At 59.2% G+C, this 115343-nt stretch carries 106 protein-coding genes, 3 tRNA genes and 3 pseudogenes (2 of these 112 cut by a window edge); 59 read left to right on the forward strand and 53 right to left on the reverse strand.

Going from position 1 to position 115343, the window contains the following annotated elements:
* Positions 1–836 carry the 5' portion of an MBL fold metallo-hydrolase gene (locus tag ACFFFR_RS08530; protein WP_377459570.1) on the reverse strand. It extends 181 nt beyond the left edge of the window, so 836 of the gene's 1017 nt are visible here — the first part of the coding sequence; its start codon is at positions 834–836; the stop codon falls past the left edge of the window.
* A 93-nt stretch (positions 837–929) separates the two neighbouring features.
* Here ACFFFR_RS08530 and ACFFFR_RS08535 point away from each other — a divergent pair, with 93 nt between their 5' ends.
* On the forward strand, positions 930–1829 hold the full coding sequence (locus tag ACFFFR_RS08535) for a LysR family transcriptional regulator (RefSeq protein WP_377459572.1): 900 nt from the start codon (positions 930–932) through the stop codon (positions 1827–1829).
* A 3-nt stretch (positions 1830–1832) separates the two neighbouring features.
* Here the strand turns inward: ACFFFR_RS08535 and ACFFFR_RS08540 are convergent, their stop codons facing one another.
* From ACFFFR_RS08540 to ACFFFR_RS08550, 3 genes are read right to left on the reverse strand one after another with little or no spacing between them, the layout of a single operon-like run.
* Positions 1833–3539, reverse strand: coding sequence for a tripartite tricarboxylate transporter permease (locus ACFFFR_RS08540; RefSeq protein ID WP_377459574.1), 1707 nt, complete (start codon positions 3537–3539; stop codon positions 1833–1835).
* A 13-nt stretch (positions 3540–3552) separates the two neighbouring features.
* The gene (locus tag ACFFFR_RS08545) at positions 3553–4053 is read right to left on the reverse strand and encodes a tripartite tricarboxylate transporter TctB family protein (RefSeq protein WP_377459576.1); all 501 of its coding nucleotides are present in this window, start codon (positions 4051–4053) and stop codon (positions 3553–3555) included.
* Positions 4050–5030, reverse strand: a complete 981-nt coding sequence (locus ACFFFR_RS08550) for a tripartite tricarboxylate transporter substrate binding protein (protein WP_377459578.1) — start codon at positions 5028–5030, stop codon at positions 4050–4052. The genes ACFFFR_RS08545 and ACFFFR_RS08550 overlap by 4 nt, the downstream gene beginning before the upstream one ends.
* 893 nt (positions 5031–5923) lie before the next feature.
* Here ACFFFR_RS08550 and ACFFFR_RS08555 point away from each other — a divergent pair.
* On the forward strand, positions 5924–6568 hold the full coding sequence (locus ACFFFR_RS08555) for an MBL fold metallo-hydrolase (RefSeq protein WP_377459580.1): 645 nt from the start codon (positions 5924–5926) through the stop codon (positions 6566–6568).
* A 42-nt stretch (positions 6569–6610) separates the two neighbouring features.
* The gene (locus ACFFFR_RS08560) at positions 6611–6907 is read left to right on the forward strand and encodes an XRE family transcriptional regulator (RefSeq protein WP_377459581.1); all 297 of its coding nucleotides are present in this window, start codon (positions 6611–6613) and stop codon (positions 6905–6907) included.
* A 91-nt stretch (positions 6908–6998) separates the two neighbouring features.
* Here the strand turns inward: ACFFFR_RS08560 and rplI are convergent, their stop codons facing one another.
* The 7 genes from rplI to ACFFFR_RS08595 all read right to left on the reverse strand — a co-directional run bounded on the left by rplI (position 6999) and on the right by ACFFFR_RS08595 (position 12815).
* Complete coding sequence (gene rplI / locus ACFFFR_RS08565) at positions 6999–7454, reverse strand: 50S ribosomal protein L9 (protein WP_377459583.1); 456 nt, start codon at positions 7452–7454, stop codon at positions 6999–7001.
* 17 nt (positions 7455–7471) lie between these two features.
* The gene (gene rpsR / locus ACFFFR_RS08570; RefSeq protein WP_377459585.1) at positions 7472–7708 is read right to left on the reverse strand and encodes a 30S ribosomal protein S18; all 237 of its coding nucleotides are present in this window, start codon (positions 7706–7708) and stop codon (positions 7472–7474) included.
* Between the two features lie 86 nt (positions 7709–7794).
* Positions 7795–8370, reverse strand: coding sequence for a single-stranded DNA-binding protein (locus tag ACFFFR_RS08575; protein WP_377459587.1), 576 nt, complete (start codon positions 8368–8370; stop codon positions 7795–7797).
* Positions 8371–8417: 47 nt separating this feature from the next.
* Entirely contained in the window at positions 8418–8717 is a 300-nt protein-coding gene (gene rpsF, locus ACFFFR_RS08580) for a 30S ribosomal protein S6 (protein ID WP_377459589.1), read from the reverse strand.
* Between the two features lie 103 nt (positions 8718–8820).
* The gene (locus ACFFFR_RS08585; protein WP_377459590.1) at positions 8821–10140 is read right to left on the reverse strand and encodes a M18 family aminopeptidase; all 1320 of its coding nucleotides are present in this window, start codon (positions 10138–10140) and stop codon (positions 8821–8823) included.
* 86 nt (positions 10141–10226) lie between these two features.
* Positions 10227–11942, reverse strand: coding sequence for a sugar phosphate isomerase/epimerase and 4-hydroxyphenylpyruvate domain-containing protein (locus ACFFFR_RS08590; RefSeq protein WP_377459592.1), 1716 nt, complete (start codon positions 11940–11942; stop codon positions 10227–10229).
* Positions 11943–11945: 3 nt separating this feature from the next.
* On the reverse strand, positions 11946–12815 hold the full coding sequence (locus ACFFFR_RS08595) for a shikimate dehydrogenase (RefSeq protein ID WP_377459594.1): 870 nt from the start codon (positions 12813–12815) through the stop codon (positions 11946–11948).
* Between the two features lie 43 nt (positions 12816–12858).
* Here ACFFFR_RS08595 and ACFFFR_RS08600 point away from each other — a divergent pair, with 43 nt between their 5' ends.
* Positions 12859–13860: a LacI family DNA-binding transcriptional regulator gene (locus ACFFFR_RS08600; RefSeq protein WP_377459596.1), complete on the forward strand. Its 1002-nt coding sequence runs from the start codon at positions 12859–12861 to the stop codon at positions 13858–13860.
* On the opposite strand, the gene ACFFFR_RS08605 is transcribed toward ACFFFR_RS08600, so the two are convergent.
* The 3 genes from ACFFFR_RS08605 to ACFFFR_RS08615 form a co-directional block, all read right to left on the reverse strand.
* Positions 13805–15130 (reverse strand): MFS transporter, encoded by a 1326-nt coding sequence (locus tag ACFFFR_RS08605; RefSeq protein ID WP_377459781.1) that lies wholly within the window; start codon positions 15128–15130, stop codon positions 13805–13807. The genes ACFFFR_RS08600 and ACFFFR_RS08605 overlap by 56 nt on opposite strands.
* 228 nt (positions 15131–15358) lie before the next feature.
* The gene (locus ACFFFR_RS08610; protein ID WP_377459597.1) at positions 15359–16039 is read right to left on the reverse strand and encodes a hypothetical protein; all 681 of its coding nucleotides are present in this window, start codon (positions 16037–16039) and stop codon (positions 15359–15361) included.
* 130 nt (positions 16040–16169) lie between these two features.
* Positions 16170–16862, reverse strand: coding sequence for a DUF6308 family protein (locus ACFFFR_RS08615; protein ID WP_377459599.1), 693 nt, complete (start codon positions 16860–16862; stop codon positions 16170–16172).
* Positions 16863–17024: 162 nt separating this feature from the next.
* Here ACFFFR_RS08615 and ACFFFR_RS08620 point away from each other — a divergent pair, with 162 nt between their 5' ends.
* From ACFFFR_RS08620 to ACFFFR_RS08640, 5 genes are all read left to right on the forward strand, one after another.
* Positions 17025–17588 (forward strand): hypothetical protein, encoded by a 564-nt coding sequence (locus ACFFFR_RS08620; RefSeq protein ID WP_377459601.1) that lies wholly within the window; start codon positions 17025–17027, stop codon positions 17586–17588.
* 152 nt (positions 17589–17740) lie between these two features.
* Entirely contained in the window at positions 17741–19222 is a 1482-nt protein-coding gene (locus ACFFFR_RS08625; protein ID WP_377459603.1) for an APC family permease, read from the forward strand.
* Between the two features lie 2 nt (positions 19223–19224).
* Complete coding sequence (locus ACFFFR_RS08630; RefSeq protein WP_377459605.1) at positions 19225–19995, forward strand: SDR family NAD(P)-dependent oxidoreductase; 771 nt, start codon at positions 19225–19227, stop codon at positions 19993–19995.
* A 14-nt stretch (positions 19996–20009) separates the two neighbouring features.
* Positions 20010–21023 carry a phosphotransferase enzyme family protein gene (locus ACFFFR_RS08635; protein WP_377459607.1) on the forward strand — a complete coding sequence of 338 codons (1014 nt, stop codon included), beginning with the start codon at positions 20010–20012 and terminating at the stop codon, positions 21021–21023.
* Entirely contained in the window at positions 21020–22312 is a 1293-nt protein-coding gene (locus tag ACFFFR_RS08640; protein WP_377459609.1) for an aspartate aminotransferase family protein, read from the forward strand. The genes ACFFFR_RS08635 and ACFFFR_RS08640 overlap by 4 nt, the downstream gene beginning before the upstream one ends.
* A gap of 15 nt (positions 22313–22327) precedes the next feature.
* Here ACFFFR_RS08640 and ACFFFR_RS08645 read toward each other — a convergent pair whose 3' ends face one another.
* The gene (locus tag ACFFFR_RS08645) at positions 22328–23014 is read right to left on the reverse strand and encodes a hypothetical protein (protein WP_377459611.1); all 687 of its coding nucleotides are present in this window, start codon (positions 23012–23014) and stop codon (positions 22328–22330) included.
* A gap of 261 nt (positions 23015–23275) precedes the next feature.
* Between ACFFFR_RS08645 and bioB the strand changes: the two genes are divergently transcribed.
* Positions 23276–24346 carry a biotin synthase BioB gene (bioB, locus tag ACFFFR_RS08650; protein ID WP_377459613.1) on the forward strand — a complete coding sequence of 357 codons (1071 nt, stop codon included), beginning with the start codon at positions 23276–23278 and terminating at the stop codon, positions 24344–24346.
* Between the two features lie 346 nt (positions 24347–24692).
* Here bioB and ACFFFR_RS08660 read toward each other — a convergent pair whose 3' ends face one another.
* Together ACFFFR_RS08660 and ACFFFR_RS08665 are read right to left on the reverse strand one after the other, a co-directional pair.
* Complete coding sequence (locus tag ACFFFR_RS08660; RefSeq protein ID WP_446686101.1) at positions 24693–25136, reverse strand: prevent-host-death protein; 444 nt, start codon at positions 25134–25136, stop codon at positions 24693–24695.
* Positions 25137–25195: 59 nt separating this feature from the next.
* Entirely contained in the window at positions 25196–25525 is a 330-nt protein-coding gene (locus tag ACFFFR_RS08665; protein ID WP_377459618.1) for a TfoX/Sxy family protein, read from the reverse strand.
* Positions 25526–25647: 122 nt separating this feature from the next.
* On the opposite strand from ACFFFR_RS08665, the gene idi reads away from it, so the two are divergent.
* A complete protein-coding gene (idi, locus tag ACFFFR_RS08670; RefSeq protein ID WP_377459620.1) occupies positions 25648–26193 on the forward strand; it encodes an isopentenyl-diphosphate Delta-isomerase in 546 nt (181 codons plus the stop codon).
* Positions 26194–26255: 62 nt separating this feature from the next.
* The gene (locus ACFFFR_RS08675) at positions 26256–26876 is read left to right on the forward strand and encodes a DedA family protein (RefSeq protein WP_377459622.1); all 621 of its coding nucleotides are present in this window, start codon (positions 26256–26258) and stop codon (positions 26874–26876) included.
* Here the strand turns inward: ACFFFR_RS08675 and ACFFFR_RS08680 are convergent.
* Complete coding sequence (locus ACFFFR_RS08680; protein WP_377459623.1) at positions 26873–27565, reverse strand: DUF1266 domain-containing protein; 693 nt, start codon at positions 27563–27565, stop codon at positions 26873–26875. The two genes, ACFFFR_RS08675 and ACFFFR_RS08680, sit on opposite strands and share 4 nt — an antisense overlap.
* 495 nt (positions 27566–28060) lie before the next feature.
* On the opposite strand from ACFFFR_RS08680, the gene ACFFFR_RS08685 reads away from it, so the two are divergent.
* The 5 genes from ACFFFR_RS08685 to ACFFFR_RS08705 are packed head-to-tail and all read left to right on the forward strand — an operon-like array spanning position 28061 to position 32277.
* Complete coding sequence (locus ACFFFR_RS08685; RefSeq protein ID WP_377459625.1) at positions 28061–29071, forward strand: zinc-dependent alcohol dehydrogenase; 1011 nt, start codon at positions 28061–28063, stop codon at positions 29069–29071.
* A 9-nt stretch (positions 29072–29080) separates the two neighbouring features.
* Positions 29081–29461 carry a 6-pyruvoyl trahydropterin synthase family protein gene (locus ACFFFR_RS08690; RefSeq protein WP_377459627.1) on the forward strand — a complete coding sequence of 127 codons (381 nt, stop codon included), beginning with the start codon at positions 29081–29083 and terminating at the stop codon, positions 29459–29461.
* A 10-nt stretch (positions 29462–29471) separates the two neighbouring features.
* On the forward strand, positions 29472–30527 hold the full coding sequence (locus ACFFFR_RS08695) for a glycosyltransferase family 4 protein (protein ID WP_377459629.1): 1056 nt from the start codon (positions 29472–29474) through the stop codon (positions 30525–30527).
* Positions 30524–31348: a methyltransferase domain-containing protein gene (locus ACFFFR_RS08700; protein ID WP_377459631.1), complete on the forward strand. Its 825-nt coding sequence runs from the start codon at positions 30524–30526 to the stop codon at positions 31346–31348. The genes ACFFFR_RS08695 and ACFFFR_RS08700 overlap by 4 nt, the downstream gene beginning before the upstream one ends.
* Complete coding sequence (locus ACFFFR_RS08705) at positions 31345–32277, forward strand: lysylphosphatidylglycerol synthase transmembrane domain-containing protein (RefSeq protein WP_377459633.1); 933 nt, start codon at positions 31345–31347, stop codon at positions 32275–32277. Before ACFFFR_RS08700 ends, ACFFFR_RS08705 begins: the two co-directional genes overlap by 4 nt.
* Here the strand turns inward: ACFFFR_RS08705 and ACFFFR_RS08710 are convergent.
* Together ACFFFR_RS08710 and ribA are read right to left on the reverse strand one after the other, a co-directional pair.
* Complete coding sequence (locus tag ACFFFR_RS08710) at positions 32203–33009, reverse strand: RibD family protein (protein WP_377459635.1); 807 nt, start codon at positions 33007–33009, stop codon at positions 32203–32205. The genes ACFFFR_RS08705 and ACFFFR_RS08710 overlap by 75 nt on opposite strands.
* Before the next feature lie 52 nt (positions 33010–33061).
* Positions 33062–33676 (reverse strand): annotated as a pseudogene (gene ribA / locus ACFFFR_RS08715) (GTP cyclohydrolase II); the annotation flags it as partial.
* 440 nt (positions 33677–34116) lie between these two features.
* On the opposite strand from ribA, the gene ACFFFR_RS08720 reads away from it, so the two are divergent.
* From ACFFFR_RS08720 to ACFFFR_RS08730, 3 genes are all read left to right on the forward strand, one after another.
* Positions 34117–34803 (forward strand): CDP-alcohol phosphatidyltransferase family protein, encoded by a 687-nt coding sequence (locus ACFFFR_RS08720; RefSeq protein ID WP_377459637.1) that lies wholly within the window; start codon positions 34117–34119, stop codon positions 34801–34803.
* The gene (locus ACFFFR_RS08725) at positions 34800–35174 is read left to right on the forward strand and encodes a DoxX family protein (protein WP_377459639.1); all 375 of its coding nucleotides are present in this window, start codon (positions 34800–34802) and stop codon (positions 35172–35174) included. Before ACFFFR_RS08720 ends, ACFFFR_RS08725 begins: the two co-directional genes overlap by 4 nt.
* A gap of 271 nt (positions 35175–35445) precedes the next feature.
* Positions 35446–39009 (forward strand): SIR2 family protein, encoded by a 3564-nt coding sequence (locus tag ACFFFR_RS08730; protein ID WP_377459641.1) that lies wholly within the window; start codon positions 35446–35448, stop codon positions 39007–39009.
* 54 nt (positions 39010–39063) lie between these two features.
* Here ACFFFR_RS08730 and ACFFFR_RS08735 read toward each other — a convergent pair.
* Positions 39064–39147, reverse strand: a tRNA-Leu gene (locus ACFFFR_RS08735).
* Between the two features lie 183 nt (positions 39148–39330).
* On the opposite strand from ACFFFR_RS08735, the gene ACFFFR_RS08740 reads away from it, so the two are divergent.
* From ACFFFR_RS08740 to pknB, 7 genes are read left to right on the forward strand one after another with little or no spacing between them, the layout of a single operon-like run.
* Positions 39331–40068, forward strand: a complete 738-nt coding sequence (locus ACFFFR_RS08740) for an FHA domain-containing protein (protein WP_377459642.1) — start codon at positions 39331–39333, stop codon at positions 40066–40068.
* Positions 40065–40559: an FHA domain-containing protein FhaB/FipA gene (locus ACFFFR_RS08745; RefSeq protein ID WP_377459643.1), complete on the forward strand. Its 495-nt coding sequence runs from the start codon at positions 40065–40067 to the stop codon at positions 40557–40559. The genes ACFFFR_RS08740 and ACFFFR_RS08745 overlap by 4 nt, the downstream gene beginning before the upstream one ends.
* A 4-nt stretch (positions 40560–40563) precedes the next feature.
* Positions 40564–41988 carry a PP2C family protein-serine/threonine phosphatase gene (locus ACFFFR_RS08750; RefSeq protein ID WP_377459645.1) on the forward strand — a complete coding sequence of 475 codons (1425 nt, stop codon included), beginning with the start codon at positions 40564–40566 and terminating at the stop codon, positions 41986–41988.
* Entirely contained in the window at positions 41988–43382 is a 1395-nt protein-coding gene (locus ACFFFR_RS08755; protein ID WP_377459647.1) for an FtsW/RodA/SpoVE family cell cycle protein, read from the forward strand. Before ACFFFR_RS08750 ends, ACFFFR_RS08755 begins: the two co-directional genes overlap by 1 nt.
* A 2-nt stretch (positions 43383–43384) precedes the next feature.
* A complete protein-coding gene (locus ACFFFR_RS08760; RefSeq protein ID WP_377459649.1) occupies positions 43385–44881 on the forward strand; it encodes a peptidoglycan D,D-transpeptidase FtsI family protein in 1497 nt (498 codons plus the stop codon).
* The gene (locus tag ACFFFR_RS08765; protein ID WP_377459651.1) at positions 44878–46722 is read left to right on the forward strand and encodes a protein kinase domain-containing protein; all 1845 of its coding nucleotides are present in this window, start codon (positions 44878–44880) and stop codon (positions 46720–46722) included. The genes ACFFFR_RS08760 and ACFFFR_RS08765 overlap by 4 nt, the downstream gene beginning before the upstream one ends.
* A 14-nt stretch (positions 46723–46736) precedes the next feature.
* A complete protein-coding gene (gene pknB, locus ACFFFR_RS08770; RefSeq protein WP_377459653.1) occupies positions 46737–48674 on the forward strand; it encodes a Stk1 family PASTA domain-containing Ser/Thr kinase in 1938 nt (645 codons plus the stop codon).
* Positions 48675–48678: 4 nt separating this feature from the next.
* On the opposite strand, the gene ACFFFR_RS08775 is transcribed toward pknB, so the two are convergent.
* Both ACFFFR_RS08775 and ACFFFR_RS08780 read right to left on the reverse strand, forming a co-directional pair.
* The gene (locus tag ACFFFR_RS08775) at positions 48679–48852 is read right to left on the reverse strand and encodes a hypothetical protein (protein WP_377459655.1); all 174 of its coding nucleotides are present in this window, start codon (positions 48850–48852) and stop codon (positions 48679–48681) included.
* A gap of 24 nt (positions 48853–48876) precedes the next feature.
* On the reverse strand, positions 48877–49590 hold the full coding sequence (locus tag ACFFFR_RS08780; protein WP_377459657.1) for a class E sortase: 714 nt from the start codon (positions 49588–49590) through the stop codon (positions 48877–48879).
* A 62-nt stretch (positions 49591–49652) separates the two neighbouring features.
* Here ACFFFR_RS08780 and ACFFFR_RS08785 point away from each other — a divergent pair, with 62 nt between their 5' ends.
* The gene (locus tag ACFFFR_RS08785) at positions 49653–49931 is read left to right on the forward strand and encodes a cell division protein CrgA (protein ID WP_377459659.1); all 279 of its coding nucleotides are present in this window, start codon (positions 49653–49655) and stop codon (positions 49929–49931) included.
* A gap of 407 nt (positions 49932–50338) precedes the next feature.
* On the opposite strand, the gene ACFFFR_RS08790 is transcribed toward ACFFFR_RS08785, so the two are convergent.
* Both ACFFFR_RS08790 and ACFFFR_RS08795 read right to left on the reverse strand, forming a co-directional pair.
* Positions 50339–51283, reverse strand: a complete 945-nt coding sequence (locus ACFFFR_RS08790) for a rhomboid family intramembrane serine protease (RefSeq protein WP_377459661.1) — start codon at positions 51281–51283, stop codon at positions 50339–50341.
* 3 nt (positions 51284–51286) lie between these two features.
* A complete protein-coding gene (locus tag ACFFFR_RS08795) occupies positions 51287–51832 on the reverse strand; it encodes a peptidylprolyl isomerase (RefSeq protein WP_377459663.1) in 546 nt (181 codons plus the stop codon).
* A 185-nt stretch (positions 51833–52017) separates the two neighbouring features.
* On the opposite strand from ACFFFR_RS08795, the gene ACFFFR_RS08800 reads away from it, so the two are divergent.
* Positions 52018–52704 carry a hypothetical protein gene (locus tag ACFFFR_RS08800; RefSeq protein ID WP_377459665.1) on the forward strand — a complete coding sequence of 229 codons (687 nt, stop codon included), beginning with the start codon at positions 52018–52020 and terminating at the stop codon, positions 52702–52704.
* Positions 52705–53524: 820 nt separating this feature from the next.
* On the opposite strand, the gene ACFFFR_RS08805 is transcribed toward ACFFFR_RS08800, so the two are convergent.
* The 16 genes and pseudogenes from ACFFFR_RS08805 to dnaN form a co-directional block, all read right to left on the reverse strand.
* On the reverse strand, positions 53525–56617 hold the full coding sequence (locus tag ACFFFR_RS08805; RefSeq protein ID WP_377459667.1) for a type I restriction endonuclease subunit R: 3093 nt from the start codon (positions 56615–56617) through the stop codon (positions 53525–53527).
* A 2-nt stretch (positions 56618–56619) separates the two neighbouring features.
* Positions 56620–57702: a restriction endonuclease subunit S gene (locus ACFFFR_RS08810; protein ID WP_377459669.1), complete on the reverse strand. Its 1083-nt coding sequence runs from the start codon at positions 57700–57702 to the stop codon at positions 56620–56622.
* Positions 57703–57722: 20 nt separating this feature from the next.
* A complete protein-coding gene (locus ACFFFR_RS08815; RefSeq protein ID WP_377459782.1) occupies positions 57723–59528 on the reverse strand; it encodes an HsdM family class I SAM-dependent methyltransferase in 1806 nt (601 codons plus the stop codon).
* A complete protein-coding gene (locus ACFFFR_RS08820) occupies positions 59522–59686 on the reverse strand; it encodes a hypothetical protein (protein WP_377459671.1) in 165 nt (54 codons plus the stop codon). The genes ACFFFR_RS08815 and ACFFFR_RS08820 overlap by 7 nt, the downstream gene beginning before the upstream one ends.
* Before the next feature lie 112 nt (positions 59687–59798).
* Positions 59799–61904 carry an N-6 DNA methylase gene (locus ACFFFR_RS08825; protein WP_377459673.1) on the reverse strand — a complete coding sequence of 702 codons (2106 nt, stop codon included), beginning with the start codon at positions 61902–61904 and terminating at the stop codon, positions 59799–59801.
* A complete protein-coding gene (locus tag ACFFFR_RS08830; protein WP_377459675.1) occupies positions 61901–62464 on the reverse strand; it encodes an NYN domain-containing protein in 564 nt (187 codons plus the stop codon). Before ACFFFR_RS08830 ends, ACFFFR_RS08825 begins: the two co-directional genes overlap by 4 nt.
* A gap of 175 nt (positions 62465–62639) precedes the next feature.
* Positions 62640–62759: pseudogene (locus ACFFFR_RS08835) on the reverse strand (hypothetical protein); the annotation flags it as partial.
* Positions 62760–63305: 546 nt separating this feature from the next.
* Complete coding sequence (locus ACFFFR_RS08840) at positions 63306–64175, reverse strand: GIY-YIG nuclease family protein (RefSeq protein WP_377459676.1); 870 nt, start codon at positions 64173–64175, stop codon at positions 63306–63308.
* An 81-nt stretch (positions 64176–64256) separates the two neighbouring features.
* Positions 64257–64329, reverse strand: a tRNA-Ala gene (locus ACFFFR_RS08845).
* Between the two features lie 195 nt (positions 64330–64524).
* Positions 64525–64598, reverse strand: a tRNA-Ile gene (locus ACFFFR_RS08850).
* A gap of 99 nt (positions 64599–64697) precedes the next feature.
* Positions 64698–65270 carry a DUF3566 domain-containing protein gene (locus tag ACFFFR_RS08855; protein ID WP_377459677.1) on the reverse strand — a complete coding sequence of 191 codons (573 nt, stop codon included), beginning with the start codon at positions 65268–65270 and terminating at the stop codon, positions 64698–64700.
* The gene (gyrA, locus tag ACFFFR_RS08860) at positions 65267–67891 is read right to left on the reverse strand and encodes a DNA gyrase subunit A (protein ID WP_377459678.1); all 2625 of its coding nucleotides are present in this window, start codon (positions 67889–67891) and stop codon (positions 65267–65269) included. Before gyrA ends, ACFFFR_RS08855 begins: the two co-directional genes overlap by 4 nt.
* 18 nt (positions 67892–67909) lie before the next feature.
* Positions 67910–69940, reverse strand: coding sequence for a DNA topoisomerase (ATP-hydrolyzing) subunit B (gyrB, locus tag ACFFFR_RS08865; protein ID WP_377459680.1), 2031 nt, complete (start codon positions 69938–69940; stop codon positions 67910–67912).
* Positions 69941–70143: 203 nt separating this feature from the next.
* A complete protein-coding gene (locus ACFFFR_RS08870; RefSeq protein ID WP_377459682.1) occupies positions 70144–70674 on the reverse strand; it encodes a DciA family protein in 531 nt (176 codons plus the stop codon).
* Positions 70671–71891 carry a DNA replication/repair protein RecF gene (gene recF, locus ACFFFR_RS08875; RefSeq protein ID WP_377459684.1) on the reverse strand — a complete coding sequence of 407 codons (1221 nt, stop codon included), beginning with the start codon at positions 71889–71891 and terminating at the stop codon, positions 70671–70673. Before recF ends, ACFFFR_RS08870 begins: the two co-directional genes overlap by 4 nt.
* Positions 71892–71901: 10 nt before the next feature.
* On the reverse strand, positions 71902–73020 hold the full coding sequence (dnaN, locus tag ACFFFR_RS08880) for a DNA polymerase III subunit beta (RefSeq protein ID WP_377459686.1): 1119 nt from the start codon (positions 73018–73020) through the stop codon (positions 71902–71904).
* A gap of 742 nt (positions 73021–73762) precedes the next feature.
* Here dnaN and ACFFFR_RS08885 point away from each other — a divergent pair.
* Entirely contained in the window at positions 73763–74014 is a 252-nt protein-coding gene (locus ACFFFR_RS08885) for a glutaredoxin family protein (RefSeq protein ID WP_377459687.1), read from the forward strand.
* 97 nt (positions 74015–74111) lie between these two features.
* Here ACFFFR_RS08885 and dnaA read toward each other — a convergent pair whose 3' ends face one another.
* Complete coding sequence (gene dnaA, locus ACFFFR_RS08890) at positions 74112–75593, reverse strand: chromosomal replication initiator protein DnaA (RefSeq protein WP_377459688.1); 1482 nt, start codon at positions 75591–75593, stop codon at positions 74112–74114.
* Between the two features lie 371 nt (positions 75594–75964).
* On the opposite strand from dnaA, the gene rpmH reads away from it, so the two are divergent.
* From rpmH to ACFFFR_RS08930, 8 genes are all read left to right on the forward strand, one after another.
* Positions 75965–76102 (forward strand): 50S ribosomal protein L34, encoded by a 138-nt coding sequence (gene rpmH, locus ACFFFR_RS08895; protein ID WP_377459689.1) that lies wholly within the window; start codon positions 75965–75967, stop codon positions 76100–76102.
* A gap of 37 nt (positions 76103–76139) precedes the next feature.
* Positions 76140–76517 carry a ribonuclease P protein component gene (rnpA, locus tag ACFFFR_RS08900; protein WP_377459691.1) on the forward strand — a complete coding sequence of 126 codons (378 nt, stop codon included), beginning with the start codon at positions 76140–76142 and terminating at the stop codon, positions 76515–76517.
* Positions 76518–76529: 12 nt separating this feature from the next.
* Positions 76530–76910, forward strand: a complete 381-nt coding sequence (gene yidD, locus ACFFFR_RS08905) for a membrane protein insertion efficiency factor YidD (RefSeq protein ID WP_377459692.1) — start codon at positions 76530–76532, stop codon at positions 76908–76910.
* Positions 76907–77866 (forward strand): membrane protein insertase YidC, encoded by a 960-nt coding sequence (gene yidC / locus ACFFFR_RS08910; RefSeq protein WP_377459694.1) that lies wholly within the window; start codon positions 76907–76909, stop codon positions 77864–77866. Before yidD ends, yidC begins: the two co-directional genes overlap by 4 nt.
* Entirely contained in the window at positions 77863–78441 is a 579-nt protein-coding gene (locus ACFFFR_RS08915; protein WP_377459696.1) for a Jag family protein, read from the forward strand. The genes yidC and ACFFFR_RS08915 overlap by 4 nt, the downstream gene beginning before the upstream one ends.
* Before the next feature lies 1 nt (position 78442).
* Positions 78443–79087 carry a 16S rRNA (guanine(527)-N(7))-methyltransferase RsmG gene (gene rsmG, locus ACFFFR_RS08920; RefSeq protein WP_377459697.1) on the forward strand — a complete coding sequence of 215 codons (645 nt, stop codon included), beginning with the start codon at positions 78443–78445 and terminating at the stop codon, positions 79085–79087.
* Positions 79088–79152: 65 nt separating this feature from the next.
* Positions 79153–80055, forward strand: a complete 903-nt coding sequence (locus ACFFFR_RS08925) for a ParA family protein (protein WP_377459698.1) — start codon at positions 79153–79155, stop codon at positions 80053–80055.
* A 138-nt stretch (positions 80056–80193) separates the two neighbouring features.
* Entirely contained in the window at positions 80194–81507 is a 1314-nt protein-coding gene (locus ACFFFR_RS08930) for a ParB/RepB/Spo0J family partition protein (RefSeq protein WP_377459700.1), read from the forward strand.
* 674 nt (positions 81508–82181) lie between these two features.
* Here the strand turns inward: ACFFFR_RS08930 and trxA are convergent.
* The 5 genes from trxA to ACFFFR_RS08955 are packed head-to-tail and all read right to left on the reverse strand — an operon-like array spanning position 82182 to position 87321.
* On the reverse strand, positions 82182–82508 hold the full coding sequence (trxA, locus tag ACFFFR_RS08935; protein WP_377459701.1) for a thioredoxin: 327 nt from the start codon (positions 82506–82508) through the stop codon (positions 82182–82184).
* A 9-nt stretch (positions 82509–82517) separates the two neighbouring features.
* Positions 82518–83462 carry a thioredoxin-disulfide reductase gene (gene trxB, locus ACFFFR_RS08940; RefSeq protein ID WP_377459703.1) on the reverse strand — a complete coding sequence of 315 codons (945 nt, stop codon included), beginning with the start codon at positions 83460–83462 and terminating at the stop codon, positions 82518–82520.
* A 38-nt stretch (positions 83463–83500) separates the two neighbouring features.
* Complete coding sequence (locus tag ACFFFR_RS08945; RefSeq protein WP_377459705.1) at positions 83501–85045, reverse strand: hypothetical protein; 1545 nt, start codon at positions 85043–85045, stop codon at positions 83501–83503.
* 58 nt (positions 85046–85103) lie between these two features.
* Entirely contained in the window at positions 85104–86777 is a 1674-nt protein-coding gene (gene murJ / locus ACFFFR_RS08950; protein WP_377459707.1) for a murein biosynthesis integral membrane protein MurJ, read from the reverse strand.
* A 7-nt stretch (positions 86778–86784) separates the two neighbouring features.
* Positions 86785–87321, reverse strand: a complete 537-nt coding sequence (locus ACFFFR_RS08955; protein ID WP_377459709.1) for an NUDIX hydrolase — start codon at positions 87319–87321, stop codon at positions 86785–86787.
* Positions 87322–87423: 102 nt separating this feature from the next.
* On the opposite strand from ACFFFR_RS08955, the gene ACFFFR_RS08960 reads away from it, so the two are divergent.
* From ACFFFR_RS08960 to ACFFFR_RS08985, 6 genes are all read left to right on the forward strand, one after another.
* Positions 87424–88875, forward strand: a complete 1452-nt coding sequence (locus tag ACFFFR_RS08960; protein ID WP_377459784.1) for a CCA tRNA nucleotidyltransferase — start codon at positions 87424–87426, stop codon at positions 88873–88875.
* A gap of 169 nt (positions 88876–89044) precedes the next feature.
* Entirely contained in the window at positions 89045–90739 is a 1695-nt protein-coding gene (locus tag ACFFFR_RS08965) for a formate--tetrahydrofolate ligase (RefSeq protein ID WP_377459710.1), read from the forward strand.
* A 169-nt stretch (positions 90740–90908) separates the two neighbouring features.
* The gene (locus ACFFFR_RS08970; protein WP_377459711.1) at positions 90909–91625 is read left to right on the forward strand and encodes an LppM family (lipo)protein; all 717 of its coding nucleotides are present in this window, start codon (positions 90909–90911) and stop codon (positions 91623–91625) included.
* A gap of 49 nt (positions 91626–91674) precedes the next feature.
* Positions 91675–92949 carry a hypothetical protein gene (locus ACFFFR_RS08975; RefSeq protein WP_377459713.1) on the forward strand — a complete coding sequence of 425 codons (1275 nt, stop codon included), beginning with the start codon at positions 91675–91677 and terminating at the stop codon, positions 92947–92949.
* A 143-nt stretch (positions 92950–93092) separates the two neighbouring features.
* Positions 93093–94091, forward strand: a complete 999-nt coding sequence (locus tag ACFFFR_RS08980; RefSeq protein WP_377459715.1) for a hypothetical protein — start codon at positions 93093–93095, stop codon at positions 94089–94091.
* 69 nt (positions 94092–94160) lie between these two features.
* On the forward strand, positions 94161–94523 hold the full coding sequence (locus tag ACFFFR_RS08985; RefSeq protein ID WP_377459716.1) for a hypothetical protein: 363 nt from the start codon (positions 94161–94163) through the stop codon (positions 94521–94523).
* A 12-nt stretch (positions 94524–94535) separates the two neighbouring features.
* On the opposite strand, the gene ACFFFR_RS08990 is transcribed toward ACFFFR_RS08985, so the two are convergent.
* Entirely contained in the window at positions 94536–95585 is a 1050-nt protein-coding gene (locus ACFFFR_RS08990; protein WP_377459718.1) for a YdcF family protein, read from the reverse strand.
* Positions 95586–95794: 209 nt separating this feature from the next.
* The gene (locus ACFFFR_RS08995; RefSeq protein WP_377459720.1) at positions 95795–96151 is read right to left on the reverse strand and encodes a winged helix-turn-helix transcriptional regulator; all 357 of its coding nucleotides are present in this window, start codon (positions 96149–96151) and stop codon (positions 95795–95797) included.
* Between the two features lie 71 nt (positions 96152–96222).
* On the opposite strand from ACFFFR_RS08995, the gene ACFFFR_RS09000 reads away from it, so the two are divergent.
* The gene (locus ACFFFR_RS09000; protein WP_377459722.1) at positions 96223–97230 is read left to right on the forward strand and encodes a zinc-binding alcohol dehydrogenase family protein; all 1008 of its coding nucleotides are present in this window, start codon (positions 96223–96225) and stop codon (positions 97228–97230) included.
* A 120-nt stretch (positions 97231–97350) separates the two neighbouring features.
* On the opposite strand, the gene ACFFFR_RS09005 is transcribed toward ACFFFR_RS09000, so the two are convergent.
* Entirely contained in the window at positions 97351–98436 is a 1086-nt protein-coding gene (locus ACFFFR_RS09005; protein ID WP_377459724.1) for an inositol-3-phosphate synthase, read from the reverse strand.
* A 104-nt stretch (positions 98437–98540) separates the two neighbouring features.
* Here ACFFFR_RS09005 and ACFFFR_RS09010 point away from each other — a divergent pair, with 104 nt between their 5' ends.
* The 10 genes from ACFFFR_RS09010 (at position 98541) to ACFFFR_RS09055 (ending at position 108268) form a co-directional block, all read left to right on the forward strand.
* Positions 98541–100019 (forward strand): glycosyltransferase family 87 protein, encoded by a 1479-nt coding sequence (locus tag ACFFFR_RS09010; RefSeq protein ID WP_377459726.1) that lies wholly within the window; start codon positions 98541–98543, stop codon positions 100017–100019.
* Positions 100020–100080: 61 nt separating this feature from the next.
* Positions 100081–101004: an ATP-binding cassette domain-containing protein gene (locus ACFFFR_RS09015; protein ID WP_377459728.1), complete on the forward strand. Its 924-nt coding sequence runs from the start codon at positions 100081–100083 to the stop codon at positions 101002–101004.
* Positions 101001–101915: an ABC transporter permease subunit gene (locus ACFFFR_RS09020; protein WP_377459730.1), complete on the forward strand. Its 915-nt coding sequence runs from the start codon at positions 101001–101003 to the stop codon at positions 101913–101915. Before ACFFFR_RS09015 ends, ACFFFR_RS09020 begins: the two co-directional genes overlap by 4 nt.
* 89 nt (positions 101916–102004) lie before the next feature.
* Positions 102005–103354, forward strand: coding sequence for a sensor histidine kinase (locus ACFFFR_RS09025; RefSeq protein ID WP_377459731.1), 1350 nt, complete (start codon positions 102005–102007; stop codon positions 103352–103354).
* Positions 103355–103356: 2 nt separating this feature from the next.
* Positions 103357–104061 carry a response regulator gene (locus tag ACFFFR_RS09030; protein WP_377459733.1) on the forward strand — a complete coding sequence of 235 codons (705 nt, stop codon included), beginning with the start codon at positions 103357–103359 and terminating at the stop codon, positions 104059–104061.
* Positions 104062–104068: 7 nt separating this feature from the next.
* Positions 104069–104767: a dienelactone hydrolase family protein gene (locus ACFFFR_RS09035; protein ID WP_377459735.1), complete on the forward strand. Its 699-nt coding sequence runs from the start codon at positions 104069–104071 to the stop codon at positions 104765–104767.
* 5 nt (positions 104768–104772) lie between these two features.
* A complete protein-coding gene (locus ACFFFR_RS09040; RefSeq protein WP_377459737.1) occupies positions 104773–105564 on the forward strand; it encodes a hypothetical protein in 792 nt (263 codons plus the stop codon).
* 20 nt (positions 105565–105584) lie between these two features.
* Positions 105585–106877 (forward strand): carboxylate--amine ligase, encoded by a 1293-nt coding sequence (locus ACFFFR_RS09045; RefSeq protein WP_377459739.1) that lies wholly within the window; start codon positions 105585–105587, stop codon positions 106875–106877.
* Positions 106878–106894: 17 nt separating this feature from the next.
* Entirely contained in the window at positions 106895–107143 is a 249-nt protein-coding gene (locus ACFFFR_RS09050) for a hypothetical protein (protein ID WP_377459741.1), read from the forward strand.
* Positions 107144–107260: 117 nt separating this feature from the next.
* Complete coding sequence (locus ACFFFR_RS09055) at positions 107261–108268, forward strand: hypothetical protein (RefSeq protein ID WP_377459743.1); 1008 nt, start codon at positions 107261–107263, stop codon at positions 108266–108268.
* A gap of 95 nt (positions 108269–108363) precedes the next feature.
* Here ACFFFR_RS09055 and ACFFFR_RS09060 read toward each other — a convergent pair whose 3' ends face one another.
* Together ACFFFR_RS09060 and ACFFFR_RS09065 are read right to left on the reverse strand one after the other, a co-directional pair.
* The gene (locus ACFFFR_RS09060) at positions 108364–108516 is read right to left on the reverse strand and encodes an MFS transporter small subunit (protein WP_377459745.1); all 153 of its coding nucleotides are present in this window, start codon (positions 108514–108516) and stop codon (positions 108364–108366) included.
* Between the two features lie 2 nt (positions 108517–108518).
* Positions 108519–109910 (reverse strand): annotated as a pseudogene (locus ACFFFR_RS09065) (OFA family MFS transporter).
* 191 nt (positions 109911–110101) lie between these two features.
* Between ACFFFR_RS09065 and ACFFFR_RS09070 the strand changes: the two are divergent.
* Positions 110102–110779, forward strand: a complete 678-nt coding sequence (locus tag ACFFFR_RS09070) for a helix-turn-helix domain-containing protein (protein ID WP_377459747.1) — start codon at positions 110102–110104, stop codon at positions 110777–110779.
* A gap of 128 nt (positions 110780–110907) precedes the next feature.
* Positions 110908–112653 (forward strand): bifunctional 3-(3-hydroxy-phenyl)propionate/3-hydroxycinnamic acid hydroxylase MhpA, encoded by a 1746-nt coding sequence (mhpA, locus tag ACFFFR_RS09075; protein WP_377459748.1) that lies wholly within the window; start codon positions 110908–110910, stop codon positions 112651–112653.
* Between the two features lie 120 nt (positions 112654–112773).
* Here the strand turns inward: mhpA and ACFFFR_RS09080 are convergent, their stop codons facing one another.
* Positions 112774–113625, reverse strand: coding sequence for a fumarylacetoacetate hydrolase family protein (locus ACFFFR_RS09080; RefSeq protein ID WP_377459750.1), 852 nt, complete (start codon positions 113623–113625; stop codon positions 112774–112776).
* Between the two features lie 157 nt (positions 113626–113782).
* Between ACFFFR_RS09080 and ACFFFR_RS09085 the strand changes: the two genes are divergently transcribed.
* Together ACFFFR_RS09085 and ACFFFR_RS09090 are read left to right on the forward strand one after the other, a co-directional pair.
* The gene (locus ACFFFR_RS09085; protein WP_377459752.1) at positions 113783–114748 is read left to right on the forward strand and encodes a metal ABC transporter substrate-binding protein; all 966 of its coding nucleotides are present in this window, start codon (positions 113783–113785) and stop codon (positions 114746–114748) included.
* Between the two features lie 25 nt (positions 114749–114773).
* A protein-coding gene (locus ACFFFR_RS09090) for a metal ABC transporter ATP-binding protein (RefSeq protein ID WP_377459754.1) crosses the window boundary here: on the forward strand, positions 114774–115343 show its 5' portion. The gene runs 180 nt beyond the window's last position; only the first 570 of its 750 coding nucleotides appear in the window; its start codon is at positions 114774–114776; its stop codon lies off the right edge, out of view.

A 115343-nucleotide genomic window follows, 5' to 3' on the forward strand; every position in this document is an offset into this window, starting at 1 on the left:
GACTTATAGTGGTGTTCCTTCGAGGCACGAGAGAGCTCGTCGGTGCGGCCCCCGTAGAGTTCCTCAATGAAGTCGAAGTCGATGGCCTCGTGCATGAGCAGGTCCACGTCTTTGGCGAGGGTGATCATGTTGGGGGTGAAGGTGGTGTCACCGGAGAAGGCGACCGAGCCCTCGGCGGTTTCGAAGCGGAAGCCGAAGGCCGGGGCGATTGGCGGGTGCTCCACTAAGGTGGCGTAGACCTTGACCTGTTCGTCTTCGAACACCAGGAATGGCTCGCAGTCCGGAGTCATGTTCTCGTTCGGGTGGAATCCGGTTTCGGCTGGGACGACGACGTCTTGGGGGTCGAACAGGTCCAGCGGGTTGGCCCGGCGGCTGTCGATGATGCGGTCATTGAGGTCCGTGGCGTACGCTTCCATGAGCTTGGTGAACATTTCCGCGGTGCCCGGGGTGGGGTTCTCCGGGTTGACGATCTTGGGTTCCTCGGTGGCGAACTTGGATAGCGGTGGCAGCATGCCGCGGTTGCCGGGGCCGACGATGGGGATGGGTTTGTCGGTCTTGCCCTCGATTTCATAGAGCCCAAAGATGCCCAGGGAGGCGAGGTCTACGGTGTGGTCCGAGTGCAGGTGGGTGATGAAGATGCCGCGCATTTTGTGCAGGGGCAGTCCGGCTTGTTCGAGGCGGCGGCCGACTCCGGAGCCGGCATCGACCAGGTAGAAGTCTCCGTTGGGCAAAACGACGGCGGTGGCGATGCCGGTACGGTTGCCGCCTTTCCACCAGCGTGGACCGCCGGAGGTTCCGAGGGCCACGATGTGGGGGCCGGTGTGGTGCGTGGTCATGTCACATCTCCTTGCAGGTTACTGTCACCAGTTTGGGTGACACTTTGTATAATCGAAAGCAAAATTTATCTACCTCAAACATCAGAGGTGTTTATGGCTGAGTTCACGTTGCGGCAGTTGCAGTATTTTGTGGCGGCGGTGGAGGAAGGTTCCATCACGGCGGCGGCTGAGGCCAACCATGTGACCCAGGCTGCGGTGTCCATGGCTGTCTCCGAGCTGGAGCGGGCGCTGGGGGTGAGCTTGTTTGTGCGGTCGCACGCCAAACGGGTGCTGCCCACCCCGGCCGGGTACGCGTTGTTGCGGTACGCCCAGCAGATCGGTGCGCTGTCCGAGGAGGCCGCGTTGGCGGTGCGGCAGGAGCAGCAGTCGTTGTCCGGGCCGGTCCGCGTCGGCTGTACCGCCACCCTGTCCGCCCTGTTGATCCCGGAACTGATTACCCACTGCGCGGAGCATTACCCGGCGCTGGAGTTCAGTTTTGTGGAGGGCTCCGCGGTGGAGTTGGGTCCGGATGTGGAGAACGGCCGGCTGGATGTGTTGCTCTGCTATGAGGCGCAGCGGCCCTCGTTTTTGGATCAGAAGGTGTTGCGGGAGATCCGCCAGCATGTGGCGGTAGCGGCGGATCATCCGTTGGCGGATCAGCCCAGTGTCCGGTTGGAGCAGCTGATGGATGAGCCGTTGATCCTGTTTGATATACCGCCGACGGTGGACCGGGTGTTGGGCCTGTTCCATTCGTTGGGGTTCCGGCCGAACCTGCGGTGGCGTTCGAAAGTGTTGGAGACGCTGTTGTCCATGGTGGGCCGGGGTTTTGCGTGGTCCTATTTCAACACGGTGCCGCGCTGGAACTACGGGCCGGAGGCCGAGGCGGTGCGGTTTGTGCCGATTGCCGATGAGTTGCCGGCCAACCCGATCGTGGCAGCCGTCCCTCAAGGGGTGCAGCTGCCACGACGGATTCAGGTTGTGTTGGAACATCTTGCAAGCTCTGACTGGCGCTGAACCTTAGTCGGTCCGCCCCGATTCATCCTGACGTGGTTCCTCCGGATTCGGTCCTTCTGCGGGCCGGACCGGTTTGGTTACCGGTTGTTCGGCGTCGGCCTCACGCACCTCAGTCTCCGTTGCGGCAGTGGCTTGAGTGGTCACTTTGGCGGTGGCCAGTTCCGGGGTTTCTTCCCCGTTGTTGGCGCCGGAGCGGATGGCTTCCTGGTATGGGTCCATGGTCGGGCTGTTCTTCTTGCGGCGGGCATCAATGGTGAACCAGATGATGCCGACCAGCAGCAGGGACAAGACGACCAGTGGAATCGGGCGGGTGAAGAAGATCTCGAAGCTGCCATCGGAGAGCTGCATCGAGCGGCGGAAGTGCTGTTCGATGATGGGCCCGAGGATGAAGCCGAGGATGAACGGGCCAAGATCGTAGTTGAAGGTCCGCAGGATGTAGCCGACGGCACCGAAGATGATGGCCATCAGTACGTCCAGCATGGAGTTGCGGACCGAGTAGACACCGGCGATGGCGACCACGATGATGATCGGGGCCATGATGCTGCCGGGGACTTTCAGGATCTTGGTGAACATGCCGATCAGCGGCAGGTTCAGGATCAGCAGCAGGATGTTGCCGACGTACATGGAGGCGATGACGCCCCAGAACACGTCCGGGTTTTCATCCATCATCTGCGGGCCCGGGGTGATGTTGTGCAACAGCAGGGCGCCGAAGATCAGGGCGAGGACCGGGTTTGGTGGGACACCGAGTGTCAGCAGCGGCAAGAACGCGGAGTTCGAGGACGCGTTGTCCGCGGTCTCGGTGGCGGCCAGCCCGTCCATGGCTCCCTTACCGAATTTCTCCGGGTTTTTGGAGAAGCGGCGTTCGGAACCGTAGGCGATCACGGCGGAGATGGTGCCACCACCGCCGGGGATGATGCCGACGAAGAACCCGATGATGGAGGAGCGCAGGATGGCCCAGCGGGTAGCCAGCCAGTCAGATTTGGTTGGCAGGATCCGCTCGACGGCGGTCTTGGCGACGCCGCCGTAGAAACCTTTTTCGGCGTTCTTCATGATCTCGCCGATACCGAATAGGCCTACGGCGATGGCGACGACGTGGACGCCGGCGATCAGTTCGTAGTTGCCGAAGGTCAGGCGTTCATCGGAGGTGATCGGGTCCAGACCGATGACGGCGACCAGCATACCGAGGGCGGCCGCGGTCATGGACTTCACCCGGGAGCCGGATCCGATGAAGGACACCAGCACTAGGCCTAAGGCGGTGAGTACGAACATGTCCGGGGAGGACACCCCACCGGCGACTTGGGCCAGTGATGGGGCCAGCAGGGACAGCCCGATAATCGAGACGGTGCCGCCGAGGAAGGAGCCGATCGCGGTGATACCGAGGGCCCGGCCTGCCTTGCCCTGCTGGGCAAGGGGGTAGCCGTCGAAGGTGGTCACCACCGCCGAGGCATCACCCGGTAATCGCAGCAGGATGGCGGGGATACGGCCACCGTACATGGAGCCGTAGTAGATGCCGGCGAGCATCATGATGGCGCCGGCTGGGTCCAGGTTGAAGGTCAGCGGCAGCAGCAGTGCGATGGTCGCGACCGGGCCGAGGCCTGGCAGCAGGCCGATCAGGGTGCCGACGGTGACTCCGATCAGCACGAAGAGTAAGTTCATGGGTTGGAACGCGACCTCGAAGCCGGTCGACAACCCGTTGAGGATGTCTTGCATGGCGGGTTCCTTCCTAGAACATGCGCAGGTTCACGCCCAGCAGCGGGCCGAACATGACGTAGACGATGCCGACTGACAGGACGGCCAAGATGGCGGCTTTGAGCCAGCTCAGTTTGGCGACCCAGCGGCCGATGACGAACATGCACACCACACCGGCACCGACGAACCCGGCCCAGTCGTACAGGAAGACGAAGGCCAGCAGGGACAGGGTCATGATGGCGGTGCGCACCAGACCGGCCCGTTCGGGGACGTGGAAACTGTGGTGTTGGATGAGCGAGACGATGGAGCCGACGATGATGGACACAGCTAGGATGGTCGGCCACAGTCCGGGTTCGAAGCTGGCCAGGGTGCCGAGCCCGAGGGGCACGACCGAGACCAGCGCGATCACCGCGACGATGATCAGCACGATGGGGGCGTAGAAGTCACGCAACCCCTGCTCCTCACGTGGAGGTGGGCCGTCGTAACGATCGGCCACCTCCACGTGTGGGGCTAGTTGTTCTTCGTCACGACTCATTTGGAATCGATGCCCAGCTTCTCGTAGAGCTTCTCAAAGCGCTCGAGCTCTTGCGGCATGAACTCGCCGAACCAGGCTTCGCCCTCGACGTCTGGGATCTGGTTGGCGTTGTCCTCAACGAACTTCACGAATTCAGGGTCCTCAACGGCCTTTGCGGCAGCTTCTTCGAGCTTCTCAACGATCTCGGCAGGGACGTCTTTCTGAACGACCAGTGCCTGGGAGCCGGAGAAGTGGACTTCTTCCAGATCCAGCTCGGTGAAGGATGGCACGTCCGGCAGGGCGTGGTTGCGCTCTTCGGTGGAGACGGCCAGGGCGCGGATGTCGCCGTTCTTCAGTCGTGGCAGGGCGGAGGTGATGTCTTGGATGCCGAAGCTGACGTCCCCGTTGGCGATTGCCTGCAGGGCTTCAGGGGAGCCATCGTACGGAACGGCTTCACCGTTGAGCTCGAAGTTCTGGACGATCTCTTCACCGATCAGGTGAGTCGGGTGGCCCTTGCCGAAGTGGGAGAAGGTGACGCGGTCCTTGTCCTTGGTGATGTCTTCGTAGGACTTGTATTTGGAGTCTTTCGGAACGGCGATGACGAAGGCGTTCTCGGCGACTGGCTGGATGGAGCGGAAGTCTTCAATCTTGTAGGTAACCTGCTGCTGCAGCATGGCCGAGGTGAAGGCCCCGGTCGGGGCGAAGAACAAGTTGTATCCGTCCGGTTTGGCACGGGAGGCCTCGGTAGCTGAGATCACGCCGCCACCGCCGGTGCGGTTCACGACCATGACCTTCTGTCCGAGCTCTTCTTCCAGAGCGGCGGCGAACTTGCGGGCCGTAACATCGTTGTGGCCACCGGCTGCGAAACCGACGGTCATTTCCATGTTCTTGGTCGGGTAGTCAGCGGCGTCGCCACTGGAACCACCCTGTGGGCCACATGCGGTTAGAGCGAGGGCGCTGGCGGCGATTGCGGCCACGGCGCGAAGGGTTTTCTTCATGGTCAGATCCTCGAAAAGTAGAAGGTGCAAACTACGTTTTATCTAGTATGACCATAGTCATACCACAAGCGATACCAATGCTTTCTTATCCCTGTGTTAACCATCGCTTATGGTTCAGGCCACTGGGCTTACTTCCCTGTGTTTAGGGGAATTGGGGGGCTTTGTGGGCGCTACTTAGGAAGGTCTGGCCTGTGAAATGGTGTGTCAATTAACTTTTGACAGATGCAACTAATTTTCGAGATTGACTGGAATCCAGCCGAAGCTTCTGCGTACGAACAACCGGTTACTCCGGACGCGAGGATCACCGTCATCGCAAACAGGTAGATCACGGTCCAATAGTTCTCGAAGTTCTCCTCGAAACGCTTGTTGTCCAACGCCACGAATCAGAATCGGCCAAAGAACGCTGGTGAAGCACAGCACGACCAATCCCAGAAAGGCCATGGATGCAATTGATTCGGTACTGAGAGGGTTCTCAATACTCTGCACCAGCAGGACTACCCCGGCAATCAGGGCCAGCGTGTAGACAACGATTCCAACCCACTTATAGGGCAAGTATGCGGAATGGATTTGCGCCTTTCGACCAGCCAGGCTTCGTTCGCGTCCCACACTCTCAACGGTGTGCTCCCCTGCGCGACGGCTTTCGACCTGATCGCCGCAGCGCATGAGCTGGCGGTCGCGAAGTCATTCTTGTTGAGACGCAGGTCTTCAGTGGTCATCAATCTGGCTCGCTTTCAATTCACTAGCTCCCATTATCGTCAGCCAAGAGTGCCAAGAGGAGCTCCGAGCAAGACTGAAGCTGGTGTTGACTCAGCTCCCCCGAGCTGTTGCCCAGAACTACTGGTGCGCTGTGAAAGGGGGTTCCTTTGAGCTGGCGGGAATGGAAAACTCAAGACATGAGGTATTTTCGACTTGCTCATGCTGGACTTGTCCTCGAATCTGAAAAACACTCACTCTTCGTCGATCCGGGTAATCTCTCTTCCGCCGAAGAGCTGCAGCGCGCAATCGCAGCGTCGGAGCCCGTCGCGGGGATCGTCATTACCCATGAACACGCCGATCACTGGACGAGCGAACACATCGAAGAGCTGCGCAAAGCCGCTCCCGAAGCCCCGATCTTTACGACCGAGGCCACCAAAGAAGCGCTCCACCAAGCCGGAATTAACACGAACGTGTTAATTGTGCGGGAGGGTGACCGGAAGCAGGTCGGGCCTTTTCGGCATCGACGTCTACGGTCAATGCTGCACTCCAGCATCCCGGTGGTGGACAACATCGGCATCCACGTGAACAACGAGTTCGCTTGGGGCGGGGACTCTCTGGTGCGTCCACCATTCAGGGCGAAGATCTTGGGTGTTCCTATTGGTTCGCCGTGGTCGAATCTGTCTCAGGTCATGGACTTTGTTCTCGCGGCCCGACCCAAACAGGCTTACCTGACCCACGACGGCATGCTCTCGAAGGCGGGTCTGGGGCTCTACAGCAAACGTGTGCAGGCCTGTCTTGATGAGTACGGCGGCGACTTGTTGACGTTGCCGCTCAAGGAATAGTCCGCCCCTAGACATCCGGTGGGTTGGTGGAAGAATTGGTTTATGGAAAAGAAATTGATTCTCACGTCAGATTTGGCCCGTGCGGCCCGCGCTTTGACCAAGGTCTCTAGGGAGATCATCGGTAAGGCGGCTGGTTTGACGGAGCAGGAAGTCCAGTTTTTCGAACACGGCAGAATCGATCTCACTCCGGGGCAGCGCGAGGCTCTGAAGGCGGCGCTGGAAGAGTATGGTGCGCTGTTTATCCCCGAGGATGGCAGGGTTGGATACGGTGTGCGTCGCCGGCTGACGCGGGATCGGTACATGAAACTCAACGCGTGGGAGGGCGAAGGCGGTGCGTAGCCTCGGCTCTTGGTCCCAGTAAACACAAAACGGGGACCCCTCCGTGGTGGAAGGATCCCCGTCTTGATTGAAGCTAGTTAGGTCGGTGACCTTACTTGGCTGTTGGAATCACGTTGAGTTCGATGTTAGCTACGACCTCTTCGTGAACGCGCACGGTTGCCTTGTGGGTACCGAGCTGCTTGATCGGGGCAGCGAATTCGACGCTGCGCTTGTCGATCTTGCCCAGGCCAGCTGCTTCGATGGCAGCTGCGACGTCGGCACCCTTGACGGTACCGAACAGGCGGCCGGTTTCGCCGGCGGTCACCTGGATGTCGATGGCGTTGGCGGAGAGCTTCTCAGCCAGTGCCTGTGCTTCCTCGCGGTTTGCCACGGCGCGGGCGGCGCGGGCAGCCTTGATGGATTCGATCTGCTTTTCGCCACCGGCGGTCCACAGGGTAGCGATACCGCGTGGCAGCAGGTAGTTGCGGGCGTAGCCGTTCTTAACTTCGACGACGTCGCCAGCGGCACCCAGACCGGTAACTTCTTGGTTCAGAATGAGTTTAGCCATTGTGCTTTTCTCCCCTCTTAGCGGCCAGAGCCGGAGTATGGCAGCAGGGCAACTTCGCGGGCGTTCTTGATAGCCTGGGCGATCTTGCGCTGTTCCTGGACGCTCACACCGGTGACCCGGCGGGCGCGGATCTTGCCGCGATCGGAGATGAACTTGCGCAGCAAGGCAACGTCTTTGTAGTCAATGACCTCGACGTCGGCTGCCTTGAGCGGGTTGGACTTTGGTTTGGGCTTACGGATTTCAGCCTTAGCCATCGTGGTGCTCCTTTAGTGGTTGGAGCCCGCAGCTAATGATCTGCGGGATGGTGAATATGTGGTTAGTGAGTTGAGAAAGGTGTGGGTTAGAACGGTGGTTCTTCGTCCACGCCCGGGGTGTTCCAGGCGTTCGGGCTGGAGGAGGCTTGTCCGCCACCGCCACCCCATGGGTCGGAGTTGTCCCAACCGCCGGAGGATTGGCTCTGCTGTTGTTGGCCGCCGAAGCCGCCACCGCCACCAAAGCCGCCGGCCTGCTGGCCACCGCCGCCACCGAAGTTGCCGCCGCCTCCGCCACGTGGGGCGTTGCGGGAGACTTGTGCGGACGCGAAGCGCAGGGATGGGCCGATCTCATCGACGTCGAGTTCCACGGATGTGCCGGTTCGGCCGTCCTTGGTCTCGTAGTTGCGCACACTCAGCCGTCCTTGGGCAATGACGCGCATGCCCTTGGTGAGCGTTTCGGCGGCGTTTTCGGCCGCTTCCCGCCACAGCGAGGCGCGCAGAAAGAGCGGTTGCCCGTCTTTCCACTCACCGGAGGCCCGGTCGAAAGTCCGTGGCGTGGACGCGATGGTGAAGTTCGCGACCGCGTGTCCGGATGGGGTGAAACGTAGTTCTGGGTCAGCAGTGAGGTTTCCCACTACCGTGATGACTGTCTCTCCGGCCATGATTGGTCCTTCCTACCGGGTTGAAGCTCTTCGGGATGAAGGGCTAGTTAGGCGATGCGCTGATCTTCTGGGCGAATGATCTTGGTGCGCATGATGTCTTCGCTGAGGCCAAGCTGACGGTCCAGTTCAGCTGCAGCAGCTGGGGAGGCCGTGAAGTTGACGACGACGTAGATCGCCTCGGTTTTCTTCTGGATTTCGTAGGCCAAGGTACGGCGGCCCCAAATATCCAGGTTGTCGATGCTACCGCCGTCTTTACGGACGACTTCCAAGTACTTGTTGAGGGTTCCCTCAACGGTACGTTCATCAATCTCTGGGTTAATCAAAACCATGAGTTCGTAGGCACGCATGTGAACCCACCTCCTTCGGACTTTGCGGTCGTGGTCTTTCCACAACAGGAGGTTCTTGCGTAGAAGGCTCATTGTGTACAAAAAGCCTTCGAAAGTTTATCAGTTAGTGGTCTGCAGAACCAAAGAAGGCGTTCAGCAGTTGGGCAAGGTAGAGCGGGTCTTGGGTTCCGCACATTTCTCGGGCCGAATGCATGGACAGCAGCCCGATGCCTAGGTCCACGGTGCGGATGCCCAACCGGGTGGCGGTGATGGGCCCGATGGTGGAGCCGCAGGGCATGGAGTTGTTGGACACGAACTCTTGGACCGGCACCCCAGCTTGGGCTGCGAGGGACTTGACGAGGGCGACGCCCGCGCCGTCGGTGGCGTAGCGCTGGTTGGCGTTGATCTTGATCAGTGGGCCGGAGTTCAGGCGTGGGTGGTTGGCCGGGTCGTGCCGTTCAGCGTAGTTCGGGTGGACTACGTGGCCGGCGTCGGCGGAGAGGTGCCAGGAGGCGGCCAGTGCTTGGTAGCGGGTCTGGCCTTCGGCGTCGAGGCTGAGCAGAATACGGTTCAGGATCTCTTCCAGCATCGGACCGGCGGCCCCGGTGCGAGTGGCCGAACCGATCTCTTCGTGGTCAAAGCTGGCCAGGACTGGGATCTGGCCGTCCTTGCGGGGGTTGGCCGCGTAGTTCAACAGTGCGGCCAGGCCCGTGTAGGTGGAGGACAGGTTGTCCAGGCGGCCGGCGGCAAAGAATTCGCCGTGGGCTCCGAAATGGGCTGGCGGCTGGGAGTCGGCCATCAGGATGTCGTAGCCGGTGATGTCCTCGTGGTTGATCTCCGCGTCTTCGACGGCTTCGGCGATGATCTGCAGCAGGTCGGATTGTACGAGGTCTTGGCCGTCCGGGTAGGTCAGTGCCCAGATCGGGTTGGTGTGCTTTTGCCGGTCTAGCTTCAGCCCGTTGGTGCCGATTTCTCGGTCCAGGTGGATGGCCAGTTGGGGGATGCGGGCGATCGGGGCGGTGCAGACCAGGTGGGCGGCTCCATCGACGGTGTGCACGCGACCAGCGAAGCGCAGCTCACGGTCCAGCCATGAGTTCAGCAGGGGCCCGCCGTAGATCTCCACGCCGGCCTGGGCCCAGCCGTAGGCGGCGGTGGATGGGTTCGGTTTCAGCTTGAAGGACGGCGAGTCCGTGTGGGCGCCGACGATTTGGAATCCGGCCGCTGGGTCAGCATTTTCTGGGATATGCCAGGCGATGATGGCGCCGTCGCGGATGACGAAGTAGCCGCCGGGTGCGGATTCAAAGTCAGCGGATTCGCTGAGCTGGGTGAACCCTGCCTCGGCCAACAGCGCGCCGGCGTTGTGAGCGGCGTGGTAGCTGGTTGGTGAGTCCATGACGCACTCGGCAAGGCCATTGTTGAAGTCTTCGGCGGACTGGTTCAGCACGAAAAAAGCACCTTGTGTGGTCGCGGATAGATACGTGTGGATTACTTTAACCCTAGTCCATCGGCTGTGCTGCTCCGCGGCGGGCCTCAGCCGAACTGTGCGCTCATCCGCACTGCGGCGTTCGGGGCCCCGTACCCTTCGTAGCCGTGTTGGCGCTGCACGACCTCGAAGAAGACGTTGTCGATCGCCACGGTGTAAAAGTGCAGGAAGGTCCTCGGGCCGTCGGCGGTCTGCTCCAGATCGAAAAGCAGCTGGTGCTGGGCCAGCTGCTGGACGGTTTCGTCCGGGAGCTCGAATTGCGCGGCGATCGCGGTGTAGTAGTTCTCCGGCACGGGCAGCCGAAAGTCCGCCAACCGTTTGGCCGCTGCGAAGATGTCCTCGGTGCCGAAGGCGACGTGGGCCGGATAGTCCAGGGTCTGTGGCGCCACGTTCAGCGGTAAGCGCAGCCCGGGGGCGGACATGACGGTGGAGCGGACCAGGCCGAATGGACTGGGGACCTCGGTGCTGTTGCCTCGCTCCAGTCCCAGCGCGGCTTCGAAGAAGAGGGTTGATTCGTCGAACGAATCCCACGGTTGGACCAGGTTGAGGTGGTCAATGCCGTTGAGCAGCTGCCGGCCGGCTTGCTGGCCAACCTGTTCTGGGACGAAGCGGATCGCGGTACCGTCCGGGGCCAGGACCGCGTCTTGGTCACCGCCTCGCTGCGACCAACCTAGGCTCTGCGCGCGCAGCAGGCTCGCCCCGGGGTCAGCTGAGGCCACGCTGAAACCGGTGACGCCGCGGGCGGGGTCCGCAGTCGTCACGGCGTTGACCTCGACCTTGATGGGACAGTGCGGCTCGTGCACGCCCAGTGCCGTGAGCAACGGCCGAAGTCGTTCTGGGGCCGCACTGGTGATCTGTAGCGCCTTGATGCCGGTGGCCGTCGGGGCCTCCGGCAGCGCGTGCAGTTCGGCGCGTTCTCGGCCGGCCAAGACGTCCGGCTGAGCGGCCAGCCAGCGGGCGGTTTGGTCTTCGAGCCAGCGCAGCGAGCGGTACCCGGCGGCGGCCGTGCGTTCATTGTCTGCCTGCCGGAAGACGTCATTGAAGATTTCTAGGGAAACGGGCCCGGTGTAGCCGGCTTGGATGACGCGGCCGAAGAACTCGTCAAGGGCGAAGGAGCCCTCGCCGGGAAAGAGCCGGTGATGCCGGGACCACGACAGCACGTCCATCTGCAGGCGAGGCGCGTCCGCCAGCTGTAGGAAGAACAACTTTTGCGGGTCCATCAGGGCGATCGCGGTGGGGTCCGCGCCCTTGGACAGGATGTGAAAGGAATCGAGGCAGCTGCCCACGTTCGGGTGATCGGTCAGTTCGACCAGCCGGTGTGCGTGGCGGTAGTCGTTGACGTAGCGGCCCCAGGCTAGGGCCTCGTAGGCGACCTTGATGCCAAAGTCTGCGGCTACCTCTCCGAGCCGGTGGAGCTGTTCGGCGATGAGGGCGTCGTCGTGGATCTGTGCCGTGGCGACGTTGGAGCAGACCAACATCATCTTCACGCCCAGCTGCTCCATGGTCGTGAAGGTCGCAGCCGCCCGCTTCAGGTTCCGGCCGAGCTGGTCTTCAGTGACGCCCTCAAAGTCCCGGAAGGGCTGGTACAGGTCCAGGCTGAGTCCCAGGTCGGCCGCGAGCGCGGCGATTTCCGTGGGTCGTTTCGCGGAGACGACGAGGTCTTGTTCGAAGACTTCGACGCCGGTGAAGCCGGCATTGGCGATGGCGGCGAGCTTGTCCGGCAACGATCCGGAGATGCAGACGGTGGCGATGGAGGTGTGCATGGTTTAGGCGACGGCCCTTTCCGTGGCGATGAGTTCGTTGAAGTGCCGGCGCATCCGCTCTTCATCGGCCTTGCGCCCGGTGAACAACTCGAAGGAATCAATGGCTTGGCCCACGGCCATGTGGCCCCCGTCCATGACGATGCAGTCTGCGTCCCGGGCGGCGCGGACGAGTTCGGTGTCGATGGGGCGGTAGATGGCGTCGGCCACCCACATCTGCGGGCGCAGCCAGCCGGTGTCGATGGGGCACCCCGGGTGATGGGCCATGCCCACCGGGGTCGCTTGGACGAAACCGTCGACGACCTTCATGACGTGTTGAACCTGGGCCACCTCGATCGGCACGATGCGCGCTGCGGGGAAGCTCTTGGCCAGCCGGCAGGCCTGCGCCTGCGCGGCGGTGTGGTCCAGATCCGCCAGGAAGAGTTGTTGGACGCCGGCCTGCAGGAGCGCAAAGCCAATGGCGGACCCGGCTCCCCCGGTGCCCAGTTGCAGCACGCTGCCCAGCAGGTCTGCGGGGATGGTGTTGCGCAGGCCGCGGCCGAATCCACTCACATCTGTGTTGTAGCCGCAGCTGACCTCGCGCAACAGCACGGTGTTGACGGCACCCAGCTCGGCAGCCATCGGGGCCACCGTGTCCAGGCAGCCGAGCACCTCTTGTTTGTGCGGATGCGTGACGTTGAAGCCGGTGAAACCCAGATCGGCGGCATATTGGAGCAGCTCGGCCAAGCTGTAACCCAGACGCGCGGTGTCGATCGGGCGGTAGAGCAGCGGCAGGCCCTGTTCGGCGGCCTCGCGTTCGATCATCGGCGGGGTCAGCGAGACGCCCACCCCGTGGCCGAGCAGGCCGATGAGTTGAGATTCGTGTGGCAGACTCATGGTGTTCTTCCTTTTTGTTGTGCACGTGTTGCAAACTTGTTTCATGGCTGCACCAACCATTCGCGATATCGCCGCTCTGGCCGGGGTCTCACCTTCCACCGTGTCCCGGGCGTTGGCTAAACCCCAGATGGTCGCGCAAGAGACCCTTGATCGGGTTCAGCAGGCCGCCCAACAATTGGGCTACCAACCGCACCCGGTGGCGCAGTCGCTGGCGCTGCGTCGGACGGGAAACATCGGGCTGATTGTCCCGGACATCGCCAATCCTTTCTTTGCGCCGCTGGTCAAGACCCTGCAGCGTGACGCGCGTGCAGCCGGTTATTCACTTTTTGTGGTCGACACTGATGAGGACGCCGATCAGGAGTGGGAGCTGGCCCAAGCCCTGATCCGCCAAGTCGATGGTCTGGTCATCGCTTCCTCACGCCTGTCGGATGAGCGCATCCGCGAGCTGGCGGAGCGGTGTCCCACCGTGACCCTCTCCCGCATGGTGGAGGGGGTGAGCGGGGTGGCCACCCCGGCCGGGGTTGGCTTGACCCAAGCCGTGGAACTGCTGGCTGCCTTGGGCCACACCCGCATCGCCTGGGTCTCCGGTCCGGCCGCCAGCCTGACCGCTGCCGAACGGCAGTCCTCCGTGGAGAGCGCCGCCGCCGGCAATGACGTTGAACTCATCTCGTTGGGTCCTTTCTCTCCAACGCTGAACGCTGGTGTGCGGGCGGCCGAGCTGGTGCGGGCCAGGGGCGTGACCGCGGTGATGTGCTACAACGACTTGATCGCTCTAGGCACCCTGCAACAGCTGCAACAGCGCGGAGTCGCTGTGCCCGGGGACGTCTCGGTCGTGGGCGTGGACGATGCGGCATTGGCCGTGCTGGTCGCTCCGCGGTTGAGCACCGTGCGCATCCCGATCTGTGCGGCGGGGGCGGCCGCGTTGGGAATCTTGCGGCGGATGTTGGACGGCAACCAGACGCCGGTGCACCAGACCATGGACGGTGAACTCATCGTTCGGGAGTCTTCTGGGCCGGCCCGGTCTGATCAAGCGCCGCAAGGTTAAGCTGGCTGTTCTCCCGGCCCGACCAGGCGGAACCGGCGGAGATAAACAGGCTGACCGCGCCGAAGATGGCCACCGGCAACCAGTTGTGGCTTGGGCCCGCCAGCGCCGCCGCGATGGCCGGGGCGAAGCCTCCGATCAGGTAGCCCAGTTGCGTACCGACGGCGACGCCGGTGTAGCGCACCCTTGCCGGGAACATCTCGGTGTAGAGCGAGCCTTGGATGCCGTTGGCGCCGGCGCCCATCCCGGAGAGCAGGACCGCGCCGATCAGCACCGGCCAGAACTCGCCGGTGTTGACCGCCCACAGGAACGGGAACATCATCAGCCCGGCCATGACCATGGAGCCGGCAAAGATCGGCCGGCGGCCAACGCGGTCTGAGAGCTTGGCCCAGAACGGAATCACGAGGATTTGGGTGAAGTTACCCAGCGTGGTGGCCAGCAGGTACTTGGCAGGGTCCATGCCCACCTCGTCCGAGGTGGCCAACGACAGCCCGTAGACCATGAGCAGGGTGCCGAACACGGACAGCAGGCAGCAGCCGATTACCCGCAGCAGGGCGTGCCAGTGCTGGGTAAACACCTCGGCAACCGGGACCCGCTCGATCTGCTGGGTGGCCTTGGCCACCTTGAAGGAATCAGTTTCATCCACGCTGCGGCGGATGAACACGGCCACCAGCGCCAACGGACCCGCGATCAAGAACGGGATGCGCCAACCGTAGACCAGCAGCGCCTCGGTGGGCATGAGCGCCACGAACATGAACGCGGAGGAACCCAGGACGTTGCCCAGCGTGGTGCCGACCATGGTCCACGAGGCGTAAAGTCCGCGCTTGCCTTCGGGCGCGTGCTCGATCGACAAGGAGTTGGAGCCGACCTGCTCACCGCCGGCGGAGAGGCCCTGCACGAGGCGCAGCAGCACCAGCAGGATCGGCGCCATGATGCCGATCTGGGCGTAGGTGGGCAGCAGGCCGATCGCGACCGTGGCCAGCGCCATGAGGTTCAGCGACCACATCAGCGCGGTCTTCCGGCCAAGCCGGTCGCCGAGTCCGCCAAAGATGATCGCGCCGACGGGGCGGGCGATGTAGGCCACGCCGAAGGTGCCCAAGGACGCCAGCACCGAGCCCAGCTCCCCGAGCGGAGAAAAGAACGCGGGCCCGAAGACCAAAGCGGACGCACTGGCGAAGAGCATGAAGTCGTAGTACTCCACGGTGCTGCCGAAGAAAGCGCTCAACGCGGCCCGGTTGCCCATCTTTCGGCGACGTTCGGCGTCGGCTGTCATGCTCACAGTTTCTATCTTCTGTGCTCCGGTGGTCGTTTGCATAGGATCTCTCGATTCGTGTTTCATCACTGGCCTTGAAAAGGTGGTTTAAATCACTATGCAACCGGTTGCAGTGATGTGTCAATACGACTCTTCAAATTCAGAGCGCGGGGTTTCAACCGATTCGGGGCAGAAAGAAGACCTCCCCCACTGAAAATTCAGCGGAAGAGGGCCAGTGGAAGGCGGCGACTAGCCCGCGGCAACCTCCGCCGTCGGCGGCACCTCAGTCTTGCGTGGGATGAAGGAGGACACGTAGATCAAGACGATGCCCAAGGCAAGTTGCAGGAAGTTAATGTCCTGGAAGTCAAAGAACTCGGCGACGATCACGGTGTTCGCGGTTTCGGCTTCGATGCCGAGTTCTTGCAGCGTGGTTTGGCCGGTTTGCTTGGTGAAGAACGGGGCCAAGATCGACACTACGATGCTCAAGGCGCCCAGAACGAGTAGGCTGACGCGGGCGAAGCTGGTGTTCGGCTTGTTAGCCAGCACGCGGATCGCACCGATGGCTAGCAGGATGATGATGGCTAACATAAGCGTAATCTGGGCGCCTTCGGCGATAGCCAGATAGGCGGTGGTCAGTTGCAGAGGCTCGACCCCGTGGACTAGGTAGGTGGTCGAGGGCTCGGCGAAACCGCCTGGGTCTCCGGGGATCGGGATCGACTCCGGTTCCGCGCCGGGCATGGCATGGCCCTCAAGCATATTGATATGCATCTCGGTGGACGTGTGCGGGTTGAAGACGCCCTTCTCACTGAAAATCAGCAAAGCATAGATGAGAGTCTCGAAAGCTAGCGTCACCGAAGCGATGAGCGCGATAAGGGCGATCACCTTGTGTAATGGTCGGTACGGCGGGACGGTGGTCTGCTGGATCGTCATGATAAGAGGTCCTTCGCTGTTGTAGGGCGCCCCTTCTGATTCCAAGGTTAGACCTCAATTACCGATACGTCACCAGTTCAGGCACTCCTGAGATGCGGAAAAGCCGAACTGTTGTGGTTTCGTGATCTCGTCAGGATTGTTTCGCGTAGGTCCACAAGGCGACATCGAGCAGACGTAATGGTTCGGTATCTAGCACTACTTCATTTTTCGAGGGTATCTTCCGGATCTTTTCGAGCAAGGCAGCGAGCAGTTCTTGCACTTGCGTGTCGCGCAAGATGTGTCGAAACAACAGCCAATCTTCTCTGTAGTCTCGTTGTTTCTTGCGGTCCAAATAGGCACACACCACCGAATCACGGATCGGGAAGAGGTCCGGGCGTTTGCGGGCTACAAGCTTGCTCGACGTAGCCATCATCCTTGAACTCTTGTTGCCGGTTAGCCCCGTTCTCACCGCTATGTAGAACTCCTCCATCTTGTTGAAGTCCGTGGGAGTTGTGTCTTCAAGTCGTACAGCAGGCAGAGCCCCGAGCTTGTCACTAATATTCGTGCTGAGTTCCTCAGTATCGAGGATCCGTCTAACCATGTTGGCAGGTGTTCTTACGCTAAGCAGACGGACTGCGAACAGATCTGTTGCCGTAATGCGCTCAGGATCGTTTGGTTCCAGACTTAGAAACGAATGTCCAACATTTTTCGTAGTGACATCGTAGTGTTCTGCCATCCGCTCGGGAGTTCCCTCGTCCTTGAGGGCCTTGAGAGTTTGCGTTAGTCCATGACTGAGAAATTCTTCTGATACATCCGGGAATCCGTTTTCCGATGCTGCAGCCACCAGTGTCTCCGTGTATTTTCCGCGCTGAACCGAACCTGATTCAACCCAAGTGCCCCTAAGACTAAGACACCGACACATCTATGTCGACGAATGGCTCTAGGTCCGTTCCGATAGATAGGAACCGAACTGTCGTGAGGGGTGAATCTGCCCTATGATGAAGCAATGAATTTCCGGGAATGTGCTGCCGAGCTTCTTGCCGCTCGTCAGGATTTTGGGATTGACGGTTCGTTGCACACCATCCAAGTGGTGGCTAACCGCTTACAACAGCAGTTTGGATTCGCTGAGCTGCCCCTGACCAATGCCCCGATATCCCTGTTCGAGGCTGACCCGGATGTTCGCGCTGATCGCGTCTCCAAGGTGTTGTCACTGGTGGACGCCCGTGCAGTCCAAGAGCTGCTGGATGAGGCGGTCCGCGAGCGCGTGCGACAACACTTCTCGGTCTCACTCATCAACTCTTTTGGGCCGACCAAGCGATGGTTCGGATTGCAGGAGCGCCGCAAAGCTTTCGCCGAGCGAGTCGCTCAGGAGCATGAGGATGGCCGGCGCATCACGGTTGTGTTTGAGGACGACCCGTCTGAGACGTTCGGGTTCGCGAACTTTCAGGTTTACGGGCACAGCCAATACCTGCGCGAATACATTTGGGCGTTGACGGGGATCATGCCCACCACCATCGGCTCCCCCGCCAATGAACACTACCGTCGCTGCGCCCAGGAAGACGGCGACTAAGGCTTTTTGCAGCTGATTTGGTTTTCAGTGCACACCTTGAACCATTGCGTGCACGAAGGCTAAATTGCTCTCGAATCGCGTCACCGCCCTGTGATTGACTTTCGGCACATTAATAGCTCAGTCCTTCTGGAAAGAAGCAGAAAGTCAAGGTTATGTCTGACCCGCAAAACACTCTCGCCCGTGACAAGTTGGGCGTTAGTGGCATCGTATTTCTTGTCCTGGCCGCAGTCGCACCTGTCACCGTCCTCGTCGTCGTTATCCCCCTGGCCACAGCACTTGGTAATGGCGGCGGGGTGCCGATTGCCATTCTTCTGGTGGCGCTCGCGCTGCTGCTCTTCGCGGTCGGCTACGCGCAGATCACCAAGGAACTGACGAACGCGGGTGGTTTCTACGCCATCGCGGTGCGCGGCTTGGGCCGCATTGCCGGCCTGATTACCGGTTTGATCGCGACCATTGGCTACAACGCGTTTGTTGCTGGTGCGCTGGGCACCATCGGATTCTTTGCCGGGATGGTCGTCATGCCGGAGCTGTTCGGCTTTGAGGTCGACTGGTTCCTCAGCGGCGTTGTCCTCTTTGTGATCGTGTTCTTCTTGGCCCGCTCCGGTATCGCAGTTAGCGCCGTGGTGCTGGCGATTGCGCTGGTCTTGGAAATCCTGCTGGTGTTCGGTTTCGCTCTCGCGGTCATGATCCAGACCGGTCTGGATCCGGCCATCTTCACCCCGGAGATCGTCACGGGCGGTTCGCTGTGGATTGGTCTGCTCTTAGCGGCCACCGCATTTATCGGCTTTGAAGCGACGGCGCTGTTTGGTGAGGAAGCCAAGGAGCCGCGCAAGACCATTCCTCGGGCCACCTACGCGGCGATCGTCATCATTGGTTTGATGCACGCCTTTGCCGCTTGGGCAATCGTCAGCGCCGTGGGGTTGAAGGAAGCCCAAGGCGTCGCGCTGGAGCACCTGGAAGACGGCGACCTGACCCTGATGGTCATTGGTGACTACCTTGGGCCGATCGGTGTGATCACCGCGCTGGTGCTGGTGGTTGTGAGCCTCTTTGCCGCCCAGTTGGCGTTCCACAACTCCGCCGGTCGTTACATCTTCGCGTTGGGCCGGGCCCGGGTGTTGCCGAGCTGGCTTGCTAAGACGAACGCCAATGGTGCCCCGGAACGGGCACTGTTGCTGAACCTGTTGTTCGCCATCGTGGTCGCGGCGTTGTTCCGGTTTATCTTCCCTGATCTGCCGTCGATCCTGACGCTGGTGCCGGTCGGTCTTGGCTTCGCCACTTTGTCCATCATGATCGTGCAGGCTATCGCGGCCATCTCCGTGGTGTCCTACTTCCGGAAGAAGAAGGATCCTCGCTGGTTGAGCACGTTCGTCGCCCCAGGGTTAGGTTTCTTGGCGCTACTGCTGTTCAGCATTATGGCGCTGGTGAACTTCCCGACCGTGGCCGGATCCGACGAGCCGTACGTGCTGGTTCTGCCGTGGCTGCTGTTGATCGCCATCATTGGTGGCATCATCCACGGGCTGTATCTGAAGTCGAAGCGCCCAGACATCTACGTCGGGCTCTCGGACGATCTTGAGCAGTTCGACGAGGAGCTGGCCCAAGCTCAACGTGAGGACGCCCCGGAAGCCCGGGTCTAACCATGGCAGCGGCTAGCTTGGATCTGCCCGAGCGTGTCATCGTCACCGGTGGCACCTCGGGGATCGGCCGGGCGTGCGCCGAGCTGTTCGCTGCAGCTGGCTGCGGTGTCGGCATCATTTCTCGTTCACAGCAGCGGGCAGATGCCGTCGCCGCTGAGCTAGCCGCAACAAGTTCTGGAACTGTTTTCGTTGCTGCTGCGGATGTGGCAGATGAGACCGGGATGCAAGCGGCTATCGATCAGCTCGCAGGAGAACTAGGCGGCGTGGATGCCCTGATTGTTTCGGCCGGGATCGCCGGTGAGACCGGGGCGTTGCTCGGAACGGCCACCGTGGATGGTTTTCGCCAAGTCATGGAAACGAATGTGGTCGGGGCGTTCATCGCGGTGAACTGTGCGCTGCCCTATCTCACGGAGAGCCCGGACGGCAGCATCGTTTTGCTTGGCTCGGACTCCGGCTTCGTCGCCGTGCCGGGCATGATCGCCTACAACGCTTCCAAGGGGGCGATCGTGCAGCTGACGCGAGCGCTGGCCACCGAGGCGTGGGAGCGCCGAGGCATTCGAGTCAACAGCGTGGCTCCGTCCATCGTTGATACGCCGATGGCCCGGCATGATTTGGGCGATGAGCTCATGGATGATCCGCCCTTCCCGCTGCAATCCCCACAGGATGTGGCGTGGTCCGTCGCCTACCTGAGCAGCCGCCAAGCTAGGGCTGTCAATGGGACCACTTTGCTCAGTGATTTTGGTTTTGCTGGCAGGTCCTCGTTCCCAGCCTGATCGGAAGGAAACACATGTCTGAGAAGATCCCCCACCGTGACACCGCCGAAGCGGCGCTGAAGGCATTCGGGTTGCTGCCCCAGGCGCGGATCGACTTCGTCAAACAACGTGAGAACACCGTCTTCAAGGTCACGGACGGCAAGGACGAATATGCCCTGCGGGTTCACCGTCACGGTCACCGGCATGACGATGAGGTCCGTTCCGAGATCCTGTTCATGGAGAATCTCTTTGAGCAGGCGCTTCCCGTCTCCCAAGTGGTCCGCACGGAAGCTGGTGAACCCTTCGCGGTGCTGCCAGATGGTCAAGGACGGCAGGTACAGGTTGATCTGCAGCGCTGGGTTCCGGAGTCGGCACAGTTCGATGACTCGACTCTGACGTGGCAGGGTCAGGGCGTGACCACGGTGGAGGATTTCACTACGTTTGGTCAGCTCTGTGGCCGATTCCATCGGGCCTCGGCACGCACCCCACGGATTCCCGGGTATCGCCGTGATGCGTGGGATCTGCAGGGGCTCACCGGTGATGCTCCCCTGTGGGGCGTGCCCTCACGTTTAGCTACGGACCCAGCACAGGCCCAAACTTTGGCCGAAGCGGACACGTTCATTGCCGAGCGGCTGACTGAGCTCGGCACATCCGCTGATGTTTACGGCGTGATCCACGCGGACTTCACACCGGAGAATGTGTTGCGCTCCCCCACCGGTCTGACACTGATCGATTTCGATGACTTTGGCGAGGGCTGGTGGGCCTTCGATCTGGCTACGATCTTGTTTTGGTACTCCCAGCATCCGCGCTACGAAGAGTTCAAGATGGCCTTGTTGACCGGATACCGAAAGTATTTTGAACTGCCACAGCAGGCGGTCAGTACATTAGATGCCTTGATCGTGGCCCGCGGCATGACCTATCTTGGGTGGGCGGCAGACCGGCCCACCGACCAGACCAGCGCATTCCTAAAGGCAGCCGTGCTGCCAGTGGTGGTGCGCATGGCAGAATCTCTCCTCTCGACTGGACGGATCCGAAAGGTTCACCCATGACGACTCCTTCATCTGACGCGCTCCTGCAGCGCCGCTACCAGACACTGGGTGAATACTCGCCCCTGTTCTACGATGAGCCACTGCATTTCACCTCTGCCCAGGGCACGTGGCTGACCACCGCAGAGGGGGATCGCTACCTAGACGGATACAACAATGTCCCTCAGGTGGGGCACTGCAATCCGCGCATCGTTGAGGCCGTAGCGGCCCAGATGGGCACCTACAACGTGCATTCGCGCTACCTCAACGACGTATCCGTAGAGTATGCCGAGGAGTTGTTAGCCACCTTCGATGAGTCGCTGGACCGGGTCTACTTCACCAATAGTGGTTCGGAAGCGAATGATCTGGCCCTACGGATCGCCCGCAAGTTCACTGGCAACCGCGGCGTGATTGTCACCGACTTCAGCTATCACGGCAACACCACGGCACTGGCGGAGCTGACGACCGGGCTGGCTGTTTCCGAGGCTCGCCCCGACTACATTGGCACGATCACGATCCCGGATCTCGATTTCGCCGATGGAGCAGCAGAGAGCGACCTCCGACAGCAGGCACTGGAACAGGTGGACGCTGTCATCGAAGAACTCGAGGCGGCAGGACATGGTCTGGCCGCGATTCTCTTTGATCCGGTGTTCTCCACCGAAGGGTTGCCACGCCTCCCGGAAGGATACATAGACGGGCTGCTGCAGCGAGTCCGTGCCGCCGGTGGAGTCGTGATCGCCGATGAAGTCCAGGCAGGATTGGGCCGACTCGGCGCCTACTGGTGGGGTCACCAGTCGATGGGCATTGTCCCGGATCTTGCCACACTTGGTAAGCCGCTTGGCAATGGTTTCCCGCTCGGCGGTGTGGTCACTCGGGCCGAACTCATGGACAGTTTCAGCAGCGAGAACATGTACTTCAATACCTTTGGCGGCAGCCCAGCGGCTTCGGCGGCGGGCCGCGCTGTTCTGGCAGAGGTCCGCGAGCGCGACTTGTTGGCGCATTCGGCCAAATTGGGTGAAGTGATTAAGCGTCGCCTGCAAGAGATAGCCAATCGGCACCCGGAGATTGCCGTTGCCAAGGGCACCGGATTGTTTTTTGGTTTGGCTCTCCTTGATGCAGAGAAGAATCCGGATCCTCATCTGGCGAAAGCCGTTGTGGAGGGGATGGTCCGGCAGAACATCCTGATCAGCAAAATCGGTCCGGCCGACAATATTTTGAAGATTCGACCTCCCCTGGTGATCACCGAAGAGGAGGTCGATCTCCTGCTGACTACGCTAGAGCGCGTCTTGGACGCGGCACTGGCCCAAGACTGACGCGCGGCGGCTCCACTACTGAGTCTTCAGTTCCAGTGACTGGTCGATCTGCTGCAGCAGCTCATCGGTCAGGGTGTCTTCGTTACCGACGATCTCCACGGCCGTCACGTTGTTGGTGACGGGATGCTGGAAGAACCACCAGCGGCCGACCATCTTGCTGCCATCGTTGGCGTCGTACTCGAAGTCGGTCACGTAGCCTTTCTTGGCGCCCTTGAGGTCTTCATCGCGTCGATTGTTGGCTTTGAACCCTTCCCCGTAGAGGCCACCAGCTTGGGCCAAGCCGAACAGTTCGGCTTCGGCCATATCCGGGTGAGGGGTGTCACCGAAGACTGGGGCCACACGCAGGCGCACCTTAGGGTTGCTCGGATCGTCATCGAGTCCGACCTTCCAGGTCTCGCTCAACCCTTCTGCTGGGGTTTCTTCCCACGTTTCGGGCGCTGAGACGGAGATATCACCGAGCTTCACGGTGCCGTCTGCTTCACGAGTCACCATAGTCTCACCGGTTTCTCCGGTATCCGTCTGCTCGGTGTTCTCTGCCGGGGCAGATGTTTGCTCTTGCGTCTGGTTGGTGGCAGGAGCGCTTTCGGTTGTCACCTGAGGTGATTCTTCGGTCTTGTTCTGCGGTGCTGTGGCACATCCTGTGAGCAGGAGTGCGGCTGCACATGAGAGTGCACCTACGCGGATGGTCAGATTGTTTTTCACGGTCTTTCCCTTCGCTTGAGCAGTACGACCCCCGACCACGCTTCATTCATCAGCGTGGCGCATCTGCACCTTCAATGTGACCCACCCTAGACGAAGGCAGGTGCCGGTTTCATGAAGATGAAGTTATCCGTGTGTGAACCATTTTCTTGGTGGTATCCACCAAATATTTCCTTCAACCCTGATGATGTAGCTCTGTGGGCCGGTTGGCGTGTAGTCTTCCTACAGCTCCTGAAAACACGACCACACAGACGGAGAAGCTGAATGTCCGCCCCTTCCACACTGTCTTTCAACGCCCTCGCCGAGGACGTCCTTGCCGGCTCTTCCGTGACGGCTGACCAAGTTTTGGCGATTTTGCAGGCTCCGGATGAGCAGTTGATGGATTTGGTGGCGGCCGGGGCCCGGTTGCGCCGGGAACACTTTGGCAACCGGGTGAAGCTGAACTACCTGGTGAGTCTGAAGTCTGGTCTCTGCCCGGAGAACTGCAACTACTGCTCCCAGGCGCTGGGTTCCACCGCCCCGATCTTGAAGTATTCTTGGCTGTCCCCGGAGAAGGCTCTGGAGCAGGCCAGCCACGGCATTAACGGTGGCGCCAAGCGGGTCTGCTTCGTGGCCTCCGGTCGTGGCCCGGCCAACCGTGACATCGACCGGGTTGGCGAGATTGTTTCCACCCTGCGGGACGAGCACCCGGACGTCGAGGTCTGCGCCTGCTTGGGTCTGCTCAAAGACGGTCAGGCCGAGCGGCTGCAGGAAGCCGGTGTGGATGCCTACAACCACAACATCAATACCGCTGAGTCGCACCACGAGAAGATCGTGCAGACTCACACCTACGAAGATCGCACCGACACCATCGAGAAAGCCAAGGGCGCGAACCTGTCCCCGTGCAGCGGCTTGATTGTGGGCATGGGCGAAAGCGACGAGCAGCTGGTTGAGGCCCTGTTTGCGCTGCGTGATCTGGACTCGGACTCGATCCCGATCAACTTCCTGATCCCGTTCGATGGCACCCCGCTGGCTGGGACGTGGGAGCTGACCCCGACCAAGTCATTGAAAATCGTGGCGGCGGCCCGCTTTGTATGCCCGGACAAGGAAATCCGGTTGGCTGGTGGACGCGAAATGCACCTGCGTTCGCTGCAGGCCACCGCCCTGCACTTGGCGAACTCCATCTTCTTGGGTGACTACCTGACCTCTGAGGGTCAGGCCGCGAACGACGACCTGGCGATGATCCGCGACAACGGTTTCGTGATCGAAGGCTCCGAAGAGGAACTAGCTGCAGCTTCGACCAAACCTGTGCCACGCAAGCGTGGAGCCGGCACCGAGGCTGCCCCGAACGCCTAACTCATTTGGTTTCATGAGGATGGGCAGTGGGAACCCGTTCTAGATAAACGCACGGCCCATCCACATAGAACCAAATACGAGCCGACCCACCGAGTGTGGGTTTATGTTGCCAACGATCATGTTTGCGACCGTCCCGAGTGATCTTCCCTAGCTCACCCTTGAGTGGATAGTTTCTAGGCGTCTGCTCTAAAGGAGTTTTCGTAAGAAAATCCCACGAGTCTGCAAGCGCATTCCGTTGAGTAGCGCAGAGGTCGCGCCACCCCTTTTCCGCGTCTCGGCTGGCGCACAGTATTTCGTATTCGGATTTCTTTGTCGGTCGCGGAGCCGGACGTTTTTTGGCCATACTTTATGGTCGGTCTAGAGGTATCTCATCCTCGAGCCACTCAACAGGCTCCTGCCCAAGTCCTGCCGCAATAGCGGTTGCTGTCTCTTTCCAGGTAGTGAGCGTAGCGGCCGCTAGGTATGGTTGCTTGGTTGCGAAGGACGCACGAGCTGAGTCAACCAACTCTTTTGCACAAGCTTCCCTATCTTCCTCGGAAAGAGCATGCATCCAGGAAAATCTGTCGGTCATGCGTTCCGTCAGGGTTCCGTTGTCATCGGTCGTCACGGCGATGAGATCAGCGGCAAATTCAAATAATTTTTGTTGCGCATCAGAGTCACGCTCCGTCATGAGGATCAACGTTTCGGCGTTACGTCGGGTGACTCGAACCGGATGGTCTTCGGCTGCGCCGAACACCTCGGCAGAATTTCTACTCAACTCAGATGAGTTGAATTCAGTACGTGTGGTCATTGCAGGCATAGATACATTGTACTTCAGAAGTAATTCTGAACTCCATCCGGGTGGTCCCACTAATTCGTGAGTGTGCGGTTGTAGTCCAGCGCCGTCTTCAACCAGAACTCCAAGATCTCATCATCAGCGACGATAAATTCGTCAACGCTGACCCAGCCCGTGCCCATGCTGCGCCCCTCACCCATTTCAGCCTGACTCGCCTCTTCCCGGCGCAGCAGCTCTGCCTGGTCTTCTGGACAGACATGGACAAGGAGTTTGCCGTCTCGACCCGCGCTGACGGCCAGCTTCTCATTCACCATGAAAGCTCTGCCACCGAACATGGTGACCTCGCGGACGGACACGTCCTGAGGTAATGCTGCCCGGATACGCTCGAGGAGTCTGTCTTGCATGCTGGCCACCGCGCTCTCGGCTACTCGTTGTGTAGGGTCAGCGTACTCCCGTACGTGGACCAGCGGTAGGCTTTGAGCAAGATTCGTCGGCAGCGGGTTCTACCGGGTCTAGAGTAGAAGGTATGGAACGTGTAGTGCTGCTTGATGCTCGAGGCAATCCGACCGGTTCAGCGGACAAGGCAACTATTCACACCGCTGATACCCCACTGCATCTAGCGTTCAGCTGTTACCTGCTCAACGACTCCGGCCAGTTGCTCCTCACCCGCCGGGCGCTTTCAAAGAAGACCTGGCCCGGGGTGTGGACCAATAGTTTTTGCGGCCACCCGGCACCGGGCGAAGAGGTCTTTGACGCAATCCGCCGCCGCGCCTACGAGGAGCTCGGCACCACTGTCGAGGACATTCAAGTGGTACTCCCGAAGTTCCAGTACCGGGCCATCGATGCCAGTGGGATTGTCGAGAATGAGATCTGTCCGGTCCACCTAGCCCGAATTAGCTCCGATCTGGCCCCCAATCCGGAAGAAATCGCCGAATGGGCTTGGGCCGACCCTGCCGCGGTGATCGATTCAGTCACGAACACCCCGTTCGCGTTTAGCCCTTGGCTCGTGGAACAGCTTCCTGACGTGGCACCAGCTTTGCTCGAACTGTCCGAACAGGCGCGTGCCCAGTGAACCCGCTGATGCCTATGGTTCTTCACGCGGGGATTCGCCCAACCAGTTTGCGAGAAGACCTGATGGGATTCCTCGATATCACCGGGCCCTTCCTCTTTTATTTGGTCGTGTCCGGTCTGGTTTTTGCGGGAACTGCCCTGTTTTTGGGTGTGTTTATCCCCTTCGTCACCGGTGACACCCTGCTCTTCGCCGCCGGTCTGATCGTGGCGGCCAACGACCAGCTCAATATCGTCATTCTGACCGTCTGCGTGGGCATCGCCGCGTTCCTCGGGGACCAAGTCGGCTACGTGATCGGGCAACAGACTGGCAAACAATATCTGGCCAAACGTCGCGGCAAACGCGTGCAACAGGCGGTCCACGCGGCCGAACGCTTCTACGATCGCTACGGCTGGTGGTCTGTGGTCATTGCTCGCTTTGTCCCGTGGGGGCGGGTATTCATCCCGGTGATCGCCGGGGTCGGTCGGATGAACTACGCCAAGTTCATCAGCAGCAACATCGTCGGCGCGCTCGCCTGGGGCGTGGGTCTGAGCCTGATTGGCTTCTACTCCGCGTCCATCCCCGGAGTCAAGAACGCCGCGTACGTCATCGCAGCCTTGGTGTTCTTGATGTCGGTCATCGCCGGAATCCGCACCTATCGGGAGGACCGCAAAGAACGCCTCCGGCAGGCCGAACTGAAGTCTTAGGCGCGGTGGCCGGCCGCCCACGCCTGGGTCCGCCACGGGCTCTGGCTATCCTGCAGCAGCCAGTCGATGGCCTTGCGGTAGGGCTTGTTCCCGCGCCGGGAGAAGTTCTCCAACCCGACCACGTAGCTGCGCCCGTACTGCTCCCAGCTGTCAAAGTTAGCCGCGGCCTGTGTGCCCAGCACGGCCGAGTATCGTTCAGCCGACGCTTTGTCGATCATGCCCAAGTTGCCGGCCCACCGGACGAGGTTGGCAAAGCGTGCCACATCGAAACCTAAGCCGAAATCTTCATCCTGCGGGTTCATTGGGCTCAATGTTTCCAGCGATTTCAGGGTGTTCTGAATGGTCTTGTGGGCCTGCTCGGAGTTGCGCACACCCCAGTCACGGCGCATCAGCCCACGCAGCATGGCGTGCTGGACCGTGGACCCAAATCCAAAGTAGGCCTGATCTGGTGAAACGCCGGTGCGGTTGGGGAACCGGTCCATCTCCATGCGCGCGTAGGGCGCGGCCAAGGCGGCCGAGAACCGTAGCCACGGGTCCTGCTGGATTGGCGCGTTCTTGGTCCCCGGACCGGAGGCGTACTCCTTGGCGCGTTTGCCTCGAATCGTGAATGCCACCGTGAGAACGACAATGCAGAAGACGATGACCGCCGCAAACAGAATCCCGACGAACATCCACTGATCTGGCGCCATGAGGCTGCCCCCTTTCACAAAAAGATGTTCTGACAGTACCATCCGGTTCGAGGCAATCAGGACAGTTCAACCCAAACGTGGGCACAGCAGTTTTACTACTGAAAAGTACGTCGGATTTGACGGCCCGTTCACGTCATCCTGGGTTACATTTCTGCGCAAGCATCGGGCCTTCGTGACGGGCAAAAGCAAGCTTGCTGTGAAAGTCAAGGGCTAACCGGAAATGAAAGTAGCCTGTGCCACCATGAATGCAGTGAACCTACCGCCCCTACCGACCGGGGCGACCGCCTACTGGAATGCCGCCCCGGGCCGCGGAGAGCTACTGACACCCTGAGCCTGTTTCAGGTTTTCGGTTACCTGTACTTGCTGGTCTCCGGGGTTCTGACATTGCGCGCTCTTTTCGACGTGTTACGTCGACGCAGCGGGGCACGTTAAACCTAAGCTCGGGATATGAAAGGCTTGGGTTTACCCTCGGACATGAAAGCAGCGTGTTCAACCATGGATACCGTGAACGATCCGCAAGTAACGACCGACGCAACCGCATATTGGACCATCGAACCACGCACCGGTGAACTCCGACACGAACAACTCCCCCAGCCGGGAGTCGACGAGGCCCGCGTGCGCACCCTGTATTCGGGTATCAGCCGGGGCACCGAAAGCCTTGTCCATGCAGGAGATGTGCCGGAATCTGTCGCGGACATCATGCGTGCACCCAACCAAGTCGGGAGCTTCCCTTTCCCCGTGAAATACGGGTACTTGAACGTCGGTGTGGTGGAAGACGGCCCGGACAGCTGGCTGGGTCGACGCGTGTTCAGCCTGTTCCCCCACCAAGATCAGTACATCGCACCCCTAAGCTCTCTGACCCGGCTGCCGGATGAACTGCCAAGCCGGCGGGCGCTCCTCGCTGGAGCTGTCGAAACGGCCATCAACGCTATCTGGGACAGTCCGCCGCTCTACGGCGACCGGATCGCGGTGGTCGGCAGCGGTCTGATTGGCGGGTCTGTCGCAGTTTTGCTCAGTCAGTTCCCGGTGGAGCGCTTACAGATTGTGGACCCGGACCCCGCGAAAGAACATTTCGCGCAGAAACTTGGCCTGCGGGCCGAATGGGTGCACCCTGACGACGCTCTGGAAGACTGCGACGTTGTTTATCACGCTTCGGCTTCCGAGTCCGGCCTGGCGACTGCGCTGAGTCTGCTCGGTGTAGAAGGCGAAATGGTCGAGTTGTCCTGGTACGGCGAGCGCACCCCTCAAGTGCCTCTTGGCGCGAACTTTCACGCCCGCCGACTGACTATTCGAGCCAGCCAGGTCAGTCAGGTCGCAGCCGCCCGGCGAGCCCGGAAAACTGCGGCCGATCGGATGGACCTTGTGCTCACCGCGCTGGAGAACCCGGTGTTTGATGAGCTGCTCGGCTCGGACCACAGCTTTTGGCAGCTGCCGGACGTGATGGAGCGGTTGCATAGCTCCACCCCCAGTGGTCGTCTTGAAATTGTTGATTACGAAACCACCTAAGGAAGATCGATGTACCGTCTGACCGTCAAGAACCACGTGATGATCGCCCACAGCCTGCCTGACCCTTACTTCGGGCCGGCAGCTGAGCTGCACGGAGCCACGCTTGTGGTGGAGGTGACCTGGCGTCGCCACGAACTGAATGAACATGCCGTCGTCATGGACATCGGTGAAGCGACCAGCATGCTCGAGGAGACCCTCTCCACGATCCGCTACAAGAACCTCGACGATCATGAGGCGTTCAAGGGTAAGCTCAGCACCACCGAAGCGATCGCCACCTACATCAGTGAAGACTTGCGCACCCGCTTTGATGAGTCCGAGTTCGCAGGTCTAGAAGTGCTGCTGCGCGAGAACCCAGACGCGTGGGCCTCCTACGACGTGGATTTCGCTTAGACCGGTTTCCATGAGCTTCACGTTCGTCGTCCCAGCTGAGTTACCCGGTCCCAGCGGTGGGACCGTGTACAACGAGTCGATGATGCGTGCGCTCACAGACCTTGGCGAGAACGTCCACCGGCAAGACATCTCTGGGCTCTGGCCGGACCCGGGTCACGAAGCCCACGCCGAGCTGGCCTGCGGGCTTGCGCCTAGGGGTCACTACCTCGTGGACGGAATCATCGGGTTGGCGGCGCCGGAAGTTCTCGCTGATGCCCAGGCCGACGGCAGCAAGATCCATATCTTGGTGCACTCGCTGCTCAGCGACACCTTTTTCGGAGAAGACCCGTCCCGGGACCACGAGTTCGCTCGGCACCAAGAAGAAGCGCTGCAGCTGGCCGATTCGGTGATTTGCACCAGCAGCTGGGCGCAGGCAATGGTTGAGGATCGTTACCGGCTAAACCATATTCACAGCGTTCTTCCCGGGACAGATCCGGCTGCGGTGGCCTGCGGTTCCCAGCCACCAAGGATCTTGATGTTGGGCTCGCTGACGCGGGTCAAGAACCAACTCGTTGCCCTTCAGGCCCTGACGCAGCTGACCGATATCCCTTGGCAGGCCAGCCTAGTGGGTTCGACGGACAGCGATCCGGAGTATGCCCGCGCGGTGCAGGAATTCATCCGCGACAATTTCGCTGCCGGCCGCGTTCAGCTTCACGGGGTGCAATCCGGCGCAGAGCTGGAAACGATCTGGCAGGCAACGGATCTGCTGGTGTTGACCTCGACCACGGAAACCTACGGCATGGTGGTCACCGAAGCTTTGGCACGCGGCATCCCGGCCATTGTCCCAGCCAACACCGGTGCAACCGAAGCGTTGACCGGTTCTGCAGAAACAGCTTCGACGGCTGACGATCTGCCCGGTGCGATCCTTGATCCATCTGATCTAGAGACCCTAGTCCAAGTACTGCGGACCTGGTTACTCGACACCATGCAACGGCACCTCTGGCGAGCAGCAGCCCTCCAACGCAGAGACGAACTTCGCTCGTGGACCACCGCGGCACGCGAACTGAAGGGACTGATCCACGGATGACACAACTTTTCCAACGAGCCGCACACGATTGGTTGACGCTGCGCCAGAAACCCGACGCCCGCGCTCGCGAGCGCGCACGCGACCTCATCACCACACTGAATGAGCATTTCGCGGATTCAACCGAAATCACGATCCTAGATTTGGGTGCAGGCAGCGGCGCCAACATGCTCTGGTTGTCCCAACATCTGCCCACGCCTCAACGGTGGAGACTAATTGATCGGGACGCCGAGCTCCTCGAAGCCGCCCAGCATGTGCAGGCACCCCCGCATGTTCTTGGCGTGGAGGCAGAATTGCGCAGTCTCGATGAACTGACCGTCGACGAAGTCAGCGAGGCAGACCTAGTAACCGCTTCTGCTGTCTTGGACGTGCTCTCCTTTGCCCAATTGGACGGGCTAGCCGACCTTCTCTCTCACGCGCAGGTTCCAGCACTGTTCAGCCTAAACGTCACCGGTAAGGTGGAGTTCTCCCCTGATGAGCCGCTCGATCATGAGCTGACCGAAGCGTTCAATGAGCACCAACACCGATCGGGACTGGCCGGACCGCAAGCCGCCACCTACCTGGCCGAAAAGCTTGAGGCGGCGGGTCTCCGTGTTTTAACCGCCGACACCGACTGGCTTGAAGGGACTAATTCCCGAGAGCACCAGTCCGATGAAGCCTTCGTAGATCGGTACCTGACTGAACGGGTCGCCGCCGCGCTAGAGCAACGCCCAGATTTGGCGGAGGACGCGGCCGCGTGGCTGCGCCAACGACAGACACAGCTCAGCCAAGGGACATTGACGGTCCGAGTTGGGCACCACGACATCCTTGTGCTGCCTGCATGATCGATACCCGGAAGGTCCTGTTTAGCCTCCTGCAGATCGCCGTCACAGTCGGATTGCTAGTCTGGCTTATTCGTTGGCTGGGCGTCGGCCCGTTTCAGGAAGCAATCAGTTCCTTGACCGTCTTCTCCGCCGTGGGTGCTCTGGCAATCGGCACAGCTGCGACGCTGGTGCAGGCCCGTCGCTGGCGGTTGATATCTAGCGGTTACAACATTCACGTGGGGCGCAGAGAGGCCGTGGCGAAGTGCTGGCAGGCAGGGTTTCTGAACTCGATTCTTCCCGGCGGTCTAGCCGGCGATGCGGTCCGAGCTGTTGAGCAACGCAGATCCAGCACGTGGTCCGGCAGCATTGGTTCGGTGCTGGGAGAGCGGCTAGCAGGTACCGCGGTGATGTTTGCGGCTGCGACGATTGCGCTTTACCCCGCCTACCCCAACGTAGGTGTTCTTGCCGCTCTTCTGACGGCGGGCACAGTGCGCATTGCGTGGCCGTCTCTGAAAAGGCTGGTCGGTTCCGTGCGCTGGGAAGTCTTTGGTCTCGCCGCTGCGGGCTGGGTTCTGTTCGCGGCTTTGTTCTTGATAGCCGTGATGACGACCGGCGCCACCGAGGTCCTCACACGGGCGAGTGCATATGAGGTTTTCGCGCTGACGGCGCTGACGCTCGCCGGGATGTCCGTTCCGCTGAGTCTGGGCGGTTGGGGTCCCCGGGAGGGAGCAGCCGCACTGGTGTTTCCACTGTTCGGCTCAAGCCCAGAAGTCGGTGTCGCGGTCGCGTTCAGTTACGGGATTCTCGCCCTGATTTCGGTTCTTCCCGGAGCTTTAGTACTGGTGTACCGTCTGCTGGTTCGGCCAAGACAGAAACTACCGCGTGGCGGAGAAGTCGAAGTCCGTACAGACGTCTTGCCCAAAGCCCATCCGACGGGTGGGAGCCGATAGAGCTTCCGAGAGTTTGTCAGTTCCGGAAAATCTTAGACCTGGCACCCCATCCCCGATCAGCACTGGGGCGCTCGTGACCATCAGCCGGTCGAGCACTTGTGCCTGCACGAAATCAGAGACGGTGACCCCGCCACCTTCGATCAGAACTCGTGTGAGTCCGCGCTCAGCGAGGATCTGAAGAATTTTCGCCGGTGTCAGTTCGGCAGCAGAAGCAACTCGAACCACCTCTACGTGGTCTGCCAAAGTTGAGGGTATTTCTGCCTCTTCTGTGACGATCCACAGGGTCGGTGCAGCCCCATCTGTCAGTAGATTCGATGTTTCTGGCACCCTTGCCTTGGGGTCGAGGATGACGCGAGTTGGGTTTTCACCACTGACAGCACGCACGGTCAGCTGACAGTCGTCGGCGGATACGGTCTGCGCGCCGACCACGACAGCGTCAACGATTGCACGTAAGCGGTGCAGGTGGGTACGATCCTCTTCTCCAGTCACAAAGCAGGCGTCGCCGGTTCGTGACGCGATGAACCCGTCCATGCTTTGACCCAGCTGGGCAATGACAAGCCGTTCTCCGGCCTCTACTAGGGGCCGGTACCACTCAATGAGTGGACCATCTGAGGTGGGCAAGGCCAGCTCGGGTACCGAACCATTTCGCAGGCTTTCCCATACTGGTTCCGACAGGCCCGCAGAGCTGTTCGGGTTGATCACTGCCGTGTCGCGAGGTTCTTGACCGCTCATGAAGTAGGACACCGTCTTTCAAATTCGAAGTTGGGAAGAGTACCTGACGAACTTATTGGGGTAATTGGTGTCCCATCCGATCTCGTTTCGTCGCTAAATAATCCCGATTGTGATCACCAACGCCGACCACCAGCGGCACCAGCTCGGTCACCGTGATCCCGTGTTCCTGGAGCTGACGCTGCTTCTCCGGATTGTTACTAAGCAAGCGCACACTGGAGATATCTAGGTCTTCCAGAATGGCTACGGCGGCGCTGTAACTACGGGCGTCCGCCGGGAAACCGAGTTCAAGGTTTGCCTCTAGGGTGTCTCGGCCCTGTTCTTGGAGCCTGTAGGCCAGAATCTTGTTGGCCAAGCCAATGCCACGGCCCTCCTGCCCACGGAGGTAGATGACCAGCCCACCTTGCTCGGCAATGTAATCCAATGCCGTATCCAGCTGTGGGCCGCATTCGCATTTGAGAGAACCCAAGGCTTCGCCGGTCAAGCATTCGGAGTGGACCCGCAGCAGTGCGGCTCCGTTGGAGTCTTTGAGCCGGTCTTCGGATGGGAAAATCGCGAGATGTTCCACGCCAGCAGGATCCCGGTAGACGAGCATCTGGAATATACCGTGGGACGTTGGCACGGTTGCCGCCGCTACTCTCTGCACTTCACCTGATGCCTCAGGGACGGGCCCGGTTGCCCGATCATCCCCGTGGTCAAAGGTTCCGTTGGCGGAAGCTGAAGGTGACGACACGGTATCTCCTAGGTTTGGAATATCAGAGTGAAGTTTTCGAGTAGTGCATGATCCCAATAGCGGTCTGATAAGACTCAGCTGTCTTACAAATAGCCTAGCCGCACCAGAGCCACACTCACAGAATAATCATCAATGCTTAGTAAATACAGTGAGGCAACTTCGCGTTACGGATTCATAGTGACACCCGGCCTTGAGTCTCGTTGACAATCTGCCACAACGAAACTGGTCAAAAGTGTCGCGGGAGATTCCCACCGAAAGTACGATGGCAATATAGCGTCATCCAATGGAGGCACGGCCGGCACAATATGAGTGTTATCCAAGACAGCATCCGACCGCGCACCAGATTGCCATGGCTGTTCTCGCAATTAGTACTTCTAGTGACCGGGGCTTTCTGCTTGGGCGCCGTTCTCTTGGCCGCAGCTGGAGACAGCGTTTGGACAGCACCGCCGACCGTCGCCATGACCGCCCTACTCGCAGGGCTCGTGCTTCCTGTGCTAGCCGCGTGGAGCGTGCTACGCCGGAGTCCAGTTTTTCTTACGAGCGCTGACCGGTTCACGCTCGGTCGTGGCGTGTTGGCGGGTGGTTGCGCAACCCTGGCGACGCTCGTCGCCGGAGGCATCCTCCCGGCGCAGTCGTGGCTGATCGTCTTCTTGGCGGTCCCAGCAGCGCTGCTCGATGCGGTCGATGGATGGGTAGCTCGGCGTAGCGGAACGTGCAACGCCTACGGTGCGCGACTCGATATGGAAACTGATGCCGCGTTCCTGATGATTCTCAGTCTTCCAGCTGCCTTCGTGGTGGGCCCCTGGGTCTTGTTGATCGGCGCGATGCGCTATCTTTTCGTGGCAGCGTCGTGGTTCCGTCCTGCCCTAAGCGGCACCCTCGAGTACAGTGCTTTTCGTCGGGTCGTTGCTGCCATCCAGAGCATTGCCTTGATCGGAGTCCTAGTGCCGTTTGTCCCGACTTGGCTGGCTACAGTTTTTGCCGGTGCGGCACTCAGCCTACTGCTGATCTCGTTCAGTCGAGACATCTATACGCTCGAGCAAAGTCACGCGAGACAGAAATGACTGGCCAGAGGATACTCACGTGGGTTGCCCACATCGTGGCGATCGCCGTTGGGGTGCTGTTCGTCAAAGAGGGAATCCAAAAGCTGATGGGCGACGCGAACGCCTTGGCTCCGTTTACAGATTTCAGTTGGCCAATATGGTTCGCCTACACGATCGGCGTCATTGAGGTTGCCGGGGCCGCACTGCTGATCTTCCCTAAGACTCGAATCGCCAGCGCAGTTCTCTTAGCAGCCGTCATGATCGGTGCCGCTGCTACGAACATCGCCAACGGGAATGCAGACTACATTTGGCTGAACATAACCCTCTTTGTCGCACTCCTGTTTTTGGTCGGGCAGCGACAAGAAACTCTAAGAAATGCACCAACTGGATAAAAACAATCGCACCAGTAGAAAATGAGAATATTCTTCGTTGCGGCAATTCTCTCGACTCGCCCTTGATGATTTTCAATACCCGCCTCTGAAACATCCGAGGCGAGGGAACCCGACATTCGCTTTAGGGCTCACATAACAACAGTTCGGCTATTTTCCTATCATATTGTGCGCTGACCTGAACGAATCTCGGTTCAAGATGACGGAACGCGGCTTAGATACCAACAAGCTAGAATTCCGCACATGGATGCTTCTGAATCTCTTAGGATAACCATTGCTGATCACTGAAAATGTTACCTTGCCGGAACAACTTGTTACTGCTGCAGCAGCTGGAGAGTTGGTTTTGTTTGTAGGGGCTGGCGCGTCTATGAACCATCCTGCAAACTTACCTACGTTCGTTAAATTGGCGAAAGATACAGCAGAAAATTTCGGCCAGATTTTCAACGCCGATTCGGAACCTGACGCATTTCTCGGTCAGTTAGCTGATCAAGGTTTTTCAGTCCGTGAATGCACGAAGACAATTGTTGGGAATCCCGCGTCCGCTCCCAACGAGACCCACAGAGCCATAATGAGACTGAGTTCGGCTACTAAGAAAATTCGGATTGTAAGCACGAACTACGACGAACTTCTAGAAAAGGCTGCATCAGAACTTTCCGTAGACATAGGCGATGTCTACCATGCGCCTGCTCTCCCGCTCGGTAGGGATTTTACTGGTTTAGTTTACCTTCATGGTCGCGTATCACGGCCGGCCCAAGAACTCGTTGTCACCGATGATGATTTTGGTCGTGCATATCTAACATTTGGATGGGCCAGACGATTCGTAACAGATCTGTTTATGAATAAGACTGTGTTGTTTATCGGCTATAGTCACGGAGATACCGTGATGAACTACTTGGCACGCGGTCTCCCCCCCCCAAACACGCGGCGATACGTTCTTACTCACAGGGCCGAAGACAAGAAATGGAACGAACTCCGAGTCACCCCGATTCAGTACTCCGAGGAGAATTATCATTCGGAATTAGTCACTGTTCTGGACAGCTGGGCACGTCGACTCGAGATGAGACAGCTCGATCATAATTCACGCATAAGAGAAATCGTCACCGGGGGCATACCCGCAATTCCTACAGAAGCCGACTACCTCGCAGCAGCAATCAAATTGCCCGTAGGTGTTCAGGCATTCTGTCGGGAAGCACGGGGAGTTGAGTGGCTCGCATGGGTAGAGCAGCAGCCTCCTTTTATCTGCTTGTTCAAAGCCGGATTTGAGACCACCCACGAAACGTCTCTACTGGCAAGCTGGTTTTCCGACCATTTCGTAAGTCAACCCACCATGACTCACGCAGCGCTAGCCATCCTGGTTAGAAATGGCCCTGTGGTCTCTGAAGTTCTACATACCGCAGTTGCTAGAGCGGTTTATAACATGCGGGAAACAAACCCTGAACTGGCACAAGTCTGGACTGTCATTACGTCCTCGTTTCTTCGCACTTCAGAAGAACTGCCGGAAAACGTCATCCACATGCTTTGCGCTTCACTCCCGAAAGGAGAAACTAGTCTCACGCTCCTCAAAGAGGCTCTCACTCCAAAACTCCAACTGAGTGACCAAGGTTGGCAGGGGCACAGTTGCAGAATAGCGAACGGCATCAGAGTCTCGATCCGATGGCCTGTCTCAGATTTCCATCTTCAGAAGCTCTTAGAACCACTCGAAGACTCCTCACCTCAAGACCTTTCAGCAACTTTGCAAATCCTCGAGCAGAGTCTGTCGCAAAGTTTTCGGATGCTAAATATTTGTTCTGCTCTAGAAACCACAGACACCTGGTCTATACAGAGATCCGCAATAGAAGATCACCCTCAGAATCATGCTAAAAAGTTCGAAGATTCGATTATTGACGCATTGCGTGACTTCAGTTCGAAACTAGTTGAGATCGATTTCACCACAATGGAACGCTGGCTGAGTAATGATCATTCTATTTTCCGTAGACTCGGTCTCTATCTGCTTGCTCAAAATTCTGCTATGGATGTCACCGCAAAATTAGACTCTCTCATTCACCACGCATTGCTTAAAGACAGTTCCTCATGGCATGAAGTGTTCACATTGCTTGAAACTATCGCGCCCGAGCTCGACGAACGCCTGATGTTTAGGTTAATTGAAGAGATCGAGCTCGCTTGTTCTTGTCAGGAGGATTCACCTAGTGACGCGAGATCGAGTGATCGACAAGTTTTTGATTTCTTAGAATGGCTTGCCAGATTCAACAAGTCCTCTGAAGCACTCCGAACCAATCTGGAAGCGATCCAAGATCGGCACCCAGAGTTCGAAGCAGATCCGAATTCAAATTTCCTGTTTTGGATGGAATCCGGAAAGTTCGAAAAGGAGCCATTGCCTTTTACCATGGACGATTTGATAGAAACGTTCGCTTCGAAAGGCCCCGACGAAAGTCTCAGACTTGTCACAGAGCATACCTACGGTGATCATTTTCTTCACGGTCCTACATGGGAAGACGCATGCTCAGAGGTCTCTCAAGCCATTAAGACACACCATCGCTTCGGCATCGCCATGCTCCAAAGCACATGCCAGATTGTTCAGCCGGAGAGACGAAAAACGTTCACTTCCGCAGTCATCAAAGCCATAGGTGCTTCCGATTTATCTGCTGGGGAGACCAATGAGGTCTGCGAAATCCTACTGCCCATTGCAAAGAATCTAAATTTCGCGGAAGAAATAAGCGAGTTTTGTCTTTCAACAGTCCATCCTGGCTCTCAGAGATTACCAGCATCAACGGCAAAAACGGTCGATAAACTGGCAGCAGAGGTTTGGACGCTACATTCACGTAACGCTCCCACCCCTACGTCTAACGACTGGATCACTTTCGGGCTCAATTCTTGGCCAGGAAACATCGCACAGTACTGGATTCGACGGATCCAATGGCGTTGGGAAAAATCGGGTGAGGCGTGGTCTGGACTATCGCTGATCGAAGCTGCGATGGGCAAACAGCTCTTGGACTTCGAAAGAACAGCGACTCCTGGAAGCATTGCAATGATCGCGGTAAATACTCATTTTGTCTTCGGCGCTGACCCAAAATTCACGCATCAGCATCTCTTCCCGCTATTTGATCCCCGGACTTACCATGACGCGTCCAATGTGTGGAGCTGCTATCTTACTCATCCGCGCATCAACGAAGCCATGATTAAGGCCGGGTTTTGGGATTCTCTTACAGGCGCTCATAACCTCATCTCCAAACCTGACTTCGATCCGGGTGTGTCAAATAATTATTGGAAACTCGTTGCTCTGACATGCATTCGGTTTAGGTCCAAAGAGGTCAACCCCTTTGAGTACGTCAAACAGTTAGAAACACCTGCTCCGATTTCTCACTTCATCACGGCACTGAGCCACTGGCTCAATGAAATTGACGAAGTTGAAGCCCGTCACTCTTGGTCCGATTGGATCGCTGACCTGACGAAGAGACGACTTCAATCTGCATTGCCTCTTTCCGAGGAAGAGCGCTCGGCATGGGGAGATTTTTCATTGCACTTACCAGTTTCTATTGCCCGCGAGAGCTTTCAGATTGTGAACTCTGCCCCAGGGCCAATCACTGACAATTCCCGACTCTTCAACCTCGACGAAGAAATGGTCAACCAGATGCCCGACAATCTCGCCGAACACCTCCGACTCCGACTTTTAGTAAGTCATGAATTAGGTTTTCAGACAATTTTCAGGCTCGATGAATTAGTGCCGCGCCTAAAGAGAGCGAACATCAGCCGAGAGGCCCTCGAAGAACTCACCGAATCGGCATTGGAAGCTGGGCATACTAGTGCTTCCAGCTGGCTTGAATCAGACGATGGTAGATAACGCAGGGATGCAAAAATCCCCGGAAGTTTCCTTCCGAGGATTTTTTATCCAAAGTGCGCGAGGGGGGACTTGAACCCCCACGCCCGTGAAGGCACTGGCACCTGAAGCCAGCGCGTCTACCAATTCCGCCACTCGCGCTTGGGACTAGATAACTATAACCGGAAACCAACTCATCCACCTAATCCAGCCCGTAAATGTGATCTGGCACCCAGAAAACCTGAGGATCTGCACCGAAAAGTGGCCTCTCGGTCGGATGATAGTTTCCGATCCCAGTAGTATCGTTCATAAGAGTGTCCATTTTGAAGCTGAAAGGAGTGACGGTTGGGTCTGCTAGATAATCTGGAACGCGGCTTGGAAAAAGCCGTACGCGGATTGTTCTCCGCCGGTCGGGGTTCTGTACAACCGGTCGAGCTTGCCGCCGCCATCCGCCGGCACATGGACAATAACTCCTATGCGCTGTCCGAAGTACGCACGGTGGCACCGAATGTGTTCACCGTCCGGTTGAGCGAAACCGACTTTGAGAAAGCTCAGCAGTGGGGCACCACGCTGGCCGAAGAACTCTGCGATGTGGTGATCGACCACGCCCGCGCGAACGGCTATACCCTGTACGGGGCCATCCGCGTCTCCTTTACTCAGGATCTTGAACTGCGCCGTGGCAGCTTTGAAATCGACACCGCTGTCGAGAAGGGTGATTCGCCCAAGGCTGCGACACCATCCGCTCCCCCGGCCCCGGCTGCCCCGAAGCAGGCTCCGACCCGCTACGAACCAGTGTTGGAGATTGACGGCCAGCGCCACGGACTGGGGTCCTCGGCCATCACGATTGGTCGCGGCGACGACGCCGACATCACCGTCAATGACACCGGTGTGTCCCGTAAGCACTTGCAGATCAGCCCCTCCGGTGGCGGCTGGCAGGCCAATGACCTGGGTTCCACCAACGGCACCTATTTGAATGGCGAGCGCCTGAACACCCCGACCACCCTCCATGACGGTTCCGTGCTCACCTTGGGCCGTACCCGGGTTGTGTTCCGCCAGGTCCCCATCAAGGCAGGTCGTGCATGAGCGATCTCGTCGTCTTCCTCCTTCGTGCTGGGCTGCTCATTGTGATGTGGCTGCTCATCATCGCGATCGTTTCTTCTCAGGCCAAGGATCTGCAGCTGCGCAGCATTGGCCCGCGCGTACGCAAAAACGGCAAGGGTGCCGAACCGCGCACCTCCACCCCCGCAGCCGCCTCCCCTGCAGTACAGGCCCCCGCCAAACAGGTCCCACGCCTGCTGGTGATCACCGCCGGCAAGATGGCAGGCACGGAGATCCCGCTGAATAACGCGCCGATCATGATCGGCCGCTCCGAAGAGGCTGACCTGACACTCTCGGACGACTACACCTCCGGTAAGCACGCCCGGCTATTCCCGCAGGGCTCCCGCTGGTTCCTCGAGGACCTCGGATCCACCAACGGCACCTACCTCAACAACCAACAACTCACCCGCGCCATGGCTGTGGAGCCCGGCGCCTCCATCCGGATCGGTAAATCCATGATGGAGCTGAGGGTCTAAACGTATGTCTCTGGTTTTCAACTTCGCCGCGCAATCCGATGTCGGAGCTTTGCGCACCAAAAACGACGATTCCGGTTATGCCGGCCGCAACCTTGCCGTTGTCGCTGACGGCATGGGCGGGCACGTCGGTGGCGATGTTGCCTCCTCCTCCACCGTGCTGGATCTAGTCCACCTAGACCTGCCGCAGATCGAGGACCCCCAGAACGCGCTGGCCGACGAGATCCAGACGGCCAACCACATCCTGAATGAGCTGGTGCACGCCAACCCCAAACTCTCCGGTATGGGCACCACCTGCACCGCGATCCTGCTCAACGAAGAAACCGTGCATCTGGCCCACGTGGGTGACTCCCGCGCCTACCGGCTCAAAGACGGCCAGTTCGAGCAGGTCACCCGCGACCACTCGTTCGTCCAGCGCCTGGTCGATGAAGGCCGGATCTCCGCAGATGACGCCGAACACCACCCGCAAAAGAACGTGCTAATGCGCGTGCTCGGTGACGTGGACGCCTCCCCGGAGCTAGACTGCACCTCCCACGAATCCGCGCACGGCGAGCGCTGGCTGCTCTGCTCCGACGGACTCAATGCCGTACTAGATGATGTGCAGATCGAGCACGCCATGCGCTCGGACAAGCCACTGGAAGATATCGTGGCCGAGCTCGTCCGCCTCACCTTGGCCGGCGGTGCACCCGACAATGTGACCGTGGTGCTTGTCGACGTGGTCGAGGCACCAGCGGACGCCGGGCACAACCCCCCGGTCGCCCCGCTGACGCAGGAAGACGAAGACCGGCTCAACTCTGAAGACGAACCCTCCGGCGCGCTGCTACGCCAGGAGCTCTCCACCCGGCCACACGCACTGGTCGGTGCCGCGAATCTGGCGACCCAAACGGGCAAAATCCCGATCGTGACTAAACGCTCGGTACAGAAACGCGCCGCGCAGATGCTCACCCACCACGAAGACGAGGCTCCGGTCGAGACTTTCGAACCGCCGCAGCGCCGCTCGTGGTTGCTCCCGACTTTCGTGGCCCTGCTGGCCGTCCTAGTGGCCGTCGTTTCCGCGCTAGGTTACGCCTGGACCCAGACCCAGTACTACGTGGGTGCGCAAGACGGCAAGGTGACCATTTTCAATGGGGTCGCCCAAACCATTGGTCCGGTCAGCTTGTCCCACGTGGACTCCCGCACTGACATCTCGATCGAGAACCTGCACGCCTACAACCGGCAGCGGGTCGAATCCGGGATCTCCGCCCGGGATCTGGATCATGCCCAGCAGATCGTCTCGCAGCTAGCCGAGTCGATCGTGGAGCCACCGGCCCAGAGCCCGTCGCCATCGCCGTCCCCGAGCCCGACGCCTTCGCCGAGCCCAACTTCCACGAAGAGCCCGAGCCCATCACCTTCACCGACCGGAACCAATACGACGAGCGGGGGTAATCGCTGATGACGGCACAAGCTACACCGGCCAAGAAGACCCCCACCAAGCGCAACCTCGAACTCTGGTTGCTCTTCATTGGTCTGGTCATCGCCATTGGCGCAGACTTCTTGACGACCATCTCCATGAAAGAGGAGATGGACACCGCGTTCTACTTGCAATCCATCGTGCTGGTCGCGGTGGCCCTGATGCTCCACATCGTGGTGCGTTCACGCCTGCCCTATGCGGACCCGTACCTGTTGCCCATTGTGGTGACGTTGAACGGGTTGGGGATCACCATGATCCACCGGCTCGACTTGGTCTCCGGGGACAGTGCTGCCACCCGACAATTGCTCTGGACCACGGTCGCGGCGCTGATCTGTGCCGCGTTGATCATTGCGGTGCGCGACTACCGGTTGCTCGATCGGTATACCTACCTGTTCTTGGTCATCTCCGCAGTGCTGCTTGTGTTGCCGCTGATCCCCGGTTTGGGCCGGGAAGAGTACGGCGCCAAGATCTGGATCAACCTGGGTTTTGCTACCTTCCAGCCCGGTGAGATCGCCAAGATCACGTTGGCGATTTTCTTCGCCAGTTACTTGGCGGCCAACCGGCACTTGATCTTGTTGGCCGGTAAGAAGGTCGGCAAGATTCAGCTACCACGCTTCCGAGATATGGCACCGATCATGATCGCGTGGCTGATCTCGATCGGCGTGCTGGTCATGCAGCGCGACCTTGGCTCCTCCATCCTGTTCTTCGGTCTGTTCTTGGCCATGCTCTATGTGGCTACCAACCGCTTCAGCTGGATCGCGATCGGCCTGGTGTTGGTTGCGATCGGTGGCGTGTTCGCGGCCCAGACTATGTCCCACGTGCAGCTGCGCATCGAGGCGTGGCTCAACGCCTTCGACCCGGAGGTATACAACCGCATGTACGGCGCCTCCCACCAGGTGGTGCAGGGCCTCTTCGGTCTGGCCTCGGGCGGGCTGAGCGGCACCGGACTCGGGGCTGGACGACCGGACCTAATCTCCGTGGCCAACTCGGACATGATCATCGCCGCCTTTGGTGAAGAGTTGGGCTTCATTGGGCTGACCGCCATCATCATGCTGTACGTCCTGTTTGTCACCCGCGCCATGCGCACCGCGCTCTCCGTTGGCGCTGACTTCGGCAAGCTGTTGGCCGCCGGTTTGGGTGCCGTCATCGCACTGCAGTGCTTCGTGGTGATCGGTGGTGTCACCCGCCTGATTCCGCTGACCGGTCTGACCACCCCGTTCTTGGCCGCAGGTGGTTCCTCGTTGCTGGCCAACTGGATCATCGTGGCGCTGCTGCTGATGATCTCCCACGCTGGTCGTCGCCCGGTCAAGGCCGGACTGGCGCCATCCACCGAAACCGCTGCCCAGCGTGAAGTCACCGCGAGCGGGGTGAAGTAACCATGTTTTTCTCTCGTCGCCAGAAAGTGGAAGATACCCGTTCCCCGATCGATAAGGCCATTGGCCGGACATGGCGCGGCACCATGGTGCTGTTCGTCGCCCTCTTTGCGGCCCTGAGTTACATTCAGGTGATCGGTGCACCGGAGCTGAACGCTAACAGCTGGAACTTCCGCACCATGTTCAAGCAGTTCGACTCCCCGCGCGGAGCCATTCTGGTCTCCGGGGACGCGATCGCCGAGTCTGTTCCTTCTGACGGTGAGTTCGACTACCAGCGTGTCTACCGTGACCCCATGCTTTACTCCGGGCTGACCGGGTTCTACTCGCTCTCCCACGGAACCTCCGGTCTGGAGGCGGCCATGAACGATGAGCTCTCCGGCCAGTCGGACGCCCAGTTCTTCGATCGGTTCTCCGAGCTGCTGACCGGTGACACCATGCAGGGTGCCCAGGTCGAGCTGACGATCAACAAGAACATTCAGCAGCTGGCCTATGACACCATCCCGAATGGTGTTCGTGGCACCGTGGTGGTGACCGAAGTGAAGACCGGCAACGTGGTGGCCATGGTTTCCAAGCCGAGCTATGACACCAACGAGTTGGCGGTCCAGTCCACGGCGAAGGCTCAGGAGAACATGAAGAAGATCATGGACATCCCGGGTCTGAGCCCTTACAACAACCGGGCCACCTCGGCGCTGATTGCGCCGGGCTCCACGTTCAAGATCATTGACACGGTGGCTGCCCTGGAGACCGGCGACTACGACAAGGACACCGAGCTGGAGAACCCGGACCGGATCCGACTGCCGGGCACTCAGACGACCGTGCCGAACTTCCACGGCGGTATCTGTTCGGGACGCCCGGAAGCACCGCTGTCGTTCGTGTTCGCCCAGTCTTGTAACACTCCGTTCATCCAGATGGCTCAAGATTTGGGTGACGAGAAGATCCGCAAGACTGCCGAGAACTTCGGTTTTGGTGAACAGTTCAAGATTCCACTGGATGTCACGGCCTCTTCCTTCCCGGCCGAACTGAACGGTGCCGAGCTGGGGTTGGCCTCCATTGGTCAGCATGACGTGAAGGTCACCCCGCTGCAGATGAACATGGTCGCCGCCGCGATCGCCAACGAGGGCAAGCTGATGAAGCCGAACCTCATCAAGGCGGTCCGTGGCAAGGACCTGAAGGTGCTGGACCAGCCGAAACCGAAGGAAATTCGTCGGGCCACCAGTGCCAAGGTCGCCGAGCAGGTCAAAGACCTCATGGTCGGTGTGGTGAACGATCGAGGAACCGGGTACCCGGCTGCCTCCAACCAGTTCACGATAGCGGCTAAGACCGGCACTGCGGAGTTGGGCGGAGACTCCTCAAACGTGAACTCGTGGATCACCGGTTTCGCCCCGGCCGATGACCCACAGTACGCTGTCACACTCGTTTTTGAAGACGTTCCTTACGAACGCGGGCATACCTTGACCAGTCCAAACCTGAAGAGAATATTGGAGGCGGTGGTGAAACCGTGAGGCCAGAAATCGGGACCACCCTAGGTGATCGGTACCAGCTCACAGAACGTATCGCGATTGGCGGTATGGGTGAAGTCTGGAAAGCACGAGACGAAATCCTTGGTCGGCTCGTGGCGATCAAGATCCTCAAAGAGGAGTACACCGGTGACTCGGCGTTCCTGCGCCGTTTCCGGGCGGAAGCACGCAACACGGCGCTGCTGAACCACCCCGGTATCGCCAACGTGTATGACTACGGTGAAGAAGGTGGCTCCGGCTACCTGGTTATGGAACTGGTGCCGGGTCAACCGCTCTCTGCCATTATTGAGCGCGAGAAGGTGCTCTCCCCGGATCGGACGCTGTCCATCATTGCTCAGACTGCGCGTGCTCTGGCCGCCGCGCACGCTCAGGGCTTGGTGCACCGCGACGTGAAGCCGGGCAACCTGCTCATCACCCCGCGCGGCAAGGTCAAAGTAACGGACTTCGGGATCGCTCGTCTGGCCGATCAGGTCCCGCTCACCGCCACCGGACAGGTCATGGGCACCGCCCAATACTTGGCTCCCGAACAGGCCACCGGGCAACAGGCCTCCGGCTCTTCGGACATCTACGCCTTGGGCATCATCGGGTACGAGTGCGTCGCTGGCCGCCGCCCGTTCACCGGTGAATCCCAGATCGCTATCGCGTTGGCACAGGTCAATGACCCGCCACCGCCGCTAGCCGAATCCATCCCGGCACCGGTTCGGGCACTGCTGATGAGCATGCTGGCGAAAGAACCGGACGAGCGTCCGGCTAACGCCACCAAGCTGGCCGAAGCCGCCGACGCCATCCGCAATCAGGATGTCGGCGCTGCCCAGCGTGCCGTGCCAGGCATGTTGAAGTTCATGCCAGCAGTGGGCGCCGCTACCGGACCGGCCACCGAAGTCGTGGACTTCCAGGGCATGACCGACACCCACCCCACCGAGGTCATCGGTACCGACGGTGACGGTGTGGGCACCGGAACCTCCACCTTGGACGCGGTCGACGCCGCAGAGTTCGAACAGGACCAGCCGCTAGGTGCCAGCCGCACGGTCGAGCAGGACGCCTTTGACGAGGTCATCGCACCAGCTTCCGGTGCCAGTGCTGCCGTGCGCTCCGAGGAGCGTAAAAGGGTCCACTATGCCCCGAAACGGCGTAAGTTCACCGGACCGCTGATCGCGCTTCTGCTGTTGATCGCGTTCGTCGTGCTCGGCGCCTGGCTGATCCCGAACTTGATCGGAGGCTCGGACGAGGAAAGCCCGTCACCGTCCGTCACGGAATCTCCGACGGAAACAGAATCACCGACTGAATCTCCTACCGAGACAGAGTCGCCCACTGAATCCGAGACTGCTGAAGAAACCATCACCGTATCTGCGAACGACTTTATCGGCCAAAACGTGACCGCTGCTCGTGCGACTCTTGAAGCTCGAGGTCTCAGAGTGACTGTGGATAGTCAGGAATCTGATGAGCCTGAAAATCAAGTCATCGCAATTTCTCCTAGCGGGGAAGTCGCCAAGGGCGAGCTAATCACCCTGACTGTTTCGTCTGGTCCTGCTCAAGTGACCGTTCCAGGTGGAATTATCGGTCTGACTGAGAATGAAGCCATTAGACGAATTCAGTCGGTCGGGCTTTCACCTGCAAAGGCTGGAACCCGCAATTCTTCTCACCCAGCTGGAACAGTTCTTAGTGTGAGCCCAAGCGCAGGAACACAGGTCGAGCCAGGGTCCACTGTGAGTTATGTCGTAGCCGCCGAAACCGAACCTGATAATCAACCCACCAATTCTCCGACACCCGCACCAAGTCCAACCGAGGAAACAGGCTCGACTGGTGACGGTACCGGGTCCCCTTAAAGGTGTGATCAACCTTGCCTAAATCCCGTGTTTTGAACAACCGCTACCAGATCGATGAGCTCATCGGCCGTGGCGGGATGGCTGACGTGTACAAGGGGCTGGATCAGCTCCTGCACCGTCCGGTTGCCGTCAAGATGCTCCGCACCGAGCTGGCACGGGATCCGCAGTTCCAGGCGCGCTTCCGTCGGGAAGCCAAGTCGTCTGCCTCCTTGAACCATCCGTCCATCGTGGCGGTCTATGACACCGGCACCGAGACCATGCAGGACAACGAACTGCACACGGTCGAATGCCCGTTCATCGTCATGGAATACCTGCAAGGCCAAACCCTGCGTGACCTACTTGATGGTGGCCCACTGCCGCTTGAAGACGCGGTCACCTACACCTGCGGTGTGCTGGAAGCACTGGCGTACGCGCACGAAAAAGAGATCGTGCACCGGGACATCAAGCCTTCCAACGTAATGGTCTGCGACAACGGGGACGTCAAGGTCATGGACTTTGGCATTGCCCGGGCGTTGGCCGACTCCGGTGCGACCATGACCCAGACCTCGGCCGTGGTCGGCACCGCCCAATACCTCTCCCCGGAGCAGGCCCGCGGCGATGACGTGGACACCCGCTCGGACCTCTACTCGGCTGGCTGCCTGCTCTTTGAGCTGCTGACCGGCCGGCCACCGTTCGTGGGTGACTCCCCCGTGGCCGTGGCCTACCAGCACGTCTCGGAGAAGATGCCCACCGCATCCGGGCTCAACCCCAAGGTCACCGATCAGCTCGATGCCGTTCTCGAAAAGGCCATGGCCAAGGACCGGGAGAAACGGTTCCAGACCGCCGACGAGTTTGCAGAGGCACTGATTAGCGCCCACAAGGGTACCTACGCCGCCGCAGCCGCCACGGACGGCGACGACCAAGACGATGACGCTGCCACCCAGGCTTTTAGTCCGGTCGGCGCCGCCGGCATCGCCGGAGCTGCAGGAGCTGCCGGTATCCCGGCCGCCATGGCTGCATCCGCCGAATACCCCGCCACCCCGGATGAGCCGGAGGATGACGTCGATGAGACGCCGCACGGCTACGAACCCGTGGCCTACGCCGAACCTGAAAGCCAGCAGCGAAGCCGCTTTGGCCGCATCATGGCCGGCACCTTGCTCGGACTGGCCCTGCTGTTCGGTCTTGGTTTGGGCGGGTACTTCCTGATCGACTTCCTGAACGAACAGCGTGCCGCCGCGGCTCGGATTGAGATCCCAGATGTGGAGAACAAGCCGCAGAACGAGGCGCAGAACATCCTTATGGACGCCGGTTTCCGGCCGAACGTGAAGGAAGAGTTCGACGATGAGATCAAGGCCGGCTTGGCGATCGGTACCGCTCCGGCGGCTGGCGACACCTTGCCGACCAACTCGGAGATCTCCCTGCTGATCTCGAAGGGTCCAGAACAGGTCACCATCCCCAAGGACCTAGAAGGCAAGTCTGAGGCCACCGTCCGGGACAAGTTGAATGAACTTGGCCTAACTGTTGAGAACGTGGACCAAGTCGACTCGGCCACCGTGGCCCGTGACCGGTTAATGTCCACCAACCCTGCCTTGGGCTCCAAGGTCAAAGTTGGCTCATCGGTGGACCTGACCCTGTCCTCTGGTCAGGTGAAGGTTCCGTCCGTAGTCGGCTTGAGCCTTGAAGATGCCACCAAGAAGTTGGAAGCCAAAGACGTTGGCCTGAACGTGGAAGCCAAATACAACGAGACCGATGAAGCGGTTCCGGGTACGGTCTACGAACAGGACAAGACAGCCGGAGACTCCGTGGATCAAGGTTCGACCGTGACGGTCACTATTGCGGTGGCTCCACCGAAGCCAACCCCAACGCCGAGCCCGTCGCCTACGGACGACGATGACGATGATGACGACGAGTCAGAGTCGCCTTCACCGTCGCCAAGCGAGTCGAAGAAAAAGAAGAAAAAGAACGACGACTAGTGCGCTAGCGCAGTGGCAGGTACAGCCCGATCGTCGAATCCGTGAACGGGTTGTACTGGTTCAGCCACGGGAACACCCACGTCATCAATGCGTAGACGACAGCGGCCAGCAGGATCAAAGTCTGAATGATGCGCAGCCACAGTGGGCCGGGCAGATGGCGGAAGATCCAAGCGTACATCTGTAAAGCTCTCCTCGTTGTGGCTTAGAGCCCGGACTGGGCTGCGTTGACGGTCTTCTCGACGACTTCTTTGATCTCCGCCGGTGGGCCGTCGGAGGCCGGACGCTCATCAACCAACTTAGCGTGGGTGATCATCCGCTCCAGGGTCGTGTACGGCGGGTGACAGGTTGTCAGTGTCAGCCAGGATTCATCGGGCTGCTGGTTCGGATCGAACGGGTTGGCCGCAATGACTTCGGACTGGTTGGGCTGGACCACCTTGATGACTTCAACTTCATAGGTGTAGTACTTCTGCAGGGTCTGCACGTATACCTTGTCCCCGTCTTGGAACTTGTCCATGTTCCAGAGCACGGCCCCGTGCGTCTGACGGTGACCGGCGATCGCGAAGTTGCCGACCTCACCGGGCCACTGGCTTTCGGTGTACCGGCCCAGACCGACCGTGTTCAGGACCTCGTCCGTGGTGCCTTCAGAGATCGGGACAGCGTAGTTCTCGCCCAGTCGCGGGGCATACATGACACCGAAGACTTCGCCCTCACCGAGTTTGAGCTCACCGGTGAGTTCCTGTTCCTTGGTCTCGGTGAAGAGCTCCTGGGTGGCGACCTTCTGGGCCTTCTCAGCATCAAAGTTGGTCCACCACAGTTCCCAGACGACAAAGAGCAGCAATAGCACGCCCAAGGTCATCAGGATCTCGCCGATAAAGCCGATGATGGCGGCGAACCAGTTTCGTTTGCGTCGCGACACTCTTCGTCCCGTTCTTCGTTAGAATGGTCTCTGTCTTAGTAATTTACCAGTGAGGTTGATCCGTGCCTGTATCGCGACCACGCAAAGGTGCCCAGCAGAAACGCCAGCGAACTGACGCAGCTGAACGCCGGGCCGTCGAAGCCGAGTTCGGCATGCAGGAACCGTTGCCCCTCTGGTACAAGATCATCATGTTCGGTCTGATGATCATTGGGTTGCTCTGGATCATTGTCTATTACATCGCCCAAGGCACCCTACCAGTCGCTGCGGCAGGCGGCTGGAACATCGTCATTGGATTCGGTTTCGTCCTGATCGGATTCCTCATGACCATGCGCTGGCGGTAGCCAACAAAACTCTCAGTTTTGCTGTAGCCCGGGCCACATGGCTCGGGCTTTTTCGTGCTCGAACAGGGGTTTCCCACTGTGCGTAAAGTCTGTGGACAACTCTGGGGAGAAGTAGCGATGTTCGAAGTGATCTTCGAGAATCTTCGAATCAGAACTCTCAAACAAGTCGTGTGTAGAAAGATATCCCCAAGTTATCCACAGGTCGTGGATAACTTGGGGTTTCTGTGTCGATATGGGTCCAGATCGTTGAAATCACGCTGGTCTCGGGTTTTCAACGGATCCCCAACTTACATGTTTGTAAGTAATCCACAGTGTGGATAACCGGTGTGCATAACTCTGAAAACAATTAAGTGAATTACATGCGTGTAGTTATCAACACTGTGGATAACTCTGGGGATAACAGACCACTATCGTGTGGATGTTCGACTGTTCGGACTTTTCGGTAACAACAACGGCGTGAGGACAAGTCCTACGACGAGCCCGCCAAGATGGCCTTCCCAAGAGATACCCGGCAGGGTGAAGCTGATGACGAGGTTGATCGCCAAGATAACCGCCAAGGGCACTAACGGGATCTGTGCGCGGCGGGATACCCAGATGAGTCCACCGAAGATGCCGTAGATAGCACCGGATGCACCGACGACCGGTGTCATGGGGTCGGTGATGAGGAGTACCGCTAGCCCAGCACCAATGAGGGAGGCGAAATACAGCAAGGAGAACTTCGCTGATCCAATCGCCGATTCCATGGGTCTACCGATCCAGTACAGGGAGAGCATGTTGAGCAGAATGTGCGTGAACCCGGTTGGTGAGTGCACGAAGCCGTGCGTGATCAACCGCCATGGTTTTTCGAAACCGTAGGCTCCGGCGTACCACATGTCTGCCGTTAGCTGTGGGTAAGCCCGCTGCCCCAGATAGAAAAGGATGTTGACCACTAGCAGGGTCAAGACAACCGGGGTCCCCTTCAGGAAGGCTCGGCGTCGTTGCTGGCGGTACATGGCCCGTGCTGGCGCCATGCATTGGGGGCATTGGACACCAACTGGAGCCTGGGTAGAGCAGGCTTGGCACACCGGTTCGCCGCAGCGCTGACAACGAATGGTCGTGGTGATGTACGGGTGGTTCTTGCAGGGCTGGCCGATGCCTTGTCCTGATTGCTGTCCGTAGCGAGGTTGACCGTATTGCGGTTGTCCGTAGCGGGGTTCCTCGTGGCTTGGTTCCCCATAGCGTGGCTGCTCTGGTTCGTGCCCTTGACCGTAGCGTGGGGTGTTTTCTGGCCCAGAATTGGACTGACCGCCCTGATCGGGGTCGATCGGGCGGTCAGGCTCGGGCTCAGGCGGGTTATGACCTGAGGTGTTCATGGCTTAGGCTTCGGTGACCTCGATGGAAGAAATGGACACGTCTTCCAGTGGCTTGTCCCGCATGTCGGTGGCGACGGCGTTCAGCTGGTCGACGACCTTCTTGGAGTCCTCATCGGCAACCTCACCGAAGATGGTGTGCTTGCCCTGCAACCAGGTGGTTGGCACGGAGGTGATGAAGAACTGGGAGCCGTTGGTGCCGCGGCCGAACTGGATGCCGGCGTTGGCCATGGCCAGCTTGTATGGTTCGGTGAAGTCGAGTTCTGGGTGGATTTCATCGTCGAACTGGTAGCCCGGTCCGCCGATGCCCTGACCCAGCGGGTCGCCGCCCTGGATCATGAAGTCCTTGATGATGCGGTGGAAGATGGTCCCGTTGTACAGCGGGGTGCCCGTCTTCTCTTCGCCGCTGGCCGGGTCCTGCCAGGTCTTCTCGCCGGTGGCGAGGCCAACGAAGTTCTCGACGGTCTTCGGGGCGTGGTGGCCAAACAGGTTGACCTTGATGTCACCCAAGTTGGTGTGAATCGTAGCGATATGAGTTGGAATTGCAGTCATGGTTCTATTCTGACACCCCGGGGCTCGGATGGTGGAAACTGCGGCTGAATTTGGCGGAAAATGCGCTGAGAGCGTGAGTTTTTTTCCGCCTCATAGCTTGGCTTGCTAAAAACTACTACTCTGGAGATGAACAACGACAAACACGTAGGTTCGCTAGAGACATCCGGCAACCTTGGGAGGTATGCATGAAGAAGTCGAAAAAAGCCCAACGAGTGCTCCACGATGTAGAAGGCACGGTTCTCTCGGGCGTGGACGCAGCACTGGAGTGGATCGAGCCCAAGGTTGAGCAGGCCGCTCACGTCATTCAGGATGGCGTCCAGAAGGCCAAGCCGGTTGTTCAGGAGCAGATGCACAAGCTGCAGCCATACCTCGATGATGCGCAGAAGCGCGCCGAACAGACCCGCGAGCGCGTGGCCAAGGAGTACGTCCCGGCTGCACAGTCCAAGCTCGGCGAGGCCGCATCAGTTGCCGCCGACCGGATCCACGACGCCGAGGTCCCGGCCTTCGTTGACACCGCCGTCACCAAGGTCACCGGGGACAAGAAGGCCGTGAAGCGGGCGCAGAAGGCTGCCGAGGCCGCGATGAAGAACGCGGCCAAGGAACTGAAGAAGGCGCAGCGCGCCAAGAACCGTAAGAAGGGCCTGCTGGTCTTCGCTGCACTGGCCGCAGCCGCGACCGCCGGCGTTGCCGTCTGGCGCGCGTCCCGCCCGGTCGAGGATCCATGGAAGACCCCGGCTCCGCTAACCCCAGCAAAACCTGTCACCCCGAAAGCACCAGTGGCCGGCCCTAGCGCCGTCACCCCTGCCCCGGCAGATGTGAAGAAGGCCGAGGACGAGCTTCCGAAGCCGAAGCCAACCACGCCGAAAAACTAATCTAAAAGTATCTAAGCGGATAGAGCCCGTCGCATCAGCACAGTTGCTTCCTGCGACGGGCTGTGTCGTGCCAAGTCCGCGTGTCCTCGCCAGAGTCAGCTGTCGTGACTCCAAATGGCGGGAGGTTAGCTAGTGGCTACCATGAGTCGGTGGTGAGCATAGCCGTCCCATTCGGTGCTGGCTCATCAACGACATCTTTTCGGTCTGTTTTCTAGCCAGCTCGCTGATGAGTCTCCATGGAAGATGTTTTCGCAGATCTTACTGCGACTTCGCCGATCCGTGATGGCGAGGGCCTCGTTAGCGGCGGCCTGTACCGAAGCAGTCTCAGCCCCTAAAGCCTCAGCAATCCACAGCAACCCCTCAGGGTGCAGAAGCCTGTTGTAGGTCAACTTAGCCGAACGATTCGCTGTAGCCCGAGTGAAGCCACCGGATCCATCTGTCACCTGTGACCTAAACCAGACGCTCATGTGTTCTCGTTGTGACGACCACCAACGCCCCTTCTTCTGAGGGTCAGCTTGTTCGACCGCGTCTGAGATTGGCATATGTGGCGGGAGCGTCTCCAGTAGGTGGGCAAACTGCTCCACGTCGAAATCGACCTCGTCCATGGCTGGCTCACTCATATTGTGAGAACTCTTTTTCTCGATTCTTACACCGATGGACATCAATATATGACCAAATGGTCTGTTAGCATGACAACCCATCTTGGAGGGAAACGCCTATTCAAAATTGGACGGCGTCACGCGTTCACTACAGGATGTGCTGCTGTGCCTCATCATGTACCACTCGCAAACAACAGGCGAAAATCCTCGATAGTTTGTCGCTAACCATCTCCTTCCTCTTTCGCGGCGACAATCATGTGTGCCAACACTTCAAGGAACAGCTCTAAGTTGCTTGGGTCGGCCGTAATCGTTTCAAAAACTTCTTGGGACTCGGATGCGGCTTGCACTATCGCTCCCAGCCCCTTGGTCTTAAAGGTTTCAGTCCCGGCAACCTGGGAAGGATCATTCTCTCGTGCAAGAGCTTGAACTGTTTCGTCACCGACCAAAATTCCGTAGCTTGCACGGATCGCTGACACCGCCGCATCTACCGGACCCTCAAAGCCTCGGGCCGCCATAAGCTGGTTTACTTGATCGACGGCCTCTTCAAAGGCGGCCTGTACAGGTGAACTCTCTCCGACAGGTCGACCATCGAACCCGGGAAGCTCCAGTTTTCCTTCGATCTGTTCCGCTGCCAGTCCAAAATCGGCACCGGCTTGGACTGGTTCAACGGCCACACCGACTAGCTCGATTCCGACAGTGTAGTCATCATCATCGTCTTGGCGTTCAAGGTTGAGGTTCTTCGACAGCAGACCGGCGACAATGGCCCGCTTGTGCAGCAGCGCGTCTTGGAAGTCCACGATCTGGCTCAGGAACTCCCAGGCATGGGTGTACTTGATGAGGTTAGCCCGGAAGGACTTACCGGTCTCGTAGGCCTCCTTGTCCTTCTTCAAGCGGGCATCGCGCATGTGGTCGTTCCACCGGGCGCGGATCGGGGACACCAGACCCTGCAGGGTCTCCGCGTCTTCACGCGCGATGTAGGCGTCGGCAAGTTTATCGAGCTCATCCGGGGTATAGAACGCGGCTGCATCTAGGACGTCACCCAGATCCGTCAGGGCGTTGGCAGGGATCTCGTCCTCGATGTGGGCGTCCCGGTAGTAGGGCTTGAAAGCCTCCAGGATTGCCTCGGGTTCGTTGATGAAGTCGACGACCATCGGCTTGGGCTTGTCCGGGAACACGCGGTTCAGGCGGGACAAGGTCTGCACAGCCTGCACGCCAGAGAGCTTACGGTCCACGTACATGGCACACAGGCGTGGCTCATCAAACCCGGTCTGGAACTTGTTCGCCACGATGAGCACCTTGGCCTCGTCATGCTCCCGGAAGTGCAGCGCGGTATCGCGCACACCATTCATGGACGCCTCGGTGACCTCCATGGCGCCTTCGCCTTCGCCGTAGGTCAGCGACCCGGAGAAGGCCACCAGGGTGGTCATGTCGTCGTAGCCACGTTTGGCGATGTACTCGTTCATCTTGTGTGACCAAGTCGCAGCCGACATGCGGTCGGCTGCCACCACCATGGCCTTGGCGGTGCCGTCCAGGTGGTGCATGACGTTACGACGGAAATGCTCGACGGTGACCTCCACCTTCTGAGCAATCGACGTCGGGTGCAGGCGCACGAAGCGGACCATGTCGGAGACCGCTTCACCGAAGTTGACCGTCTCCTCCCTACCCAACGCATCACGGATGCTGGCGAACATCTGATAGGTGGAGTAATTGGCCAGTACATCGAGGATGAAGCCCTCCTCGATGGCCTGGCTCATCTGGTAAGTGTCGAATGCTACGCGGCGGTTGGGGTTGTTCGGGTCCACGGCACCGTACGCGGCCAGGGTCTTCGCCTTCGGGGTGGCCGTCAGCGCGATGAAACTCAGGTTCGGGGAGTTGGCCACCGCCTTGTCCATGGCCAGCAGGACATCATCAGCGGAGATGTCCTCGTCCTCGGGCATGTCGACGTCCACGAGGATCTCGCGCAGTCGGGTGGCGGCCTCACCGTGCTGGGAGGAATGGGCCTCATCCATGATCACGCAGTAGTTGCGTCCGGCCAGCGCAGGAGACTTCTCCATCATCTTCGCTAGGGCGGGGAAGGTCTGGATAGTGCAGGAGATGATGTGCCCGCCCCGGGACAATGCTGCCTCGAGAGTTTTTGACTTGGATCCGAATTCGCTGTCGACGTTGACCACCAATCCCTCGGAGGCGCGCAGCAGGTCTAGGCTCTCCTTGATGTTGTCGTCGAGGACGGTGCGGTCGGTGACCACGATGACCGAGTCGAACACCGGCTTGCCGGCAGCGTCGATGAAACGGCCCGCCCGGTGGGCCAACCATGCAATCGTCTTGGTCTTACCGGAGCCGGCGGAGTGCTGGATCAGGTAGCGCCCACCCGCACCGCGATGTGCGATGTCGTCGATGACCTTCTCGGTGGCCCGCAGCTGGTGGTAGCGAGGGAAGATCAACCGACCCTTGTTGCCCTTCGACGACGGCTCCCACAGGGCGTAGTCGCGCAGAATACGCAGGAACAACTCCGGCTCAAAGACCTCCTCCCACAGATACGAGGTGTCGGAGCCGCGCGGGTTCGAGGGGTTGCCGGCATGACCGTCGTTGCCCTGGTTGAAGGGCAGGAAGAAGGTGTCCAAGCCCGCCAGCACGGTGGTCATGTAGACCTCCTGGTTGGACACGGCGAAGTGCACCAGTGCCCGGCCAGGCTTGAGCAGGGGCCGGTTCTTGGTCGGCTTGCGGTCCTGCTTGTACTGCTTGACGGCATCGCGCACGGCCTGGGTGTTGTCGGTTTTGAGCTCCATGGTGACCACCGGAATGCCGTTGACCGTGAGCACCAAGTCGAGAGTGTCAGTGCCGGTGACGTCGAAGGGCACCTGACGCAGGACACGCAGCCGGTTCTTCTGCGCGTCCTCGATGGCGTTCGTGTACAGCGGGTTTTCAGGATGGAATGCCACCATCGGGCCAAAGGTGGCATTCATCTGGCCACGCTGGGCATGGGCGAAACCGTTACGCAGGGTACCGAGCAGCCCGTGCTGGACCTTCTTGGTCCGATTGTTGAGGATCGGTGCCTTGTCCAGCATCTCCGTCAGCCGGTCAAGCAGCTTGGCGACGTAAGCCTTCCGCTGGATACCGGTCAGAGACTCCGGTACCGCCTTGACGAACTCCTCCGGGTACTGGGTCTCCAGCCAGTGCAAGACGTCAGGAACATACAGCGCCCGAGCCTTGTCCCAGCCGGCACTGCTGCCTGTGTCAGTCAGCCAACCCGACTGGCTCAAGTGCTCAACGATGGCGTCCTCGAACGCCTGCTCCATGGTGGACTGGATACCCATGATCAGACCTGCTTTCGACCGGTGACGACTTCAGTGATGAGAACAGAGCGACGCTTCAGAAGAAGATCACGAAGCTTGGTGGACTCGGAGATGAGGGAGCCGACTTCCTCATGCAAATTAGCGAGTCGCCCGCTGATCTCTTCTTGAGTGCTGTTGTCTGGTACTGGGAGTTTGAGATTGGCAATCATCGGCATTCTCACTGAATCAACTGTTGACTTCGCCCCGCCGTACCGAATCACGTCAGGGAAAGCAGACTTGAACATCCAATAGAAGTACTCGGGCGAGATCCTCCTGAAATTATGCATGACGTATACACGCTGATGGGCTTTGAATTTCCCCGATGCGAGATGGAAAATCTTACCGACGCCAGCACCGTCTCCACTGGTGAGGACTGCGTCGCAGTCAAATTCGTAGTCGCCAGACCGTTGAATCGTGTCGGACCTGACGTAAAACGGATATTCTCCATCTTCCTGAGCATCTTGCGTATCGCCACTGCCCGTCGTGATGTCGACCAAAAACTTCGTTTGAATAAGTTGCCGCTCCTCTGAGAGCGTAGTGAATATCTCCCGAGCTGTGGACTCCAGTTTCACATTCAGCAGCTCCACGTACCTGTCCAGGTCAGCGACGGCAGCGTCGATCTTGGCGGTCTCGCGATCCAGGTAGTCAGCGATGCGCTGCTGATCCATCATTGATGGAAAAGGAACTCGTACTTGGCGAATCTTGGATGGAGTTATCAGAGGTTGTGCTGTTGATGTATTGAGATCTTTCAACTTTGAAGAAAGGAGCACATAGTACATCCAACCTCTATGAGCTTGCTCATTAAGGTCAACGACAAGAACATTGTCTGAAGCAAAAGAACTTGGGGGAGCCACATTGATTTCGCCACACGCACCTACACGGCCGATCAATATTGACTCTCTCTGGATGTTTGGTTCCAGCGAAGTGCTGCCGATAACCCCATTGGCACCATAAACAGGTGTGGGGAGAGAATCATCTTTGGAGAAAGAGTCTCCCGATGTGTTCTCGCCACTTCTTAATCGAGCGAGAACACCTAGAGGGGCACGTCTATACAGAGTGTTCGGCATGGCGGCATCACCTTCCCTCCTCATTCTTTCACTTCCTGGAAACGAGCGCGGATCGACTCCAGCACGCTCTCGATCTCGGCGTCGATCTCCTCCAGCGAGAGCAGCTCCTCTGGCTGGTAGAAGAGCCTGGTCATAGGTATCTCGTAGCCGATCTTGGCCTCGTTCAGGTCCCAGACCAGGTCCGGGGCGAACGGCAGCACCTCACGCCGCATGTGTTCGTCGATGTCCTCTGTGAGCGGGATGCGCTCGGTGATCCTGGAGGCGGTGTCGATGACCTTGTTGCCCTTGCGGTCCACGGCCTCCGGGGCCTCGGCATCTTCGACGGCGAGTGTGTTCATGATGTGGTCGATAAGACCCGCGCCCATCTTGAGGCCAGCGGACTTGGCCTGCTGGCGCAGGTGGTCCGGCAGGTCGTTCCAGGCCACGCCGGCACAACTGCGGATCACTGCCTCATGGCCGGTGAGTGACTGCTTATGCTCCATCGCTGCTGCCACCGTGTCCTCAGCGACCGACACCGAGTAGCGCTTGACCCGGTACATGGGCACATCTACAAAGCCCAGCTCCTCAGGGCTGACGACCTTCGAGTACTCCGGATCAGCGTCCTCGAAGTCCTGGTAGAGACCCAGGATGAACTCGCGGTCCTGGTCGGAGAACTCACGGCGCTTGGCACCCATGCTCTTGCGCATGGGTGAGAAGATGCTGCTGGCGTCGATGAGCTGGATCTTGCCGTCACGCCTAGGTTCTTTGTTCTTGTCCAGGATCCACACGTAGGTGGCGATGCCGGTGTTGTAGAACATGTCGGTCGGCAGCGCGATGATGGCGTCGATGAGGTTGCCGTTGATCAGCCAGTTGCGGATCTGATCAGGCCCGGACTCCGGCCCGCCGGTGAACAGCGGCGAGCCGTTGGTGACCACGCCGGCACGACCACCGTTGGTGGTGCCGTGTTCGCGCTCCTTAAGCTTGTGCACCACATGGCAAAGGAATAGCATCTGTCCGTCAGAGACCGGCGGCAGGCCGTGACTGAAACGGGAGCCCTCGATCTTGGCCTCCCGCTCAACAGCATCCTTGGAACGCTTCCAGTCACTGCCGTAGGGAGGGTTGGACAGGACGTAGTCGAAGAGCTCACCCTCGTAACGGTCATCGGCGAGAGTATCACCGTCACGGATGGCGTCCGGTGAGATGCCTGAGACAATGAGGTCGGATTTACCCAGTGCCAGAGACTCGGCCATCATTTCCTGGCCGTAGACGGACACCTCGATGTTCGGGTTAAGTTCCTCCATGGCCCGCTTGGCGACCAGCAGCATGCCGCCGGTGCCGGCGGCCGGGTCGTACACGGTACGCGCGGGTGCCTTGCCGTAGAGGCCGTCATCATCACTTGACAGCAGCACGTCTACCATCAAGCGGATGGCGTCACGCGGGGTGTAGAACTCACCAGCGACCTGTCCGTTCTCGGAGAAGGACCGGTACATGAGGTTCTCGAAGAGATCCGCCATTGCGTTCTCACCAAGCCCGTTATCAGAAAGGTCTATGCCCGCAAAGTGCTTGACCACGCCCCACAGAACATTGTTCTCCTCAAGTTTGGTCAGTATCTCTGGAAACTTGAAAGCACTCCAAACTTCCCGAACATTCTCAGAGAAGGCATCCAAGTAGGTCATCATGCCCTGTTTGACATGGTCATCGCTTCCACCAATAGCACTCAGTGTTAAAGGGGAGGAATTGTAGAAAGAAAGACCATGACTGGACCGGATGAGAGCCGGCCACATGCCCTCAGGAAACTTGGTGTTCTTGATCGTCTGCAGTACATCGTCTTTGGTAGGTGCTAGCAGGCATTCAAGTCGCGCAGCACGGTGAAGGGAAGGATGTAATCACCGTAGTTCTGGCGCGGTACAACACCACGTAGGTAGGTGTCTGCAGTCTGCCAAACAGCCTGGTAGAGCGAAGTGGAGGAAACCATGAAAGTTTTATGTTCCTGTTCTTTGTTCAATAGGGAGAAGTGCTTTGTTCTATATTCATCATGCCCGCATACGTTTTACAGTGCGGATGAAAGGTCATGGTGAAGGGCTTCACGATCTCCACCATGATCTGTTCAACAGGGATTATTTGATTTTGATGACCCCGCTGGTGACGCCATCGACAAGAGCATCTCGGGCTGTTGAGGCTGCATCAAGGAGTTCCTGGGCCGCAGCCTGTAATTGCCGAACAGTATCGAACTGAGTAACCAGCTGCTGCTGATCATTCATCGAGAGAGACGCTATTTGCAGATCTTCTAAGCGGACGCGCTGGATAGCTGCACCCATGGCCTGTCTACGATTGACCGAACTGACCAGCATTTCCGCTAAGTATTCTGGCAAGAAGCGATCATCTTGAAGACGCAACACATGCAAAGTTGGACTGAGTACGAGCTGTCCTCCCTCGTCATCAACCCGCGCAGCCAGCCCTCCAGTATTCTGAAGTACTACATCACCTGGTTCGGTGATGAGCGGCTCCCCTGTCAGAGATTCCGGATCAACTTTTTGCTGAACGCCGCTCTTTCCATGGATCCATGCACCATCAATTACGGGCAGGCCATTTTCAGCTTCATCAGCATCACTCCGGCGTGACCGGTTTCGCAAGACTTTCACGCTGCCAGCCTTGACCAGATCCGAAACGGAGCCCAGAGTCGGCGTATGGGGTGCTGGCACAAGTGCAACTGGATCAAGGGTTACTGTATCGAGGACGCGTGTAGTCTCGTGTAGGGCTTCGAGGTCTGCAATAACAGACTCTAGGCTGACAGAATCGTCCTGGTAGGCGATCCAACGTTGCGGAGTCAGGATGCTTTCCTTCTCCAAGATGTCACTGACAGTAAAGATCCCCGCGTGTTTTTCTGCGGGCTCTTTTCCTTCAGTGCGCCATTCACGCAAAGTCTTAGCGATTGCTTCAGGATCGAGCTGTTCCTGATCGGTGCGATCGATGAGGAGTACTTTATCCGGGTCCGCGACTTCTCCGGGACGCGCCAGTACCCATAGGTCCACGGGGATTTTGGTGCGCCCGGCAACCCCCGCGGGGAGGGAAACGACTGCTTCGATGGTGCCGCTCTTGAGCATATTCGCACGTATATCAGCTGAGCCTCGCATATAGGACGACCCACTAGGTTGAATCACGAAAGCGCGTCCGTTCGAGCCTAAATACCAAATGGCTAGCTGCAGCCACGCTGTGTCGATCGTAGACCGGGGCGGAGTCCCATAGGGCAGCCTGTGATCTAGGGCCAACTGGTCGTGATCCCGGTAGGACATGGCATACGGTGGGTCAACGACGACAACTTGAGCACAACTAGGATCAAAATAGTCCGTAGAAAAGACGTCACCCAGTTCGAGGTGAACATTGTTTTGGCCCGAAACTAACGCATGCTGTAAAGCTTGGCGATAAACGTTGGGTAGCATTTCCTGGCCAGTCAGATGCTTACGATCATCACCGTGGTTTCCAACCGCGAATAATAGTCGTCCAGAACCAACGGCAGGATCGTGCACCGACCCCGGAATGTCCTTGGAAACGGCAACCAGCACATCGATCAAATCTTGGCTCGTGGAATAGTCATCGTACCCACGGTGTAAAGACTGCGTCACACGGTCTTGAAAGGCCATATAGATCTGACCTAATTCTTCAGCCTTGAAGCTGTTGATCGTGTTGAGGGTAAATTTGAGCGCATTGGCGGTGGTCCCGTCAGGGCGCCCGACTAATCCGTCAAGTTGTGCAAGAAGATCTTCAAATACCGTCCGATATTTGTCTTCACGCTTCTCTTGATATTCACGCACGCTTGTCTGGACCGCAGCGGCCAGGTCTTCGTCGTCAGAATGCTGGAACAGGGCAGGCCACTGCGCCGCCTCGGATAGGTTGCCAGCGAACCTCGGTGAAGTCGGATCAGACACGGCTCTCCACACTAAGAAAGCGCTAACCATCCCGGCAGCCTCTTCAACAGAGGTCAGGGGTCTCCATTGACTCATCAGGTTCCACAAGACGCTATCTGCGGACAACTCTTGGATTTTCTTGCCATGTAATTTTAGCCAAGCGCGGACCGCATCTGCGTCGAAACGTCGACTGGATCCACTGCCGCTAACGGGCCCAGGGAAATCATCGTGTCGACTACGCCAGTTACTGACAGTAGATAGACCGACACCGGCCATCTGAGCAATATCGCTTGGAGTGAGTGTGACAGTATTTTTCATGCTGCCTCCTTCCGTTGAGCAACCATGACATTCATTTCGTGGGCAGTAGAAAACATGAGCCCCTTCAAATCCGGTCCAGCAGCAAGTCGCATCTGCTTGGATAGGCCTGTTGGAGGAGCGATCACCAGGACTTTCACACCGAGCGCCTTCAGTGCTGCGACAGTGGAAGCGAAGATGTGATCACCAGAGGCAATCACAACACGTTCAAACCGATTTGCCACCCAATGAATGTCTTCGACGGTTTCAAGGAGTGCAATATCGGCTCCGTTAATCCCTTCACCCAACAGTCGCTTGGCTGAACCTTTCCACCCCAGCCAGACAACCTCGGCCCTGGACGGACCGCAGGCGATCACCGTCTGGGCACTTTCGTTGAGTGCAGCGGTCATCTCGATTCGCCGCTGCAAACGTGCCACTTCAGCGTGTCGCAATTCTGACCCGCAGGTCATATTTTCAATATCTACCAAGCAAAGCGTCCGCACTTGGGGGTCTAGGTCTAGGTCGGTTTCGGGAGTCTCTGGAACTTCAATCGAAGGCAAAGCTTGTAAATGTTTTATTCTCATACGAATAAGCTTACAGTTGATTCACAGCCATGTCAAGGTGTGAATCAACTTCACACACTCTTTTTTATAAGATCCCTTCCAATTCTCCTCTTTCATTATGTTTATTGAGAAGCGACACCGGGGAAGAAGTCTTGGGAAATCTCGACAATCGTGTAAGTCCAGGAAGCCTAGAGACCTACGTTGTAGTGATTAATCGGTCCTGATAATTTTTCGCCGTTGAAAAACTACTTGTGGTTATGAAGATTCCCCTGTCTGCCGTTCCTCCAATAGCTCCGCCGTAAGGCTGTACGACCGGTCTTTGGACCGAGGTATCCGGCGCGTATCTCCTAGCCTGAGCATAAACTCCACTGAGTCCAGCACATCTTGATCGATGACCCCGTCAATGCCGGGTTGGGCACCTGTTCAGCTCTTTTGGGAAAACGTTCTCATCTGCACTACGTAGACCAGGAAACCACGCTATAAGGATGCCGATTATCGATCGTGGCTACTATCGGAGACATCAAGAATCTGGATTTGATTATTAGCAAGCGGATGGATGCGCCTCGCGGTGGGACGGATCAGTGCCATAAGAATTGGAAGAACCGACGCGCCCATCACAATTTCGAATGAAATGTTCTGTCTACGGCCATTTTGCCGTTCGACGCCCGACGTCCTGCGCTGCAGCCTTATCAACATAGATTCATTCCGTGAAGTACCGGAACTGCATCTCTACCGTCAACACCGTCAACGTGTTCGAACAGTGCCCGAATGCTCCATAGGATGCGGCAGAAGGTAAGAGCACACTTATCCGGTAGCTATCCGTTACCCTGAAAAATGACCGCTTTGCCCTAGCGTATGAGCGTCATTCTCGTTCGAGTTGCTTCAACGATTTACCTGCCGAATTTTTCCACATATCCAGACCGTTCAGAGATGCTCCGCCCACGAATTGCGCAGCCGCTGTTGGCGATGAGAACTGGATGTCCTGGATCAGGATTGAATTGGGTCCGATTTTGTCAGCGTGCTTTGAGCGATTCTTTCGAACAGATTTGGGCGCTGAAGGGGTGAAGGATGCTTCATGGCGCAATTTTGCCCCAGCTAGGACAACAAATCCATCATTGGTTTGACGGCCTTTTGCCTCTGCCCCGGCAATCGACATGCTCAGCGGGGGGGATGCGGACTGTTTAGTTTCTGGGTCTTTTGCATCATCAACGGGTTCAAAAACGCGATAGCCCAGTGCGCCGATGACCAGACGTGCGTACTTAATGAACTCATCGAGTTCCGCTTGCTTTTCTTCAGTGACTCGTCCCACAGATGGATCGTTGCTGTTGGTAACGGTATACCTGCTGGCTTTGATTGCCATGTTCACAAAACGGTTCTCGAGGTAACTGATCTCCGTAGGCCCAAAGGAGTCGTCCGATGTCACCAGAGCTATTGCGTGCGTCCAGTAATCCAATCGATCATCGCCGAGATGCTCCATGATCCGGCCGAGAACCCCTTTCTCATTCTTCCTCAGGCGGGCTTGACCGATATAGACCTTCGGTGTTCCTTCATCGTCTTCACCGAAGAGGAGGTAGACGCCGGTTTGTTTGAGATCTTTTCGATCCTTTGAAAGATGGATGTCCGTCCGTGGCAACAGATACGTTATGCCAGTCCAGTTTCGCAACGTAGCTTTCATCCGTCCCTGACCGGTCCCGTCCATCAAGAACAACTGGATCGTCTTCGGTCCTGCCACGTGACTTCTCCTGTATCTGGAGCGTATTGATAGCAAGAGAGCCTTCCAGCTTTTTGCTGAAAGGCTCTCTTAGATATTTTGTGGAGGCAAGGGGACTCGAACCCCTAACCCTCTGCTTGCAAAGCAGATGCGCTACCAATTGCGCCATGCCCCCGAGGGTTGATCTGAAAAAGTCTAGCAGCCTAGAGCTTGTCTGTCTCGGCCGACCAGTCTTGTTTCTGATCCTGAACATCTTTCCATTTCTTGACCCCCAGGGCAGTCAGTACGGAGATGATGATCGAACCGAGGATTCGTTTCTTCATGTTGGTCTCCTTCAACCTGCTGTCTGAGGTTCTGGAAAGGTGTTCCGTGGGCGTACCAAGACTTGAACTTGGGACCTCTTCGTTATCAGCGAAGCGCTCTAACCGCCTGAGCTATACGCCCTCAGCACGAGAATTAACTTTATAGGAGGTTCTGTGAAAAACAAAATCGGCTCCCGGGTCACTTTCCGGGAGCCGATTTCATGCTTGTTTGCGCCGCTTTTTAGTCGTCGGTCAGGGTGACTCCGATGCCACCGACCAGCGAGGAGGAGATGTTGTAGGCCAGCGCGATCAGCATCGAGATGGCGGTCAACAGGACCACGTTGATCACGGCAATGATGGTGGCCACGGAAGCGACCTGGCCCAGCGAGACCAGCGACTGGACCTCGAAGCCCTGTCCGTCGGCCTCAGAGCCGAGTACCTGGCCCAGCAGCTCGTTGATGCGGTCGAAGATGCCAGAGAGGTCCATGATGGTCCACAGGGCCACGGCGCAGACCACCGTGATGATGCCCAGCGCCACGGAGAGCAAGAAGGACATCTTCAGCACCGACCACGGGTCCACCTTGGAGATGAGCAGGCGGGCCTTGCGCACCTTGGCCTTCGGTGCGGGGCGCACCAGCGCCGGGCGGGCCGTGCCACCCTTGGCCGGGGCCTTGCCGCCCTGAGCGCTTGCCGCTGGCGCGTTGGAGGGCTTCTTCGGCAGTGGCCCGCCGGCGCCGGGTTTGGCGGCAGCCTTGGTTACCGGCTTGGTCTTTGCCGTTTGCTTCTCCGCCGGCTTGTTCTGCGGACTACTCACGCCTGGCCTCCGTCGTCTTCGGTGGTGTCGTTCTCAGGATCAGTTTCTTCAGAGTCCAACGGTACTTCATTCACCGGCTCGGTCGCATTCTCTGCGACCTGCTCGGTCTCACCGTCAGGAGTTTGCTCGTCTTCGGCATCCTCGGCTGCGGCTAAGTCCCGTTCGGAATTCTTGGTGACGGCCACGATGCGGTCGCCCTTGTCCGGGCGGGCAAAGATGACGCCCATGGTGTCCCGGCCCTTGGCGGGGACCTGGTTCACGGCGGAGCGGACGATCTTGCCCTTCTCCATGACCACGAGCACTTCGTCGTCTTCTTGGACGATCATGGCCCCGACCAAGTGGCCGCGTTCTTCTTGGTAGCGGCCGACCTTGATGCCGAGTCCGCCGCGGTTCTGGATGCGGTACTGTTCGGACTCGGTCCGCTTGGCGTAGCCACCGTCGGTCACGACGAACACGTAGGAGTCCTCGGTGACAACATCCATGGCGAGCAGCTCGTCCCCGGCACGGAACTTCATGCCGGTAACACCGGAGGTGGCCCGGCCCATGGGGCGGAGGGCTTCGTCGGTGGCGGTGAAGCGCAGCGACTGGCCGAGTTTGGAGACCAGCATCAGGTCATCGTCTGGTTCGACCAGTTGGGCGGAGACGACTTCGTCGCCTTCGCGCAGGTTGATGGCGATCACGCCGGCGGTGCGCGGGGTGTCGTACTGGGTCAGCGCCGTCTTCTTCACCAGACCGTTGCGGGTAGCCAACACCAAGTAGGAGGCTTGCTCGTAGTCGCGGATGGCCAGCACCTGGGCGATGGTTTCATCGGGCAGGAAGGCCATGACGTTGGCGACGTGTTGGCCCTTGGCGTCCCGGCCGCCTTCCATCAGCTCGTAGGCCTTGGTCCGGTAGACCCGGCCTAGGTTGGTGAAGAACAGCAGCCAGTGGTGGGTGGTGGTGACGAAGAAGTGTTGGACCACATCGTCCCCGCGCAGGGAGGCCCCGCGGACGCCCTTGCCGCCGCGACCCTGCTGCCGGTAGTTGTCCGAACGGGTGCGTTTGACGTAGCCGTCGTGGGTGATGGTGATGACGACTTCTTCTTCCGGGATCAGGTCTTCGACCGACATGTCCCCGTCGAAGCCGGGCAGGATCTTGGTGCGGCGTTCGTCTCCGAACTTCTCCACGATCTCGGCCAGTTCCTCGGAGATGATCTCCCGCTGGCGGGCCGGGGATTCCAGGATCTGCCGGTATTCGGCGATCTTGGCCTGCAGCTCGTCATAGTTATCTTGGATGTTCTGGCGTTCCAGTGCGGCCAGCTTGCGCAGCTGCATGTCCAGAATGGCCTTGGCCTGGCGTTCGTCGATGTCCAGCAGCGCCATCAGCCCGTCCCGGGCCTCATCGGCGGTGGCGGAGCGGCGGATCAGGGCGATGACCTCATCCAATGCGTTCAGCGCCTTGAGCAGGCCGAGCAGGATGTGCGCGGCTTCTTCTGCCTTGCGCAGGCGGTACTGGGTGCGCCGGACGATGACGTCGATCTGGTGGGCCACCCAGTGCCGGACGAACGCGTCCAGGGACAGGGTGCGTGGCACCCCGTCGACGAGGGCGAGCATGTTGGCGGAGAAGTTGGATTGCAGCTCGGTGTGCTTGTACAGGTTGTTCAGCACGACCTTAGCCACGGCGTCCCGGCGCAGCACGATGACCAGGCGCTGGCCGGTGCGACCGGAGGACTCGTCCCGCAGGTCCGCGATGCCGCTGATCTTGCCTTCCTTGACCAAATCCACGATCTTCACGGACAGGTTGTCCGGGTTGGCCATGTACGGCAGTTCGGTGACGACCAGGCAGGTGCGGCCTTGGATCTCTTCGACCTCGACCACGGCGCGCATGGTGATGGAACCGCGGCCGGTACGGTAGGCGTCTTCGATGCCCTTGGTGCCTAGGATGGTGCCGTGGGAGGGGAAGTCTGGGCCTTTGATGCGCTGCATCAGGGCGGCTAGGAGTTCTTCCTTGGACGCTTCCGGGTTCTCTAGGTACCACTGGACGCCGTCGGCGACCTCGCGCATGTTATGCGGTGGGATGTTGGTGGCCATGCCGACCGCGATGCCGGAGGAGCCGTTGACCAGCAGGTTGGGGAACCGTGCGGGCAGCACGACGGGTTCTTGCTGTTTGCCGTCGTAGTTGTCTTGGAAGTCGACGGTTTCTTCGTCGATGTCCCGGACCATTTCCATGGCCAGGTGGCTCATCTTGGTTTCGGTGTAACGTTGGGCGGCCGCGCCGTCGTTGCCCGGGGAGCCGAAGTTACCTTGGCCCAGGGCCAGCGGGTAGCGCATGACCCAGTCTTGGGTGAGGCGGACTAGGGCGTCGTAGATGGCCGAGTCACCGTGGGGGTGGAATTGGCCCATGACGTCCCCGACGATGCGGGAGCATTTGTTGAAGGCGCCTTGCGGGCGGTAGCCGCCGTCGTACATGCCGTAGATGACGCGGCGGTGGACGGGTTTGAGGCCGTCGCGGACGTCTGGCAGGGCACGGCCGGCGATGACGGCCATGGCGTAGTCCAGGTAGGAGCGCTGCATTTCTGTTTGCAGGTCTACCTGTTCCACCCGTTCTTCGGGGGCGGTGGTATCTGGGGTGTTCTCACTCACAGCGTGGTTTTATCCTTCTTAGACGTCGAGGAAGCGGACGTCTTTGGCGTTCTGTTGAATGAAGTTGCGGCGGGATTCGACGTCTTCGCCCATCAGGACAGAGAAGATCTCATCCGCCGCGGCGGCATCATCCATGGTGACTTGCAGCAGGGTGCGGGAGACCGGGTTCATAGTGGTTTCCCAGAGCTCTTGGTAGTTCATCTCACCCAGGCCCTTGTAGCGCTGGATGCCGTTTTCCTTGGGCAGACGCTTGTTGGCGGCGTAACCGGCTTCGAGGGCGGCATCCCGTTCGGCGTCGGTGAAGACGTAGTCGTCCGGGGCATTGGACCACTTGATGCGGTACAGCGGCGGCTGGGCGAGGAAGACGTGACCGTTTTCGATCAGTGGACGCATGTAGCGGAACAGCACGGTCAGCAGCAGCGTGGTGATGTGCTGGCCGTCCACGTCAGCGTCAGCCATGAGCACGATCTTGTGGTAGCGCAGCTTCTCCGCGTCGAACTCTTCACCGATGCCGGTACCGAAGGCGGTGATCAGTGCCTGAATTTCGGCGTTCCCCAGGGCCCGGTCTAGGCGGGCACGTTCGACGTTGAGGATCTTACCGCGCAGCGGCAGGATGGCCTGGGTGTGCGGGTCACGGCCACGCTTTGCGGAGCCACCGGCGGAGTCACCCTCAACGATGTAGACCTCGCACTCCTCCGGGTTGCGGGAGGAGCAGTCGGCCAGCTTGCCGGGCATGCCGAAGGATTCCATGGGGGTCTTGCGGCGGGCCTGTTCGCGGGCCTTGCGTGCGGCTAGGCGTGCGTGGGAGGCGGAGATGGCCTTGGAGATGACGGAGCGGGCCGGGTTCGGGTTGCGCTCCAGCCAGTCGCCGAGCTGGTCGGTCAGTTCTCGCTGGACGAAGCCGCGGGCCTCGGAGTTGCCGAGCTTGGTTTTGGTCTGGCCTTCGAACTGCGGTTCGGAGATCTTGATGGAGACTACGGCGGTGAGGCCTTCACGGATGTCTTCACCGGTGAGGTTCTCGTCCTTGTCCCGCAGCAGCTTGTTCTCCCGTGCGTACCGGTTGATCAGCGAGGTCAGTGCGGCACGGAAGCCTTCTTCGTGTGTACCACCTTCGTGGGTGTTGATGGTGTTGGCGTAGGTGTGCACCGATTCGGAGTAGCCACCGGTCCACTGCATAGCCACTTCCAGGGCCATGCCCTTGTCGGTGTCTTCGGTGTCGAAGGCAATGATGTCTTCGTGGACCAGCTCGTTCTTCTTGGTGGCGTTCAGGTGGGCCACGTAGTCGAGCAGGCCGTTGTCGTATTTGTAGTCGACGATCCGCTTGGAGGTCTCTTCGACCTCATCAGTTTCTTCGGCGATCTCATCAACTTCGACCTTGTTGGATTCCAGTTCGCGCTCGTCGATCAAGGTGATGCGCAGGCCCTTGTTCAAGAAGGCCATCTGCTGGAAGCGGGAACGCAGGGTCTCAAAGTCGAACTCGACGGTGTCGAAGATGGTCGGATCCGGGTAGAAGATCTGCAGGGTTCCGGTGGTCTCCGTGTCCCCGATGGCTTCCAGTTCTTTGGTGACCTGGCCACCGTTGGCGAATTCCATGGCCCAGACGCTACCGTCACGGGAGATCTCGGTGCGCACGCGTTCGGACAGGGCGTTCACCACGGAGATACCCACGCCGTGCAGACCGCCGGAGACGGCGTAGCCGCCGCCACCGAATTTACCGCCGGCGTGCAGGATGGTCATGACGACCTCGACGGTCGGCTTGCCTTCGGTGGGGTGCATGCTCACGGGGATGCCGCGGCCGTTGTCCTGGACGGAGACGCCACCGTCTTCGCGCAGGGTGACGGTGATGTGGTCACAGTAGCCGGCCAGGGCTTCATCGACCGAGTTGTCGACGACTTCGTAGACAAGGTGGTGCAGACCGCGTGGGCCCGTGGAGCCGATGTACATGCCCGGGCGTTTGCGGACGGCCTCCAAGCCTTCAAGGACGGTGATGTCCCCGGCGTCATAGGAGTGCTCAACCCGGTTATTGCCCGGTTGTTGTTCTTCTGTCACAGGAGATGTCCCGTACCCTTCACACAATTGGTCAGATTAACTAGGTCAATTCTACCGTGAGTTGGGCTTTTTTCTTGCATCGGCGGACCCTAGAAGGCCCTCTAAAAGGACAAAACGACGGTTTTGGCACGTTTCTGGGCTGGAGGTGGGACGGGGATAGCTCAGATGGGGTGCTAAGGCCTAGAAAGGGCCGCTAATGATTCTTAGCCATAGGTGTCACGCGGGCCCCGCCCTTTAACCCATTGGGGACCCTTGCCCCACCGGTTTTGGTACGGCCCGAGGATCTTCAACTCGGTCACGATGTTCTCCCCGAGCCGGTCCGTGAGGTGTTGCAGCAGGGCGAAACGCATCATGGTCAGCTGGGTGGCCCACTCGGTGCTGGCGGTGCGGATGACCAAGGTGGTGTCGGTGAAGGATTCGGCGGTGCAGTGTTCGGCGATCTCCGGTCCAACGAGTTCCGGCCACCGGGTCAACACCGAACCGACGGCCACCGGTTCCTCCCAACCGCGTTCGGTGAGCAGGCGGTCGAAGATTCCGGAGATCTTGGCCGGCTCACTGCCGGTGAAGGCTGGCTTGTCGACGGCGTCGCGTCTCTTGCCGGGCACAAACTTCGGTTTGTTCAGGGATCCGGCCTTGCCGGTGGTGAAGCCTTGGGCGGCGGCGCGTTGGCGCCACTTGTTCAGCTGGATGGCTGGCAAGAGGGAGCGGTCGGATGAATCGGAGGCAGAACTCATGACAGTTGAGTCCCTTCCTCGTCTTCTTGCGGGTGCCGGACCTTAATTTGGTGGGCCGCCAGCTGTTCCGGGACGTCTTCAGCCACCGCCGCTGTCACGATAATCTGCTCGGCAGCGGTCGCCAGCTCGGCCAGTCGGTTCCGCCGTCCGGTGTCCAGTTCGGCGAAGACATCATCCAAGATCAGAATCGGACGTTGCGCCGGGCCCGGTTCTTGCTCCGAAAGCACTTCGAACGAGGCTAGCCGCAGGGCAAGAGCATAGGACCACGTCTCGCCGTGGGAGGCATAGCCTTTCGCGGGTGCCTGGCCCAGGTGCAAGAGCACATCTTCACGGTGCGGACCAGTCAGGGTGATCCCGCGTTCGGTTTCCGGACGGCGCCGGCGCTGGAAATTCTCCCGATAGAGCTCCGCAAGCTCTGCGGTGGTCGCGGTGGCCAACTCACTCTGAAGCTGGCGGTGATGGTCCAAGTAGGCAGGTGTGGAGGCCGCGGGTTCTTCGCGGTCGTGGAATTTCAACGTTGACTGATACACCGCAGATACGGGTGTGTGGGCATCAATCAAGGCGTCGTAGCTGGCCTGCAAATGTGGACTCAGCAAATCAAGGACCGTCAAACGGCCCTTCAAGACCCGGGCGGCGGCTTCTGCCAGGTGTTGGTCGAAGACTTCCAGCGTGGATTCGAATGCAGGAAGTGCCGCGTAACCTCCGGCTTTGCGGATGGACTTCAGCAACGCGTTACGCTGCTTTAGAACCTTGTCGTATTCGGCCGTCAGTGTGGACTGGCTCGGCCACAGCTGTCCCAAGAGTTCATCTAGGAAGCGGCGACGGTTTTCCGGGTCCCCCTTGATGAGGACGAGATCCTCCGGTGCGAACAACACCGTCCGCAGCAGACCCATGATTCGACGAGCCGGCACTGGGTTGGCCCGATTGATAGAGGCACGGTTGGGTGCACCCGGGGTGATTTGTACTTCAATCCGTGTTTCTTGAGTGCCGCGCATGGCTTGGGCACGGATCAAAGCATGCGGTTCACCGAAACGCACTAGGGGTTGGTCATTGCTGACGCGGTGCGAAGACAGTGTCGCCAAATAACCAATGGCTTCAACAAGATTGGTTTTGCCGACACCGTTGCGGCCAACCAGAACATTGGAGCCTGGCTGCAGGCTGACGTCAGCTTGTGCGTAACTGCGGTAATCAGTGAGCGAAAGCTCCGTGATGTACACAGTCGATCGCCTAGCTGAGGCGGACCGGCATCACCAGGTAGCGGTAGTTCTGCTGGTCTGCACCATCAGATTCGTTCTGCCCGGTGAGCATGACCGGTTTCGGGGCACTGGTGAATGAGAAACGGACGTGGTCGGTGCTCAAGGCGCCCAAACCATCACGCAGGTACGACGGGTTGAAACCAACCGTGATGTCTTCGCCATCAAGCTGGGCCGGTACGGTCTCGGATGCGGAAGCATCATCGCCGGCCCCGGCATCCAAGGTGACCTGGCCTTCGGAGAAGATCAACCGGATAGGGCTGTTTCGCTCGGCCACCAGAGCAACGCGCTTCACAGCTTCCGTCAACTCAGCGGTGTTAACCAAAGCATGGATCGGAGAGTTCTCCGGGAAGAGTGAACGAATCTTCGGGTAGTCACCGTCAACCAGCGAAGAAGTGATCCAACGTCCACCGGATTCAAACGCGATCAAGTCGGCGTTGTCGCTCAGCGCGATGGAAATCTGACCACCGGTACCCAGCGAACGAGCAACATCGGTCAGCGTCTTAGCTTTGACGAGGGCTTCGGTGCTCAGGTCCGTCTGGTCTGGCTGCCAGGACAGCTCTTTCAGACCTAGGCGGTAACGGTCGGTGGCCAACATGGTGATCAGGTCGGCTTCGAACTCGAGTTTGACGCTGGTCAAGGTTGGCAGGGTGTCATCTCGAGAAGCTGCGATGCTGATCTGGTTGATGGCCTGAGCCAAGGTGTGCGCATCCACCCGACCAATGACGGTTGGGGTAGCTGGAAGTTCTGGGTATTCGCTCACTGGCATGGTGGCCAGGGAGAAGTTTGCCTGCAAGCAGGTCAGATTCACTTTGGAGCCGTCGGTCTCGACCGTGACGGTGGCAGCGGGGAGCGAAGCACAAATTTCATTGAGCAGACGGCCCGAAACCAAGATGGTGCCCTCTTCTTGAACATCAGCAGCGATGGTCAAGCGAGCAGAGATCTCATAATCGAAGCTGGCGATCGAGACTTCGTTGTTTTCAGCGGTGATCAACAGACCGGACAGAACCGGCAAAGGTGGTCGTGGGGACAGTGAACGAGCCGTCCAGGCTACAGCTTCAGCAAGAACATCACGCTCAACTTGGAATTTCACTGACGCACTCCACAGAGATCGGGGTATAAGAATTTCCTCTACAGCCTACCTGCTCTTGAGCGCAGCGAACGAACCAGCCTTAGAACTACAACGATGTCATTTACAGGCGTGAAATCCGGGCCGAGCGAAAGCAAGGTTGTTATTTGGTTTTTCCAAGAAATTTAAGGATGGGAGTGTTAATAACTCCTGTGGAAACTGTGGATAAGTGCCTTCTTCGGCATGGGTCAGCCATTCGCCTTGGGGAAACTCACGTGGACGAATCTCGCTTGGTGTGTGTATTGACTGCGGATAACTTTTTTGCCGAAAACCTTGAATTCACAAGGATATGAGCACTTCTCCACATCAGACTTGTAGTTTTAAGAGGGTTTATCCACAGGTTCATCCACATCTGTTAATAACTACTTGAAGGTTGGTCTCCACAGATTTGTGGATAACTGTGCACAACTGTGGAATTACAACAGTTCTTGTGGACGAACCAAATGAAACCGGTCTGATACGGATTTGAAGATCGACCATCATCCACGCGGAAATATCGACCTAAATTACAACGATGTCACGTTGTGGACAGGTTCTTGGACCTTAACTTGAAGCTTTGCCGAATAAACCTTCAAGCAAACTGGATTCCATCTTTAGTCTGCTTTTCTGTCGACATCTGCAGAAATCTTCGCCCGCAGGGAAGTAACCAAGGGGCAAAGGAGTTGTATAGGAGGATAAAGACAACCCCCGTAGAGAGGCAGTGAACATGTCTGAAGAGAACAAGAACGTCACCATTTACTGGCGCCAAGGATGCGGATTCTGCGCCCGCCTGACGGATGCCGTCGGAGAACTGGCTGACAAAGCCACCTGGCGCAACATCTGGGAAGACGACGAAGCAGCGGCATTCGTCCGCAGCGTCAACGACGGAAATGAAGTCGTACCGACAGTCGTCATCAACGGTGAAGCCCACACCAATCCGGACCCCCAAACCGTGGTCGACGCTCTGTCAGCGCAGTAAAACTCCACGCCAGAAGCGTGGCCCAAAAAAGAGGAAGCAGCGTTAGTCACTGCTTCCTCTTTTTTTGTTTGGTTTCTTGAGTTTTTCTCTCGTTCGACTAGTTCCGAGCGGAGTGCTTGATCTTGTTTGTCAGCTCGGTGACTTGATCGAACACGTCGCGACGCTGGCTCAGCAGCTGTCGAATCTTCCGGTCCGCGTGCATCACGGTGGTGTGGTCGCGACCGCCGAGTGCCTCACCGATCTTCGGCAGGCTCATCTCGGTCAGCTCCCGCAGTAAGTACATGGCGATCTGCCGTGCGGTCACCACGGTCTTGGTCCGGGCCGGGGAAGACAAATCATCTTCGGTCAGCTCAAAGTAGGCGGCCGTCTCCCGAATAATCATGGTCGGGGTGATCCGCGCATCCGCATCATCGGTGATGAGATCTTTCAGCACCGACTCAGCCAACGCGATCGTGATCGGCTGCTTGTTCAGGGACGCGAACGCACTAACGCGAATCAGCGCGCCCTCCAGCTCACGAATGTTGGTGGAGATGCGGGAGGCAATGTACTCCAGTACATCCCCTGGGGCATCCAAACCGTCGGCTTCAGCCTTCTTGCGCAGAATCGCGATCCGGGTTTCCAGATCAGGTGGCTGAATGTCGGTGATCAGACCCCACTCGAAGCGTGAACGCATCCGGTCCTCAAAACCGGACAACTGCTTCGGCGGCAGATCCGAGGTGATCACGACCTGCTTGTTGTTGTTGTACAAGGTGTTGAACGTGTGGAAGAACTCCTCCACCGTGGCTTCCTTGTCCGCCAGGAACTGGATGTCATCGATCAGCAGGATGTCCACGTTGCGGTAGATCCGCTTGAAGCTGGCACCATCATCGTTACGGATGGAGTTAATGAAGTCGTTGGTGAACTCTTCACTGTTCACGTACCGGACCCGGATCCCGGAGTACAGATCCCGGGCGTAGTGACCGATCGCGTGCAACAGGTGGGTCTTACCCAGCCCCGAGTCACCGTAAATAAACAGTGGGTTGTAGGACTTGGCCGGAGCCTCCGCCACGGCGTTGGCGGCGGCGTGAGCGAACCGGTTGGAGGAGCCGGAGACGAACGAGTCGAACACGTACCGCGGGTTCAGCCGGGAGGCCTCGTTCGAATCCGACGGTGGGCTCGGAATCGGCGACGGCCCAGCCGGGGCCGGGGTGTCCTGCCAATTCACCGGAGGGGCCTGATCGGCTGGTTCTGCAGCGGGAGCCTGCGGTGCGACCGGTTCCGGGTCGGCGATCGGCTCGACCACCTCGACCGGTTCCTCGGACTCGAACGAAATGTCCCGGTCGATGGAGAACGCGCAGATGATCTCCTGGCCGAAGATCTCGGCCAAGGCCCTATTCAACGGGTCGCGCAGCTGATTCTGGAAGTGGTCGCGGGTTGTGTCATTATTCACGGCCAGCAACAAGGTGCTGCCGACGAACGCGACCGGTTTAGCGAGGGGAAGGAAGCCGCGCATCCGCGCAGTCAGAGACGGATCTTGTTCCAGCAGCTCGACCACTCTAAGCCAGGACTGGGTGATCTGGTTGTCCTGTTCAGTGCTCATGCGGTTCCTTCTGGTGCCTCATTTAAAAGTGTGGATAAGGGTCGGGATAAACTGTGTACAGCCAAGTAACAACGTGTTGCTCAGCCCGGTGGTTCCCTAGCAAGCACTGATTCTACCGACTTTATGCACAAAGTTTTCCACTGCTGTGCATAACTTGGCTCCGACCGGAAAATATCTGGGTCCCGATTTGACGTTGTCGGGGTGTTTTTCTAGAGTTATTTAGTCCTGTGTGTTATCAGCAGCCACAAAATGCTGCGATGAAACAGCACAGACACCACGAATGTACTCAAGCGTGCAAACCCGGTGCCTTCCCCAAAGTAAGTGACTCACTTCGGGTAAACCACGCAGAACACTGGCTTTGGAGAATTATTGTGAGCAAGCGGACTTTTCAGCCGAATAACCGCCGTCGTGCCAAGAAGCACGGCTTCCGGCTTCGTATGCGTACCCGTGCAGGCCGTGCCATCCTGTCGGCACGCCGCGCCAAGGGCCGCAGCAGCCTGTCTGCCTGAGTGACGGCCGCGTGCCGTCATCGGTGGCAACACTGCTGTGCTTCCCCGTGACAACCGGGTAAAAACTGCCTCGGACTTTTCGCGAATCATGCGCACTGGCGTACGTTCTGGCCGCCAGAATTTCGTGCTGTTCGCACAGCAAACCGACTCATCAGCCTCGCCTGAACGAGTCGGTTTTGTTGTGTCTAAGGCAGTGGGCAACGCGGTGACCCGCAACTTGGTCAAACGCCGACTGAGGCACCTGATGGCCGAGCGGATCACCCAACGCCAACACAGCGGCGAGCAACCCAGATGCGACTTTGTGCTCCGGGCCTTCCCACCCGCAGCCACCGCCAGCTACACCGAGCTGGGACAGGATCTGGATTCCTCGCTAGCGGCTGTCACCAAAAAACTGCAGTCCCACCGGCAAGGCTAAAGCGCGAGCATCATGACCAGCACACACACCCCACAGCGGCCACCCGGGTTCACCATCGCCGAACCGGCCAGCCGCTGGCCATGGTGGCGGGCATTGCCCTCGACCATCGGGGCGCTGGTGTTGAAGCTCTACCGGCTGATCATCTCCCCGCTCTACGGGCCGGTCTGCCGGTATTACCCCAGCTGCTCGGCCTACTCGCTGGAGGCCGTCACCACCCACGGGCTGTTTAAAGGCTCTTGGCTGACGGCCAAACGGCTGGGCCGGTGCCACCCGTTCACCGACGGGGGCGTGGACCACGTGCCACCGGGCCACCGCTATTTTGACCCCGGCGCAGAGCCACGCATCATTGTCTTGAACCATCCACCCATTCCTGCAGATGAGGAAACCGAATGAACTTCTTTGACGCAATCATGTTCCCGTTCCGGATGGCGGTGTCGTTCGTCCTCGGGTTCTTCCATGACGTGCTCACAGCCATCGGCATGGACCCAGCCTCGGGTTTCACCTGGATGCTGTCCATCGTCCTGCTGGTGATCCTCATTCGGACCCTGCTGATCCCGCTGTTCGTCAAGCAGATCAAGGCCTCCCGCAACATGCAGGCCATGCAGCCGGAGCTGCAGAAACTGCAAGCCAAGTACAAGGGCAAAAAGGACCAGCTCTCCCGCCAAGCAATGGCGCTTGAGCAGCAGGAGCTCATGAAGAAACACGGGGCCAACCCGTTCTCCGCCTGCCTGCCCATGCTGGTGCAGATGCCGTTCTTCTTCGCCCTCTTCCAGGTGCTCAACGGCGCCGCACGCGCCGTGCAGGAAGGCCAAGCCGTTGGTGCGCTCTCCCTGGAGCAGGTGACCCAGTTCGCCAACTCCACGTTCTTGGGCGCCAAGATGTCCGACACCTTCTTGGGCTCCCTCGGTGAGAACTTCTCCCTAAACGTCATCCTGGTCACGGTTGTGATGATCCTGCTGATGACCGCCTCGCAGTTCATCACGCAGAAGCAGATCATGGCCAAGAACATGTCGGAAACCGCCATGGCTTCTCCGTTCATGCAGCAGCAGAAGATGATGCTGTACTTACTGCCGATCGTCTTCGGTATCGGTGGCATCAACTTCCCTATCGGTGTGCTCATCTACTGGACCGCCACCAACATCTGGACCATGGCCCAGCAGTTCTGGATCATCCGGAACAACCCGAACCCTGGCTCCCAGGCCGAGCGTGAGCTGAATGAACGCCGCGCCGCCAAGGGCCTGCCACCGGTCAACGAGAAGAAGACCGGTAAGAAAACTGAAGAAGTCGTAGCCCCTAAGCCCACGGGCCAGCGTCAGCAGCCAGTGCGCAAGAACAGGAGAAAGAAATGAGCAGCAACGATCTGGATGAAACAACGCCCGAGCAGCTCGAAGACAGCGTGAGCGAAGACGCACCAGAGGCCACTGACACCGAGCAGCCAAGCGAAACCGATCGTCTGTCCCAGCTCGAAGAGGAAGGCGACATCGCCGCCGACTACCTCGAAGAGCTGCTGGACATCGCCGACATTGATGGCGACATTGACATTGAGGTCCGCAACGACCGCACCTTCGTCTCCCTCGTCGGGGACGACGACAACGAAGAGTTGAAGGATCTGGTCGGCAAGAAGGGCAACGTCTTGGACGCCTTGCAAGAGCTCTCCCGCCTAGCCGTGCTGACCCAGACCGGTAACCGTTCCCGCCTCATGCTGGACATCTTGGACTTCCGAGCTGAGCGGAACGTGGAACTGGCCCACATCGCCGAAGACGCCATCGCTCAGGTCAAGGAAGAAGGCGGCCGCGTGCACCTGAATCCGATGAGCCCGTACGAGCGCAAACTGGTCCATGATCTGATCGCCGAGGCCGGACTGCACTCCGAGTCCGAGGGTGAAGGTTCCCGCCGCCACATCGTGGTCTCCGAGGCCAACTAGGATGAGCACCCCCGCTGTGCCCATCAGCGCCACCGAACAGAAGGCAGCCGAGCACATCTTCGGTGACCGGCTGCCATTGGCTGAGCGCTACGTCGAGCACCTGGCCACCAGCGGGATCGAACGCGGGCTGATCGGCCCCCGTGAGGTCCCGCGACTGTGGGGCCGGCACGTGCTCAACTGTGCCATCATGGCCGAGCTGATGCCCGAAGGAGCCACCCTCGCCGACGTGGGATCCGGGGCCGGCCTGCCAGGCCTGACCCTAGCCATCGCCCGCCCAGACTTGCGCATCAACCTGATCGAGCCGCTAGAACGCCGCACCATCTGGTTGAACGAGGTCATCGAAGACCTTGGGTTGGAGAACGTCGAAGTGCTGCGGGCCCGTTCTGAGCAACTCTTTGATGAGGTCTCGGTCGATATCGTGACAGCCCGCGCCGTCTCCGCCTTGAAGAACCTCATCGGAATGTGCATGCCGCTGGCTAATAGCAGCGGCGAACTACTAGCCCTCAAAGGCCGCTCCGCTGCAGACGAGATCGCGGCTGCAGGCAAAGAACTGAAGAAGCACAAATGCGCTGAACCGGAGATCCTCACCGTTGGTGCAGACGTGCTGGAAGAACCTTCCACCGTCGTACGGGTTCGGCGCCGCTGATCCCACATAATGGGGCCACGTGCCGATAGTCTTAGTACAGACCTGTCCCTAGGAGGAACAAACACGTGGCCCCTCAAGCAGACTTCAGCAGCCCGATCGCACAACAGCTGCTCAGCGAGCGTAAACGCCGCGAACTGCTCGCCCAGAAGAATCTTCCCAAACCCTCCGAAACTCGGATCATCACCGTTTCGAACCAAAAGGGTGGCGTCGGTAAGACAACCACCACGGTGAACCTTGCGGCCGCTCTGGCCAAGTTTGGGATGGAAGTCCTTGTCATCGACATCGACCCCCAGGGCAATGCTTCCACCGCACTCGGGATCCCACACTCCCAAGGTGTAGACAGCATCTACCAAGTCTTGATTGACCAGCTCAGTCTCGCTGATGTCGTGCAACCGTGCCCTGACATCGACAACCTCATCGTCGCGCCGGCAACCATCGATCTAGCCGGTGCAGAGATCGAATTAGTCTCTCTGGTTGCACGTGAGCAGCGTCTAGCCCGTGCGATCAACAAGTACGCCCAACACCGTGAAGAACAGGGCCTCGATCAGCTCGACTACATCTTTGTCGATTGCCCACCAAGCCTGGGCCTACTGACCGTGAATGCTTTCGTCGCTGCACGTGAAGTCCTCATTCCAATCCAATGCGAATACTACGCATTAGAAGGTCTAAGCCAGCTTCTGAAGAACATTGGGTTGATTCAGCGTCACTTGAACGAGGATCTCGAAGTTTCAACGATCCTTCTCACCATGTATGACGGCCGCACTAACCTGTCCTCTCAGGTGGCAGAAGAAGTACGTGAGCATTTCCCAGATGAAGTCCTCAACGCAGTGATCCCACGTAACGTACGTATATCTGAAGCTCCGAGCTTCCAACAAACCGTGGTCACCTACGACCCAAACTCAACAGGCGCTCTAAGCTACCTAGAGGCCGCTGCCGAAATGGCAGAACGGAAACGAAAAGCTTCCTAGCTTGCCCTGTTAGCTACTGGGCTTATTTTCTCGTAGCTAACTTTATCCACAAAGATTCCACAGGTGTGGATACACCGTTTCACGTGAAACAAGACTAAAATAGTAGTGCTTCCCTAGAAACTATGAGGTGCTACTTCCATGACGCAGAAAAAACGTTCATCAGGTCTCGGCCGCGGCCTAGGATCACTCCTGGGGATTCCCGAAGACAGTGAACAGCCTGTCGAGGAAGTTTCACGTGAAACAGCGGCGCAGCAGGCGGAGACCGCTGAGAAGCTTGAGAAGAAGACCGCTGCTAAGAGAAAGAAGACTTCGACAAAGCCAACCTCGGAGCAGGCGAAGACAGATATTTCCGCCGAGCCGGCGGACGTCCCCGATGTGCGAGATGAAGTCCCAGCTTCAGTCAATGTTGTAGAGAAGAAGAAGGACATCTCTCGACCTTCAGATATGTTCTTCCAAGGTGGAGCTCCACGAGGCCGGAAGAAGTCTGACATGTCAGAACTGATGTCCGCACGTACCTCAGGTCTACGGGCTCCCCGAAGAGATGTAAAGCCAGAGTCCTCAGTAGATGAAGCAGTCGATGTAACTGCACCAGATTTCAGTGAAGTTTCACGTGAAACCAGCGAGACCGATATGGCTGAAGGACGCTTTACCAAGATCTCGGTCGCTGAGGTCGTGCCTAACCGGAAGCAGCCACGTAAAGAGTTCGATCAGGATGAACTGGATGAACTAACCGAATCTATTCGGGAAGTTGGTGTCCTGCAACCTATTGTTGTTCGGCCATTGGATGATGGCACATCAGCGAAGTATGAACTCGTGATGGGTGAACGCCGGTGGAGAGCTACCCAAGCCGCCGGTCTTGAAGAGATCCCCGCGATTGTACGAGTCACTCCTGATGTGAATCTCTTGCGCGACGCGCTGTTGGAGAATCTCCACCGGTCACAGCTCAATCCTTTGGAAGAGGCAGCTGCATACCAGGACCTCTTGAACGAGTATGGATGTACTCAAGAAGAACTGTCACAACGTATCGGACGGTCCCGTCCACGTATTTCCAACACGATGCGCCTGATGAATCTGCCTGCTTTGGTTCAGCGTCGCGTAGCAGCCGGTATTCTGAGTGCAGGACATGCGCGTGCTTTGTTGTCTCTGCCTGATGCCGCATCAATGGAAAAACTGGCACAACGTATTGTGAATGAGGGTCTGAGCGTACGTGCGGTAGAGGAGTTGGTGGCCAGTGCAGAGGCCCCACGTGACGTTTCACGTGAAACCAAACGCCGTGAGCCGGTACGTCATGAACGACTTGATTACTTCGCTAATGCTCTCTCTGACCGACTCGACACGAATGTGAAAATCAGTCTAGGGGCGAAGAAGGGACGTATGTCTATCGAATTTGCATCGGTGGATGACCTCAATAGGATCATGGATCTAATTGCTCCCGATACAAAGGCAGATTAACTGGGAATCATATAGCTAAGCGCGAAGGGGCGGATGAACCACTAAGTTCATCCGCCCCTTTTGTATGTTCTGTGCATTCGATTTCGATCTCGTGCGGCCAGACGGTTTCAGGAGGAACATCCAATGGAACGTTCAGTGGCGCGTATGTATCTATACTTGTGCTTCTCCGTGTGGATTGCACGGATTAGATTGAGTGTTTGCCTAGTTGTGCGCACTGCAAAGGCTAGGCGCAACGCTAATTTCCCAAGGAGAGTTATGGGCATTAGTCTCCCAGGGATTAGTAGAGTTCCTTCACTACGTCGTTTCACGTGAAACCAACAGCACTAAAGGCATTGATAAGGCATAGTTCCCATCTTGGAGGTATTCCTGTCATGAATCCCGTGATCTGGGCGCGACATCAGCTTGGCTTCTATGTGCAGATATCCCTGTCTGCTAGTCGTAGAGGATAAGAGATCGTTTTTGGAAGCTTCACACCAAGCTCTTGTTGGAGTGCGGTCACTATAAGTGGAGACAGCGAGTGATGAAGAAATCATCGAATGAAGATAACGGCCTCCAAGTCAATGCGTGTCTGGTTAAGCATTTGTTGTGCCACATAGAGACGTACGTTTCACGTGAAACAAAAATGGGGATTCAGGCATCTGCCTGAATCCCCATCCTTGATGGTTTGTGCTTAATTAGCCAATCACTGGTGCGAAGGCATCGAGCAGAGCCTGCTTCGGGCGGGCACCCAAAACGGTCTCCTTGAGCTCGCCATCCTTGAAGGCCATGATGGCTGGGATGGAGGTGATGCCGTACTTGGCAGCCAGACCTGGGTTGGCGTCAACGTCGCACTTGGCAACCTTGACTTTACCGTCGAGCTCTTCTGAAAGCTCATCGATGATCGGGCCAACCTGGCGGCATGGACCGCACCAGGCAGCCCAGAAGTCGACAATGACCGGCAGATCAGAGTCGGTTACCAGTTCTTGGAAGTTATTGTCGTTTACTTCTACAACTTTGCTCATGGAAACTCCTTAGTGTTCGGCTAGGTAGTGCTCTACGTCAATGGCCGCTACACAACCGGAACCAGCTGCTGAAATGGCCTGACGGTAGGTTGGGTCCAGAACATCCCCGGCAGCGAAGACGCCCGGAATGTTGGTCTTGGAGGTACGACCCAAGACAGCAACGTTGCCGTCTGCAGTCAGATCCACAACATCCTTGAAGAGCTCGGTGCGTGGATCGAACCCGATCGCCACGAAGACGCCAGTGACATCTAGCTTGCGGTCGGCTTCTCCAACAGTGGAAGAGAGGGTGACACCGGAGACTTTGTCGTTCTCCTGGTGGATCTCCTTGACTGCGGTGTTCCAGAGGAATTCGATCTTTTCGTTCGCCATGGCGCGTTCAGCCATGATCTTCGATGCACGCAGTTCTTCACGGCGGTGCACAACGTAAACCTTGTTAGCGAACTTGGTGAGGAACATCGCCTCTTCCATGGCGGTGTCTCCACCACCAACAACAACGACGTCTTGGTCGCGGAAGAAGAAACCATCACAGGTGGCGCAGGAGGAGACACCGTGTCCGGTCAGCTCTTGCTCGCCCGGCACGCCAAGGGTGCGGTAGGCGGAGCCGGTGGCCAGAATTACGGACTTGGCCTTGTATTGGAGTCCTCCGATCAGGGTGACGGTCTTGATGTCTCCGGTCAGCTCAAGTTCGGCCACGTCTTCATACTGAACCTGGGCACCGAAGCGCTCGGCCTGGGCCTGCATGTTCATCATCAGTTCCGGGCCCTGAATGCCTTCTGGGAAACCGGGGAAGTTCTCCACCTCGGTGGTGTTCATCAGTTCACCACCGGCGGTGACCGAACCGGCGAAGACCAGCGGCTTCAGGTCCGCACGAGCGGTGTAGATAGCCGCAGTGTAGCCGGCGGGGCCTGAACCCACGATGATGACGTCATGAATTTGGTTCTCTACCTCAGACAAGTCTGATTCTCTTTCTGGTTGAGCGTGGCAACGCTTAGTTAGGATACGGCGATTTCAGCGATCCGCATGCCGAAGGGCCGGGACCCGCCTTGCAGGCGTGGCAGTTCGGTCACGTTGACGATGACGTACTGCGCCTTGGCTGGTTGGCCATCTTCAGACACGGAGATGTTGATCTCTGGTCCGGTAAAGCTAGTTGTGGTGATCTTCTTGGCGTCGGCCAAGTCCGGGGTATCAGACACCAGGACTTCGATGGCACCGCCGGAGCCACCGGACTGACTGATCTTCACGTCAGAGATATCCGATTCCTCCTCCAGTTTCACCACGAGTGCCATGTTGGCGGCAAAGCCACCAAAATTGGCCGTCTGGAAGGTGTAACTGTTCCATGAGGTGGCATTATTCCCGTCGATGATCAGTGGCAGCGTGGAGTCATACTCGGCGTTCAGATCTGGCTGATCCGGAACCACACGGGTGACTTCCTCGGTGACCGGGGTGACGGTTGGCTCTTCAGTCTCCGATGGGGACGGCGAATCCGTGCCGCCGCCCTCGGTGGTTTCGGTGACGGACGGGCTTTCGCCGGTCTGGCCCTCCCCACCTGCGGTCTTGACACCATTGAGGCTGTTCATCGCGATCACGACGCCAACGATGACGACCAGCGCGATCGCCACCAGCGGCAACAGACGTAGCAGCTTGTTCGGCTCGGAATCGTCTTCGTCTGCAGCGGCTTTCGAACGCGCACCCGGCTCCGGGATGAGGGCAGCCGGTTCGGTGGCTGGTTCCGGTTCCTGAGCGGCAGGCTGAGATGGTGGACGCTTCGGTGGCGGCGGCAGAATTGGAGCGGCTGCCGTCGGTTCCTCGGTGGCAGCTTCGGCCGAGACATCGTCAGCGGTGTCTTCTTGCTCGGCAGGCTGCTGGTCGGACGGAGCCGGTGGGACGGCCGATACCTGATCGGTGTGCGCGTCATCGGCGGAAGACTGCTCGATGTTGCCGGTAGCCGGTTCGACTGGCTCCGGCTGGGAAGTCTCTGGTTCCGTGGAGCTGGCTGCGGCAGCACCGGCGGCTGCGGCACCTGCTGCGGCGGCACGGTCGGCCCGGCGTTGGGCTAGGCGGTCCGCGAAGCGGTCCAGCATGGAGCGTTTGCCGCCCTCGTACCCGGCGTGCAGGGTGCCGTAGTACTCTTCGTCGTCTTCGTAAACCTGCGGTTCCAGCTGGCGGGATTCGCCGAAGATCTCCGAACCGAGGGTGTCCGTGTAGAACGGCTCAACATACGGGGTGGCAGACGGTGGGTAGACCAGCTCCAAGAGGTGGTCCGGTTCGATCTCATTGGCCACCAGATAGGTGCGGCCGTGCGAGATGCCTAGGTCCAAGACCTGGACCGGTGAGGTGCGCTCACCGATGGCGATCTGGCGGGCGGATTCGGCCGTCTGGGTGGCGTGATCGGTGGCGGCGACCAAGATGGCGACCTGCCGGTTGAGCACTTGGTCCATACCGTTAAGAACCAAGTCTTGATCGTCACTGCTGGTGACGAGTCCGATGACCCGGTAACGGCCACCTAAGACGGTTCCTTCTTCAATCGGTTCGGACACGCGGATGCTCCTTTAAGCTTTTGCCTTTTCTCAATGGTAACCGCTGGGAGAGCAGATGCTAATTTCTGCGTAACCGGCCCAACAGCGGCCCAAGGAAGAAATCAACCTCTTCCACTTTCATGACCTTCAACAGCACAAAGTAGACCAACGCCATCGCGGTCCCGACCACGGCGCAGCTGATCAGCGCGGTCACAATGGTGCTCCACGCGAAACCAATCGAGTAGCCGCCCAGCGCGGCCAGCACGGCGGCACCTACCAGTGCCGCGACGATGGCGGCCCCGGCGGTCTTCATATAGGTGTCCAACACCTGGGTGGCCCCGTAGGAGCCGTAATGTTTGCGCACCAGCGAGTGGGTGATGGCCAGCTGGATGACGTGGAACAGGGCGTAGAGCCCGGCCATGACGAACGCGAACACGGCGTTCGGCACGAACACGGACACGGTGTACGCGAGGATGACACCGCAGATGGCCACCCCGGACTGGATGAGCATCGGGATCTTGGCGTTCTCGTCGGCGTAGAACACCCGCATCAGGTAGAAGTGTGCCGAGCGGAACGGCATACCGAGGGCCATGATGATCAGCAGCTGGCCGATGGCCGCACCGGAGGCGGCGGCCACCTCGGAGGAGCCACCGAAGATGCGGCCCAGTGGTCCGGCCAGCACGATAATCGCGGCGGAGCCGAACACCATCGGAATGGCAAAGGTCCGCAACCCCTGATTGGTGACCGCTTTGGCAGTGTCGTGATCGCGCCGGCCCATCGCATCAGCCAACTGGTTGAACAACACGGTGGCGATGGAGAGTACGAACACCGAGTGCGGCAACACCGTGATGAGCTCAGCGGTGTTCAGGGCGTACTCGCCCGGGATGGCGGCCCCTGAGCCCGGGTCGGACGCATCGGCAGCCTGCCGGGCTGCGGTGGCACCGGAGACCAGCCGGGCGTAGAGCAGGGTGGCCACGTTCCCGATGGCCATGGTCAGCACGGTCCAGGCGGCGATCTTGCCGGTGGAGCGCATGCCCATACCGCGCCAACCGAACTTTGGGCGGATCCTCATGCCCAGTTTGGCCAGCGGGCCCAGCAGCACCACGGCTTGGACAATGATGCCCAAGGTGTGGCCGCCAGCCAGCAGCATGGTTTGCTGCGGGGTCCACTCGGCCAGCTGGTCCACCCCGGCCTGGTAGCGGCCAAAGTTGATCAGGTAAAAGCCGATCACGGAGATCGCGATGACGTTGTTGGCGACCGGCGCCCACATGTACGCGCCGAACCGGCCGTTCGCGTTGAGCACCTGACCGATCACGGCATACATGCCGTAGAAGAAGATCTGCGGCAGCGTCCACAGCGCAAAGGACGTACCTAGCGCCAACATGCCCTCGGTCCAGTCCTTGGTCAGCATGCCCATCAGCGGCGCGGCCAGCGCCGTCACCACCAAGGTGAAACCGCCCATCACCAGGGCCGCCAGGGTGATCAGCCGCGAGGTGTAGTCCGCACCCTTATCCGGGGCCTTGGCGGCCTTGATGAGCTGCGGGACCAACACCACGTTGAACACGCCGCCGGCCAGCAGCATGTAGATGACGTTGGGGATGGCGTTGGACTTTTCAAAGACGTCCGCCACCAGTGCGGTGGAGCCGATGGCCACGGCCAGCAGGGCGGTGCGCACGAAGCCGAGCACACGGGAGACCAGTGTGCCGGCCGCCATGATGGCAGAAGAGCGCGCTGTGGAGGTTTGGGAAGACATGATGGGTTTAACCGTAGAGCAGGTTCCGGGCGAGCTCGACAATGCGCCGCTCGTTCAAGAAGGAGAGTTTGGCCGGCAAATCACCCAATTTCACCCAGGCCACGTCCACGGCCTCGTGATCGGGATCATTCTCAATCGTCAGCTCCCCGCCGATCGCCTCCATGAGGTAGTGGTGCACCGTCTTGTGCACGCGCCGGCCGGTGACGGTGAACCAGTAGTCGATCGAGCCCAAAGGGGCGAGGATGCGTCCGGCGATGCCGGTTTCCTCTTCCACCTCGCGCAGGGCGGCTTCCTGAAAGGTTTCTTCGCCTTCCGGGTGGCCCTTGGGCAGGCACCATTCGAGCCGGCCGCCACGGTTGTACCGGGCGATGATGGCCACTTCAACGTCGCCTTCGTGCATCCGCACGATGACACCCCCGGCGGAAACTTCTTCCACCGTCGGCAGTGGGGAGAGCCACTGGCGTTGGTTTTGGCGCATGGCAGCGATCCCCAGAGACACCGTCAATGGGGTGTTCCGTGCTCGACGCGGACCCGGTTTTGCCATGCAACTTACTCTAGCGATCTTTCAGCAGGGCTGCTGTGCGTGCTGTCCGGCCCGGCGAACCAGCGGTAGAATTGGACCACTATGACTGAACCCAAATCCTTGATGCCCTCGTCCGTGCTGCCCTTGGCCGATCTTGGCCTGCCGGCAGTGGTACAAGAATTTGGTGAACTCTTTGCCGCTCACGGCGCCGAACTCTCCCTCGTCGGCGGACCGGTGCGGGACCTGTTTCTGGGCCGGATCTCCCCGGACCTGGACTTCACAACCGATCTGGACCCGGACGAAGTCCTGAAAGTCATTGACGGGTGGGCGGACACCCACTGGGAGATCGGCAAGGCCTTCGGGACCATCGGGCTGCGCAAGGGTGGCCACACGTTGGAAGTCACCACCTACCGGGCCGAGCAATACGACCCGGCGTCACGCAAACCGGAAGTGGTCTTCGGCACCGACTTGGTGGAAGATCTACGCCGGCGTGACTTCACCGTCAACGCCATGGCCCTACGGCTGCCCAGCGGAGAACTCGTCGACCCGTTCGGAGGGGTCAAAGACCTCCACGCAAAAGTCTTGGACACCCCCGGCACCCCAGAGGACTCGTTCTCCGATGACCCGCTACGCATGATGCGTGCTGCCCGCTTCGCGGCCCAACTCGGCCTGCAGGTCAGCGACCGGGTGTTCGCTGCCATGACCGAGATGGCCGCCCGACTCGAGGTCATCTCCGCCGAGCGGATCCAGCAGGAACTCATCAAACTCATCAACGGCACCTATCCGGTGGCCGGCATCGAGTTGCTGGTCGACACCGGTCTGGCCGAATACGTCGTCCCCGAGGTCCCGGCGCTGAAGCTGGAAACTGATGAAGCACACCACCACAAGGACGTCTACCAGCACTCGCTGACCGTCATGCGGCAGGCTGCGGAGTTGGAATCCGATGCTGAGGGCCCGGTGCCCGGACCGGACTTCGTGCTGCGTTTCGCTGCGCTCATGCATGACATCGGTAAACCAGCCACCCGCCGCTTCAGCCCCTCCGGTGCGGTCACCTTCCGGCACCACGATGTGGTCGGCGCGAAACTGGTCAAGAAACGGATGCGGGTGCTGAAGTTCGACAATGACACCACCGCGGCCGTCGCCAAACTGGTGGAGCTGCACATGCGCTTCTACGGGTACGGGGAAGCCGGCTGGACGGACTCGGCCGTGCGCCGCTACGTCACCGATGCGGGCGACCAGCTGCAGCGGTTGCACCGCCTGACCCGGGCGGACGTCACCACGCGGAACCGGCGTAAGGCTCGCCGGCTCGCCGAGTCCTATGACGATCTGGAGCGACGGATCGACGAGTTGGCCGAGCAGGAAGAGCTCGCCGCCATCCGACCGGACCTAGACGGCAAACAGATCATGGCGCTGCTGGGCATCAAACCCGGACCGGTAGTCGGCCAGGCCTACAAGCACATGCTCGATGTCCGTCTTGAAGAGGGTCCGCTCTCTGAAGCGGAGGCAACTGAACGTCTGCTTACCTGGTGGGAGAAGAACAAACCGGCAGAGACCGGTAACCCCGCAGACAACTAGTCATCTGAGGACTTATTCAGCTTTTCTTTCACATCGCTGACGTGTGCCCGCACGGTGACTTCACCGTTAGCGATTAAAACTTTTAAAAAACCGTTGGTTTTTGTGAGCTGCTTCACTAAAGTCAGAGGTGGTCACATGGCTGTGACCTAATCCCCACAACTGATGGAGTATGTGCAACATGGAAGAGATGTCTGACCTCTCAATTGCTCAGGCTGCCACCCTCAAGCCGATCCGTGAAGTGGCCGCTGAAGCTGAAATCAATCCCGAAGCCTTGCTGCAATTCGGTGACTATAAGGCCAAGATTGATCCCGCACTGCTCGATGCCCCCGCCGAAGGCCAAGGCAAAGTCGTGCTGGTGACCGGTATCAGCCCCACCCCGGCTGGTGAAGGTAAATCCACGGTCACGGTTGGACTCTCTGACGCGTTGCGCCTTGCCGGCGAGAAGGTCATGATCGCCCTGCGCGAGCCTTCGCTGGGCCCGATCTTCGGCATCAAAGGCGGTGCCACCGGTGGCGGCTACTCACAGGTGCTGCCGATGGAAGACATCAACATGCACTTCACCGGTGACTTCCATGCGATCACCTCAGCGAACAACCTGCTGGTCGCGCTGATCGACAACCACATCCACCAGGGCAACGAGCTGAACATTGACCCGCGTCGGATCGTCTTCCGCCGGGTGCTGGACATGAATGATCGTTCCCTGCGCTCGATCGTCTCCGGTCTTGGCGGCCCCACCGAGGGTGTGCCGCGGGAAGCCGGATTCGACATCACCGTAGCCTCCGAAATCATGGCGATCTTCTGCCTGGCCAAAGACATTCAGGATCTGCAAGACCGGATCGACAACATCGTGTTCGGCTTCACCTACGACCGCAAACCGGTCACCGTGAAGGAACTCGGCGGCGGTGGCGCCATGACCATGCTGCTGAAAGAAGCGCTGAAACCAAACCTCGTGCAGACCATTGCCGGGACCCCGGCTCTGGTGCACGGTGGCCCGTTCGCGAACATCGCGCACGGCTGCAACTCCTTGATCGCCACCCAGACGGCCCGCCGACTGGCCGACATTGTTGTCACCGAAGCCGGTTTCGGAGCCGACTTGGGTGCAGAGAAGTTCATGGACATCAAGGCCCGTGCCGGCGGCTTCGCCCCGGACGCCGTGGTGATCGTCGCGACCATCCGCGCCTTGAAGATGCACGGCGGTCTGGCCAAGGACAAGCTCAAAGACGAACTCGATACCGAGACCTCCATCAGCTACCTCTCCGAAGGCGTGAAAAACCTGGAACGGCACATCGATAATGTGCGCGGCTTCGGGGTCACCCCGGTGGTGGCGATCAACAAGTTCACCAACGACTCGGACGATGAGCTGAACTGGTTGAAAGCGTGGCTGGAAGAGCGTGGCGTAAAGGCCGCGGTCGCCGACATTTGGGCCAAGGGCGGTGCCGGCGGTCAAGAACTCGCCGAAGCCGTGCTGAACACCCTGGATGAAGGCAACAACTTCAAACCGCTCTACGAACTGGAAGACACCGTCGCGGAAAAGGTCGAGAAGATCGTCACGACCATCTACCGCGGTGACGGAGTCGAGTTCACCGCCGCCGCAAAGCGGCAGCTGAAAACGATTGCGGAGAACGGCTGGGACGATCTGCCGGTCTGTATGGCCAAAACCCAGTACTCGTTCTCTGACGACGCGGCTCTGCTGGGCGCCCCGGATGGGTTTACCATCACGGTGCGTGAACTGATCCCGAAGACCGGTGCCGGCTTCGTGGTCGCGTTGACCGGAGCGGTCATGACCATGCCAGGTCTGCCGAAGGTCCCAGCAGCGATGAAGATGGGTGTAGACGAAGACGGTCATGCCGTCGGTCTGTTCTAACCTGCTCTTCATGCTGTGACCCGGATTGAGGACCGGGACCATAGCCTGAGTGCCTCAGTAGTGAGTTCCTTGCTTCACTCACTGCTGAGGCACTTTGCTGTTCAAGAGTTTTTCAGCGATTCCGAGAAACATACGGGCGCTCGCTACCCCAACATGGTTGAATCAGACCATGACGGTCCTTCATGAGCGCACCTGCCGCGGTCCGCGCAAATCATCGCTGCTGGGCATGCTTGCAGCCCTGGTCCTCGTGCTGACAGCTTGCGACTGGAACATGTCCACGACGTTCCACGAAGATGAGACCGCAGACTTCATGGCGGAACTGAAAGTCTCGCAAGAAGAATCCAAGATTCCCCAAGGCCCTGGACCAACCTTCGAGTGCGCGGAGCTACTGCGCCTCCAAGACCAAGTCGAAATCGCCTCCAAGCTCACCATCGACGATCGCTCTGAAGCCGGCAACATCCATTGCGTCATAACCGGCAACCGCATCCCGATCGATGAACTCTTCACAGCAGACCTCTCGGTCGAAAAAGCAGATGGGATCTACACCGTCGGGCTAGAACCAGATACCGGATCAGAACCCCTGGAGCTGGAGAAACTGGGACTGCAATTCAATCCCACCTTGACCTTCACCTTCCCGGGACGCGTGCTCGAGGCATCGGCCGGCGTAGTTGACGGTAACACCGTCACGATCACCGACCTAGATGTCTACCAAAAAGGATTCTCAATCACCGCAGAAGCGGAGAAATCCAAATCACTCCTAGACGGGCCGTTGCTGTGGCTATTGGCCGGTGTTGGAGTTCTTGTCCTGACACTGCTCATCTGGATGGTGGCACGTAAAAACCGGCCGCAGCCGGCTGCAAAAGAACCGCGAACAAATGTGAAATAGTTCGATCTCTTGGTGCAGAGAGGCTCCCTAACGTGCTTGAATCGAAAGTATGAATTTCACGGCCCCCTCCACCTTGAACAATGGTGCCAAGAAGCTGCTCTTGGCCATGTTGATACCACTATTTCTGCTCTTCACCGCGTTTGGGGCTCACGCCCAAACCATGAACGAAGTCAGCTTTACCAACGCAAAGATGAAGTTCCACGAAAACGGAACCGTCGACATGCGGATGGAAATGAAACTTCTGGGCGAAGATTTCAAAGAGTTTGGTCCCATGCCGAAGATCGCTTGCGACCAATTACTCGGGCAAGATCCGGAGGATGGGCTCCACATTGAAGATCGGTCGGCCGATGGAAATGTGCACTGCATCGCCACCGCTACCAACCAGCCACTCGATAAGCTCAATCAAGCTAGCCAAGACTTCTCTCTAGAAGATGGTGTTTACACGATTGAGATTCCTTCCATGGACTCTCCAACCGTGCCTGGCGCAGACCCGGGCATAAATATGTCCATGGAATTTGAGTTTGCCGGCCAAGTCACCGAAGCTTCCGTGGGCCAAATCGTGGACGGAAACCGCGTGATCATCTCATCCGCTGATCAGCTGAACCAAGGCGGCATCATCAAAGCCAATGCTGCCCCGACCATGAATAACTTCCTGCTCTGGGCTCTCATTGGTCTGGGCGTCTTGGCTCTTGTCGGCCTGATCCTGTGGTTGGTACTGCGCAACAAGAAGAAGTCCAAACAGCCACACCACCCAGCCGGTCCAAACGCAGGACCTGGTTACGGCGGCCACCAGTCAGGCCCACACCAGCAGGGCCAACCCCACTCTGGTAACCAGTACGGTGCTTCGCAGCAAGGTTGGCAGCCGAACCCACAACAGCAGCAACCTCCACGGCACCAAGCCCCCGGCCAGTACGCTCCCGGGCAGCCTACTGCTGGCCAATGGGGAGACCCGCAAGGCCAGCAGCATTCGGGCCAGCCACAGCAAGGACACCCGCAGCAACCGCAGCACGGCCAGCCTCATCAGGGTCAACCTCACCATGGGCGGCCGCAACAAGGTCAGCCATGGCAGCCGAACCCTCAACAACCACCACAGGGACAGCCGTGGCAACAGGGGCAGCCATACCCCGGCCAGAACCCGCAACAGGGTGGCTACGGTGGAGTTCAGGGTCAGCAGTGGCAGCCTCGTCCTGGGCAGCAGCCTTACCCACCGCAGGGCCAGCCACCACAGCAGTGGCAGCAACCCCATCCACAGCAGCGACCACAGAATGGCAATACGCCGCCGCAGCACGGGCAGGGCCAGCCCAAACCAGATAACGATCAATAACTGAACAACAAATCGATCCCGGTCTCGAGTCGCCACCGCGCTTGAGGCCGGGATCTTTTGTGCCTAGAGAGATGCGGCTGGTTAGGGCGCAATATTGCTGACTTTTACTGCAGACAACTTAGCTCTCATGCTTGAATCAGAATATGAAGTCCACAGCCGAAAAACTGCCCGCAGGCCGTATCCGGAAGCTCCTTGGGGCGGTACTGATCCCACTTTTCATGGTCTTGACGGCGTTTGGCGCGCAAGCGGCACCGGAAATTGACGACAGTTTCTCCACGTCGCACCTGAAGTTCCATGAAAACGGAACTGTGGACTCCACCATGGACATGAAGATGTCTTCGAAACTTCGATACTCTCTTGGCCTAGGTGGCGACATTACTTGCCAGAAGTTGTTTGAGATGACTCCAGAAGACACCTCGAACGTTAATGTCGATAATCGCTCTCAAGGCGGAAATCTACACTGTCTAGCGACCTCGTTGAATCAGCCACTGAGTCAGCTCAACCAGGGAGGCCACCAAACCGTATCCTTGGAAAACGGGGAATACACGGTGACCATGCGTAATCGCAGCGAGGACCCTGTCATGTTCGAGAACCAATCACGATTGATTCTTGAATTTCCCGGCAAAGTGACCCAATCATCAGTGGGTACCGTTGAGGGCAACAAGGTGATCTTGGAAGGCGCATCACTCAGCACCGGCGGTGTTATCAAGGCCAAGGCCTCACCGGGTCTCGAGGGCTGGGTCATGTGGTTGCTGATCGGTCTGGGCGTTGTGGCACTCGCGCTGTTCCTCTGGTTGGTCCTGAGGAAGAAGAACAAGAAGTCTGGGCAGCACCCTCACCAAGGCCATGGCCCACAGGGTCAGCCGTATCCCGGACAGCATCAAGCCAGCCACCAACAGCCAGGACGCCATCATGGCGGGCCCCAGCAAGGTTGGCAGCCGAACCCGCAGCAGCCTGCACAGCAATGGCGGCCACAACCGGGACAACAACCACCACACTCTCAACAGGGCCAACAATGGCAACCGCAACAGGGTCAGCAACCGCAGCAATGGCAGCAACCTCACCCGCAGCAGCGGCCGTTCAACCCGAATGACCCGAACCAACAGGGTCAAGGTCGCCCAGAACAGGGCAACCACCAATAGGACGACCAGTACTCTCAGAGACGGAAACCCATTCGGGTTACGTTCAGGAAAGCTCAGTAATCTGCCGCCATGAACAAGAAGACCTTCGCGCTCACGGCAGCCATTTTTGCCGCCACGCTCTCGCTATCAGCCTGCGACCAAGTCAGCGAACAGCTACCCCAGGTCGACGTCAATGGCACGATCGAGAAACTGGATCAGATGGCAAAGGATGGCGTAGACATCCGGGTTCCGTCCGCCGGTGAGATTGAGACCATGGCCAAGGACACCGTGTGCCCGGCTCTGAAGCGTGATAGCTCTAACCAAACCTTCAAAGCCGTGGTGAGCCATCTTGAGCGCGAATTCGGTCTGACTCCGGAAAGCGCGGATCTCGTCGCTGCCACCGGTGCCCAGATTTGGTGCCCTGCCGAATACGAAGCCGTCGAAGGCAAGTAAGCGTCGTCCGCTTTAGACGTTCTGCACGAACCACCAGTTGAGTGAAACTCCGAGCAGGAAAATCACGATCGCTGTCCACAATCCAATCAGCGCTGCGTTGAGTTTCAGGTTCATCCGCAGCACAGCAATGAACTCGCGGACAAACGCGCTGGGCACAAAGTAGAAGGCTGTTCGGGCCCCACGGACTCGCGCATTCAATCCCAAGTGCCGGGTCAACATTGCTGCTCGGAACACGTGGTAACCGGTCGTGACCACCACAGCTTTATCTTGCGGATCTGACATGAGCGCTTGGCTGAAGCGAAGGTTCTGCACCGTGTTGACCGCTTTATCTTCCACGACAATCCGGTCCGCGGGAACGCCGTGATCCTCCAGATATCGGGCCATCGCGGTGCCTTCCGGCATCAGTTCGTCGCCACCTTGACCGCCGCTCGGAATCAAAACCGGTGGATGGTCCTGCCGATTGGCGACTTCAATGGCCTTGTCGAGTCGGGCTGCCAACAACGGTGGCACTTTGTCGCCGATCAGCCCGGACCCCAAGATGATTACGTACTTGGCGTCACCTTTGCGGGGCATCCGCCCGTAGGCCACAGAGGCCACCAGGAACGCGAGAAAACAGAAACCGAAGTAGCCGGCGATCCCGATCAGGAACACCAACGCCGATACCCACAAGGTGTAGAGCGTCCCGGTTTGACCGACCCAGTTCCCGATCTGAACCAACACGACCGGGGCCACCACCATGCCCACCCCAATCAGCAGCGAGAGCAGATTGCCAAGGGTGCGGGCCTCACGCTTCCACATGGTTAGCCCGTTCGAGATGAGAAAGCCTGCCAACACCGGGTAACCGAGTGCCACTAAGACGCCGAGTGTCACCACGATGAAGAACGGCCAGCGTCCCAGCACCTCGCTGCTAGCTAGCATGAGCAAACCGGAGAACAGCGTCAGACCCAACCCTGCCAGAATCAACACGGTGTTGCTCAAACGCCTGCGCTCGCGAACGTACGCGAAGATCCCGACACCTATCAATGCGATGCCGAGTATCAAGAATGTGTAGAGCAGGGGCATGAAGGGGTTCCTCGAGGATTCAGGACTGTACGCGAGCAAGACTTACATGTTGATCCTAATTCGGCGGGTCAATAGCAGGCGTCGCTTTTCAGACTGATCTAGGAATCGGCCACGTCCAACTAAGGACGGATAAGGAGCAGCTAATGCCCAATCTGAAGTCAACGGTCGACCGGACTGCGTAGCTCTCCTACAGAGTTCCCTCGTCCGAATCAGCTATGTTCATCGGTGCCGACATTTTGCTCGACCCAGTCGCGCAGGTGTTTCAACGGGGCCGCGGCGCTATGTCCGAGTTCGGTGAGCTCGTACTCGACGCGCGCGGGGACCTCTGGGTAGACCGTGCGGGTAAGCAAGCCACGTTCTTCGAGACGTTTGAGCGTTTCCGACAGCACTTTGGCGCTGATCCCGCCCAGTTTACGTTTGAGTTGTCCATTGCGCTGCGGTCCATCTTCGAGCGCACCAATCGCCAGCGCACTCCACTTGTTCGCGAGCAGGTCAAGCATGTCACGGCACGGGCACATAGCCGCGTAGACGTCGTTCCGCTCGCACGCATCCATAGTCTGGCTCATACGACTATGGTAACTGAAAGTAACTAAGTGCCCTTGACGGTAACTAGTGCACTCACGAAACCATGAGTGGCATGATGAAAACACTTGCCATTGGATATGAAAAGAATCTTACCGCTACGGACTCTGAGGCCCTGATCAGCCGTGAGGTCGAGGTGCCGGAGCTGGGACCGCATGACCTGTTGGTTGAGGTTGAAGCGGTCTCGGTGAACCCGGTCGACGTGAAGCAGCGCGCCGGTGCACCAGCGAACGGCTTCAGGGTGCTTGGATTTGACGCCTCAGGAACGGTGCGTGAGGTCGGATCAAAGGTCACCTTGTTCTCGCCGGGCGACGAGGTGTTCACCGCCGGGAGTATCGACCGTCCGGGCACGAATCAACGCCTGCACGTTGTGGACGAGCGCATCACCGGACGCAAGCCCACCACACTCTCGTTCGCGGACGCTGCCGCAATCCCGCTGACCGCGATTACTGCATGGGAGACCCTGTTCGACCGACTCCGCTTGACCGCTAATTCCACCGGCACGCTCCTGGTGGTCGGTGCCACCGGTGGTGTGGGTTCGATCATGTTGCAACTGGCGGAGGCGCTGCTGCCCGGTGTCCAGGTCATCGCAACCGCCTCTGATGAGGAACGTGCCGCATGGGTGCGGAATCTCGGCGCGGAGCACACGGTCGACCACCACCGGGACTTAGCCGCCCAAGTACAGAGCATCGCGCCAAAAGGTGTGGATTGGGTCTTCACCGCTCACTCCGCGGGGCAGGTCGAGACCTACGCGCAGATCGTGGCCCCTTTTGGTCACATCGTCGCGATCGACGACGGTCCCCGCGACGTGTCGCCACTCAAGGGCAAGAGCATCGCCTGGCATTGGGGACTGATGTTCACCCGGCCGCTGCAACACACCCCGGACATGATCGAACAGCACAGGCTCCTGAATCAGGTGGCCGATCTCATCGACGAGGGCCGCATCAGCCCGACAACCACTCAGACTCTGACACCGATCTCCCCGGAGACGTTGCGCGAGGCCCACTTGCTCGTTGAGAGTGGACGCACCATCGGTAAGGTCGTCGTCCACGGCTGGTCGTAGATTCAGATCCGCTGAAGCCGGGGTCGATGTCTCCAGCGGGGTTAAACAACTCATCCCGGTCAGGAACGATTTTTTTGGTTCGTTCCCGACCGGGATTGAGTTCGTGAAAGCGGTGGGAGCTTAGCGCTCGACTTCGCCGCGGATGAAGGCCTCGACCTGTTCCTTGGCGTACTCGTCGTTGTACTGCTCCGGTGGGGACTTCATGAAGTAGGAGGATGCCGACAGGATCGGGCCACCAATGCCGCGGTCCAGTGCGATCTTGGCTGCGCGCAGCGCATCGATGATCACACCTGCGGAGTTCGGGGAGTCCCAGACTTCCAGCTTGTACTCGATCGATACCGGGATGTCACCGAAGTTGCGGCCTTCCAGGCGCACGTAGGCCCACTTGCGGTCATCCAGCCACTGCACGTAGTCGGATGGGCCGATGTGCACGTCACGATCGGTCAGGTTGGCCGAGGTGTTGGAGGTGACGGCCTGGGTCTTGGAGATCTTCTTGGACTCCAGACGGTCCCGTTCCAACATGTTCTTGAAGTCCATGTTGCCGCCGACGTTCAGCTGGTAGGTGCGGTCCAGTTCGACACCGCGGTCCTCGAACAGTTTGGCCAGCACGCGGTGGGTGATGGTGGCACCCACCTGAGACTTGATGTCGTCACCGACGATTGGGACACCGGCTTCGGTGAACTTGTCCGCCCACTCCTTGGTGCCAGCGATGAAGACCGGCAGGGCGTTGACGAACGCAACACCGGCGTCGATGGCGGCCTGCGCGTAGAACTTGGCCGCTTCTTCCGAACCGACAGGCAAGTAGCAGACCATGACGTCAACCTTGGCGTCCTTGAGGGCCTGCACCACATCTACTGGTTCTTCGGTGGATTCCTCGATGGTCTCCCGGTAGTACTTGCCCAGACCGTCTAGGGTTGGGCCGCGCAGCACCTTCACACCGGTGGTCGGCACATCAGTGATCTTGATCGTGTTGTTTTCCGAGGCCTCAATGGCTTCAGCAAGGTCTTTGCCGACCTTCTTGGCGTCCACATCGAACGCCGCCACGAACTCCACATCACCGATGTGGTAGTCACCAAACTGTACGTGCATCAAACCGGGAACGGTATCGGACGGGTCAGCGTCCTTGTAGTACTCGACACCTTGCACCAGCGAGGTGGAGCAGTTGCCAACCCCTACGATCGCTACGCGAACGGGATTCTTCGCCACCAGGTCTCCTTCGAAAAATTGTGTTTTGAGCCGAACATAGTTTATGTCCAAACATGGCATATGCCCTAAATAGAACTAACGACGCGTGATATATAAACATTCCCGTGACACTGGCCACCTTCATGTTGGCTAGAGTTGTCCCCATGAGCCTCTCCTCCCAGCAGCAACGACCGGGCCGTACCGAAGGCCCTTCGGCGGTGGTGCCAACCCAAGATGATCCGGTGCTGGCATCCTCCACCACGCTGCTGGGCGGGCCGTGGGGAACCCGAGCCGCCGCGGCCATCGACAAGACGCACTTCTTTACGTTGTCCCGGGTCCTAGTCATCCTCACCACACTGGCGGCCGTTGCGGCGGTGCTCACGAAACAGCACTGTCTGCTTAACGGGGCCGGTTCCCCCGGGGTGTACCTGAACGGCTGCTACTCGGACTGGACTGCCCTGTACTCCTCCCGCGGGCTGGCCGATCAGCCGTGGGCTCCGTTCACCACCGCCGAATTTGAGTACCCGGTGCTGATGTCCGTGGTCGCCTCTCTCACGGCGGCTCTTGTGCCCGGCCCGTGGGTGGGGGACGGCGCCGCGTATTTCGGGGTGAACTTTCTGTTCGCCTTCATCCTCTGGGTGGTCACCGTCCTGTTGACCGCCAAGACGGCCCGCTGGCGGCCGTGGGACGCGGTCATGGTGGCGATCGCCCCGGGCATCATCTTCGCCGGGAGCATCAACTGGGACATTTGGGCGGTTACACTGCTGGCGGCCGCCATGTGGGCGGCCTCCCGCGGCAAGACGTTGTGGCTCGGGGTGTTCATCGGCCTGGGTGCCGCCATGAAGCTGTATCCGCTGTTCCTGCTCGGGGCCCTGCTCATCCTGACGGTGCGGGATAAGAGTTACCTACGTTTTGCGAAGATCACCGCGGCCGCTGCGGGTGCCTGGCTGGCGGTGAACCTGCCGCTGATGATCGGTAACTGGGACGCGTTCGCGAAGTTCTACACCTTCTCCTCCGAACGCGGGGCCTCGTGGTCTTCCATCTGGCACGTGTGGAACCTGATGGCCGAAAAGACCGGCAACACCACTTTGGACGCGGACGCTGTCGGCGTGCTGGCCACCGGCGGTTTCGCCCTGTCCTGCGCCGTGATCTTCATTTTTGGGGTGCGGTCGCAGCACCGGCCACGGCTGGCCCAGCTGATGTTTTTGATCGTGGCCGCCTTCATCCTGTTCAACAAGGTGTACTCCCCGCAGTTCGTCATCTGGTTGGTCCCGCTGGTAGCGCTGGCGAGCCCGCGCTGGCTGGACTTCATCGTGTGGCAGCTGATCGAAGTGGCGCATTTTTGGGCGATCTGGATGCTGCTGGCCCGCTACAGTACGCAAGACTGGCCTGATAGCCACAGAATGGACGAATCGGTTTACGTGTTCGCGGTGCTCGCCCACGTGGTCATGGTGTTGTGGCTGTGTTACCGGGTGATCGCCGATATCCGTGATCCGAAACAGGATCCGGTGCTGCGCGCGCACCTGTCCGATCCGGGATACCGGTTCAGCCCTGCGGACGAGGAGCCGCAGAAATCGAAGAAAGCTTTTACGTCTTCCGGGTGAGGTGCCCGCCACAGGCGGCTGCCTATGGTTGATCTAACGCACAAGAAAAGGTGGTTCAACCATGATTACCGTGGAAAACCTTTCCAAAAGCTACGGGGCTAAGAAGGCCCTGAGCGATATCTCATTCAACGTCAATCCCGGCCGCGTGACCGGTTTCCTCGGCCCCAACGGTGCCGGCAAGTCAACCGCCATGCGTGTCATGCTGGGCTTGGACGCCCCCTCCTCAGGGTCCGCAACGTTCAACGGCCAGCGCTACCAAGATTTGAAAAATCCCCTCTCCGTGGTCGGCGCCCTGCTGGACAGCCGCGCCGTCCACCCCGGCCGTACCGCCGGGGCACACCTGAAGGTCATGGCGACCACCCACGGCATCTCCAAGCGCCGGGTGGATGAAGTCGCTGCCCTAACCGGTCTGAGTGATGTGCTCGGCCGCCGAGTCGGTGGCTTCTCCCTCGGGATGAACCAGCGTTTGGGCATCGCCACCGCGCTGCTGGGAGACCCGCAAGTGCTCGTCTTGGACGAGCCCGTTAACGGTCTGGACCCGGAAGGGATGCGGTGGGTGCGCGGCCTGCTGAAGCACCTGGCCGCAGAAGGCCGAACGGTATTCCTCTCCTCCCACCTGATGAGTGAAATGGCGATCACCGCCGACGAACTGGTGGTCATCGGCAAGGGCAAGATTCTGGCCCAGGCCCCGATCGATGAGTTCATCAAGGCCGCCCGCGAAGTCACGGTCGTGAGGGCCCTGGACCCAGCCGGTTTGGTGCACTCCATGAAGCTGTCCGGGATGAACGTCACCCAAGAAGAAAATGGCGCGATCACCGTTCCGGGCGAACGCGCCGAAGAGATCGGCCAAATAGCGCTCAGCGCCGGGGTCGCGCTGACTGAGCTGCGCGTCGAATCCGCCACGTTGGAAGATGCCTACATGGGTATCACGGCCGAGCACGTTGAATATGCCGCCGGTAAGCAGGCAGTGAAGGACAACTCATGAACACCCAAACTCTCGACCAAGCACAGCCCAACCAACAAGCCCCGAAGAAACAGCACATCCCGCAAGCACAGATGAGCGGCAGCAACCTTGCCCGGCTGATCAAGGCCGAGTTCCACAAACTCTTCTCCCTTCGTTCCACCTGGGTGCTGATCGGGACCTCCATGCTGTTGATGATCGGTTTCGCCTTCCTCAGCGTCTTGTCGCTGGAGCTGATGAAAAACGCCTTGGAAGCCGACATGAGCAATGGCGGCTCCGCACAGATGGACGCTGACCCACAAATGCAGGCTCTCCTAGCTGGCGAAGGTATCCACGCGGCCATGGGTGGCTCCGGTTACCAGCTGGCACTGGTGCTGCTGGGCAGCATCGCGGTCTTGGCTGCGGCCGGTGAGTTCAACACCGGCGCGATCCGTTCGACCCTGTTGGCCAATCCGAAGCGTTGGCAGGTGGTGACCGCCAAGACCGTGGTCATCACGGTGGTCACCGGTCTCACCCTCTTCTTGGGCGCACTGATCAGCCACTACGTGATCTGGCCGCAGCTGAGCGAGTACGATTACGCCGAATCATTCTTCGCCCCGGATCAGTGGTGGCAGTACATGGTGATGATTCTGTTCACCATCGCGGCCAGCTGGCTGGGTCTGGGACTCGGATTCCTGCTGCGCAATAGCGCCGGCGCCATCGTGGCACTGCTGATGATCGTGATGATCCTGCCGATCGTGTGGATGTTCCTGCCCGGTGAAACCATGGCCACCATCGGCGGCTACCTACCATCGAACCTGGCCGGCACCGCCATGGGCCTCACCGAACCGGATGAGTTCCCATCCCGCGCGGCAGCCATCGGACTGTTCATGGGCTGGGGTCTGCTGGGCCTAGCCGCCGGTGGCACCCGTTTTGCCACCACGGACGTGAAGTAGACCAAACGAGCATTCATCCAGACTGCTTCGCCCACACCCGAACTTTGAAGGGTGTGGGCGAAGCGACGTCCATGAGTAAGGTTTAAGCCATGACAGAGAACCCCAAAGCGGTCGGCTCGGTACTGGAATATCCGGCGCCGGGACAGATCCGCGCCTGGATGCGGGCGCATCCGATCGGGACCAGCATGCTGGTCGTCGGCGCGTTCCTATTCCTGCACCTGCCAGGGGTGGTCATTGCCGGGCTCATGCCGATCGAGTCCACGTGGGTCGTCATCGTCGGGGTGCTGTTTCAATCGGTGCTGATCTGGTTCCGCAACTACAAGCCTTGGCTCATGTACGTGCTGGCGGTCATCTCCGAATCCATTGTGGTGTTGCTGGTCAATGGCGCCAGTGGTGGCATGTCCATGTTCTTCCTGTCCTACACGTTGGGCAGGCGCTACGGCATCTGGCGTTCGGTGCTGTTCATCGTGCCGGGAACACTGCTCGTGATGACCTATTACCTCACCTTGAGCCCGGCAGAACTCGTTGAGGTCTTCGCGGAAGACGGACCGCCACCAGACACGACCTCTGAGGTCGGCCTGATGTTCGGGTTCTACGCCGGGATTCTGATCAGCATTTTGGTGTCCCTGCTCATTGCCGGGGTGGGTGACAATATTCGTCGTAGTCGGGCGTGGGAAGATAACGTGCGCCGCTGGGCGATCGAAACCCGACAGTTGGCCCAAGCTCAAGAACGCAACGAGATTGCCCGCGAGATGCATGACGTGGTCGCGCACTCCCTTTCGGTGATGATCTCACTGGCGGACGGGGCCAAATCCGCGATCGACCGCAACCCCGATCAAGCCAAGGAAGTCCTGGGCCATGCCTCGGCGGCGGGACGGTCCGCACTCGCGGACATGCGCCGCATGATCGGCATCCTGCGTGCCGCAGACACCACCGAATTCGCGCCCCAACCCTCCGAGGCAGGTCTGCCCCAGCTATTGGAGAACTTCCAGCAGGCGGGTTTGCCCGTGCGTTTCAGTTCCGAGGGGGACCCGCTGCCGGAGTCGAAGACCCGGCAGTTGACCGTCTACCGGATCATCCAGGAATCGCTCACCAATGCGTTGCGCTACGCGCACAACGCCACAGAGGTTCATGTTCGGCTGCTTCACGAGCCGGAAAAGATTACCATTACGGTCACCGACAACGGCACATCGAGCACAGACGTCAAGTCGGTCGGCGCCGGCCAAGGTTTAGCAGGCATCAAGGAACGAGCTGCGCTCTACGGCGGGGTGGCCACGGCCGGCCCACGCCGTTCCGCCACCGGCCAAGGTTTAGCAGGCATCAAGGAACGAGCTGCGCTCTACGGCGGGGTGGCCACGGCCGGCCCACGCCGTTCCGCCACCGGCCACCGGATCGGCTGGCACGTCCACGTTGAATTACCTTCTCAAGAAGAGAGCTAGTCATGTCCGAACCCATCAAAGTCCTCCTTGTCGATGATCAGAACTTGCTGCGCACGGGCTTTCGGCTCGTGCTGGAAGGCGACCCCGAGATCACGGTGGTCGGCGAAGCCGGCGACGGGTCCGCGGCCATCGACGCGGTCGCAACCTTCGCCCCGGATGTGGTGCTCATGGACGTGCGCATGCCCACCATGGACGGCATTACCGCCACCGGCCACATCATCGAGGCGCACCCGGAGGTCAAAGTCATCATTCTGACCACCTTTGACTTAGATGAATACGCCTTCTCCGGACTCCAGGCCGGGGCCTCGGCCTTCCTGCTCAAAGACGTGCCTCCGGAAGAACTCATCCAAGCCGTCAAGGTGGTAGCTTCCGGGGATGCCGTGGTGGCGCCCCGGGTCACGGCCCGCCTTCTAGAAACCTTCGTGCGTGGCGCGGAGAAGCACGACCAGAAATCGGCGACAGAAACCACGGCTGAAGAAGATCCGTTGCTGAATGAGCTCACCGAGCGGGAGAAAGAAGTGCTCATGCTGGTGGCCGCGGGCAAATCTAACCAAGAGATCGCCGTCGAGCTGTTCCTGTCGATCTCCACCGTCAAGACCCACGTGCGCGGCATTCTCGCCAAACTGTACTTGCGGGACCGAATCCAGGCCGTGGTCTACGCCTATGAGACCGGATTGGTTGTGCCCAGCCAAGGTCTGGACTACTAATTAAGGTATGGCTGAAAAAACACCACACCAGAACGTAACCTTCGACTCTGCCGGTGGCACCGCTCACGGTTATCTGGCAATCCCTGATGCCGGCTCCGGTCCCGGTGTTATCGTCATCCAAGAGTGGTGGGGGCTGACCGACCACATCAAAGACGTCTGCGACCGCCTCGCCGCGGAAGGCTTCGTAGCCCTAGCCCCAGACCTCTACGGCGGATCCATCACCCACGACGGTGAAGAAGCCGGTGAGATGATGGCCAACCTCCCAGAAGACAAGGCCGCCGAGCTGCTGGCCGGGGCCGTGGACTACCTCATCGAATCCACCGATGTCACCTCCCACACCGTTGGCGCTATCGGCTTCTGCATGGGCGGCGGATTCGTTCTGCAGCTGGCCAACCAGCAAGGCGAAAAAGTCTCCGCAGCAGTGCCGTTCTACGGTGTCGGCCAGGGTGTGCCGAACGACTTCTCCGGTGTCCGCGCAGCCGTACAGGGCCATTACGCCGAACAAGACGACTTTTACCCGGTCCAAGAGGCCCGCATGCAGGAGCAGCAGATCCGCAATGAGGCTGACACCGAGGTGACCTATTACTACTATTCGGCCCCGCACGCGTTCCACAATGATGAGAACCCGCAGGGCAACTACCGCCCGCTGGAAGCCGAAACCGCATGGAAGCGTGCAGTCGAATTCCTGCGCGAGAAGGTCAAGTAATTCAGGTGGATGCACCCGCCCTGCGGATCCGCCATGTCCCGGGCATTTTCCCGGACAAGTGGTTTAGCCGCTGGCGCGAACGCTTCTCTATTGAGCTGGATGCCGGAGCTTTCACGGCAGACCAAGAGCCGAACGCCATGCTTGCCGGCGCAGACGCTGCGCTCGTGCGGGTGGCCGCGCTGCCGTCCCAGCAGCGCGGCGCTTGGTACCCGGTAGGCCCGGGCATCGGGATTGAACAGCCCAGTGACGACTTCCACTTCCTGCCGCTCTACACCGAGAACGCGGCGGTGATATTTCACAAAGAAGACCGCCTGGCTGGGTGGGCGCCGGACGCCGAAGTCCCAGTCGAGAAACTGGCTGAGGTGAACCTGATCGACTGGCGAGACTATCCCGAGTCCGTGGGCGGCGCCCCCATGGGCGTGGAGGTCGTCGCGACCGGGGCCGCCGCGGCAGTCGTCCCGTTTTCCCTCGTCCGGGGCCACAACCACGAAGACGTGCGCTCGCGGATGATCCAGCTTCCCGAGCCGGACACCAATGTTCCGCAAGACAACGCAGCGGAGCAGGTGCTGTGGCGGACCGGTCTGCTGTGGCACCGAGCCGGTGAAGAACACCCCTTGCTGCAAGACTTCATTGGGATCTTGCGCGGACGCTCAGCCACCAGCTCACGGCAACCAACCGTCCGAGCCGCCGAACGGGAAGCCAAGAAGTCCAAACAGCGGCAGTCGAATAAGTTCCGCTCGCGAGCCCAGGGCGGTCGGGCCAAGAACGCCCGACGATCGCGCGGCCGTCACCGATAACCTTTTGGTAGCGTAAAAGGATGAACGCTGCAGCCTCTTCCTATGGCAAGATTCCAGCGGACCAGCCTTTCGTGCCGGTCCTGCTCGGTGGGGACATCGGTATCTACGCTTACGCCCGCGAATTTCATCAAGCCTACGGAGTGATCTCCAAAGTCGTCTCCGCTAACGAGAACTGGCTCATCTCCGACTCGGTCGCGATCGATCCCGTCATCGTTGGCCCCATGGTCGACGAAGATGTGGTCATCCCGCAGCTGATCCAATTGGGCCGCCAGCTCACCGAGGACAACAACCGGCCGTTGCTGCTGCTCTCCGGGTTCGATCACTTGGTGAAAATGATCGTCAAGCACCGCGATGACCTCTCGATTTGGTACACCATCCCGTACCCGTCCTTGGACGCCATTGAAAAAGCCTCTGACAAAGTCAGCTTCCAACAGCTATGCCGTGAACTGGACATCCCACACCCGCGCACCCTCACCATTGACCTTGGTGCCGCAGCCTCTCGACAAAACCCCATGGACACCCGGGTCGCGGGCATCAGCTCAGCTTTGAACCGTGCCGGTTTGGGCTGGCCGGTGATCGTGAAACCGGCAGACTCGGGCAAATGGGCTTCTGCCGCATTCGAGAACTGGCAGAAGGTCTATGTGATCAACAGCCTCGATGAGATGCTGGCCCTGTTCGTCGAAGCTCAGGGCGCCGGCTACGACGGGGTCCTGCTCATTCAGGAGTACGTCGGCGGTGGGGATGAGAACATGCGCCTGCTGTCCTGCTTCCTCGACGCAGACCAGAATGTCCGGCTCTCCGCCTACGCAGAAGTGGCGCTGGAAGACCACAACAAGGGCACCGAAGGTAACTCGCTGGTGATCCTCTCCGGAGAAGATGCAACCGTCCAAGAACACGGCGCCAAGATCCTGAAAGCCTTGGGCTGGGAAGGGTTTGCGATGTTCGACCTGAAAGTCGACCCGAAAGACGGGCAAGCCAAGTTCTTCGAACTCAATCCACGCCTGGGCCGGAACCACATGTACATCACCGCCGCCGGGGAAAACCCCGCAGAATGGTTGGTCCGGCATTACCTGCCGCAGATTGACGCCACCCCGCTCCCGGAGTCGGTCAACTTGACGGGTCCGTCGGGTTACACGGTGCTGCCGCTGGCCGCCACCTACCGGCAAGGCAGCCCCGAGCAGCAACGCCGGCTCAAAGCGCTCGGCAAAGCGTTGCTGAACCCCTACCACTACGAGGCGGAGACCAGCAGCAAACGTAAGTTCACGGTCTTCTCCCGGCAAGCCAAGTGGGCGCTGGACGCCTTCCGCCGCTAAGTCTGGACTGGGTTTCAGTGAAGTACTACGTGTATGCGGTCATGGAGGTTCGAGACATCGCCACCTCGGCGGCCGTGGTGGACTTCTTCAAGGTCTGCGCCTCCTACGAAGAGGCCCTTGACGTGTACCGTCAACAGGTCGGCGAACCGAGAACCATCGAACGCGTCGAGTCCGAAAACGGGGTGCACTGGGCCATCGATAAAGATGAGTCCGGCACGGCTGCGATCGTCCGCTACGTTCTGGAGGGCGAACTGGAGCAGGGCTAGTTGGCCTTGAATCGCTAGCTCGAATCCTGCGGTAAGTTCGAAGTGTTCACCGGCGTGAGGTCTAGTCGACGCCGAGCGGCCATACGACGCTGCTGGACTGTAAAGAACATGATCTTGATGAAACCGTTTTCGGCGATCTCACTGAACGTCGCACCCCGGTTCGTTTTCCTCAGTTTTTATCTGGTCGCCGCCGGCACCATTCCGCTCATCTTCAACGGCTGGTCGGTCGAACGATCCGAACCCTCGTGGCCGACATTGGTTGTCGGGATTTCGGCCTGGTCGTTGAACTTCGCGGCGATCATCTACTACACCGTCTTGCCGGATCTAGCGTTGCGCAAGCTGCGCAGCCACGGCCAGCAGGTGCTGGCCGAGGTCATCGAACGCAGGCACCACGACAGCGGGACCCAGCTTCAGCTGCGTTTCACCAACCTCGCAGGCACAACCATCATCAGGGACTTCTTCGACCTCTGCCTGAGAGGAAGCGAGCAGGAACGTGATCAGCAATTGCAGCTCCAACGGAGCGGACACCAGCTCCTGGTGCCGCTGTGGCTGAACCCCAGAGTGAAACAACCGGCATTCGGCTTTGCTTATCAAACCGGGTGGCGAAGCTGGCCCGAGCTGCGGTTCGGCTTGCTGCTGATCGCGGTGACCATGTTTTCTCTCCTGTTCCCGGCGGTCATCGCCGCGCTACGGGACCCGCAGCTCGGCCACGAGCTTGGGCAGCTCGTCCTCGTTACGGCAGCGTGGCCGGCCATGCCGCTGGTTAACCTTGCGCTGCTGTGGATGTATTTCAGTCACGCCGCCGGCCCCGTCGGGCCAACCAAGCTCCCGGTCGACCTGTTCCACCTCGCCGGCGTACCAGCCCAGACGGAGTCGCTTCACTGGGAACGCCGCGGGTATTCCGGTGACTTGCCGCTCTACACCATCACCGTGCGGTACCGGGACGCGGCGGGTCAGCTACAACAGACTCGTTTCAGCGCCACCGGTCGGGCCACGACGAAAGCCCAAGAACCGGAAGAAGAGCAAGAGCTGGAGCGGATGCCGCAACGCCGAAAGATCCTCTACCTGGCACAGGACCAGCGGCACATCCTGTTTCGAGATCAACCTGACGGGATGTTCATGTAGCCGGTCGCGACACGCCTTAACGCCAGTGGCGGTCAGTTGAGAAGGTCGAACCTTTCAACTGACCGCCACGGTGCGTATTCGTAGCAGTTCGCCGCTTACTGGAAGAGCTGCACTGCCCGCTGCAGGGTGGTGACGATGCCGTACAGCAGTGGCACGGAGATCAGCACCCAACCAATGATCAGGTTGACAGTCTGGCTGCCGCCCTTGACCTCAGCGTTTTCATCGAAATGCTGTTGTTCGGTCGTCATGATTAGCGACCCCCTTCATTCGAAACGAGCTCAGCGTCTTCTTTTTCTGGCTCATGGAACTTCGGATCAACCGGCTTGACCAGCAAGTTGGCGATGAAACCAATGACCAGCAGACCAACCATGGTCAGCAGCACTGGCTTGTAGTTCTCCGCTGTCATGGTGCCCGGTTCGCCCTGGGCATCCAGCAGGCCGTTCACAATCAGTGGGCCGAGGATACCGGCGACCGACCAAGCGGTCAGCAGGCGGCCGTGAATAGCGCCCACCTGGTAGGTACCGAACAGGTCCTTCAGGTACGCCGGGATGGTCGCGAAGCCACCGCCGTAGAAGGACAGCATGATGAAGGCCAGCAGCACGAACAGCCACATGGCCGAGGAGCCCCACATGGCCAAGGTGAAGTACACAACTGCACCGACACCCAGGTACATCATGTAGGTCGGCTTACGGCCGATGATGTCCGAGGTAGAGGACCAGACGAAACGGCCAGCCATGTTGGCGATGGACAGCACGCCCACGAAACCGGCTGCCACCGCAGGGATCACGGAGCTGTTGCCGTCAGAGCCGCGGAAGAAGTCCTGAATCATCGGGGAAGCCTGCTCCAGCAGACCAATACCAGCGGTGACGTTGAAGCAGAGCACAATCCAGAGGAACCAGAACTGCTTGGTCTTGATCGCGTTCTTCGCCGAAACATTGGCGGTGGTGATCATCTTGTTGTCGGCGTTTTCCTTCGGGGTCCAGCCCTTCGGCTTCCAGCCCGGCTGCGGCAAACGCATGTTGATCACGCCGTACATCATGAAGATGAAGTAGACGATACCCAGAGTCAAGAACAGCTTGCCGACCGCGTCACCAGAAGGTGGGACACCTTCAGCGGAGGTCGGGTCAAAGATGCGCAGCAGCTGCGAGGACAGCGGGGACGCCACCAGTGCACCGCCACCGAAGCCCATGATAGCCATACCGGTGGCCATACCCGGCCGGTCCGGGAACCACTTCATGAGCGTGGATACCGGTGAAATGTAGCCGATCCCTAAACCGATGCCGCCGATGAAGCCGTAACCCAGATACAGCAGCCAGAGCTGCTGGGTGAAGATACCAAGGGAGCCAACCAAGAAGCCGGTTGCCCAGAAGCAGGCGGAGACGAACATGGCCCGGCGTGGACCGTGCTTCTCCACCTAGGTGCCCATGACGGCAGCGGAAATACCGAGCATACCGATAGCGATCGAGAAGATAATACCGATCGCGGTCTGGGAAACTTGGAAATGTTCAATCAGCGAGTTCTTGTACACGCTGGTCGCGTACGCCTGACCGATGGCCAAGTGCACCGACAGGGCAGCCGGTGGGATCAACCACCGGTTAAAATTAGCGGGTGCGTAAGAACGCTCCCGGGCGAGAAACGCCATGATGTTCTCCCTCAAAATGTGCGAGCAGAAAAATTACGTATGCTCGACTTTATAGTGCGGCATTGATCCCAGTCGTAGAGTCAACTGCTCAGTAGTCTAACGACGTTCGATTATAAGCAGAAGACCTAAGTCTGCTGAAGATTGTCGAATTCCTTGATAACATTTCACATTTTTAAGAGCCGGAGGAGTCCATGGCAGCCGAGCGGGAAGAGGGGCAATCGCGGACCCGAGGTGCCCAGACGTTGGCGCGTGGATTGCGGGTTCTGAAGTTCGTGGCGGCAGCGGATGACGGTGTCACGATCGGCCAAGTTGCAGACTTCGCGCAGATTCATCGCTCCATGGCGTACCGAATTTTAGAGGCTCTGGTTGACAGCGCGTTGGTCACTCGCGCTGCCTCCGGTCGCTATTACGGGGCCTCCGGGCTGCTGGCGCTGGGGCGCGGTGGCTATGCGGGGCTACGCCAGGCCGGATTGGAGCCGGTGCAAACGGCCGCGAATCAACTCGGTGTGACCTTGGCGCTGCTGGTTGCTGAGGGTGCCGCCGGTCGGGAGAACGCCACCGCGGTCTTGGTGTGCGCTCCGGCAACTCTGGGATTTCACATCACCTTCGCCGAAGGGTCCTCGCATCCGCTGCATCTTGGTGCCGCCGGTGCCGCGTTGACCGCCATCCTCGAGGGCGGTCCGCTGGAGACGCACTACACCACCTACGGTGAAGTGGAGCCGTACATGTACGGTCTGGCCGTGCCGGTCGTTCTCGGCGGTTCGGCCCCGGCCGCCTGCTTGGTCGCCATCAGTCAGCGAGAGACGGATCCGGAGAGATTTGTGCCGGTGATGACGCAAGCGGTGGAACAGATCGTCACCGAGAGCTGATTCGTCGAGGGTCTCGTTCCGCTGCGCGGCACGAATACTTTCCTGGCGCCAGGCGTGACGGCCATCATAGCTGTAACGTGTACTAGATGAATATCTTTGTGTACTAATTGCACAGAAAGAGGTGAGTGATGGCTGCAGCTGCAAAACATGTGGGTATCAACCCGGTTGAGGTGCTCCAGACGGAAGTGATCATCGTCGGCGCCGGTCCGGTCGGGCTGATGCTGGCCAACCTGTTGGGCAAGTTCGGTCGCAAGGCCATGGTTTTAGAGACCTTGCCGTCCCTGATCGATTACCCGCGCGGTGTGGGTTTGGATGATGAATCGTTCCGCACCATTCAGGCGGTCGGGTTGGATGGGCAGGTGCTCCCGCACACCAATCCGCAGCACATCATGCGCATCGTCAATGCCAACGGCACCGTCATGCTGGTGAACAACCCGCAGACCAAAGAGTTCGGTTGGGACCGCAAACACGGCTTCATCCAGCCCGAAGTCGACCGGGTCCTCTACGAGGGCCTTGACCGTTTCAAGGATATTTCGGTGTACTTCAACCACACGGTCGTTGACGCGGAAGAAGACGCTGACGGCGTCACAGCCGTCGTGAACGTCCTTGAGGATAACGGTGCCACCAAGACCATCCATGTGCGCGGCCAGTACCTCGTTGGCTGTGAAGGGGGTAAGTCCCCGACCCGTAAACGGATGGGTGTCAGCTTTGATGGGGAGTCCCCGTCCACCCGCTGGCTGGTCGTCGACGTGAACAATGACCCGTTGGGCACCCCGAATGTCTTCTTGGGTGCAGACCCGCACCGGCCTTACGTCTCGATCGGCCTGCCACACGCCGTGCGCCGCTTTGAGTTCATGCTGCACGATCACGAGTCAGAAGACCAAGTCACCGACCCGGACTTCGTCAACGAGTTGCTCAAGGACCACGTCCCAGACCCGTCCAATCTCGACTTCATCCGCCGCCGCGTCTTCACCCACCACGGTCGAGTCGCCGGTTCATTCCGCAAGGGCCGCCAGCTCATCGCGGGGGACGCCGCGCACCTGATGCCCGTCTGGCTTGGCCAAGGCTGGAACTCGGGTATGCGAGATGCCACCAACTTGGGGTGGAAGCTGGCCACCGTCCTTGCCGGAGACGCGGACGACGCTCTCTTGGATACCTATACCGCTGAGCGTCGCGATCACGCCGCTGCCATGGTCGAGTTGTCCCTGACCTTCGGAAAGTTCATCAAGATCACCAACCCGGTCGGAGCCAAGGCTCGGGATGCCGCATCCAAGGTCTTGAACCTGTTGCCGCAGGTCAAAGACTATTTCGCGTCCATGAAGTTCAAGCCCATGCCCCGCTACCACACCGGTGTATTGGTCGATCCGTCCACCCAACGTCCCGGCACCGCCGCCGCCAAGATCACGGCAAAGCTCACCCCGTTCCGGACGGCCAATAGCGACGTTTCTCCTGTCGGACTGCAGTTCCCGCAGCCGCTTGTCATGACTGACGCGCAGGGCGAGCAGAAACTCGATGATGCGATCGGACCGTGGTGGTCCGTGGTCGTCTGGGGCAACGACCCACACAAGGTGCTCCCGGAGGAGTCCATTCAGCAGCTCAAGGCGCTCGGCGCCAGCCTGGTGTGCATCGTGCCGCAAACCCAGCGCGACTTCTTGCAGGCACAGATCAGTGACGATGTCACGGTACTGGGCGATCATACCGGTGCGGTCAAGAAATGGTTCGACGACCGACCAACCCCGGTCGTGTTCCTGCGCCCTGACAAGTTCGTCGCCGGCGCCTGCCTGGTGCAGCACGCCCCCGCAACCTTGGCCGGGATCCTAGCGGCGATGCATCGCAGCCAGCAGGACGTGCACACCGCGTACTCCGCCCGCTAAGGAGAAGAGCGCAAGCGTACGCTAACCAATAAACAAGAACACACAGACAAGCAGGGTCTAGGTGCGCCGTTCAGGCCGGCCACCTAGACCCTGTGCTGTTTAAGTTCTCTGAATGGGCGGTTAGACCAGCTTGTTGCGCTGCTCGCCGATCCCCTCAATGCCCGCGGTGATCTCGTCTCCAGCCTTCAGCCATGGGTGACGACCCTCCTCGTTGCGGCGGCCAAGGGCGACACCAGCCGGGGTGCCGGTCAGAATCAAGTCACCTGCACGCAAGGTCGTGATTGTGGAAATATAGGCGACCAGCTCGGCCGGTGAAAACACCTGAGTGTCCAAGGTGTCATCTTGAACCGTTTCCCCGTTGACCGTGGTGTAGATCCGAGCGGCCGGATCAAACTCGTCAGCAGAGAGCATGTAAGGGCCCACCGGAGTCGTGGCGTCCCAGATCTTGCCCTGAAGCCACTCCATGGTGCGACCCTGGTAGCCGCGCATGGAAATGTCATTGGCGATTGTGTAACCGGCAATTGCCTGTGCCGCCTGATCTCCAGGGATGCGGCGGCCACCGGAACCGATCACGATCACCAATTCGGCTTCCCAGTCGATCCGGTGATCTTCTTCCGGGATCTGGATGTCGTCATGGGCGCCGGCCAGAGTGTCCGCGAACTTGGCGAACAGGGTCGGGAACTTCGGCGTTTCGTTCCCGGTCTCCTTGATGTGGTCGGCGTAGTTCAGCCCAACACAGATGGTCTTAGAAGGTGCGACCAGCAACGGCGCGAAGTCGGCGTTCTGCGCCGACACCGTCTGCAGGGATCCGTTATCGCTGGTGGCGGCTTTAATGGCTCGATCTTGTTCGGCAGCCGGAGCACGGAGAAAGGCCCCTACGTCCGCAAACCCCGGAAGCTCGACCAGTTCGTCCTCACGTAGCAGGGCTGCGAACGTTTCCGAGTGGGTGCTGCGAATCGTTGCCAGTTTCATAAGTCTCCTTGCAGATGGTTGATGTTGCTCCTCCGCACTCGCCCTACTGTACTGTGTTCCGGACCACAACCGTGCATGCGGCAAACGAGATATGACTTAACTCAGTCCGCATAGTATTCTTAACTACGTCTTGCCGTACAATTATGTTGGAGAGTCCATGATCACTCACTCGCGAAGTGCTGTTTCCCGCCTAATCACTGGCGTGATCGCGGCACTTGCCCTGCTGCTGAGCGGCTGCGCCGTCAACGAAGATGGTGCACCTCAGCGCGCAGCAGACGAACCTTTGACCGTGTTTGCCACCACCATGTATTTGGCGGATGCCGTCAAACGAATCGCACCCGATGTGGAGGTAACCACCATGGTTGGCCCTGGAGCCGACCCGCACACCTACCAGCTGTCCACCAAGGACATTGAGCGCCTCAATTCCGCCGACGTGGTTCTCTGGAATGGGCTGCACCTAGAAGCCGTGGCCGGCAAGGTGTTGGCCGAACAGGGTGATCGTCAATTGGCGGTTGCCGAGCAGCTGCCCACCGACGATCTCATCAAGGCCGGAGACGACGATGACTTTGGGGGCATGTATGACCCGCACGTCTGGAATGACCCGGACCTGTGGTCCCAAGTCGTGGAGTTCAGCGCAGAATTCCTCGGCAAGCACGATCCAGATAACGCCGAGCAATACCTTCAGAACGCCAAAGAATTCCAACAGGACATCGCCGAGCTTGATGCCAAAGCGCAAAAGCAGTTGGACACCATTCCGGAGGACCGTCGCGTGGTCATCACCGGTCATGACGCGTTCAACTATCTGGGGCGCGCCTACAACTTGGAAATCCGGGCCACCGACTTCATTTCAACGGAAGCGGAGCTGTCAGCAGCCGAGCTGTCTGAATTGGCTGACGTGATCGCCGAGCACGAGATCCCGGTGATCTTCCAGGACAACCAGAAAAATCCGCAGGCCATCACCTCGCTAAAAGAAGCGGTGACCGCCCGGGGCGGTGCTGTTGAGGTCTCGAGCGAAGAACTTTTTGCCGACTCCATGGGGCCAGAAGCACCCGTTGACACCTATCTAGGGGCATTTGCGCATAATGTTGAAACCATCGCCGAGGCGCTCGGCGAAACTGAGTAACCCTCCGTCAGCAGAGAAGATCCGTATGCAGTCCGAACACCCTGACTTAGCCCACCACGAAAGCGCCCCAGCCGTAACAGTGCGGGACTTGTCGGTGGCCTACCGGAACAACGTGGCGCTGCAGCATGCAAACCTAAGCGTGCCGACCGGGTCTGTGTTCGGGATTGTGGGACCGAACGGGGCGGGTAAATCAACCTTGCTCAACGGCATACTTGGGTTGATTCCCACTCTGCACGGCAGCGTGAAGTTTTTCGACCAACCTTTGCGGCGGGTTCGTAAACGGGTGGGGTACATGCCGCAGAACACCTCCGTGGACTGGGACTTTCCCACCACCGTCAAAGACGTGGTGCTGATGGGTACCTACCAGCGTCTGGGCTGGTTCCGCCGGCCCGGTTCGGCGGAGAAGGACATCGCCGGTGCCGCGATGGAACGCACCGGGGTGGCTGATCTGGCCAAACGACAGATCGGTCAGCTCTCCGGCGGCCAACGTCAGCGCGTGTTCTTAGCCCGAACCTTGGCCCAAGAAGCAGACATTGTGCTGCTGGATGAGCCATTCGCCGGCGTGGACGCCCGAACGCAGGCTGCCATCATCGAT

The sequence above is a fragment of the Micrococcoides hystricis genome (assembly GCF_042434215.1).
Taxonomy (GTDB): Bacteria; Actinomycetota; Actinomycetes; order Actinomycetales; family Micrococcaceae; genus Micrococcoides; species Micrococcoides hystricis.

What these genes read in the sequence shown, in the direction of transcription:
- ACFFFR_RS08535 (WP_377459572.1), top strand. Translation starts at nt 930, where the DNA reads ATGGCTGAGTTCACGTTGCGGCAGTTGCAGTATTTTGTGGCGGCGGTG.
- ACFFFR_RS08825 (WP_377459673.1), bottom strand. Translation starts at nt 61,904, where the DNA reads ATGAAAAATACTGTCACACTCACTCCAAGCGATATTGCTCAGATGGCC.
- ACFFFR_RS08625 (WP_377459603.1), top strand. Translation starts at nt 17,741, where the DNA reads ATGTCTGACCCGCAAAACACTCTCGCCCGTGACAAGTTGGGCGTTAGT.
- ACFFFR_RS09055 (WP_377459743.1), top strand. Translation starts at nt 107,261, where the DNA reads ATGAAACCGTTTTCGGCGATCTCACTGAACGTCGCACCCCGGTTCGTT.
- ACFFFR_RS09015 (WP_377459728.1), top strand. Translation starts at nt 100,081, where the DNA reads ATGATTACCGTGGAAAACCTTTCCAAAAGCTACGGGGCTAAGAAGGCC.
- ACFFFR_RS08640 (WP_377459609.1), top strand. Translation starts at nt 21,020, where the DNA reads ATGACGACTCCTTCATCTGACGCGCTCCTGCAGCGCCGCTACCAGACA.
- ACFFFR_RS08760 (WP_377459649.1), top strand. Translation starts at nt 43,385, where the DNA reads ATGTTTTTCTCTCGTCGCCAGAAAGTGGAAGATACCCGTTCCCCGATC.
- ACFFFR_RS08805 (WP_377459667.1), bottom strand. Translation starts at nt 56,617, where the DNA reads ATGGGTATCCAGTCCACCATGGAGCAGGCGTTCGAGGACGCCATCGTT.
- ACFFFR_RS08550 (WP_377459578.1), bottom strand. Translation starts at nt 5,030, where the DNA reads ATGAAGAAAACCCTTCGCGCCGTGGCCGCAATCGCCGCCAGCGCCCTC.
- murJ (WP_377459707.1), bottom strand. Translation starts at nt 86,777, where the DNA reads ATGTCTTCCCAAACCTCCACAGCGCGCTCTTCTGCCATCATGGCGGCC.
- bioB (WP_377459613.1), top strand. Translation starts at nt 23,276, where the DNA reads ATGTCCGCCCCTTCCACACTGTCTTTCAACGCCCTCGCCGAGGACGTC.
- ACFFFR_RS08635 (WP_377459607.1), top strand. Translation starts at nt 20,010, where the DNA reads ATGTCTGAGAAGATCCCCCACCGTGACACCGCCGAAGCGGCGCTGAAG.
- ACFFFR_RS09085 (WP_377459752.1), top strand. Translation starts at nt 113,783, where the DNA reads ATGATCACTCACTCGCGAAGTGCTGTTTCCCGCCTAATCACTGGCGTG.
- ACFFFR_RS08965 (WP_377459710.1), top strand. Translation starts at nt 89,045, where the DNA reads ATGTGCAACATGGAAGAGATGTCTGACCTCTCAATTGCTCAGGCTGCC.
- ACFFFR_RS08995 (WP_377459720.1), bottom strand. Translation starts at nt 96,151, where the DNA reads ATGAGCCAGACTATGGATGCGTGCGAGCGGAACGACGTCTACGCGGCT.
- ACFFFR_RS08810 (WP_377459669.1), bottom strand. Translation starts at nt 57,702, where the DNA reads ATGCCGAACACTCTGTATAGACGTGCCCCTCTAGGTGTTCTCGCTCGA.
- ACFFFR_RS09060 (WP_377459745.1), bottom strand. Translation starts at nt 108,516, where the DNA reads ATGACGACCGAACAACAGCATTTCGATGAAAACGCTGAGGTCAAGGGC.
- ACFFFR_RS08775 (WP_377459655.1), bottom strand. Translation starts at nt 48,852, where the DNA reads ATGTACGCTTGGATCTTCCGCCATCTGCCCGGCCCACTGTGGCTGCGC.
- ACFFFR_RS09000 (WP_377459722.1), top strand. Translation starts at nt 96,223, where the DNA reads ATGATGAAAACACTTGCCATTGGATATGAAAAGAATCTTACCGCTACG.
- dnaA (WP_377459688.1), bottom strand. Translation starts at nt 75,593, where the DNA reads ATGAGCACTGAACAGGACAACCAGATCACCCAGTCCTGGCTTAGAGTG.
- ACFFFR_RS08755 (WP_377459647.1), top strand. Translation starts at nt 41,988, where the DNA reads ATGACGGCACAAGCTACACCGGCCAAGAAGACCCCCACCAAGCGCAAC.
- ACFFFR_RS08685 (WP_377459625.1), top strand. Translation starts at nt 28,061, where the DNA reads ATGGATACCGTGAACGATCCGCAAGTAACGACCGACGCAACCGCATAT.
- ACFFFR_RS09030 (WP_377459733.1), top strand. Translation starts at nt 103,357, where the DNA reads ATGTCCGAACCCATCAAAGTCCTCCTTGTCGATGATCAGAACTTGCTG.
- ACFFFR_RS08600 (WP_377459596.1), top strand. Translation starts at nt 12,859, where the DNA reads ATGGCTGCACCAACCATTCGCGATATCGCCGCTCTGGCCGGGGTCTCA.
- idi (WP_377459620.1), top strand. Translation starts at nt 25,648, where the DNA reads ATGGAACGTGTAGTGCTGCTTGATGCTCGAGGCAATCCGACCGGTTCA.
- ACFFFR_RS09035 (WP_377459735.1), top strand. Translation starts at nt 104,069, where the DNA reads ATGGCTGAAAAAACACCACACCAGAACGTAACCTTCGACTCTGCCGGT.
- ACFFFR_RS08970 (WP_377459711.1), top strand. Translation starts at nt 90,909, where the DNA reads ATGACGGTCCTTCATGAGCGCACCTGCCGCGGTCCGCGCAAATCATCG.
- ACFFFR_RS08885 (WP_377459687.1), top strand. Translation starts at nt 73,763, where the DNA reads ATGTCTGAAGAGAACAAGAACGTCACCATTTACTGGCGCCAAGGATGC.
- ACFFFR_RS08675 (WP_377459622.1), top strand. Translation starts at nt 26,256, where the DNA reads ATGGGATTCCTCGATATCACCGGGCCCTTCCTCTTTTATTTGGTCGTG.
- ACFFFR_RS08700 (WP_377459631.1), top strand. Translation starts at nt 30,524, where the DNA reads ATGACACAACTTTTCCAACGAGCCGCACACGATTGGTTGACGCTGCGC.
- ACFFFR_RS08830 (WP_377459675.1), bottom strand. Translation starts at nt 62,464, where the DNA reads ATGAGAATAAAACATTTACAAGCTTTGCCTTCGATTGAAGTTCCAGAG.
- ACFFFR_RS08555 (WP_377459580.1), top strand. Translation starts at nt 5,924, where the DNA reads ATGAGGTATTTTCGACTTGCTCATGCTGGACTTGTCCTCGAATCTGAA.
- ACFFFR_RS09070 (WP_377459747.1), top strand. Translation starts at nt 110,102, where the DNA reads ATGGCAGCCGAGCGGGAAGAGGGGCAATCGCGGACCCGAGGTGCCCAG.
- ACFFFR_RS09025 (WP_377459731.1), top strand. Translation starts at nt 102,005, where the DNA reads ATGACAGAGAACCCCAAAGCGGTCGGCTCGGTACTGGAATATCCGGCG.
- ACFFFR_RS08955 (WP_377459709.1), bottom strand. Translation starts at nt 87,321, where the DNA reads ATGGCAAAACCGGGTCCGCGTCGAGCACGGAACACCCCATTGACGGTG.
- ACFFFR_RS08680 (WP_377459623.1), bottom strand. Translation starts at nt 27,565, where the DNA reads ATGGCGCCAGATCAGTGGATGTTCGTCGGGATTCTGTTTGCGGCGGTC.
- ACFFFR_RS08590 (WP_377459592.1), bottom strand. Translation starts at nt 11,942, where the DNA reads ATGCACACCTCCATCGCCACCGTCTGCATCTCCGGATCGTTGCCGGAC.
- rpsF (WP_377459589.1), bottom strand. Translation starts at nt 8,717, where the DNA reads ATGCGTGCCTACGAACTCATGGTTTTGATTAACCCAGAGATTGATGAA.
- ACFFFR_RS08800 (WP_377459665.1), top strand. Translation starts at nt 52,018, where the DNA reads ATGAAGAAGTCGAAAAAAGCCCAACGAGTGCTCCACGATGTAGAAGGC.
- ACFFFR_RS08705 (WP_377459633.1), top strand. Translation starts at nt 31,345, where the DNA reads ATGATCGATACCCGGAAGGTCCTGTTTAGCCTCCTGCAGATCGCCGTC.
- rplI (WP_377459583.1), bottom strand. Translation starts at nt 7,454, where the DNA reads ATGGCTAAACTCATTCTGAACCAAGAAGTTACCGGTCTGGGTGCCGCT.
- ACFFFR_RS08985 (WP_377459716.1), top strand. Translation starts at nt 94,161, where the DNA reads ATGAACAAGAAGACCTTCGCGCTCACGGCAGCCATTTTTGCCGCCACG.
- ACFFFR_RS08695 (WP_377459629.1), top strand. Translation starts at nt 29,472, where the DNA reads ATGAGCTTCACGTTCGTCGTCCCAGCTGAGTTACCCGGTCCCAGCGGT.
- ACFFFR_RS08545 (WP_377459576.1), bottom strand. Translation starts at nt 4,053, where the DNA reads ATGAGTCGTGACGAAGAACAACTAGCCCCACACGTGGAGGTGGCCGAT.
- ACFFFR_RS08630 (WP_377459605.1), top strand. Translation starts at nt 19,225, where the DNA reads ATGGCAGCGGCTAGCTTGGATCTGCCCGAGCGTGTCATCGTCACCGGT.
- ACFFFR_RS08960 (WP_377459784.1), top strand. Translation starts at nt 87,424, where the DNA reads ATGCCCTCGTCCGTGCTGCCCTTGGCCGATCTTGGCCTGCCGGCAGTG.
- ACFFFR_RS08710 (WP_377459635.1), bottom strand. Translation starts at nt 33,009, where the DNA reads ATGAGCGGTCAAGAACCTCGCGACACGGCAGTGATCAACCCGAACAGC.
- rpsR (WP_377459585.1), bottom strand. Translation starts at nt 7,708, where the DNA reads ATGGCTAAGGCTGAAATCCGTAAGCCCAAACCAAAGTCCAACCCGCTC.
- ACFFFR_RS08560 (WP_377459581.1), top strand. Translation starts at nt 6,611, where the DNA reads ATGGAAAAGAAATTGATTCTCACGTCAGATTTGGCCCGTGCGGCCCGC.
- mhpA (WP_377459748.1), top strand. Translation starts at nt 110,908, where the DNA reads ATGGCTGCAGCTGCAAAACATGTGGGTATCAACCCGGTTGAGGTGCTC.
- ACFFFR_RS08605 (WP_377459781.1), bottom strand. Translation starts at nt 15,130, where the DNA reads ATGACAGCCGACGCCGAACGTCGCCGAAAGATGGGCAACCGGGCCGCG.
- ACFFFR_RS08540 (WP_377459574.1), bottom strand. Translation starts at nt 3,539, where the DNA reads ATGCAAGACATCCTCAACGGGTTGTCGACCGGCTTCGAGGTCGCGTTC.
- ACFFFR_RS09020 (WP_377459730.1), top strand. Translation starts at nt 101,001, where the DNA reads ATGAACACCCAAACTCTCGACCAAGCACAGCCCAACCAACAAGCCCCG.
- ACFFFR_RS08975 (WP_377459713.1), top strand. Translation starts at nt 91,675, where the DNA reads ATGAATTTCACGGCCCCCTCCACCTTGAACAATGGTGCCAAGAAGCTG.
- ACFFFR_RS08980 (WP_377459715.1), top strand. Translation starts at nt 93,093, where the DNA reads ATGAAGTCCACAGCCGAAAAACTGCCCGCAGGCCGTATCCGGAAGCTC.
- ACFFFR_RS08610 (WP_377459597.1), bottom strand. Translation starts at nt 16,039, where the DNA reads ATGACGATCCAGCAGACCACCGTCCCGCCGTACCGACCATTACACAAG.
- ACFFFR_RS08870 (WP_377459682.1), bottom strand. Translation starts at nt 70,674, where the DNA reads ATGAGTTCTGCCTCCGATTCATCCGACCGCTCCCTCTTGCCAGCCATC.
- ACFFFR_RS08990 (WP_377459718.1), bottom strand. Translation starts at nt 95,585, where the DNA reads ATGCCCCTGCTCTACACATTCTTGATACTCGGCATCGCATTGATAGGT.
- ACFFFR_RS08915 (WP_377459696.1), top strand. Translation starts at nt 77,863, where the DNA reads ATGAGCAGCAACGATCTGGATGAAACAACGCCCGAGCAGCTCGAAGAC.
- yidD (WP_377459692.1), top strand. Translation starts at nt 76,530, where the DNA reads ATGACCAGCACACACACCCCACAGCGGCCACCCGGGTTCACCATCGCC.
- ACFFFR_RS08595 (WP_377459594.1), bottom strand. Translation starts at nt 12,815, where the DNA reads ATGAGTCTGCCACACGAATCTCAACTCATCGGCCTGCTCGGCCACGGG.
- ACFFFR_RS08795 (WP_377459663.1), bottom strand. Translation starts at nt 51,832, where the DNA reads ATGACTGCAATTCCAACTCATATCGCTACGATTCACACCAACTTGGGT.
- ACFFFR_RS08660 (WP_446686101.1), bottom strand. Translation starts at nt 25,136, where the DNA reads ATGACCACACGTACTGAATTCAACTCATCTGAGTTGAGTAGAAATTCT.
- rsmG (WP_377459697.1), top strand. Translation starts at nt 78,443, where the DNA reads ATGAGCACCCCCGCTGTGCCCATCAGCGCCACCGAACAGAAGGCAGCC.
- ACFFFR_RS08725 (WP_377459639.1), top strand. Translation starts at nt 34,800, where the DNA reads ATGACTGGCCAGAGGATACTCACGTGGGTTGCCCACATCGTGGCGATC.
- ACFFFR_RS08690 (WP_377459627.1), top strand. Translation starts at nt 29,081, where the DNA reads ATGTACCGTCTGACCGTCAAGAACCACGTGATGATCGCCCACAGCCTG.
- ACFFFR_RS08750 (WP_377459645.1), top strand. Translation starts at nt 40,564, where the DNA reads ATGTCTCTGGTTTTCAACTTCGCCGCGCAATCCGATGTCGGAGCTTTG.
- ACFFFR_RS08665 (WP_377459618.1), bottom strand. Translation starts at nt 25,525, where the DNA reads ATGCAAGACAGACTCCTCGAGCGTATCCGGGCAGCATTACCTCAGGAC.
- ACFFFR_RS08745 (WP_377459643.1), top strand. Translation starts at nt 40,065, where the DNA reads ATGAGCGATCTCGTCGTCTTCCTCCTTCGTGCTGGGCTGCTCATTGTG.
- ACFFFR_RS08620 (WP_377459601.1), top strand. Translation starts at nt 17,025, where the DNA reads ATGAATTTCCGGGAATGTGCTGCCGAGCTTCTTGCCGCTCGTCAGGAT.
- ACFFFR_RS08790 (WP_377459661.1), bottom strand. Translation starts at nt 51,283, where the DNA reads ATGAACACCTCAGGTCATAACCCGCCTGAGCCCGAGCCTGACCGCCCG.
- ACFFFR_RS08575 (WP_377459587.1), bottom strand. Translation starts at nt 8,370, where the DNA reads ATGGCCGGAGAGACAGTCATCACGGTAGTGGGAAACCTCACTGCTGAC.
- ACFFFR_RS09045 (WP_377459739.1), top strand. Translation starts at nt 105,585, where the DNA reads ATGAACGCTGCAGCCTCTTCCTATGGCAAGATTCCAGCGGACCAGCCT.
- trxA (WP_377459701.1), bottom strand. Translation starts at nt 82,508, where the DNA reads ATGAGCAAAGTTGTAGAAGTAAACGACAATAACTTCCAAGAACTGGTA.
- ACFFFR_RS09080 (WP_377459750.1), bottom strand. Translation starts at nt 113,625, where the DNA reads ATGAAACTGGCAACGATTCGCAGCACCCACTCGGAAACGTTCGCAGCC.
- ACFFFR_RS08930 (WP_377459700.1), top strand. Translation starts at nt 80,194, where the DNA reads ATGACGCAGAAAAAACGTTCATCAGGTCTCGGCCGCGGCCTAGGATCA.
- yidC (WP_377459694.1), top strand. Translation starts at nt 76,907, where the DNA reads ATGAACTTCTTTGACGCAATCATGTTCCCGTTCCGGATGGCGGTGTCG.